This window comes from uncultured Parabacteroides sp. (assembly GCF_905196875.1).
Lineage (GTDB): Bacteria > Bacteroidota > Bacteroidia > Bacteroidales > Tannerellaceae > Parabacteroides.
Genome location: NZ_CAJJWO010000007.1, coordinates 1 through 115,343 on the forward strand (window position 1 = coordinate 1; position 115,343 = coordinate 115,343).

At 45.5% G+C, this 115,343-nt stretch carries 89 protein-coding genes, 3 tRNA genes and 1 pseudogene (1 of these 93 running past the window's edge); 37 read left to right on the top strand and 56 right to left on the bottom strand.

Going from position 1 to position 115,343, the window contains the following annotated elements; all coding sequences use genetic code 11:
• From QZ076_RS04100 to QZ076_RS04140, 9 genes are all read right to left on the bottom strand, one after another.
• Window positions 1-1,414: FtsX-like permease family protein (locus QZ076_RS04100; RefSeq protein WP_365324550.1), on the bottom strand; the 1,414-nt coding region annotated here is incomplete at its 3' end.
• Entirely contained in the window at window positions 1,371-2,063 is a 693-nt protein-coding gene (locus tag QZ076_RS04105) for an ABC transporter permease (protein WP_293710571.1), read from the bottom strand. The genes QZ076_RS04100 and QZ076_RS04105, both read right to left, overlap by 44 nt.
• Window positions 2,064-2,253: 190 nt before the next feature.
• Entirely contained in the window at window positions 2,254-4,611 is a 2,358-nt protein-coding gene (locus QZ076_RS04110) for an ABC transporter permease (RefSeq protein WP_293710572.1), read from the bottom strand.
• A gap of 41 nt (window positions 4,612-4,652) precedes the next feature.
• Entirely contained in the window at window positions 4,653-7,031 is a 2,379-nt protein-coding gene (locus tag QZ076_RS04115; protein WP_293710573.1) for an ABC transporter permease, read from the bottom strand.
• 706 nt (window positions 7,032-7,737) lie between these two features.
• On the bottom strand, window positions 7,738-10,065 hold the full coding sequence (locus tag QZ076_RS04120) for an ABC transporter permease (protein WP_293710574.1): 2,328 nt from the start codon (window positions 10,063-10,065) through the stop codon (window positions 7,738-7,740).
• Between the two features lie 128 nt (window positions 10,066-10,193).
• The gene (locus QZ076_RS04125) at window positions 10,194-10,874 is read right to left on the bottom strand and encodes an ABC transporter ATP-binding protein (protein ID WP_075558021.1); all 681 of its coding nucleotides are present in this window, start codon (window positions 10,872-10,874) and stop codon (window positions 10,194-10,196) included.
• A 230-nt stretch (window positions 10,875-11,104) separates the two neighbouring features.
• Window positions 11,105-11,608, bottom strand: coding sequence for a DUF5024 domain-containing protein (locus QZ076_RS04130; protein ID WP_293710575.1), 504 nt, complete (start codon window positions 11,606-11,608; stop codon window positions 11,105-11,107).
• 30 nt (window positions 11,609-11,638) lie between these two features.
• Window positions 11,639-12,220: a hypothetical protein gene (locus tag QZ076_RS04135; protein WP_293710576.1), complete on the bottom strand. Its 582-nt coding sequence runs from the start codon at window positions 12,218-12,220 to the stop codon at window positions 11,639-11,641.
• Between the two features lie 5 nt (window positions 12,221-12,225).
• Window positions 12,226-12,720 (bottom strand): sigma-70 family RNA polymerase sigma factor, encoded by a 495-nt coding sequence (locus QZ076_RS04140; protein WP_293710577.1) that lies wholly within the window; start codon window positions 12,718-12,720, stop codon window positions 12,226-12,228.
• A 587-nt stretch (window positions 12,721-13,307) separates the two neighbouring features.
• Here QZ076_RS04140 and QZ076_RS04145 point away from each other — a divergent pair.
• A complete protein-coding gene (locus tag QZ076_RS04145) occupies window positions 13,308-13,634 on the top strand; it encodes a hypothetical protein (RefSeq protein WP_293710578.1) in 327 nt (108 codons plus the stop codon).
• Window positions 13,635-13,728: 94 nt separating this feature from the next.
• On the opposite strand, the gene QZ076_RS04150 is transcribed toward QZ076_RS04145, so the two are convergent.
• Genes QZ076_RS04150 through QZ076_RS04165 form a run of 4 tightly spaced genes read right to left on the bottom strand, consistent with a single transcriptional unit; the run spans window position 13,729 to window position 21,205 of the window.
• Window positions 13,729-16,110: an ABC transporter permease gene (locus QZ076_RS04150; RefSeq protein WP_365324559.1), complete on the bottom strand. Its 2,382-nt coding sequence runs from the start codon at window positions 16,108-16,110 to the stop codon at window positions 13,729-13,731.
• Window positions 16,111-16,151: 41 nt separating this feature from the next.
• Window positions 16,152-18,530, bottom strand: a complete 2,379-nt coding sequence (locus QZ076_RS04155) for an ABC transporter permease (RefSeq protein WP_293710579.1) — start codon at window positions 18,528-18,530, stop codon at window positions 16,152-16,154.
• 15 nt (window positions 18,531-18,545) lie between these two features.
• On the bottom strand, window positions 18,546-19,796 hold the full coding sequence (locus QZ076_RS04160; RefSeq protein WP_293710580.1) for an HlyD family efflux transporter periplasmic adaptor subunit: 1,251 nt from the start codon (window positions 19,794-19,796) through the stop codon (window positions 18,546-18,548).
• Between the two features lie 50 nt (window positions 19,797-19,846).
• Window positions 19,847-21,205, bottom strand: coding sequence for a TolC family protein (locus QZ076_RS04165; protein WP_293710581.1), 1,359 nt, complete (start codon window positions 21,203-21,205; stop codon window positions 19,847-19,849).
• Between the two features lie 247 nt (window positions 21,206-21,452).
• Here QZ076_RS04165 and QZ076_RS04170 point away from each other — a divergent pair, with 247 nt between their 5' ends.
• From QZ076_RS04170 to QZ076_RS04180, 3 genes are all read left to right on the top strand, one after another.
• Window positions 21,453-22,805 (top strand): sigma-54 dependent transcriptional regulator, encoded by a 1,353-nt coding sequence (locus QZ076_RS04170; RefSeq protein WP_293710582.1) that lies wholly within the window; start codon window positions 21,453-21,455, stop codon window positions 22,803-22,805.
• 115 nt (window positions 22,806-22,920) lie between these two features.
• Window positions 22,921-24,237: an ATP-binding protein gene (locus QZ076_RS04175; RefSeq protein WP_293710583.1), complete on the top strand. Its 1,317-nt coding sequence runs from the start codon at window positions 22,921-22,923 to the stop codon at window positions 24,235-24,237.
• Between the two features lie 42 nt (window positions 24,238-24,279).
• A complete protein-coding gene (locus QZ076_RS04180) occupies window positions 24,280-25,533 on the top strand; it encodes an Nramp family divalent metal transporter (protein ID WP_293710584.1) in 1,254 nt (417 codons plus the stop codon).
• Here QZ076_RS04180 and QZ076_RS04185 read toward each other — a convergent pair.
• Window positions 25,520-26,173 carry a DedA family protein gene (locus tag QZ076_RS04185; protein ID WP_293710585.1) on the bottom strand — a complete coding sequence of 218 codons (654 nt, stop codon included), beginning with the start codon at window positions 26,171-26,173 and terminating at the stop codon, window positions 25,520-25,522. The genes QZ076_RS04180 and QZ076_RS04185 overlap by 14 nt on opposite strands.
• A gap of 129 nt (window positions 26,174-26,302) precedes the next feature.
• On the opposite strand from QZ076_RS04185, the gene QZ076_RS04190 reads away from it, so the two are divergent.
• From QZ076_RS04190 to QZ076_RS04200, 3 genes are all read left to right on the top strand, one after another.
• A complete protein-coding gene (locus tag QZ076_RS04190) occupies window positions 26,303-28,051 on the top strand; it encodes a glutamine--tRNA ligase/YqeY domain fusion protein (RefSeq protein WP_195372711.1) in 1,749 nt (582 codons plus the stop codon).
• Window positions 28,052-28,082: 31 nt separating this feature from the next.
• The gene (locus QZ076_RS04195) at window positions 28,083-29,525 is read left to right on the top strand and encodes a tetratricopeptide repeat protein (RefSeq protein WP_293710586.1); all 1,443 of its coding nucleotides are present in this window, start codon (window positions 28,083-28,085) and stop codon (window positions 29,523-29,525) included.
• 118 nt (window positions 29,526-29,643) lie between these two features.
• Complete coding sequence (locus QZ076_RS04200; RefSeq protein WP_293710587.1) at window positions 29,644-30,555, top strand: DUF368 domain-containing protein; 912 nt, start codon at window positions 29,644-29,646, stop codon at window positions 30,553-30,555.
• Window positions 30,556-30,934: 379 nt separating this feature from the next.
• Here QZ076_RS04200 and QZ076_RS04205 read toward each other — a convergent pair whose 3' ends face one another.
• The 5 genes from QZ076_RS04205 to QZ076_RS04225 all read right to left on the bottom strand — a co-directional run bounded on the left by QZ076_RS04205 (window position 30,935) and on the right by QZ076_RS04225 (window position 37,855).
• Window positions 30,935-32,329, bottom strand: a complete 1,395-nt coding sequence (locus QZ076_RS04205; RefSeq protein WP_293710588.1) for an ABC transporter permease subunit — start codon at window positions 32,327-32,329, stop codon at window positions 30,935-30,937.
• 15 nt (window positions 32,330-32,344) lie between these two features.
• Window positions 32,345-33,883 (bottom strand): ABC transporter permease subunit, encoded by a 1,539-nt coding sequence (locus QZ076_RS04210; RefSeq protein ID WP_293710589.1) that lies wholly within the window; start codon window positions 33,881-33,883, stop codon window positions 32,345-32,347.
• Between the two features lie 27 nt (window positions 33,884-33,910).
• Window positions 33,911-34,630, bottom strand: coding sequence for an ABC transporter ATP-binding protein (locus QZ076_RS04215; protein WP_293710590.1), 720 nt, complete (start codon window positions 34,628-34,630; stop codon window positions 33,911-33,913).
• A 30-nt stretch (window positions 34,631-34,660) separates the two neighbouring features.
• On the bottom strand, window positions 34,661-36,088 hold the full coding sequence (locus QZ076_RS04220; RefSeq protein WP_293710591.1) for an NEW3 domain-containing protein: 1,428 nt from the start codon (window positions 36,086-36,088) through the stop codon (window positions 34,661-34,663).
• A 234-nt stretch (window positions 36,089-36,322) separates the two neighbouring features.
• The gene (locus tag QZ076_RS04225; RefSeq protein ID WP_293710592.1) at window positions 36,323-37,855 is read right to left on the bottom strand and encodes a TolC family protein; all 1,533 of its coding nucleotides are present in this window, start codon (window positions 37,853-37,855) and stop codon (window positions 36,323-36,325) included.
• A 298-nt stretch (window positions 37,856-38,153) separates the two neighbouring features.
• Between QZ076_RS04225 and QZ076_RS04230 the strand changes: the two genes are divergently transcribed.
• The 11 genes from QZ076_RS04230 to QZ076_RS04280 all read left to right on the top strand — a co-directional run bounded on the left by QZ076_RS04230 (window position 38,154) and on the right by QZ076_RS04280 (window position 49,707).
• Window positions 38,154-40,448 (top strand): GH92 family glycosyl hydrolase, encoded by a 2,295-nt coding sequence (locus QZ076_RS04230; protein WP_293710593.1) that lies wholly within the window; start codon window positions 38,154-38,156, stop codon window positions 40,446-40,448.
• A 96-nt stretch (window positions 40,449-40,544) separates the two neighbouring features.
• Entirely contained in the window at window positions 40,545-41,789 is a 1,245-nt protein-coding gene (locus QZ076_RS04235) for a GAF domain-containing sensor histidine kinase (RefSeq protein WP_293710594.1), read from the top strand.
• Window positions 41,786-43,156: a sigma-54 dependent transcriptional regulator gene (locus tag QZ076_RS04240; protein WP_293710595.1), complete on the top strand. Its 1,371-nt coding sequence runs from the start codon at window positions 41,786-41,788 to the stop codon at window positions 43,154-43,156. Before QZ076_RS04235 ends, QZ076_RS04240 begins: the two co-directional genes overlap by 4 nt.
• 141 nt (window positions 43,157-43,297) lie before the next feature.
• Window positions 43,298-43,525 (top strand): 4Fe-4S binding protein, encoded by a 228-nt coding sequence (locus tag QZ076_RS04245; protein WP_046148958.1) that lies wholly within the window; start codon window positions 43,298-43,300, stop codon window positions 43,523-43,525.
• Window positions 43,526-43,532: 7 nt separating this feature from the next.
• Complete coding sequence (locus QZ076_RS04250; protein ID WP_293710596.1) at window positions 43,533-44,612, top strand: 3-methyl-2-oxobutanoate dehydrogenase subunit VorB; 1,080 nt, start codon at window positions 43,533-43,535, stop codon at window positions 44,610-44,612.
• Between the two features lie 5 nt (window positions 44,613-44,617).
• Complete coding sequence (locus QZ076_RS04255; protein WP_293710598.1) at window positions 44,618-44,788, top strand: hypothetical protein; 171 nt, start codon at window positions 44,618-44,620, stop codon at window positions 44,786-44,788.
• 96 nt (window positions 44,789-44,884) lie between these two features.
• Window positions 44,885-45,649 carry a thiamine pyrophosphate-dependent enzyme gene (locus QZ076_RS04260; protein WP_293710600.1) on the top strand — a complete coding sequence of 255 codons (765 nt, stop codon included), beginning with the start codon at window positions 44,885-44,887 and terminating at the stop codon, window positions 45,647-45,649.
• 26 nt (window positions 45,650-45,675) lie between these two features.
• A complete protein-coding gene (locus tag QZ076_RS04265; protein WP_293710602.1) occupies window positions 45,676-46,029 on the top strand; it encodes a four helix bundle protein in 354 nt (117 codons plus the stop codon).
• 50 nt (window positions 46,030-46,079) lie between these two features.
• The gene (locus QZ076_RS04270) at window positions 46,080-46,622 is read left to right on the top strand and encodes a 2-oxoacid:acceptor oxidoreductase family protein (protein WP_286076150.1); all 543 of its coding nucleotides are present in this window, start codon (window positions 46,080-46,082) and stop codon (window positions 46,620-46,622) included.
• Window positions 46,623-46,744: 122 nt separating this feature from the next.
• Entirely contained in the window at window positions 46,745-48,874 is a 2,130-nt protein-coding gene (locus QZ076_RS04275) for a putative porin (protein ID WP_293710617.1), read from the top strand.
• 5 nt (window positions 48,875-48,879) lie between these two features.
• A complete protein-coding gene (locus QZ076_RS04280; RefSeq protein WP_293710619.1) occupies window positions 48,880-49,707 on the top strand; it encodes a transporter substrate-binding domain-containing protein in 828 nt (275 codons plus the stop codon).
• 3 nt (window positions 49,708-49,710) lie between these two features.
• On the opposite strand, the gene QZ076_RS04285 is transcribed toward QZ076_RS04280, so the two are convergent.
• Complete coding sequence (locus tag QZ076_RS04285; protein ID WP_293710621.1) at window positions 49,711-51,258, bottom strand: ATP-binding protein; 1,548 nt, start codon at window positions 51,256-51,258, stop codon at window positions 49,711-49,713.
• Between the two features lie 181 nt (window positions 51,259-51,439).
• Here QZ076_RS04285 and QZ076_RS04290 point away from each other — a divergent pair, with 181 nt between their 5' ends.
• Window positions 51,440-52,738, top strand: coding sequence for a DEAD/DEAH box helicase (locus QZ076_RS04290; RefSeq protein WP_293710623.1), 1,299 nt, complete (start codon window positions 51,440-51,442; stop codon window positions 52,736-52,738).
• A gap of 84 nt (window positions 52,739-52,822) precedes the next feature.
• Here QZ076_RS04290 and rho read toward each other — a convergent pair whose 3' ends face one another.
• The 6 genes from rho to QZ076_RS04320 all read right to left on the bottom strand — a co-directional run bounded on the left by rho (window position 52,823) and on the right by QZ076_RS04320 (window position 60,389).
• Window positions 52,823-54,826 (bottom strand): transcription termination factor Rho, encoded by a 2,004-nt coding sequence (gene rho, locus QZ076_RS04295; protein WP_293710625.1) that lies wholly within the window; start codon window positions 54,824-54,826, stop codon window positions 52,823-52,825.
• Between the two features lie 192 nt (window positions 54,827-55,018).
• A complete protein-coding gene (gene tilS / locus QZ076_RS04300; RefSeq protein WP_293710627.1) occupies window positions 55,019-56,359 on the bottom strand; it encodes a tRNA lysidine(34) synthetase TilS in 1,341 nt (446 codons plus the stop codon).
• A gap of 81 nt (window positions 56,360-56,440) precedes the next feature.
• Window positions 56,441-57,205 carry a C4-type zinc ribbon domain-containing protein gene (locus tag QZ076_RS04305; RefSeq protein WP_293710629.1) on the bottom strand — a complete coding sequence of 255 codons (765 nt, stop codon included), beginning with the start codon at window positions 57,203-57,205 and terminating at the stop codon, window positions 56,441-56,443.
• A gap of 1 nt (window position 57,206) precedes the next feature.
• Window positions 57,207-58,304: a Nif3-like dinuclear metal center hexameric protein gene (locus QZ076_RS04310; RefSeq protein ID WP_293710630.1), complete on the bottom strand. Its 1,098-nt coding sequence runs from the start codon at window positions 58,302-58,304 to the stop codon at window positions 57,207-57,209.
• A 12-nt stretch (window positions 58,305-58,316) separates the two neighbouring features.
• Entirely contained in the window at window positions 58,317-60,074 is a 1,758-nt protein-coding gene (gene aspS, locus QZ076_RS04315) for an aspartate--tRNA ligase (protein WP_293710632.1), read from the bottom strand.
• Between the two features lie 240 nt (window positions 60,075-60,314).
• Window positions 60,315-60,389: transfer RNA gene (locus QZ076_RS04320), tRNA-Pro, on the bottom strand.
• A gap of 217 nt (window positions 60,390-60,606) precedes the next feature.
• Here QZ076_RS04320 and QZ076_RS04325 point away from each other — a divergent pair.
• On the top strand, window positions 60,607-61,251 hold the full coding sequence (locus QZ076_RS04325; protein ID WP_293710634.1) for a recombinase family protein: 645 nt from the start codon (window positions 60,607-60,609) through the stop codon (window positions 61,249-61,251).
• Window positions 61,252-61,332: 81 nt separating this feature from the next.
• Here QZ076_RS04325 and QZ076_RS04330 read toward each other — a convergent pair whose 3' ends face one another.
• The 4 genes from QZ076_RS04330 to hypF all read right to left on the bottom strand — a co-directional run bounded on the left by QZ076_RS04330 (window position 61,333) and on the right by hypF (window position 66,870).
• Complete coding sequence (locus tag QZ076_RS04330; RefSeq protein ID WP_129732968.1) at window positions 61,333-63,393, bottom strand: acetate--CoA ligase; 2,061 nt, start codon at window positions 63,391-63,393, stop codon at window positions 61,333-61,335.
• Window positions 63,394-63,472: 79 nt separating this feature from the next.
• The gene (hypB, locus tag QZ076_RS04335) at window positions 63,473-64,243 is read right to left on the bottom strand and encodes a hydrogenase nickel incorporation protein HypB (RefSeq protein ID WP_293710638.1); all 771 of its coding nucleotides are present in this window, start codon (window positions 64,241-64,243) and stop codon (window positions 63,473-63,475) included.
• Between the two features lie 16 nt (window positions 64,244-64,259).
• Complete coding sequence (locus QZ076_RS04340) at window positions 64,260-64,601, bottom strand: hydrogenase maturation nickel metallochaperone HypA (protein WP_293710640.1); 342 nt, start codon at window positions 64,599-64,601, stop codon at window positions 64,260-64,262.
• Between the two features lies 1 nt (window position 64,602).
• Window positions 64,603-66,870: a carbamoyltransferase HypF gene (gene hypF / locus QZ076_RS04345; RefSeq protein WP_293710642.1), complete on the bottom strand. Its 2,268-nt coding sequence runs from the start codon at window positions 66,868-66,870 to the stop codon at window positions 64,603-64,605.
• Between the two features lie 180 nt (window positions 66,871-67,050).
• Between hypF and QZ076_RS04350 the strand changes: the two genes are divergently transcribed.
• From QZ076_RS04350 to QZ076_RS04380, 7 genes are all read left to right on the top strand, one after another.
• On the top strand, window positions 67,051-67,278 hold the full coding sequence (locus tag QZ076_RS04350; protein WP_293710643.1) for a HypC/HybG/HupF family hydrogenase formation chaperone: 228 nt from the start codon (window positions 67,051-67,053) through the stop codon (window positions 67,276-67,278).
• The gene (gene hypD / locus QZ076_RS04355; protein ID WP_293710645.1) at window positions 67,275-68,354 is read left to right on the top strand and encodes a hydrogenase formation protein HypD; all 1,080 of its coding nucleotides are present in this window, start codon (window positions 67,275-67,277) and stop codon (window positions 68,352-68,354) included. Before QZ076_RS04350 ends, hypD begins: the two co-directional genes overlap by 4 nt.
• 11 nt (window positions 68,355-68,365) lie before the next feature.
• Window positions 68,366-69,412 (top strand): hydrogenase expression/formation protein HypE, encoded by a 1,047-nt coding sequence (gene hypE, locus QZ076_RS04360; protein ID WP_293710647.1) that lies wholly within the window; start codon window positions 68,366-68,368, stop codon window positions 69,410-69,412.
• A gap of 24 nt (window positions 69,413-69,436) precedes the next feature.
• A complete protein-coding gene (locus tag QZ076_RS04365; RefSeq protein WP_293710649.1) occupies window positions 69,437-70,534 on the top strand; it encodes a hydrogenase small subunit in 1,098 nt (365 codons plus the stop codon).
• A 12-nt stretch (window positions 70,535-70,546) separates the two neighbouring features.
• Window positions 70,547-72,268, top strand: coding sequence for a nickel-dependent hydrogenase large subunit (locus tag QZ076_RS04370; protein ID WP_293710651.1), 1,722 nt, complete (start codon window positions 70,547-70,549; stop codon window positions 72,266-72,268).
• 11 nt (window positions 72,269-72,279) lie between these two features.
• On the top strand, window positions 72,280-73,020 hold the full coding sequence (gene cybH, locus QZ076_RS04375; RefSeq protein WP_293710652.1) for a Ni/Fe-hydrogenase, b-type cytochrome subunit: 741 nt from the start codon (window positions 72,280-72,282) through the stop codon (window positions 73,018-73,020).
• Between the two features lie 126 nt (window positions 73,021-73,146).
• Window positions 73,147-73,602, top strand: coding sequence for a HyaD/HybD family hydrogenase maturation endopeptidase (locus QZ076_RS04380; RefSeq protein ID WP_293710654.1), 456 nt, complete (start codon window positions 73,147-73,149; stop codon window positions 73,600-73,602).
• Between the two features lie 36 nt (window positions 73,603-73,638).
• On the opposite strand, the gene QZ076_RS04385 is transcribed toward QZ076_RS04380, so the two are convergent.
• The 7 genes from QZ076_RS04385 to QZ076_RS04415 form a co-directional block, all read right to left on the bottom strand.
• Window positions 73,639-73,851 carry a hypothetical protein gene (locus QZ076_RS04385; protein ID WP_293710655.1) on the bottom strand — a complete coding sequence of 71 codons (213 nt, stop codon included), beginning with the start codon at window positions 73,849-73,851 and terminating at the stop codon, window positions 73,639-73,641.
• A gap of 58 nt (window positions 73,852-73,909) precedes the next feature.
• Window positions 73,910-74,647 carry an MIP/aquaporin family protein gene (locus QZ076_RS04390; RefSeq protein ID WP_293710657.1) on the bottom strand — a complete coding sequence of 246 codons (738 nt, stop codon included), beginning with the start codon at window positions 74,645-74,647 and terminating at the stop codon, window positions 73,910-73,912.
• Between the two features lie 24 nt (window positions 74,648-74,671).
• Window positions 74,672-76,183, bottom strand: a complete 1,512-nt coding sequence (glpK, locus tag QZ076_RS04395; RefSeq protein ID WP_293710659.1) for a glycerol kinase GlpK — start codon at window positions 76,181-76,183, stop codon at window positions 74,672-74,674.
• 36 nt (window positions 76,184-76,219) lie between these two features.
• Window positions 76,220-77,782 (bottom strand): glycerol-3-phosphate dehydrogenase/oxidase, encoded by a 1,563-nt coding sequence (locus QZ076_RS04400; RefSeq protein ID WP_293710661.1) that lies wholly within the window; start codon window positions 77,780-77,782, stop codon window positions 76,220-76,222.
• Between the two features lie 86 nt (window positions 77,783-77,868).
• Entirely contained in the window at window positions 77,869-80,214 is a 2,346-nt protein-coding gene (locus QZ076_RS04405; RefSeq protein ID WP_249388292.1) for a transglycosylase domain-containing protein, read from the bottom strand.
• Window positions 80,215-80,256: 42 nt separating this feature from the next.
• Window positions 80,257-81,198: a putative sulfate exporter family transporter gene (locus tag QZ076_RS04410; RefSeq protein ID WP_293710664.1), complete on the bottom strand. Its 942-nt coding sequence runs from the start codon at window positions 81,196-81,198 to the stop codon at window positions 80,257-80,259.
• Window positions 81,199-81,375: 177 nt separating this feature from the next.
• Entirely contained in the window at window positions 81,376-82,260 is an 885-nt protein-coding gene (locus QZ076_RS04415; RefSeq protein ID WP_293710666.1) for a LysR family transcriptional regulator, read from the bottom strand.
• A gap of 132 nt (window positions 82,261-82,392) precedes the next feature.
• On the opposite strand from QZ076_RS04415, the gene QZ076_RS04420 reads away from it, so the two are divergent.
• Together QZ076_RS04420 and QZ076_RS04425 are read left to right on the top strand one after the other, a co-directional pair.
• Complete coding sequence (locus QZ076_RS04420; protein ID WP_293710668.1) at window positions 82,393-83,775, top strand: Fic family protein; 1,383 nt, start codon at window positions 82,393-82,395, stop codon at window positions 83,773-83,775.
• Window positions 83,776-83,781: 6 nt separating this feature from the next.
• Window positions 83,782-87,078: an AsmA-like C-terminal region-containing protein gene (locus tag QZ076_RS04425; protein ID WP_293710670.1), complete on the top strand. Its 3,297-nt coding sequence runs from the start codon at window positions 83,782-83,784 to the stop codon at window positions 87,076-87,078.
• Here the strand turns inward: QZ076_RS04425 and rfbB are convergent, their stop codons facing one another.
• Entirely contained in the window at window positions 87,079-88,218 is a 1,140-nt protein-coding gene (gene rfbB / locus QZ076_RS04430) for a dTDP-glucose 4,6-dehydratase (protein ID WP_293710672.1), read from the bottom strand.
• Window positions 88,219-88,226: 8 nt separating this feature from the next.
• Window positions 88,227-88,787: a dTDP-4-dehydrorhamnose 3,5-epimerase gene (rfbC, locus tag QZ076_RS04435; protein ID WP_293710674.1), complete on the bottom strand. Its 561-nt coding sequence runs from the start codon at window positions 88,785-88,787 to the stop codon at window positions 88,227-88,229.
• Window positions 88,788-88,944: 157 nt separating this feature from the next.
• Here rfbC and QZ076_RS04440 point away from each other — a divergent pair.
• Together QZ076_RS04440 and QZ076_RS04445 are read left to right on the top strand one after the other, a co-directional pair.
• Window positions 88,945-89,016 (top strand) — tRNA-Cys (locus tag QZ076_RS04440).
• 42 nt (window positions 89,017-89,058) lie between these two features.
• Window positions 89,059-89,130, top strand: a tRNA-Cys gene (locus QZ076_RS04445).
• 467 nt (window positions 89,131-89,597) lie between these two features.
• Here the strand turns inward: QZ076_RS04445 and QZ076_RS21970 are convergent.
• From QZ076_RS21970 to QZ076_RS04500, 11 genes and pseudogenes are all read right to left on the bottom strand, one after another.
• Window positions 89,598-89,996, bottom strand: a pseudogene (locus tag QZ076_RS21970) (D-Ala-D-Ala carboxypeptidase family metallohydrolase); the annotation flags it as partial.
• 34 nt (window positions 89,997-90,030) lie between these two features.
• Complete coding sequence (locus QZ076_RS04455; RefSeq protein ID WP_293710677.1) at window positions 90,031-90,234, bottom strand: hypothetical protein; 204 nt, start codon at window positions 90,232-90,234, stop codon at window positions 90,031-90,033.
• A gap of 24 nt (window positions 90,235-90,258) precedes the next feature.
• Window positions 90,259-90,705: an HU family DNA-binding protein gene (locus tag QZ076_RS04460; protein ID WP_293710679.1), complete on the bottom strand. Its 447-nt coding sequence runs from the start codon at window positions 90,703-90,705 to the stop codon at window positions 90,259-90,261.
• A 211-nt stretch (window positions 90,706-90,916) separates the two neighbouring features.
• Window positions 90,917-91,408: a hypothetical protein gene (locus tag QZ076_RS04465; protein WP_293710681.1), complete on the bottom strand. Its 492-nt coding sequence runs from the start codon at window positions 91,406-91,408 to the stop codon at window positions 90,917-90,919.
• 53 nt (window positions 91,409-91,461) lie between these two features.
• Entirely contained in the window at window positions 91,462-91,737 is a 276-nt protein-coding gene (locus tag QZ076_RS04470) for an HU family DNA-binding protein (RefSeq protein WP_293710683.1), read from the bottom strand.
• Between the two features lie 155 nt (window positions 91,738-91,892).
• On the bottom strand, window positions 91,893-94,196 hold the full coding sequence (locus QZ076_RS04475; RefSeq protein WP_293710684.1) for an FISUMP domain-containing protein: 2,304 nt from the start codon (window positions 94,194-94,196) through the stop codon (window positions 91,893-91,895).
• A gap of 41 nt (window positions 94,197-94,237) precedes the next feature.
• Entirely contained in the window at window positions 94,238-96,595 is a 2,358-nt protein-coding gene (locus tag QZ076_RS04480) for a BACON domain-containing carbohydrate-binding protein (protein ID WP_293710685.1), read from the bottom strand.
• A 116-nt stretch (window positions 96,596-96,711) separates the two neighbouring features.
• Window positions 96,712-97,671 carry a FimB/Mfa2 family fimbrial subunit gene (locus QZ076_RS04485; RefSeq protein ID WP_293710686.1) on the bottom strand — a complete coding sequence of 320 codons (960 nt, stop codon included), beginning with the start codon at window positions 97,669-97,671 and terminating at the stop codon, window positions 96,712-96,714.
• Window positions 97,661-98,785, bottom strand: a complete 1,125-nt coding sequence (locus tag QZ076_RS04490) for a DUF3868 domain-containing protein (RefSeq protein WP_293710688.1) — start codon at window positions 98,783-98,785, stop codon at window positions 97,661-97,663. Before QZ076_RS04490 ends, QZ076_RS04485 begins: the two co-directional genes overlap by 11 nt.
• A gap of 5 nt (window positions 98,786-98,790) precedes the next feature.
• Window positions 98,791-99,399, bottom strand: coding sequence for a DUF3575 domain-containing protein (locus tag QZ076_RS04495; RefSeq protein WP_293710689.1), 609 nt, complete (start codon window positions 99,397-99,399; stop codon window positions 98,791-98,793).
• A gap of 198 nt (window positions 99,400-99,597) precedes the next feature.
• A complete protein-coding gene (locus QZ076_RS04500; protein WP_293710690.1) occupies window positions 99,598-100,626 on the bottom strand; it encodes a site-specific integrase in 1,029 nt (342 codons plus the stop codon).
• Window positions 100,627-100,692: 66 nt separating this feature from the next.
• On the opposite strand from QZ076_RS04500, the gene QZ076_RS04505 reads away from it, so the two are divergent.
• The 3 genes from QZ076_RS04505 to rimI all read left to right on the top strand — a co-directional run bounded on the left by QZ076_RS04505 (window position 100,693) and on the right by rimI (window position 103,291).
• A complete protein-coding gene (locus QZ076_RS04505) occupies window positions 100,693-100,848 on the top strand; it encodes a hypothetical protein (protein WP_293710691.1) in 156 nt (51 codons plus the stop codon).
• Window positions 100,849-101,346: 498 nt separating this feature from the next.
• On the top strand, window positions 101,347-102,819 hold the full coding sequence (locus QZ076_RS04510) for a RimK family protein (RefSeq protein WP_293710692.1): 1,473 nt from the start codon (window positions 101,347-101,349) through the stop codon (window positions 102,817-102,819).
• A 4-nt stretch (window positions 102,820-102,823) separates the two neighbouring features.
• Complete coding sequence (rimI, locus tag QZ076_RS04515; RefSeq protein ID WP_293710694.1) at window positions 102,824-103,291, top strand: ribosomal protein S18-alanine N-acetyltransferase; 468 nt, start codon at window positions 102,824-102,826, stop codon at window positions 103,289-103,291.
• Between the two features lie 98 nt (window positions 103,292-103,389).
• Here rimI and QZ076_RS04520 read toward each other — a convergent pair whose 3' ends face one another.
• Window positions 103,390-103,830, bottom strand: coding sequence for a DUF5053 domain-containing protein (locus tag QZ076_RS04520; protein ID WP_293710696.1), 441 nt, complete (start codon window positions 103,828-103,830; stop codon window positions 103,390-103,392).
• A gap of 306 nt (window positions 103,831-104,136) precedes the next feature.
• Window positions 104,137-106,128 (bottom strand): glycoside hydrolase family 97 protein, encoded by a 1,992-nt coding sequence (locus QZ076_RS04525; RefSeq protein WP_293710698.1) that lies wholly within the window; start codon window positions 106,126-106,128, stop codon window positions 104,137-104,139.
• 124 nt (window positions 106,129-106,252) lie between these two features.
• Between QZ076_RS04525 and QZ076_RS04530 the strand changes: the two genes are divergently transcribed.
• A complete protein-coding gene (locus QZ076_RS04530; RefSeq protein WP_293710700.1) occupies window positions 106,253-107,989 on the top strand; it encodes an SGNH/GDSL hydrolase family protein in 1,737 nt (578 codons plus the stop codon).
• Between the two features lie 26 nt (window positions 107,990-108,015).
• Window positions 108,016-108,873: a Bro-N domain-containing protein gene (locus tag QZ076_RS04535; protein WP_293710702.1), complete on the top strand. Its 858-nt coding sequence runs from the start codon at window positions 108,016-108,018 to the stop codon at window positions 108,871-108,873.
• A gap of 13 nt (window positions 108,874-108,886) precedes the next feature.
• On the opposite strand, the gene QZ076_RS04540 is transcribed toward QZ076_RS04535, so the two are convergent.
• From QZ076_RS04540 to tsaD, 4 genes are all read right to left on the bottom strand, one after another.
• Window positions 108,887-110,239, bottom strand: coding sequence for an MATE family efflux transporter (locus QZ076_RS04540; RefSeq protein WP_293710704.1), 1,353 nt, complete (start codon window positions 110,237-110,239; stop codon window positions 108,887-108,889).
• An 87-nt stretch (window positions 110,240-110,326) separates the two neighbouring features.
• Entirely contained in the window at window positions 110,327-110,881 is a 555-nt protein-coding gene (locus QZ076_RS04545; RefSeq protein WP_293710706.1) for a Crp/Fnr family transcriptional regulator, read from the bottom strand.
• A complete protein-coding gene (locus tag QZ076_RS04550; protein WP_293710708.1) occupies window positions 110,874-111,365 on the bottom strand; it encodes a CinA family protein in 492 nt (163 codons plus the stop codon). Before QZ076_RS04550 ends, QZ076_RS04545 begins: the two co-directional genes overlap by 8 nt.
• 7 nt (window positions 111,366-111,372) lie before the next feature.
• Window positions 111,373-112,392 carry a tRNA (adenosine(37)-N6)-threonylcarbamoyltransferase complex transferase subunit TsaD gene (gene tsaD / locus QZ076_RS04555; protein WP_075558096.1) on the bottom strand — a complete coding sequence of 340 codons (1,020 nt, stop codon included), beginning with the start codon at window positions 112,390-112,392 and terminating at the stop codon, window positions 111,373-111,375.
• A gap of 143 nt (window positions 112,393-112,535) precedes the next feature.
• On the opposite strand from tsaD, the gene QZ076_RS04560 reads away from it, so the two are divergent.
• Window positions 112,536-115,343 carry the 5' portion of a translocation/assembly module TamB domain-containing protein gene (locus QZ076_RS04560; protein ID WP_293710710.1) on the top strand. The gene runs 1,656 nt beyond the window's last position, so the window shows 2,808 of its 4,464 coding nt (coding positions 1-2,808); it begins with the start codon at window positions 112,536-112,538; the stop codon falls past the right edge of the window.

Consider the following 115,343-nt stretch of genomic DNA (forward strand, 5'->3'; position numbering starts at 1 on the left):
ATACGGCGACCACCGAGATCAACACCGCGATCAGACTAAACAGCGTAATCAATGAACTCAGACTCTCCTCTTTTTCATACAAAGTATTTAATACCTGGTCGAAGAACTTCACATCAAATGGATAATCCGGATGAATCTCATTCAATACATTCTTTACATGACTCATTGCTGACGGCAGGTCAGAACCGGCCTTTACCTTAATATAAGCATACGCAGCACCGCCACTATATCCTTTACCACGTACATAAAAAGCCATAGGAGTCACTTCCGTACGGAACGAAGCGAACTTTATATCCGGAATAAAACCAGCTATCTCAGCTCCATATATCTTATCTCCCAGAGTCATATCATATAGTTTTTTTGCCCTCTCGTTAAAGATATAAACCCCGTCAGTCGTTAAAGCATCCTCTTCACGAAAATCCCTTCCCTCAATCACAAATATATTCATAACCTTAAGAAACGATGGATCTACGGGCATGCACTGAAACTGTATAGTCTCGCCATTTAATTCGCGTCCCCACTCCATATACTGATCCTGGCTGGACAGCATAAACTCGCCATAAGTGACATCCGCTATACCAGAAAAAGACTTTAATCGGCTGCTGAAAGCATCCGAACTCTTCAAAACAGGTGCCGTCAGGTTCGTTACGATCACTTCATCCTTATCATAGCCAAGCGGACTACTTTGCATAAAATGGTTCTGCAGATACATAAACATCGAACCGATGATCAATGCAAAAGAGGCAATAAACTGTACGCTAATAAGCACATTACGCAATCTCCGCCCTTTCGGTGACAAACCGAAACTTCCTTTCAGAACCAACGCCGGAGAAAAAGAAGTCATATAATAAGAAGGATACAAGCCGGCCAACACTCCTGTCAGCAATGCGATCAAAGCCGTTACGGAAAGTAACAACGGATGAGCGGTCAAAGACATATCTGCATCCACCAATTTCGCTATCGGGCCACTACCTGCTATATAGACCATCCACAAGGCCAGTAAATAAGCCACCACACTGACACAAACAGCCTCCATCAATAGTGAAAAGCGCAGTACACCGTCCGAACTACCCAATACCTTCTGCGTATTAATACTTTTCACCCGCATAGGTGTCAGCGCCGTACTGAAATTGGTAAAATTTATACCTGCAATAATCAGAATGACCAATGCAAAAGCAAAAAGTACCAGTACCGTCTGCCGGCTCGATTTGGGAACCATATCGAAAGTCACATCCGTAGCATAATGTACATCTGGTAAACGGGTCAAACGGAAATTAGGCTCACCCGAATACCATGACATATTCTTCCCCAGATTATTCTCTTTATAATAGGTCAGAAAATCGCTCACCAGATCCTTTGCCGACTCTGGATTATCGAGCCGGATAAAAATTATAGCTCGAATTACCCCAATCATGTAAATCCTGTTTATCATCCATCTTTATAAAGACAGCATTCTGGATGATACTATTAAGGGGAAGATCGCGGTAAACGCCGCCTATCGTGTAATTACCTTCTGGTGTAGTGAAGAGGCCGGCCAACCTCCCTTTGCTTTCTTTGGCCATAATCTGCCGGCCGACCACCGGTTCGCTTCCGAATAACTTCTGCGCCATATTTTCAGGGATCAGCATCTTACCCGGTTCCTTCAGCGCATCTACTGAACCTTCCAGTATATCAAAATCGAATACATCTGTAAATGAAGGATAAACAGTCATAGTTGGTTCCTGATAGAAGTTTTTCTCCCCTCCCTTATCAACCGAATAAAATGTTTCATTATAAAATGGATAGGTGAGCGCCCCTGCAACGATATGCGGAGAGAAATTGATAAAAGCATCAGCTATCGGACGCGACACAACAGCTTGTGTCGATGTCTTATCCCATTGTATTTCGACCCGGTAGATATTATTGGCATTCTTATGGAATGTATCGAAGTTCTTATCATAGTCGACTTGCATCATTATTACCATAAAAGCGGTAAAAGCTACCGACAAACCGAGGATATTAAGTATGGTTGCCATCTTGAAACGACGTAATACACTAATAAAATTCCGAATAATAGTTTTCATTGACAGATGTATTTTTAGTCAGAACAGTTCAAATCGCGTGCCAAAACAATTAACTCACTAATAAACAACAAATTGAAAACACAAAACATTCCATTACATGTCTAAATATTGGACACTGGTGTAAAATAATTAGACATCATCATAATTATATTCTAAATGAAAGACCAAATCAATATCGTCGACCTGTTTTCTAATTATCCTTGATATTCTCTACCGGATTGGATATGGCAGCCTGGTAACTCTGAACAAATACTGTAACAAAAGAGATGATCAGGCAGAACAAGCCGGCAACGGCATATATCCAGGGAGAAAGTTCGATGCGATACGAATAATCGGTCAGCCATCCGTTCATAAAATGCCAGATCAGCGGTATAGCGATGATAAAGGCAACCGCCACATAGGTCAGGAAAGCTTTCACCAACCGGATCAATACCTGTGCATTGGTCGAACCGAATACCTTACGTACTGCTATTTCAGACGAACGCTGCTGGATAAAATAAGTCGACATTGCCAACAATCCTAACAACGAGATCAGGATCGCGATACCGGCAAAGATCACCACGATGGTCAGTGTTCTTTCCTGCACGGCAAACGACTCCTCGACCTGTTCATCCATAAACTTGCCGGTAAAATCCATGCCGGTTACCTGTTTATAGGTATCGGCCACTTTCTGACGGGCGACATACGGGTCACCGTTCACTTCGACAAGGATATTCCAGGGCTTTTCATCGAGATCTTTCGCTTTTTCTGTCAGGATGACGATTGTCGGACTGTTCTTTTGCAGAATGTTACGTAGCTGGAAGTCTTTCACGATACCTGCCAGCGGAGGAGTTCCCCAATGGGAAAGGTCTACTTTCTCTGCATCGTCGGGCAGTGCCAATGCCCGCATGGCGCTTTCGCTTATAAAATACCTGGTCGTACCGGTCACCTGGTTATCGCGCAGGAACTGGAAGCCGAGGATGTCGGCAAAGGGTTTGTCACAACGGATCATCTGGTAGCTGATCTTCTTACCATCCGCGTAACGGGCGGTATAATTCATTCCCATATTGAAAGGCGTACCTAATCCGGCACCGACCCGATTAACGCTGGCTAGTTGTTCCAGCTCGTTCATAAGCGTGAAACAAGTTTGCTCGTCAGGCAGTTCCATGCCGTTGATATCGATAATGTTAGTCGTATTGTAACCCAGAGGAGCCTTAATCATATATTTTACCTGCAAAAACATGGTGAGCGAGGCGGCAATCAGACAAATGGTAATAGTATTCTGAAAGACAATGAAGAACTTGCTGAATACCATCTTCGTCTGCTTACGGAACGTGCCGCGTACTACTTCGATAGGCTTTGCATTGGAGATCACAATGGCTGGCAACAGTCCGGAAATAAAACCGGTTAAAGCAATCAGCAGTATCACGATCATGCAGTTCAACGGAGTGAACATGCCAGGCAGATCGATCTTTCTATCCAGCAGATTTCCAGCATACGGAGCAAATACGAAAGCCAGCAGCAGTCCGAACAGAAAAGAGACTGCCGTCATCAGCGTCGATTCCATGATCAGACGTGAAAAGAGTTCCTTACGTGATGAGCCTAGCAAACGGCGGGTAGCCATCTCTTTGGCACGGAAACCTGTTTGTGCCACCGTCAGGTTGACGTAGTTGATAATAGCGAAGATCAGGATGAGCAGACCTACAGACATCAGGATCATGACGAACTGCCAGTTACCACGCTCAATGGTGTACATACCCCAGGGACTATGTTGCTCCCAGAAATAGAGTTTCTTCAAGGGTACAAAATGGATACCCTTTGATTTGTCTTCTTCAAATGACCGAAGGAAGGTTGCGAAATATTCGCGGATATCGGCCGAGCGGGCAGTAATGTCGGCACCTTCACGTTGCATCACGAAAACATTGGTAGCTCCGTAACTGTTATAGTTGCCGAACATTCCTTCATCCTCTGCCATAAGATGAATATTTTCGATCCGGAAGAGGATATCCTGATAAGGGATAACCGAATTGCTGATATCTTTCATAATCCCGTTGACCGTCAGTGATAACTTATCATTGATGCGGATCGTTTTACCCATCGGATCTTCATCCGCAAAATAACGGTTGGCAAAAGACTGGGAGATCACGGCAGAGTTTCTGGCTGCCAATACGGTATTCTTATCTCCTCTCACCAGCGGAAAACTGAAGAAGTCGAAGAAGGTGGTATCGGCAAGCATCAGGTTGGCGGTCAGGTTCATATCGCCTTTCTGAAGCGGCGTTTTATCAAAAACGCGTGTCATAACATGACAAACTTTTTCAATCTCCGGATAATGTTCTTCCAGGCGGTAACCTATCTGATAGGCAGAACCCATATATTCACCATCAGTCAGCACATAGGTACGGTCTACGTTTTCATGATAGCGATCGGTCGTCAACTCGCTGGCTACATAAGTAGCAATCAGGATAACGAACATTAATGATATGGACAGACCGAACAAGTCGATGATGGTGTATCCTTTATTCCGTCCCAGGAACTTAAAGAAGGATTTCAAGTTTAGCAGATTACTCATATTGCATTATTATTTATTCATTATTAATTATTAATTGTTCTTTATTCACTCTTTACACTGTTCACCGGATTCTCATTCGCCGCTTTCCAGTTCTGGAAAGTAACCGTCAGCATGGTGATCGCCGCCACAAGGACAAAGGCCAGGGCAAAAACCCACCAGTAAATCGGTGTCTTGTCAGAAAAGTTCTCCAACCATTTATGTACCCCGTAATAGGCAAACGGGATGGCAATAATGAAGCAGATAACAACAATTTTCAGATAGGCTTTATTGAACATATTCAATATCTCGCCCACCGTTGCTCCGAACACTTTACGTACTCCGATCTCCTTCCGGCGATATTGTGTCTCGAAAACAACCAATCCAAAAACCCCCACGATCGACAATACGATAGCCAGCAGGCTGAACAAAGTTATCATCTTTTTTAAATACTGTTCCTTATCATAGAGGTTATCTAACATCGTATCGTAGAAGTTAATATCAAGCGGATAGGTTGGATCGATTTCTGCCAGCGATTGCCGGATATGGTCTATGGCCTCCGCCATATTCGTCCCGGCATTCAGACGGATAAAGGAGACGGACATCGTCTCTCTCGGATCGACAATGAAAGAAACGGGAGTGCCCGACTGGCGGAGCGAGGTAAGTTTTAGATCGTTTACAAAGCCGGCTATGCGTGCTTCACCTTTCCAGAATTTATCGAGGGCGTGCCCGGCTTCCAGCTGGAATGTCTTTTGGGTGGTACTGTTATATATAAAGGTAAGGACAGAATCGCGACCGTCCGACTCGGTGAAATCGCGACCATCGATCACCGGAATATCCATCACACGCAGAAAGTTGGGGGATACGGTAATCCAGGGTGTGTTGATCTCTTTCCCATTGTAGTAGGTGGAGCTAGTGGAGTAAACATCTTCCAAGCCGAATTTCTGGTTGGAAAAAGCTACGTCGGCAATACCGGAATAGGATTTTAATTTGTCGACATATACGTCTTTGGCATTTTTGTAGATATTCTGGTTCAATGTAACCACTGCGATCTGGTCTTCGTTGAACCCGCGGTCGAAAGAACGCATATACTTATTCTGTATCTGGATGAATGAAGCACCGATAATCAGGCCGATCGACACGATATACTGAAAGCCGATCAGCACAGTGCGCAGTTTGCGCCCGGAAGCAGACAAGCCGAAACTACCTTTCAGCACCAAGGCGGGTTGGAAAGAGGTCATATAGCATGCCGGATAGGCACCGGCTGCCAGTCCCAACAGCAAGGCGATCGCTCCCATTATTACTAATAAGTAGAAATGGTTTAACGGATTCGTATCGGCTTCCACAAATGATAATATATTCATCCTGTTTAAGAAGAAAAGCAACAGGAGAGATAGTATAAATGCCAGAATACTGATACCTGCAGCTTCTGTGATCAGTCCGCGGCGTAAGCTTCCAGTGGTGCTGCCCAGTACTTTCTGTGTATTGATGCTCTTGATTCGCAATGGGGCTAGTGAAGTACTGAAGTTGGTAAAGTTGATCCCGGCGATAATGATTACCAGGAATGCGATCAGGATGAGTAAGCGTACTGTTTCAGGGTTACCTTCTTTGAATACACCTTCCTGCAGGCCTTTGACATAGTAGGTGTCGGCCACGGGTAATAGCTTCAACCGAGATGTTTCGGGGAAATCGTGTGAGGCGTAATCAAAGGTTTTATTGAATGTTTCTTCCACTATTTCCTTCGAGTCGGGTGAGTCGAGCAAGACATATCCGATAAAGCCTTGCGAACCCCAATTATTCTCCAGACTCTTATTTATCTTTACATAGATAGCGTTGTACATCTGTGAGTTGGAAGGGAAGTCCCGGTAGACGCCCCCCACGGTGAAGGTTTTTATATCTTCCCGCATATAGACTTCTTCATTCATGTGGAGTTGCTGTCCTACAGCGGGTTCATTGCCAAAGAGCCGCTTTGCAATGCTTTGCGGGATCAATGCTTTCTCTGGATCCTGCAAACAATTGTCATCCCCTTCCAGCAGGGTCGGATTGAAAACCTGCAGTATTTCAGGTGTACAGGCAGAGAACTGTTCGATAAAGCCGTTTTTCTTTCCATCCTTCTCGACTGTAAAATACATTTTCCCATTAAACTGTGCCGCCAATGCTGTAATCAATGTACCGGCTTTAATATGTGGTGAAGAGGTTGTTACAGCCTCCATGAAAGGGATAGGTAAAATGGCTGCATAAGGATCATCCACATCTTTATGGTGTTGAACACGGAAGATCCGGTCATAATCGGGATAACACCGGTCGAAATTATATTCATATTCGACCTGCATCATAATCACCAGAAAAGCAGTAAAAGCAACGGTCAGCCCTACTATATTCAGAAAGGACGCCATCTTGAAACGGCGTAGCACGTTAATAAAGTTTCGCAATATCGTTCCCATCAGTACAATGTTTTTTGTTATTTCATCTTCTATGCTTTTCTAATGTTCAAATTGCGTGCCAAAACAACAAACAACTAATTATCAGCCACATATAATTAAACCCAATTCGACAACTGTCAAAATATTAGACAGTCCTGTCTAGTTTTTTTACATGTAACGGAACCGGAGTAGTAAAGCATGATAATTCATGTCTTTTTGTAGATACGGCTTATATAGAACTATAGAAAAAAACACTTACGCTTTTGAGGTGAAAAGTATAAGTATGGTTCTCGGCAAGAAGGATCTGTTTTGTATTATAACCTAATGGAGCCTTTGTCTATTTATTGGACACAGGAACGGACGATCTCAATGAACCTTTCCGGTTCTTCCAGATTGGGTGAATGTGCGGAGTTTCCCATTGTGTAAAATCCTTTATCCGGAGCGGATATCCGCTCACTATATTCTTTGGCCAACCGGTATGAAACCTGATAGTCGTACTTACCCTGAATAATGTAGACCGAGATCCATCATGACAGCAGCCATGGAGCTATTCTCATGTTTTATTCCGATTCCGTATTTATTCATCAAGAGAGAACGTTATCTACCGTACAAAGGTAACATATAAGCCTATACGATCAAGATACCCACGCTATTAATAAACAAAAACAAAGGCGGATAGTCATTCTTATAAATAACTTCCGCCTTTGGATTTATAATACTCGTATCGTTATTTATTAGCAATGCTATCCACCGGATTGGCATTTGCCGCTCTATGGCTCTGGAAAAAGACTGTTACAAATGATATGAACAGACAGAAAACTCCGGCTGTAACAAAGATTAGCGGGTTTAAAGAGATCCGGTATGAATAGTCGGATAGCCACTGATTCATAAAGTACCAGATAACCGGGGTCGCAATTATAAATGCGACGCCAACATAAATCAGGAACGAACTGATCAGACGCAGCAAAACACCACGGTTATCAGAGCCGAACACCTTACGAATGGCTACCTCCTGCGAACGTTGCTGGATAAAGTAGGTCGACATGGCCAGCAGCCCCAGCATGGAGATCAGGATCGCTATCCCGGCAAAGATCGAAACGATCTTGGTGGTACGTAACTCAGCCTCGAACGACTTTTGTACCTGCTCATCAAGGAATGTCCCATCAAAATCCAATCCGCCGGAAGCATTTTTATAGATATCACGTATCTTTTCGAAAGCAGTATACGGATTACCCTCTACCTCTACAAGAACAGACCAGGGATATAAATCCTTCCGCTCATCGATACGCACCATTGCCGGACGAGTTTCATCGGTTATATTGCCTTGTTGAAAATCGCGGACAATACCAGCAATCGGCGTTGCCTCCTTATTCCACCGGAAACTAGGCGCATCCAAAGGGAGTTCCATATCCCTCATGGCTTTTTCGGTTAGATACCAACTCTTTGCAGCCAGTTTGTTGTCACGGATTATCTCATATCCCAACATATTAAAAGCTGCACTATCCATTATGAATTGCTGGAAACCCAAGAATTTACCCTCATAATCGGAAGACATATTATTACTTCCGCTAAGAGGCATCCCCGCTACCAGACCTACCCGCTTAACGAACGACTGACGGCCAAATTCATCGATCGCGGCATTGCGATCGGAATTGTTAGCGAAGTTATTTCTTATCTCCAGGATATTCCCCGTATTGTATCCGAGCGGTGCGTTGATCAGGTGATACGATTGAAGAATCATCACAATGGAAGCTGCAATCATCGCAATGGTAATGGCATTCTGGAAAGTGATGAATATCTTACTGAACACCATCTTAGTTTGCCGGCGAAATGTTCCGCGCACAATATCGATCGGCTTGACTGAAGATATAAGCACCGCAGGCAACAAGCCGGAAAGAACACCAATCAACACGATCAACGCAATTGCAGCAACGATCCAGACCGGGGTAAAGGTTGCCCCCAAGTCGACCTTTGTCTGCAACAGGTTATTGACGAAAGGTACCGCCGCATAAGCCAACAACCAGCCTATACAGAAAGATATAACCGTCAGCAAAGTCGATTCTTCCACCAACCGCAGGAATAACTCACTGCGGGATGATCCCAGCAGGCGCCGGGTGGCCATCTCTTTGGCACGCTGACCGGCCTGAGCCACCGTCAGATTGATGTAGTTGAATATAGCGAATATCAATATCAGGATACCGACGGAGAGCAATACGATCACGAACCGCTTATTACCAAACTGGACGGTACCGAATCCCTCCGAACCGCTAAAATACAGATCATGTAAAGGCATCAAACCGACCTCTTTCCACATACCCTGCTGATACGGCCAGAATGATTCTTTGAAATAACTAAGTATATCATCGACCTTCGGTGTCAGGTTGGCACCCGGTTTCATCATCAGGAAAGGAACGGCCGCACCAGCGTTTCCGGGATGATCCATGCTTATCGAACCATTATATTCATTCGCCCGCTCGACACGCATCAGCAAATCGGCATAAGGGATGGTCGAATTTTTGATATCTTCCATGACACCGCCAATCATATAAGATGTGGAATCGCCGATCACGATACTTTGTCCTACCGGGTTCTCTGTGCCAAACAGTTTATTGGCAAAGGTACGCGACAGAACGACATTGCCTCTGTCTTCCAATGCCCGTTTGGCATCCCCTTCCAGCAGTTTGAACGAAAAGAAATTGAAGAAGCAGGAGTCGGTTGCTATTACTTTTGCGGTTAACTTTGTCTCATTCCTTTTTACGACTTGTGGGGCGACTCCGGCTGATATGACCGGGCAAACCTTTTCAATCTCCGGATAACGTTCCATCAGCTTATAAGCGATCGGCAAGCCGGATACCGGTCCCATATCGCTGGTTAACACATAGATGCGGTCGCCATCGGTATGAAACTTATCGACCGACAATTCCTGCACCGTATAAACAGCGATCAATATAACAAACATCAACGATACGGACAATCCGAACACATCGATGGCTGTATAAGCTTTGTTCCTGCTGAGAAATTTCAGGAACGATTTTATGTTTAATAAATTGTTCATCTTCTTAGTTGGCTTATTGTTTTTAAATCAGAGCGAGAGTAAAAATCATATCCCGCCTTCACAGGTAGGATATGTCCATGTTTATTCTTTTTAAATTTAACTATATGTGTGTGTCTGAAAAATCATAATTAAATAAATTCGCTCACTGATGAAACGATGCTACCGTCGAACAGGTTGACAATGCGATGGGCGAAACTGGCATCGTGTTTGGAGTGGGTCACCATAATAATGGTCGTTCCCTCTTTGTTCAGTTCTGTCAACAACTGCATAACTTCAGCACCGTTTTTTGAGTCCAGGTTACCGGTCGGCTCATCCGCAAGGATGATCTTCGGGTTGGAAACGACTGCACGAGCGATGGCTACACGCTGCTGCTGACCTCCGGAGAGCTGCTGTGGGAAGTGGGCAGCACGGTGGCTGATGTTCATACGTTTCAGAATATCGTTCACCATCTGTTTACGTTCGGATGCTTTCACTTTCAGATAGGTCAAAGGCAACTCTACATTTTCGTAAACGTTCAGTTCATCGATCAGGTTAAAGCTCTGGAATACGAAACCGATATTACCTTTGCGAACCTGTGTACGTTCCTTTTCTTTCAGGTGGCCTACTTCCTTATCGATCAGGTAATAATCTCCTGAAGTCGGGTTATCCAGCAACCCCAGAATATTCAGTAAAGTAGATTTACCGCAACCGGAAGGTCCCATGATAGCGACGAATTCACCATCCTTTACCTCCATCGAAATATTATTCAATGCTATTGTTTCTACCTCTTCAGTACGGAAATGCTTACTTAATCCTTCAATTTTAATCATGGCTATTTATTATTAAATTATACAATTCTGTTTGTTTTATACTTCTGCCTATACAAGGGCAAATAGTGTGCCAAAAGTGGTAAATAATTAATAAACAAACAACTAGAACAAAAGCTATTTTAGCGATGTGTCAAAATATTAGACAGTGGTGTAAATTTATTAGACAGTAGAAGGTATAAAACAAAAACATTCCGCCTTCACAGGTGGAATGCCTTCTAATATAGTACATTTTAGTCATTCGATATAAACATCGATTTGGTATTGGTATCATAATCAAACTCGAAAGAGCCAGAACCTAAGTCAAGATAGGCACCTCCAATTTTTTTAGGATCATAATCGAAACGTTCGATCTTGCTGACTGTCACCTTGCCGGATTTGGAAACAGACAACGAATAGGATATGTCCGTTTTTCCACTTCCAAAGCGGTAGAATGAAGGCAACAGTTTCCCACTCTTCTTGTCATCAATGATTTTATATGCAGCACTTTTATCCTTTTCAAAGGCTGCCACAAACTCATCCAACAATTTCTGATCGTTTGAGAAAGTAACCGTTTTGATAATTTTCTCCGTCTTTTTCGTCTCCCGGTTTTTGTTATAGATCACGTTCATATCGATCGTATCCATGTTCTCGCACTTTTTCATAAGAGCATTCAGGGTTTCCTGTGCCTTCAAACCCTCCGTCATACCTCCTACTAAAAGGATTACACACAATAAAATAATTTTCTTTGTTTTCATACTGTTTTATCTGTTGATGATTAATACTGTTTATTCGTTATATATGATCCACTTCATTTCCTGCCGGAAATACTTGTTCGGATTCTCTTCCAGGATTTTCCGGTAAGGGTTAGTTGCATTCACCTCCCTTTCATGGAGGAGTTTTTCTTTTTGGTTCACCTGATAGTCTACTTGTTCGGCCTGTTCCTGCTGAAGTTTTGCTTCACGAAGCGTATATTCAAGCTCCGGTAATATTTTATCCATGTCGGTAATGCGTACACCATTACGGACAATGTAACTTCCTTCATAAGGATTGAATGGATCCGGACGGTTATTTTCCCAGAAATAAACCAGAAAGGCCAACAAAGAAGCGGCTACACAAGCGGCCGTCCAGAACAATTTTTTCACAGGTGATTTCCGGAAGAAGCGTCCGCTTTCTGTAACCGGTTCATTTAACTCATTCTTGATCCCTGTCTCAAAATATCCGAATACAGCCTGATAAGGTCGAAGTGCTTCCGGTACATCGGGACCCGTGAAGAAGGAATATAGCACCTGTTCTTCTGCATTGGAGGTTTGCCCGTCAAAGAAACGCTCCAGCAAATATTCTATATGTTTTTGTTTTTCTGTTTGCATAACTGTTACATCTTAAAATATAATTCTTTAACTCGTCTTCTGGCACGTGAAAGATTCATTCGTACCGCATCAGGTGTGCTTCCGGTAAGGGCGGCTATCTCTTCTACTTCGCACCCGTCTACATGTTTCATACGGAGAATTATCTGCTGAAGTCCGGGTAGCCGGTCGATGATACGCATCACCTGGTTCACGTTGTCTTTTTGCTCCAGTTCAGTATAAGGAGTAACCTCGTCGCTGATCAATTCCGACTCGTTCAGTGCCTCTTTCTGTCGGAGTTGGAACGACTTCAAGCGGTTCAGACACAAATGCTTTGTTATCTGCATGGCCAGGGCCTCAACGCTGTTATAGCGGTCCAACTCTTCACGAATATACCAGAGTTTCAGGAAAACCTCCTGTATGACGTCTTCCACATCTTCCGGATCATCCAGCAGACGGCAGGCACAGCAGGTCAGCTTCTTCCGTAACGGTACTACTTCTATTTTAAACTGTTCTTGTTCCATTCTACTATAAAGACAACCGAGGTGGGAAAACATAACATGGAAAGGCAGAAAAAATCGGTTTCGGTAAAAATAAAAAAAACATCCAACTTTCACAAACAAGATGTCTCATACCCTTTAATTTTACAACTCAATGTCAACACTCAATCAAACAATTTATCATTCAATGACCGGACGACTGTCATCGTCTCCCCCGTCCTGCGGGATAAGAGATTATTCTTTAAACAAATGGCAGGAAATATGATTAATTCCGCCAGCGGGTATATAATAATCTTTCATAAATCTGTCAGTCATAATTTTTGCTATTTCAAACCTATATTTTACCTTTGCTGCCATTACCGGGGAGAAATCCGGTATAATGTTATAGAACATTTAATTATCCGTAGACAAAACTGGAAATTTTACTAAGGTGATATTTAGATGTTCGTGCCACGCTTATGTAATTTTTGTTACGATAAGTGGGGGTACGGGCATACTATGTATTCTCATCTTAGGGGTATTCCAGTACCTGTCTACGGGGTTTATGTATATGTTACGTGCCCCTTTTTTTGTGCGGTCGCGGACATATCTGACTTTAAATTCAATAAGATATGAAAAAGAAAACACTAGTACAACTTCGCCACATCGCCAATCGCATCCCGAAACAATTCCCTTACGAGATTGCCACCTTCCTCTGCCCCTTCTGCGATGAATGGGAATTCGCTTTTTTAAACGGTTGCCTGATATTTATACCGGATGGAAAACCAGTACTCGTCATGCCGATAAACACTATTTACGGTACATTAAACACTAACGATACCCTTTATATCCTTTGTAATAACGGAGCTCTGCATTATTTCGACCGGATGACACACCAGCATTACGTCACTTTCCTCGACAACACGGAGGAAGACTTTTTTTGTCGGACGTCCAACTGATGCTAATCAAACGAACCGGAAACATTGTTTCTGAGACTTTGTAGCACGTGTAACTCCCTGGAAACAATGTTTTCAGGGAGTTACTGTTTATCGATTAATCCGCCTTAATACTCTCCACCGGATTCTCATTCGCCACGCTCCATGCACGCAGCAACACGCAGGATACGATAACGGCGTAAACGAACAAAGCGGCACCGATAAAGATAAACAGACTCAGGTGGATGCGTTCGGCGAATTTTTCGAGCCAGCCAGAAGCGTTGATGTAAGCGATGGCCACACCGATGGCAAGGGCCGGAAGGGCGATGTAGGATATGTCGCGCGAAAGCATGCGGAGTATATTCACAGCTGTAGCCCCATTTACTTTGCGGATGGCTATTTCGCGGCCGCGGCGGTTCGTCTCGTCGGCCGTATATCCCAGAAGGCCGATCAGGGCGATTATCAGAGTCACGATACCGCTGATAAGGATCGCGTCGCGGAAATCGCGGTCATCCTGGTACTGACGGACAACATCCATTTTATAGACAGAGGCCTCGACCACTTTGCCGGGGATCGCGTCGGAGAGTATCCGGTTCACTTCCGCCAGGTTTTCCGACGACATCGTGTGCATCTTTATCAGGATGTTTGACGGGGGATTGTAGCAATCAGGAGTGGCGTAAAAGATAACGGAAGCACGTTCATCAGGGCCTTTCAGCGAACCGATGCGGAAATCTTCGTACACGCCGCAGATGGTGAATACCTTCGTGCCATTGCTATGCTCGGACACCATCACGCCTTTGCCGACGATACTTCCCGTCCAGCCAGCTGTCTTCTGCATCAGGTCGATAAACTTACGGCTGACCATTATTTTATCGGCATTTGCCTCGTCGGGACGGAAGGCGCTGCCTTCTACAATGGGAATCTCCATCAGGTCGAAATAACGGTCGCCAACGAAATACATGTCGGCTATGTTGAACAGGTCGCGGTCGTCGCCAGGAATGTTAATGTTATTGCCAGACGGATAACTGAAAGGCAGTTCGGTACTGGCAGATACTATATCCACCTGAGGCAGGCGGCGAAGTTCGGCCATGGCACGTTCGCGCGTTTGCTGATCTACACCGCGTGTATCGCAATAGACCAGGTTCTCGTAAGCGTAGCCGGGATTGCTCGAGATCATCGTATCGTATTGTCGGCTGATGGTGACCAGTAGCGCCACCAGATAGGCCGTGGCGACGAATTGCACGAACAGCAGGCAAAGCTTCCAATATCGTTTCGACTCCTTCACGCTGCGGAAGGCCGAAGCCACCGGTATGCGGATGAAAAGCCACGTCGGCACGAAACCCGTTACCGCAAATACCACCACACAGATGGCCAGCAGGATCGACATGGTAGGTACCGTGAAGAGGGCCGACAGCGAGGCCGACAGCAGTTCTTCTATCTTCCCTTTGAAAACGATGACCAGCAAGGCGGCCAGCAACAACGAAATCAGCAGATGCAGGAAGGATTCGGAGAGGATCATACCGAAGATATTTTTCCCTGAAGCGCCATAGCATTTATGCACGGCCACTTCCTTGGCACGCCCGATCAGGGTGGAGATCACGACCAGTATATAATTGAGCACGGCAATGGAGATCAGGATGATCGCCATGAAAAGGAGCATATAATTCATGTCCTTCACATCCTTATTGTTATTATGTATGTCTTGCAGCGGGAAGATAGAGTAAGAGAGATCCACTCCGGCTTTCTTCAGTCCTTCCATATCCTGGTTGCGCTCCTGCATGCGGCGGATGGCGGGAGCCAGTCCGTCGGGATCGATACCGGGAAGGAGCTTCACGTAAGCGATATAACGGTCGTTGCCTATCCAGTTGGTCGTGCTCCATTCGGGCATGGCGGCCAGCGAAGCTACCGCATCGTAACGCAGGTGGCTGTTTTCGGGGATGTCCTCAAACACGCCGCCGATGGTGAAGGGTGAACCGTGGTTGGTATCACGGACGAAGGTTTTGCCTACCACATCGCCCACACCACCCATCTTCTCAGCCAGTGACCGGGAGATCATCGCGTAACCGGGACGTGCCAGTACGTCTTTCGGGTCGCCGACCAGTACGGGACGGGGGAAGATATCGAAAAAGCTGGTGTCGGCCAACAGGATCGTGGCTGTGAGGTACTGCTCGGCAGGAGTCATGATCAGTTCGTTGTTCTCGCCGATACGGGTGTAACGGGTGGCGAATTCCACACCGGGTACCTCGGCTTTCATGCCGGGGGCAATCGCGCCGCTCACCTGTCCCCAGGAGTCTTTCTTGCCTTCCCGGTTGATGTCCGACTTAACCAGGTAGATGCGGCCGTTGTCGGGATAGAAGTTATCGTACGACCGTTCGAAACATACTTTGGCGACCAGCACCAATCCCATCGCCAGACCGACGGCCAGCGCGAGTATCTTGATTCCGTTGCTCCTCCCCTTCTTGAAGAGGGAACGGAGAGCCATGTTAAAATTCTTCATCATCTATACTGTTTTTTATTTTACTACTGATATATATGCTTTTCCTATTCCGATTTCAGGCTCAGTACCGGGTTGGCATTCGCCACCATCCAGGTACGGTAGACCACCGTCAGAAGGATAATCACAAGCACTACCACAGAGCCGGCTGCGAACAGGCCCGGATTCATCGGAATCTTCTCTGAAAACTGCTGCAACCACCTCTCACCGGCAAACCACGAGGCGCCCGCACCGGTCAGAATAGCCGGCAACGCCATCCATACAACATCCTGGGAAATCAAGCGGAGGATATCACGCTCGGTTGCCCCGTTGATCTTGCGTACGGCGATTTCTTTTCCGCGGCGGTTCGTCTCGTCGTTGATGTAACCGATCAGGCCTACAAGGGCAATGATCAGAGTGATGATACCGCCGGCCATCACCGAGTCGCGGAAAATACGCGAGGTATCGTAGAGCTTCGTGAGGCTGAAACGATAGTCGACGAGGTTGATGTCGCGGTCGGGCAGGAATTCTTTTATTACATTATTTATATGGGCCAGATTCTGTGCATTCCTTTCATGGAATTTGACGACGAGGGTCTGCTCGGCCCGCTTCGAGAAAAAGATAGCCGAGTTCAACATGCCTTCGTGATCGATCCGGCCGATGCGCACGTCGTCATAGACACCCACTACCGTGAAAGGATCGTTCGTGCCGTGCCCGCCGATATCGAGCTTCTTGCCTACCACACCGTCTTTCCATTCGAATACGTTGGCCAGCTCGGTGGCCAACTGTCGGCTCAGCATGACGAGTTGCATGGAGTCGGAATAGGATTCGTCGAAGGCTTTTCCCTCTATCACCTCCATTTCGAGTAAGGAGACGAAGTTGGCATTGGTGCCGTAGAGATCCTGGAAATGAGCCACGGCATCCTCCGAACCGGGACGATAGACAATATCGCCCGAACCGGAAAAGGCCGGCAGTTCATAACAGGTCGTGACGTCTTCCACCTCCGGCTGCTTGCGGATCTCATCCATCAGCGCCTTGCGGGAGGATTGCGAAACGCCTTCCAGGTTGCAGAAAGCCAGCCGATCATAGGAGTATCCGGGATTTTCATTCACCATGAAACTATATTGCCAGCCAATAACGATCAACAGGCATACGAGGAAACCTACTGCCACGAACTGGATAAACAGCAGTGCTTTCTTCCACGACCGTCGGGAGTTGGTGTACGAACGGAATACCAACGCCACGGGAATCCGCGCGAACAGTTGCGAAGGCAGCAGGCCGGCAACCAGAAACACCAATACACAGACGCCAAGCAGGATCATCAGCGTGTCGGGCGTGAAAAGCGACGACAACGAGGTGCCCAGCAGTTCTTCCACGATCCGGCGGAAACCGAATACAAGGAGTGTGGAGAGGACCAGGGATATCAATAGGTTAAGAAATGTCTCCGAGAAGATCATGTCGGTAATGTTCCAGCCCGTCGCGCCGTAGCATTTATGGATCGCCACATCCTTCGAACGGGTCACCATCGAAGAGATGACCAGCAGCACATAGTTCATCAGGGCGGCAAAAAGGATTGCGAAAGCGATGGCAGTCAGCATCACAGCCATACGCTTGGTGGCCGGAGAGCTGGCATATAGTTCGCCGAGGGGACGCAGGAAGATGCTATACCCCATGCCCTGCTCCTTCAGTTTCTTCGAATCGACGTGACGGTCGAGCATCTCGGCCATAGGTTGCAGCATATCGTCTGCCTGCAGGCCGGGTTGCAGGAGGACGTAGGCGTTGAAGCTGTCGCCACCCAGCCATTCATCTTCCTTCGTCCATCCGGCAATCGCCTTGAAGGAAGAAAGGGAGACAAGTATATCGTAATAAAGATGGGTATTCTTCGGAACATCCTTAAACACACCGCCGACGGTAATCTGGACGCCCGGGAATGTCTCCACCTCAAAGGTTTTGCCGATCACGTCTGCTCCGTCAGGGTCGATCTTACCGGCCATTTCTTCCGAAACAAGGGCATAAAGAGGGCGCGACAGTGTCTCACGGGCATCGCCGGCCAACATTTCGCGAGGCAGCACGTCGTAGAAGCAGGAGTCGGCCATGATGAAGTTGGCCTTATATTTCTTCTCGTCGGGTGTTTTCATCACCAGTTCGCCCATTCTATCACAACGGGTAGCTGCTTCCACACCAGGGATCTCGGCTTTCATGCCGGGGGCTATACCCCCACTGACGTGGGGGTAGCCCTCATGGGTCTTACCTCCGATGCTGAAGTTCTCCTGGATGGCAAAAAGCCGGTCGGACTCGGGATAAAAGTTATCGTAGGAGAGCTCGAAGCAAACCTTCGCAATCAGAACTAATCCCATGGCAAGCCCGACGCCTAGCGACAGGATCTTTATATCATTATGTCTGCCCTTCTTGAACAGGCAGCGGAAAGCAATGTAGATGTTCTTCATGGTAATATGTATATTTTATTCTAATATCAACACTTCGTTATCCTTGTAACTTTCGTAGCTGGAAACGATCACCTTCTCACCTGCTTCGAGACCTTCCGTTACTTCATAGAACTGCGGGTTCTGACGGCCGATCTTGATCTTGCGGCGATATGCTTTCTTACCATCTTTGTCGAGTACGAAGATCCAGCTGCCACCGGTGCTCTGGAAGAACGTGCCGCGCGGAATGATAATACTTTCGGTGGGTTGTCCCAGATAGAGGCTGATGTAATAAGTCTGTCCGCTGCGGATATTGTCAGGACGTTCGCCTGTGAAAACAAAGTCTGTGCGGAACTTACCGTCGCGTACTTCCGGGTAAACCTTACGCACGGACAGGTCGAAACTCGTACCCTGGCGATCGAATGCAGCATCCAACCCCGGTTTAACGCGGTCGATATAATGTTCGTCGATCATCGCTTCGATCTTGTAATCGGAAAGGTCGTTGATCTGGCCGATCTTCATGCCGGCTGTTACGTTCTGTCCCAAAACGACATCCAGCAAGCCCAATTCACCGTTGATCTGCGAACGTACATTCAGGTGTTCCTTACGTTCGTGCACCAACTGGATGTTGCGACGCATATTAGCCAAACTGGTTTCCATCTCTTCCATCTGGATAGTGCGGGAAATCGAATCCTGATACAAACGCTGCACAACGAGGTCGTATTTCTTTGTTGCCAGTTCGTAATCTTCTTTCGCCTTCAGGTAGTCTTCCTTGGCGATCAAGCTTTCTTCATACAGTTTCTGTTGCTGGTGATAAGCACGGCGGGCCCGGTTCATGTCTACATCCAGCTGGGCTTTTTCAAGTTGGTTACTTAATTTATCCTGTTCCATGGCAACCTGAGTATTACGAAGGAAGTTCTGTTTTTCAGCCAACTGCGCTTCCGCATCCAGTATCTGAAGATCGAGGCCTGAATTGGAAAGACGGATGATCACATCTCCTTTCTTTACCTGGGCTCCCTCTTCCACTACCTTCTCCTGCACGATACCTCCTTCTTCAGGGCTCAGCTGCACGACAGTGATCGGCTGTACCTGCCCGTCTACACGGACGAAATCGTTGAACTGTTCCTTTGTCACATTACCGATACTGATACCGCGGGCATCTACTTTCAGTGTCGATGCATGATCGCCGAAAATGATCCAGCCGACCAATACAAGGAATAAAACGCCACCTGCCACATAAGGTAAATGTTTCTTCTGAATGCCTCTTTTCTTTTCTAATTGAATATCCATGGTTGTATGTTTTTATTTCTTATTATCTATTCTTTCTTTTTGTCTGATTCTTAGTTTATGCCTTCAATCAAAGGTTTACCTTTATAATAGTCAACCAGTTTGCATTTCATCAGATACATCAGTTTCCGTTGCAACAGGTCCGCTTTCGACAAGAGTAGTGTATTGGCGCTGGTTTGCAAATCGATCGGGCTCATCAAACCTTCTTCAAACTTGCGGAGTGTGACCTGATAGGCAATCTCATCAGCCTTAGCTTTCTTTTCCATCTGGATCGTTTCTTTAGCATATCCTTCACGGTCGAGGATCGCCTGTTCGATAGCAGTCTGTAACTGACGAAGTACTTCAGTTTGTTGTTCCTGAGCAATACGTACACTATTACGTGCTTTACGCACATTGGTCAAACGGCTCAAACCGTCAAAAAGCGGAAAACTCAGGTTAAAAGAGATATATTCGCCACGGTTGTTACTGAACTGGTCACCAAAAGCCATAGTCGGAGTATAATCATCTGCTGTTTTATCTACTTTCAGGTTCTCAAAATAATTGGTAGAAATACCTGCTGAAAAAGATATAGTTGGCAGCAAACGCCCTTTAGCCATCAGATATTGCATCTTATAAGATTTCAATTGCAGTTTAGCCTGTAAAGCGACCGGATTATTATCGGATGCATAATCGTAGATTTCATCTACCGACTCCATCATAGTAGCATATGATTTATCGAGCAGTAATGTATCGACATCCAGTTCGACATCTGAAGGATAATTCATATTTTGTTTCAAAGTCAATAAAGCTGTATTAAACAAATTCTGTTGATGGGTCAGATTATAATCATTGGCAGCCACCTGAGCTTCAATCTGTGCCACATCAGCTTTTCCTTTCAGCCCCAACTCTTCCTGACGACGAGTTCTGTACAGGATACGGCTGTTTTCTTCCAATTGTTCGGCAGCCAGCTTGACTGTACCCTGATAGTATACCACATCCATAAAGGCCTGCATTGTATTGATAGCCAGATCGTCTTTCTCCTTCTGAACATCATTCATTCCCATCTGCCGGTTTGCTTTTGCCATCCGCCACTGGTTGATCAATTGTCCACCGTTAAAAATAGGAATGGAGACATTCAATCCATAGGCATTATTAAATGTAGAAGTATTACTATAGATATTCGTTCCGGGGTCAACCGAACGTCCAAAATTATATTGTGCTCCTACACTTGCACTCATAGACGGGAAAAAGGATGCTACTGCCGAATTTAATTCAGCTTTATAAGAGTCGCTCGTATAAGCTTGCTTTTTTACCTTAGGACTGTTTTCTACGGCGTAATGCATACATTCATCCATTGTCCAGAGTTTTTCCTGTGCCACGGCAACTGTTGCCAGGCTAAACGAAAGAACCGATGTCAATATTATCTGTTTCATTTTTGTGTTATTTTCTGCATACAGAAAGGCAAAGAGCGTGCCAAACTATATAATACTTTATTTATCAACAAATTGACAAATCACCAAACTTTCCGGAGTGTAAAAAAATTAGACAGTGGTGTACAAATATTAGACAAACGATAATTACCCGTTTGCCCCTCTTATTTTATCTGTCTAAATATTAGACACAGGTTAGGAAGTATAAAACCGAACCTGTATCTTTGCATTAAAATACATTATTATTACGATGGCTAAACAAGGCACCATACTGGTTGTAGACGACAACAAAGGGATTCTGACCGCAGTACAGATGCTGTTAGGTACCTGTTTTGAAAAAGTGATAACGATTTCTACCCCCAACAAGATAAAAACGACGTTACATAATGAAAATGTAGATGTGGTTTTGTTGGATATGAACTTCAGTGCAGGGATCAATACCGGAAACGAAGGGCTATTCTGGCTCTCCGAAATCAAGAAAGAAGAACCGTCCGTACAGGTCGTCCTGTTCACGGCCTACGCCGATATCGACCTGGCAGTAAGAGGTATAAAGGAAGGAGCGACCGATTTCGTTGTAAAACCGTGGAACAATGCCAAGTTACTGGAAACGTTGAAAACGGCTTACGACATACGGATGGCAAACCGTAAAGGTATCCCTCATGAAAATGAGAAACAAGTCATTTCCAAAGAAAGCGGTATGTTCTGGGGAGAAAGTAACGCTATGCAACAACTCCGTAACCTGATAGAGAAAGTAGCCAAGACAGATGCCAATATTCTGATCACCGGCGAGAACGGTACGGGTAAAGAAATGTTGGCCAGGGAAATCCATATACTCTCGAACCGTAAAAAAGAAGCAATGGTTCCGGTAGATATGGGCGCTATTACCGAAACACTGTTTGAAAGTGAGCTGTTCGGCCATATGAAAGGAGCTTTCACCGATGCACGTGCCGACCGTCCGGGTAAATTTGAAGCTGCTAACAACGGAACATTATTCCTGGATGAGATAGGAAACCTTTCTTATCATTTACAAGCAAAACTATTGACAGCCCTTCAACGCAGAAGTATCGTCCGCGTAGGAAGCAACACTCCTATTCCTATCAATATCCGCCTGATCTGCGCCACGAACCGTGATCTGCAGGAGATGGTACAGAAAGAACTGTTCCGCGAAGATCTTTTGTATCGTATCAATACAATCCACGTGGAAATTCCATCCCTTCGTGAACGACCGGAAGACATTGTTCCTCTTACGGAAATATTCCTGGCCAAATACACGAATATATATGGTAAACCATCCATGCGTCTCAGTGCCGATGCCAAAGAAAAGCTGAAACAACAGCCCTGGTTCGGTAATATCAGGGAACTGGAGCATACCATCGAAAAAGCGGTCATAATCAGTGAAGGCGACACACTTGAAAGTACCGACTTCGATTTTCCACGTAAGAAGGATTCACCGATGAAAGAAGTGACTACCCTCGAAGAGATGGAATACAACATGATTAAAAATGCCATGGATAAGTACAATGGTAATCTTTCACTTGTTGCAAGTCAGTTGGGTATTTCTCGCCAGACATTATACAACAAAATAAAACGCTACGAGATATAATGTACCAATATGCCAATGTGCTAATATGCCAATGAAAGACAAGGCATAGCATTCATAATTGGCACATTAACACATTGACATATTGGCATATTGGCACATTAACTAATTATTTCTTATGTTAAAAGGCATCTACCACAGTCTCACTTTCCGTCTGGGCTTGTTTGGAATACTAACCGCAGCCGGGACCTATACGGCAATCACCCATAAATGGGAATGTTTCATCCTTGTCTTTTTCGGCTGGTTGTATTCCATGCAGATGATGCGTAGCCTATTCAAACGAAATGCCCAGAAGGTTGCTTTTATGTTCGATGCAATCGACAATAGTGATTATGCCTTTCAGTATGCCACCCGCGGACGTTCATCGAACGACAAACTAGTAAGCGAATCGCTAAACCGTATCACTCAAATACTTTTCCAGGCAAAAGCGGATGCCGTGCAAAAAGAAAAGTACTACGAGTTGATCATGAACTCCGTGAATACCGGTATTATAGTCCTGGATGATATAGGAAATATCTTTCAGACCAACAACGAGGCCTTGCGTTTACTCGGTCTTTCCGTATTCACCCATGTCAAACAACTGACACGTATAGACGAAAAACTGCAACAAACGATCACCGATATACGTCCAGGAGACAAGCACCAGATTTCATTTATCAATGAACGCGGAACTGTCAACCTGTCGATCCGTGTCTCCGAAATGACATTACAGGATAAACATGTGCGCATCCTAGCAATCAACGACATCAACAGTGAACTGGACGACAAGGAAATCGACTCATGGATACGCCTCACTCGTGTATTGACACACGAAATCATGAATTCCGTTACCCCGATTACCTCCCTGAGTGACACGTTGCTCTCTTTACATGAAGATGCCGATAGCGAAATACGTAACGGGCTGGAAGTGATCAGTACAACCGGCAAGACGCTGATCTCATTCGTAGAGTCTTACCGTAAATTCACGCACATACCAACCCCGGAACCTTCGTTGTTCTATGTGCAGAAATTCGCAGAAAGAATGATAAATCTGGCACACCATCACAACAATTATCCTAATATAACGATTAATATAAGTATAGAACCGGCCGACCTGATTGTTTATGCCGACGAAAACCTGATCACTCAGGTTGTTTTGAATCTGCTGAAAAACGGAATGCAGGCAATAGGCAGAGAACAGCCGGACGGACATATCGAACTGAAAGCTTATTGTAATCCGGATGAATCCGTGGTCATCGAAGTCAGCAATAACGGTCCGGTTATCCCACCGGAAGAAGCAGAACATATCTTCGTTCCGTTCTTTACAACCAAGGAAGGCGGAAGCGGCATCGGACTTTCTATATCGCGGCAGATCATGCGGCTTTCAGGAGGTAGCATTGCTTTAAAGAGCAATCCGGCTATCAGAAAAACGTCGTTCATCCTGACGTTCCCGTAAAGGGATTCGAGGCAAAATGATAACAAAAAGATAAGACTAAAAATGAAACTTCTAGACAAACTCAAAATCAATCACAAACCGCGTTCCGGCGGATTAGACTTACTGAAATACATTGGCCCCGGCCTACTGGTCACCGTTGGCTTCATCGATCCCGGAAACTGGGCGACCAACCTGGCTGCCGGATCTGAATTCGGATATGCCCTGTTGTGGGTAGTTACCTTTTCTTCCATTATGCTGATCATCATCCAACACAACGTGGCCCACCTCGGAATCGTAACCGGGCTGTGCCTGTCGGAAGCAACCAACAAATACCTACCCCGTACACTCAGCCGCCCTATCCTCGGCTCTGCTATGCTGGCCAGTATATCCACTTCGCTGGCGGAGATACTGGGTGGAGCTATCGCCCTGCGTATGTTGTTCGGTATGCCGATCAAGATCGGAGCAGTCATTATTACCCTGGCCTGCCTGATCATGTTGCTCAGCAACACATACAGCAAAATAGAACGCTGGATTATCATGTTCGTCTCCATCATCGGACTGTCGTTTCTTTATGAACTGGCATTAGTAGACGTTCATTGGGGAGAAGCCATACAAGGGTGGGTAAAACCATCGTTTCCACCGAATTCGATGTTGATCATCATGAGTGTACTCGGTGCCGTAGTTATGCCGCATAACCTCTTCCTGCACTCGGAGGTGATCCAGAGTCGCGAATGGAACCTCGAAGATGAGTCTGTGATCAAGAAACAATTGAAATACGAGTTTTACGATACACTTCTTTCGATGATGATCGGTTGGGCTATCAACTCAGCTATGATCATTCTGGCGGCGGCCACTTTCTTCAAAGAAAAAGTAACGGTCGACGAACTCGACCAGGCACAACAGCTATTGGTACCTCTCGTTGGAAGTAATGCCGGCGTTATCTTTGCAGCCGCCCTGTTACTGGCAGGTATCTCATCCACCATCACATCCGGTATTGCAGGAGCTTCCATCTTTGCCGGCTTTTACGGAGAAGCATATAATCATAAAGACTTACACTCCAAGTTAGGAGTTATCTTGTCGTTCGTTCCGGCATTGCTTATTATTTTTGTGATCGGCGACCCGTTCAAAGGATTGATCCTTTCACAGATGCTATTGAGCGTACAGTTACCGATCACAGTCTTTACACAGGTATATCTTACCTCGAGCAAGAAAGTGATGGGGGTATACGTCAATTCACGTTCGACCACCATCCTTCTCGTATTATTGGGAACATTGGTTACGGTATTGAATATTGCCTTGTTGATCAGTTTGTTTTAACGAAATATTTATTTCTGACAACTTCAAAAACTCCCGGCAGAATGGAGATAAAGATGATAAGGACAATCAAAAGTTCCAGATTCTTCTGAACGATCTCCATTCCGCCGAAAAAATAACCGGCATACGAAAAAAGAACCACCCAGATCACCCCTCCTATCACATTGTATGAAGCAAAATGCCGGTAACTCATATGTCCCATACCGGCTACAAACGGAGCAAAAGTCCTTACAATAGGGACAAAACGTGCCAGAATAATTGTCTTACCTCCGTGCTTTTCATAAAATTTATGCGTCTTCTCCAGATAACTTTGTTTAAAGATCCTTGAGTTAGGATTACTAAACATTCTCTCCCCGAACAGCCTGCCTATTATATAGTTAGAGGCATCCCCCAGTACCGCTGCAACGATCAAAACGCCTACAATAAGATGCACATTCATCGGGTTACCCGGCAAAGCTGCTAAAGCTCCAGCCACAAATAACAATGAATCACCAGGAAGAAAAGGAGTTACTACCAATCCTGTTTCACAAAAAATGATCAGGAATAAAATGGCATATATCCAAATACCATAAGTAGATACAAGTGCTGCCAGATGAGCGTCGATGTGCAGTACAAAATCAACCAGAAGATTGAAGTATTCCATACGGATGTATTATAATCTGTTCGATAAAATTAAGCCACAAATATAGGAAAAAACTTGTATCGCTATGTAGCAAGTAAAGAAATCGCTACCTTTGCTCCGTTAAAAAGAAATAACATATTTATAACAGATATGAGCGATATCAGAACGAACGAAGAAGAAGGCAAAAAGAGCCTGAATTTTATTGAAGCAAATGTTGAGAAAGATCTGGCAGAAGGTAAAAACGGCGGACGCGTACAAACCCGTTTCCCACCTGAACCCAATGGTTACCTGCATATCGGACACGCCAAAGCAATTTGCCTGGATTTCGGCATGGCAGAACGTTACAACGGGGTTTGTAACCTTCGTTTCGACGACACGAATCCGGTAAAGGAAGATGTAGAGTATGTCGATGCAATAAAAGAAGATATAGAATGGCTCGGATTTCATTGGAATAATATCTATTACGCATCCGACTATTTCCAGCAGCTATGGGACTTTGCCGTCCGTCTGATCAAGGAAGGAAAAGCCTATATCGACGAACAAAGTTCGGAAGTTATCGCCCAGCAAAAAGGAACCCCTACCCAACCGGGTATCAACAGTCCGTACCGCGACCGTCCCATCGAAGAAAACCTGGCTTTGTTCCAGAAGATGAGTGACGGAGAAGTGGAAGAAGGTGCTATGGTATTGCGTGCCAAGATCGACATGGCTAATTCCAATATGCATTTCCGCGACCCGATCATCTATCGTGTAGTGACATCTGCACACCACCACCGTACAGGTGACAAGTGGAAAGTGTATCCGATGTACGACTTTGCACATGGACAGAGCGACTTCTTCGAAGGCGTTACGCATTCACTTTGTACCCTGGAATTCGTGGTACACCGCCCGTTGTACGACCTGTTCATCGACTGGCTGAAAGAAGGTAAAGACCTCGACGATAACCGTCCCCGTCAGACCGAGTTCAATAAACTGAACCTGAGTTATACGCTGATGAGTAAGCGCAACCTGCTTACACTGGTAAAAGAAAAGTTGGTCGATGGCTGGGACGATCCCCGCATGCCGACTATCTGTGCATTCCGTCGCCGTGGTTATTCCCCCGAGTCCATCCGTAAGTTTGTCGATAAGATCGGTTACACCACTTACGATGCCCTGAACGAGTTTGCCTTGTTGGAAAGCGCCGTTCGTGAAGACCTGAATGCCCGTGCCACACGTGTATCTGCCGTTCTTGACCCGGTCAAACTGATCATCACCAACTATCCGGAAGGAAAAGTGGAAGAAATGGAAGCCATCAATAACCCGGAAGATGAAACGGCAGGAACCCACCAGATCGAATTCAGCCGCGAACTGTGGATGGAAAGAGACGATTTCATGGAAGATGCACCGAAGAAGTTTTTCCGCATGACTCCGGGACAGGAAGTACGCCTGAAGAATGCCTATATCGTGAAATGTACCGGTTGCAAAAAAAACGATGCCGGCGAAGTAGTTGAAGTATATTGCGAATATGACCCGAATACCAAAAGCGGTATGCCCGATAGCAACCGTAAGGTAAAAGGCACCCTGCACTGGCTGAGTTGTGCTCATAGCCTGCCTGCCGAAGTCCGCTTATACGACCGTCTCTGGAAAGTAGAAAATCCACGTGACGAGCTGGCTGCTATCCGCGAAGCAAAAGACTGTTCCGTTCTGGATGCGATGAAAGAGATCATCAATCCGGACTCATTAAACATACTTACTAATTGTTACGTAGAAAAATACCTGGCAAATGCCAAACCGTACGATTACCTGCAATTCCAGCGTATCGGTTATTTCAACGTAGACAAAGATTCAACGCCGGAAAAGCTGATCTTCAACCGCACCGTATCCTTGAAAGATACCTGGAGCAAGGTGAAGGATAAAGCTTAATAAACAAGATAAAAGAGAATTTACCTGATATATGAAAAAAGATGATATTTCACGCCTGTTACAACGTTACCTGGACGCCCACGAAAAAGGAAAAGAACCTTATTTCGATGCAGACGAACTGAGTGACCTGTTGGACAGTTTTGAAGAATCGGACGATTATAAATACTTTGATGAAATTTTAGCCTTAGGGCTAAAACTTCATCCGGGTAATATAGACTTGCAGATCAGACAATGTCGTTTTTACGTCTATAACGAAGATTACGACAGCGCACTTGCTTTGATCGACACCATTGCCGAAACCGACAGCCAGGACCTGGATTTATTACGACTCGAATGCTTTTGTATGCTCGACCAATACGACAAAGTGGTCGAATACACGGAAGACATCGCAGCGAGAGACTGCGATTATCTCGAGTTGGCATACGAATACATCGCTCCTCTTTTAAGTGATATGGAAATGAACAAGGAAGCCCGTGATTATATCAAGCGCGGTATTACTTTGTTCCCGGACAACCTCAACCTAAAAGACGAGTTATGTTATAGCCTGGAAATGGAAGGCGATATCGACGGGGCGATTACTATATGTAACGAACTGATCGATAAAGATCCTTATTCGCACGACTATTGGTTCTCACTGGGGCGTCTCTATTCCATCAAGGCTGAATTCGACAAGGCAATCGAAGCATTCGACTTTGCCCTTACCTGCGACGATTCGGATCCCGAACTGAAAATACTGAAAGCCTATTGCCTCTATATGAACGAAAATTATGAAAAGGCATTGGAGGTATATAAAGAGATCGAAACCGATTCGGATATGACTGAGCGTATCAAACCGCTCATGGCAGAATGTTATATCAAGCTGGAGGATTATGAAGGAGCATACAGAATGCTAAAAGATATTATCGGAAAGAAGATCGTAACCAACGAACCGGCGGCTTACATCAACTATATCCGGTGCTGTACGGAAACAAACCGTGACCGCGAAGCATCCAATACACTGATAAAAGCAGTTGAATTATTTCCAAATAATGTCCGGATACTATCTTTACTGGCACTAACCTACGTCGAGAACGGAGAAGACAGGCTTGCTATCGACACTACCGAACGCTTGTTTAATGTACTGGATCAGGGAAGTGATTATCTACCCGAAGATTACGAAAGCCTGTTTCATGCAGGACAGTTTCTGTATATGAAAGGAGAGATAGAAAAGGCACTCAAATATTATCAAAAGGTATTGGAGGTTAACCCCGACATGCCTTATATGCATCTTCACCTGGCGATGGCTTATCTGGCGAAAGGCGACATGAAGCATTTCGGTGAGCATTTCTCACAGACCTCTCCCCAGGAACTGGTAGAGTATCTTGAAAGCTCGGGAGTCGACTTTAGCGATGTGGAACAACAGCTGATGGGCAAACACATTCCCCCAGAAGATCTGACGAAGGAATTCCTCAATAATAAAGACAATAACAATTAATAATGTGCCAATAACACAATATGCCAATGTGCCAATTAAAACAATATTCCTATATTCGTACATTGTTAAAGCCTCAATTGGCACATTGGCATATCAGCACATTGACAAATTATTCACAATGAACAGAAATCTAAAAGACTACGGTCTCTTACTTTTGAAAGGCATGGGGATGGGGGCGGCAGATGTTGTCCCCGGAGTATCAGGAGGTACGATTGCCTTTATTGTAGGTATTTACGAAGAACTGATCGATTCGATCAAAAGTATTAACGGAGCCAGCCTGAAACTGCTGTTTACAGGTAAGATTGCTGCATTCTGGAAAGCAATCAATGCAAACTTCCTGTTATCCATCGTGGCCGGTATCGGTATCAGTATTTTTTCTTTGGCAAAGATCATTACGTGGTTGCTGGTCACACACCCGATCCTGGTATGGGCATTCTTCTTCGGATTAGTGCTGGCTTCTACCTGGTTCGTATCGAAAGACATCAAGCAATGGAACTGGAAGTCGGTCCTATGCTTTATCATCGGGGCTGTTATCGCTTATTATATTACAGTTGCCACCCCTGCCGAAACTCCGACCAACCTGCTCTTCATCTTCCTTTGCGGAGCTATTGCCATTTGTGCAATGATCCTGCCGGGTATTTCAGGTAGTTTCATTCTGGTATTACTGGGTAAATACTTTTATATCATGGAGGCAGTAAAGACATTTAATATACCGGTCATGCTTGTCTTTATTTGCGGAGCGGCTTTAGGCATTACCTCTTTTTCCCGAATCCTATCTTTCGCTCTGCGAAGATTCCACGACATAACAATAGCTGTACTGGCCGGATTTATGCTGGGTTCACTGAATAAAGTATGGCCGTGGAAAGAGACAATTGAAACATATACTGACAATCATGGAGTTATCAAACCACTTGTAGAAGCAAATATTCTGCCCGATCAATTGGTATGGGAAGCCGTCGGATTAATGATCTTCGGTTTTGCTATCGTATATTTCCTTGAAAAGTTATCCATGAAAGGAGCTAAGGCTTAAAAAAGAAATCTCTTCCCTATGCTCACGCACGGGGAAGAGCTCGGTCTCTCGCCAAAGAGAACCTCATCAATTATGTTAACCTTATTATGGGTTAAAGAGGGAGCTATTCGCCAAGAGTTGCTCCCTTTCCTTTTATTGTTGAAAACACACATTGTCAGACTATTGTTCATCTTTTATACAAAGATTATACCAAAAACATATCTTATAATGGACAGGTGTCCGGTTTTTATTTATTTCATGCTTCCGGTACATCATCTATGATATTGCAAACAGCGTGCCAAAAACATATTTTACTACAAATCAACAACATATCATTTCATCATCTATTCAGATATGTCAAATAATTAGACACCTACGTCTAATTATTTGACAATTCAAGTTATCTCACATCATATCTTGTAAAGAAATAGAAGCAGGCCATAAACAAAACCGCAATCGTAACGATCATGGCAATCAGATAGCCGATGATAAACTCGATACGCTGGCCGAAGGAAGCGATCTGTTCCTGGTATTGCGGTATCTGGTCGATGGCGACAGGCTTTTTGCTGGTAGAAAAATCCTCATACGGATTATACCAGTGCGGACTATCGGCATCCTTCGCATCAATATCTTTAAACCATTGCAGGAACTGATCCTGGAAGAGATGCAGGTCATTCCAGTTCTTCTGGAAACGCAGATAACCACCTCCTAGAAACGCCTCATTCATATAATCGAACTGCGCAATCGGCGAAAGCAACGTGAAATTGCGGGTTTGCTCGAACTGGCGGAACTGTTGCAGGTAATAAGCATCGTTAAACTTCTTATCGTTATTCATCAGATTGGTCTGATTGTTTGCACGCAGTTCATGCCGGGGATAAAACGGATCATTACCACTGGACGACCAGCTCCCGGCCGGCGCATTACGGTTTATATCATCAGATGCCTCCCGACGCCTCTGGTCTACCTCTTCCGATGTCGGTATGCTGAATAACTTCTTTGCCCAGAACACAGAAGTATTAGGAATGATAACCGCAGCAAACAACCAGAAACAAAGCGAGATTAGCAAACTGATATTGGAATAGCGCGTTACCACCGACGAAAACAGACCGAATACAGCAAAGGTAGTAATGAATAAAAGGCTGATCAATATAAACCCACCTGTTTCTATCAAAAAACCACCATTCAACTGTACCTGCCCCGAAACAGCCAGAATAAGTAAACTGATCACAATCCCGATCAATTCCATCAATCCCACGACTGTAACAATACTCAGGAGCTTGCTGCACAGGAAAGTGCGCCGCGGTACGGGATTAGAGAAAACCAAAGCCAGCGTCCTTTCTTCTTTCTCTCCGGATATGGCATCAAACGCAAAAAGCAATGTAATAAAACTCAGAAACATAGAAACAATAAACGACCAGCTCAGACTATTTCCACGGCTCAACAAAGGGTTATTGCTATCGTGGCGTACAGAATAATTAAACACATTGTAAGCGCTATACTCGATACGGTTTGGCAAATAACTCTCTTTACAATCGGCTATTACGCTGTTCTCGCGAGGAGAAGTGACAAAACTATTCCTCGATGTTGCTACTTTCGACACATTGTCGGCAAGTTTACCGACCATTTCCTGTTGTGCTTTGCTATATTTGGCATAATTCGCATGCATATCTTTAAAGGAAGAAGAAAAGGAAATACTCCCCAAAGCAAATACCAGCACAACGATCACAAAAGAAATCTGAAAACGCAGACTATACAGATAGTTCTGCAATTCCCTTATATATAAAGTTGTAAACATAACTGTTATTATTTATTATCTGACATCATATTTCATAAACGACGCGATTGTTCCGATCAACAGTACAATTGCCAATCCCAACAAAGCACATAAACGGCCCAGCGCTTCTCCCAAAGCCCCCGAAAGTGTTACCGGCTGAGGAATATAACGGGGAACCGTGCTCGTATCCAGATACGGAAACTCACTATTACTCCTGCCATATCTTTTCCAGACAGCTTCGCCCCCCAAATCCAACTCTGCCTGAGTGGGAAACTCTTCCAATGCCTGTCCGGTAAAGTAAGCAATAGATTCAAACAATTTACGATCCTTAAAATAGGTAATAACGCTCTCCCGGTAATTACGAATACTTTCCATATATTTCAAGAAACTATTCGCATCGGTATGACATAAAACATCGGTGGTTTGGGCAAACAGTTCGGAAGGCGACAGCCAGGCAATAACCTGTTGCAAATGTTGCTGCCGGACCAGTCCATCCAGATAATTATGTTGCAAAGCCCATTTCTTATCCGCATTATTCAGCATAACAGGAGTAGCCCAGATCTGCAACTGCTGATGGAACAGAGGAGTTAGCTGCGGCCCTCCGGCCAATTCAAGATACTCGTGGCCGCTACGAGTACAATTGTTATAACTCATGCCATGCATATTGATGCTTTGGGCGATACGCGGCCATGCCACCTCGTATTGTTCTTTATAAAATGAATCATCATAATCCAGCATGGCTGCCTGTACATTATCGTACAAAGGAGCTTTCGAAATACTCTGCGACAGATAAGTGGCGATGTTAGGCATCAGGAAAAGGAACCAGATCCAACACAGCAGGCTGATGATAATGGATGACGACGAATGCGTCACCCTACTGGATATGAACATTCCCAGTAAAAGGAATACCAGCATATAAATAACAGAAGTAAGGAAAAGCAACACCAGTCCGCTCCAATCGGAAGCCGAGAAGGATATCTCCGGATTAACCACAATAATGAGGCAAGCCAGCAAGTAGCAGAACAACAGAATAGGCAGCAAGGTAAGTAACAGCCCCAACAACTTCCCCATCAGGAAAGAGATACGACTTACCTGCCCGGTAAAAGTCAGCTTCATCGTTCCGTCTTCCCGTTCGCGGGTGATGGCATCGTAAGAAAAAACGAGTGCCAGTAAAGAGATAAGGATCGCAATTACTTTGGAAAAGTCGATCGAGAAGAAGGCATTCAACAACGGATTGTCGCGGGTAATTGTGTGTCCTTCAGGAAACAACGGATACTCCCAGAAAGCGATCTTCACCTTATTTCCGATATTACTGATAATACCTGTACTAAAGATACTCAACGGTTCCGGCACTTGTATAACAGTGGGACGTACAGCCGACCACACCCGGCTTTCCGTCATCTCCTTATCCGCCTGCGCCTGCTCGATCTTATACACCCGTACCTGGTTCTGATAATTATCCACGCTGACGATTACCGTAAACGGTATCACCAGCAGGCAGAGCACAAACCCTATAATAAACCTGACCGACAATAAGTTGAGCAGGAAATCTTTCTTTGCTATTAACCAAATCATATTCTTTCTTATTAATGGTTTATACTCTTATTCCAAAATAGCTTCCTGCATATAATCCAGATAGATACGTTCGAGATCGTCCTGCAGGAACTCTTCGCGGCTGCGAAGCATTACCAGGCGACCTTCCTTCATGATACCGACCCGATCGGCTACGGCTTTGGCACGGAAGAGGTCGTGGGTACACATCAGGATACTCTTGCCGGCATTGCGGAGGTTGATCAATATCTGCATCAGTTCGGCTGCGCTCTTGGGATCGAGGCCGGTGGTCGGCTCGTCCATCACGATATTGTCAGCATCTTTGATGATAGCGATGGCAAGACCTACCTTCTGGCGCATACCTTTGGAAAAGGTTTTCAGTTTGCGCTCGAAAGCCTCTTCCTGCAGGCCGACGCGACGCATGACGTTGTAGTATTCGTCTTTCGTCAGGTTCGTCTTCCCGCCCAGACGGGCAAAGAAGTCGAGGTTCTGACGGGCGGTGAAGTTACCGTAGAGCATGACGTTTTCAGAAACGAAGGCTACGTGCTTCTTTGTCTCCAACGGATTCTCCATCACGTCGATACCGTCTATCAGGGCATGGCCGGAAGTGGGTTCTATGAAGTTGAGGAAGATATTGATCGAGGTGGTCTTCCCTGCCCCGTTAGCGCCCAGGAGAAAGAATATTTCTCCCGGTTTGATTTCCAGATTCAATGAATCGAGGGCCAGATTACCATCCTCATATCTTTTTGTTAAGTCGATCGCTTGTAACATAGTGTTTTATTTTAATTGTTATTATTCTATTTATCTTTTACTCAATTTCATTCCGAACCAGACGATACCCCCGATGAAGCCTACCAGCAAGAAGATCAGGAAAATGGTACCGAAGATAGAAGTGGAAGCATTTACCTGAATGCGGACGGTCTTGTCTTCGGTATCCACCTTGCGGTTGTCGGCCATTGCTTCGGTCTTGATCTTTACCTCCTGGGCACCTACTCCACCGTCTGACGGCGGGATGATGGTTACCTTCACGGTCAGTTCCTTTTCCGGTTCCAGGCTACTGATTATGTCCGGTTCGATGCGGGTATCCCAACCGAGCGGCTTCTCTGTGGTCAGTTTGATGTTGTCAAGACGACGGGTTCCACCGTTACGTACGGTTACGTCCATGGCTACCTCTTTTCCGACCGTTGTCTCATGATAAAGGTTGTTGGCACGTACTTCGATCTTTCCTTTTCCGCGGGGAATGATCTCCAGGTTTTCACTTCCGGCCTTTTCGCCATTAGCCGCACCGACTGTCTGTACCTGGAATTTTATCGGCTTGTCGATCACTACCTGCTGATCGTCGCGATCCGGGAGATAAACCTGCAAAGATAACTTCTTTATGTTTACTCCTTGTGCAAATTTGATCTGGGTAACCTTACTTTCGCCATCCGTAAAGTCGTAACTGATCTGGCGCGGCAGGTCCACTACTTCAAGGCGGTAGACATCGTCGGAAGTGGAGAAACGTTCGAGTGTCAGGTCGTAAGTCGCCTTGCTGCTCAGGTCGGCCTCCTGACTGAACTGCATGGAGGAGATATCGATCACATTCACGCTCGCATCCTTCTTCAGATAAATATTTTTCTCGTCCTTCCGATTATTATAGTTCAACGATACGGTCAGATTCTCGGCATCCTTCAGCAACTCGAAATCGGCCGTTGCATCCTTTCCCAACTCAATGAACGGGACACGGAACTCATACGGCGAACCGATTATCGTCTTCGACTCGTTATCTACTAACGATACATATATATTATATATTTTACCGGAGCGCATTTCGGGGGTGAAAACGTCGAAATGCTCCTGAAACTGGCTCAGGTACTCCTCGTTCCCTTCGAGTGCACTCTTCAGGGTGATCTTTACCTTACGTTCCCCCCGCTGGTCCTGATATTTCACGGCACGTTCGACCGTGATGTAACTCTGCTGAGAGATCAGTTTCAGGATCAGCTTCTGATAATCGACCTCCTTGCTCAGCAACTCGTTCTTCGAGCGGTTGAAATCGTTGGCAGAGATGGCTTTTTCATTATACAACTTCGTATCGTTCTGATACTTCTGCTTGGCAACCTCATAATCGGCACGCGTCTTCTTGAGATCGAGTAACAGGGCGGCTTCGCTGTCTCCCTGTGCCCGGACACCGAACGACATTACCAGAATTGCCAGCAATACCGACAGCTTTTGAATCATTTGTTTAATCATTGTCTTATACATTTAATATATTTATCTTTCCGATAGGGAACTTCTAACTCGAAAGTGCCCTGTAACTACTATTTTCCTCATCTATTTTTTTGCTTTTGAGCATGCTCAAAATTAATTTCGGGCTTGCTAAAAATCAATTTCGAGCTAGCTCAAAATTAAATTCATGCATGCTAAAAAGTATACTTTCTCGTATACTTTGAACTAATAAGTCACTATCCGAGAATTAGTTGTTGCCTACTTCCCGGCTAGTTCCACGTCTTCGGGCAAGAAACTGCGGTTATGTTCGAAGTCATACATCGTCTTGCGGTTCAGATCGGCTACAGATAACCGGTAAGTGATATAGCTGTCGATATAAGCTAGTTGAACCTGCGAGAGACGTTCCTGCTCGATAGAAAGCTCCTGGCTCGTCATATCTCCGTTCTCGAAACGCATCTGGCTGATCCGGTAACTCTGTATGGCCACTTCCTGATTGCGGCGGTTGATGCGGTAACGCTTCTCGGCTTCATACACGCTACGTACGATCTCGCGGATTTCCTGTTCGATGGTTCTTTTGGTGTTATCGAGATTCAATTCGCGTTGTTTCAGGCGGACTTGCTCGCGACGTACCTGATTCTTGGCGCGTCCCCAGTCCAACAACGGGTAAGAGACGGTCAAGGCGATACCGCGGTTCGAAGGGCGGTCGCGCATATTATCGAAGGAAGAGCCGACCAGCTGGCCTACCGTACCTTCTCCTCTTGTACTTAGTCCTGTGAAATCATAATAGGCGGAGATGTTTCCTTTGAACTCCCGTTCGCGTTTGGCGCGTTTCACTTCGATGGCCTGCAGTTCTATATCGAGATTATTTTCCTGTATCTCCATACGGTTTCGCAGGGCTTCGTCGATGGCTTGTTGCATATCTACGATAAAAGCTTCAAACTCCATATCCGCTTTCAGGTCGATCTCTTCTTTCAGGTCAAGGCCGATCAGCAATTTGAACTGGTCTTTGGCGGCAGAAAGCTTACCTTCGCTTTCCATCACGCGAGCCTCGTCCTGTGCGACGGTGATTTCGGCAATCAGTATTTCCCCTTCGGGAAGATTGCCTGTTTCCTGCTTCAGTTTGGTGATACGGTAGGCTTCGCGGGAGTTGCTCAGACGGTCCTGGTTGATCTTATGTTCGTAAGCCAGTTTGTATACGTTGTAAAAAGCTTCCGTTACATTATATACAATATTCATCTGGACACGGGTAAAATAACAGGTACTCTTCCTGAAGTCCAGTTCGGCCACCTTCATATTCTCCTTCAGTTTATTTGCGGTGAAGATAGGCTGGTTGAAAGAGAGGGCGAAACGGCTGTACACCTGATCGCGTTCCAATTCTTCATAATCCTGTTGTGAAAGTGTGGTACGGTAGTTTTCCCAATACATTTTGGAGGAAAGGGCAAAGTTACCTCCGGTAGGCAGTACGTACGTGAAGTTCAGGTTCCCTCCTACTTGCAGCGAACCGATAGAGTTATAAACCGGCAAACCGTCGGCTTGCGAAATCTCGGTCATTCCTTCCGCCCACGAGGGGGTAAAAAGATCGAAGTTTAGTAAGGGTTTGAATTGTGCCTTTGTGTACAAGTAAGAATAGCGGGTAGCGTCCATGTCTTCCTTATAATACTTCACCGTATAGCTTTCACCCAGGGCGATATGAATAGCCTCGTCGTAGGTGATCGTCCGGAAGTTCTCCGTCTCTGCATGCCCCGCCAAAGCGAATCCTATCAATAGAGATACTAACAAATTTCTTTTCATATTATATTAAATTAAGTCTTTCCGGGTAATACATTACCCAATGATTGTTATTTGTTCCTTTATCCATCCCTAGTAAGGCAAATGGCGTGCCAAAATCGCAATAGATTGATTATACGTCTCTTGCAGAAATGGGTAACTTTTTACTCATGGGTAAAAGCCCACTCCTTTACCCAAATTGGGTAATTCTTTACCCATCCGGGTATCTATCGGAAAATAATACAACCGATTCGGCAGATAATGATAAATCAGAAAGGAGAAAACCTATATCTTTGCCAGTCGTAAGTAAATAAGCAATACCATGAATATAAGACAAGTAGCGCGTTACGCGTTTTTATCTTTCTCACTTCTGACCACAGTGGCTTCGGCGAAAACAAAAGAGCCTGTGGATTATGTAGATATGTTTATCGGCACTTCCAATTCCCGTTGGATGTTGGGGCCGTATGCCCAGGAACCGTTCGGTATGGTGCAACTCGGCCCCGATAATCAGGGAAATGTCTGGATGGGCGGATACGAATACGCTATCAACAGCGTTTCCGGCTTCAGCCATCTGCATGCCTGGACGATGGGCGGGCTGATGGTTATGCCTACAACGGCTGACCTGGCCCTATCGAATCCGTCGGTCGACTCCCCGTATAAAGGTGCTAATGCCGGATATCACTCCCGCATACTGAAAGAAACAGAGAAAGCCTCCCCGGGATATTATTCCGTCTACCTATATGATCATGAAGTGAAGGCCGAACTGTCGGCTACTACTCGGTGTGGCATTCATCGGTATACTTTTCCCGAAAGAAAGGAGTCGAGAATACTGATCGACCTCCTGTTTCCCACCGAATGGGATTACGGATTCAGCGTAAAGGATGCCTGTATCACCAAAGTAAGTTCTACGGAGCTGGAAGGATATGCCGATTGCCAGTCGGGTTCGTGGAGTAGCTGGAATAATTATAAGCTGCATTTCATCATCCGCTTCAGCAAACCGTTCTCCCGGTTGAACGGATGGAATGAAGGGAAAGAGGTAGAAGATATACAATCCATCGCCGGCAAAAACGATATCGGTGTTTATGCCCTCTATACGACTGGTGAAGGAGAAAGCATCACGGTCTCCACCGGATTATCGTTGGTCAGTATCGAGCAGGCACGGTTAAATATGGAAACCGAACTGGCTCCCCTGCAATACGACTTCGACCGCGTAGTGGCCCAAACCCGCAACAAATGGAACGAACTGCTCGGCAAGATCGAGATTGAAGGAGAGAACGAAGTGGATAAAACCAAGTTCTACACCAACCTCTACCGGGCCTATGCCGGGAAACAGACCTGGAACGACGTGAACGGTCAATACCGGGATGCCTGCGAAAACGTGCAGCAACTGGAGCATGGTAATATGTACGGCGGCGATGCGTTCTGGAACAGTTTCTGGAATCTGAACGGCCTCTGGTCGATCATCTCTCCCCGCATCGTAGACGATTGGGTGACCACACAACTGGAAATGTTCAAACATACGGGATGGACGAGCAAAGGACCGGCCGGACTCGAATATTCGGGTATCATGGAAGGATCGCACGAAACCGCTTTGATGGTGACCGCCTACCAGAAAGGGATACGCAAAGACGGGGAAGCTATTTACAAAGCCATATCAAAGAATGTAACGGAAACGGGGATCGATCATCCTTGCGGCGGTAATTGCGGAAATCCTTTACTGGACGTTTATATCAAGTATGGGTATATGCCGATGGAAATGAGCGTCGTATCCAAAACACTCGATTATGCTTACGACGACTGGTGTGTCTCTCAGCTGGCCCTGGCTCTCGGAAAGAAAAAAGAAGGAAAGGCATTACTGGCGCGTTCGATGAATTATAAGAATGTATTCCATCCGGAAAAGAAATTTGTCATGCGCAGGGATAGTCTCGGTAACTGGGATAAGGAGTTCGATGTCTTTTCCAACAAAGGGTTTATCGAAGGAAACAGTTGGCAATATTCCTGGTATGTACCGCACGATATCCCGGGGCTGGTCGACTTCCTGGGTAAAGAGCTCTTCAACAGCCGTCTGGAAGAAGGTTTCATCAAGTCGGAAAAACATAAGTTCGCTGCCCATGTCTTCGACCGTACGGCTGGACAGTCTGCCGAGTTCTATATCAACCAGGGGAATGAGGTAAACATGTGTACTCCGTTCCTGTTCAACTACTCGGGTAAACCGTGGCTTGCACAGAAATGGTCGCGCGCTATCCTGGATAGCTTCTACGGCTCGACTCCCTATCATGGCTGGGAAGGCGACGAAGACGAAGGACAGATGGGTGGCTGGTATGTCATGAGTGCGTTGGGCCTGTTCGAAATGAACGGAGGTGCTTCCCTCCGGCCGGAACTGGAACTGACCAGCCCGCTATTCAACAAAATAACCATTCATCTGGACCCGGATTACTACAAAGGTAAAACCTTCACGATAGAGGCACGTAACAATTCGAAAGAAAATATCTATATACAGAAGGCTTACCTCAACGGTAAAGAATTAAAACAACCCCGGATACCCTTTGCTGCAATTGCCGCCGGTGGAGAACTTATTCTCGAGATGGGCGACAAACCCGCCTATCGTTGCTTCTGAAGCATATCCTCATTGCCGGACGTAAATCATTATTATAGGTAACCGTCCGGCAAATTCATCTGTTTTTTATACTTTTGTGCAAAGATAAGAAACAACATGCCACTATTTAAAAAGAAGGAACAACCCGCGCAGCCGAAACTGGAGCAATTGCTCTCGGAGTTTAACCGGTCGCTGGCATTGATCGTCGACAAACCTTTGCTTATCGGCAACATCGTTGCCAAAGTAAAGCAGATATGCCCCGTAGAAAGCATTTATATCTTTCTGCTGGATGAAAATACGGGGAAATACAAACAGCAGAATGAGGCGAAGAACAAACCTGTCGTCCTCACCAGCCGGAGCCGTCTGATAAACTGGCTGTCGGTCAACGAAAAGCATTTGCTCGTATCCGATTATCCGGACATCATAAACTATTTCCCCAAAGAGGAAAAAGAAGCATTACGACAACTGGGGGCCGAACTGGTCTTCCCCCTTAAGGTAATGAATCAAACGAACGGAACCATATTCATCGGAAAAAAGAATGACGGAACCCGCTTTTCCGAACAGGAACTGAACCTTCTTTCCATCCTGATCAATCAGGCAAACTTTGCTATCGAGCATGCTTCGTTGTATGAGGCACAAACGGAACGTCTGAAAAAAATGTATCGTACCGACCGTCTGGCAACCCTCGGAGAACTGGCAGCCGGTGCAGCGCATGAAATACGGAATCCGCTGACGGCTATCCGCAGTACTATCCAGTACCTCAGCAAAGACTTCAGCTCCGATCCCGTAAAAAACGAAATGATGACGGAACTAATCTCTGAAGTGGAACGTATCAATAAAATAGTACAAGGGTTGCTCTCGTTTGCCCGTCCGTCTGCCCTCGACACTTCGGAAGTAAACATCGAACAACTGATCAACCAGACGCTTCTGCTGGTAACAAACACATTACGCAAACAAAATATCGAGGTTGAATTCGAATACTTCACCGACAATACGACGATACAGGCCGATGCGGAGCAGCTAAAGCAAGTCTTTCTGAACATCATCCTGAACGCAGTCGAAGCGATGAACCAGAATCCTCCCGAACGTTCGCGTACATTAATAATAAGTATAGAAAAAGGAGCTCCCATCAATACCCATTCCCGCTACCTCATCCTCTCCTTCGAAGATACCGGCAAGGGGATCGAACAGAAAGATATCGAGAATGTGTTCAACCCGTTCTTTACGACAAAAGAAGAAGGGACAGGGCTCGGCCTTGCCATCTGCTACGGGATCATCAACCGCCATGAAGGCGAGATAGAAGTAAAAAGCACGCCTGGCAAAGGCACTTGTATGAATGTAAAATTACCGCAACGCATATGAAAGCAAAAATAGTTGTAGCCGACGACGAACCGCATATCCGCAAAATGATCAGCCGCCTGCTCACAGACGAGGGATACGAAGTGAAGCCTGCCGAAAACGGCCGGGAAGCGGTGGAGGTTTTCCTCTCCTTCCAGCCTGACGTCGTTTTGCTGGATCAGCAGATGCCTGTTATGACCGGAGTTGAAGCTCTGGAAGAGATCAAACGTATCTCTCCCAACCAGACTGTTCTTTTTGTAACGGCTTTCGGTTCTATCTCCCTCGCAGTCGACGCCGTAAAGAAAGGAGCTTACGATTTCATCGAGAAACCTTTCGACAACGATAAACTGTTACTCACCGTTAGTCGTGCTATCGAACACAGCCGGATGAGAGGAGAAATCTCGACCCTAAAGAAAACGCTGGGCGAAAAGCTTAATTCCGTTATCGGCGAGAACACCGGCCTGAAACAGGTAATGACACAAGTCCGCCGGGTAGCAGAAACAAATGCGACTGTCCTGGTACATGGAGAAAGCGGCACCGGAAAGGAGCTGATAGCCCGAGCCGTACATAATAACAGCTTGCGCAGCAATGGTCCTTTTGTTGCCATCAACTGCGGAGCCATCCCACTGACATTAATGGAAAGCGAACTATTCGGACACGAACGCGGCGCCTTTACCGATGCCAAGGAAGCGAAAGCGGGAACTTTCGAACGGGCCGATGGCGGTACACTTTTCCTGGATGAAGTAGGAGAACTGCCTCTGGATGCACAAGTCAAACTGCTCCGTGTGTTGGAAGAACGAAAAATAACCCGGATCGGCGGTAAAAAAGCGATCCCGGTAGATGTCCGCATCGTAGCGGCTACCAACCGTAATCTGGATGACGAAGTGAAGAACGGGCATTTCCGTCTCGACTTGCTCTATCGCCTGAATGTGTTTACGCTCATTCTTCCGCCTCTCCGAGAAAGGAAAGAAGACATTCCCCTGCTGACCAACTTCTTCATCCGTAAATACAACCGGACATTGAGCCTCGATGTACAATCCGTCAGTCCCGAAGCGATAGCGCTTCTCTCCTCTTACGACTGGCCCGGCAATGTACGCGATCTTGAAAACGCCATACAAAGTTCCATGATACTTTGTACGGGAGGCGTAATCCGTCCCGAACATTTACCCGACCGGATAAAAGGTTACGAACTGGCCGAGGCACAGACCGTAACCGGTTCCGGTGGAAACAGTATCCGGGAGATCAATGCCCAGATGGAGAAAGAGCTTATCATTGAAGCGCTGAAAAGGCATAACTTCAACCGTACACTGACGGCCGAAGCCCTTAATATCAGCCGGAAAACATTGTTTAACAAAATGAAGCGTTATGGGCTGTCATCCGATGAAAACTGACACTGCGCCTTTGCTATTCATTGGCTATCTGTCATCATTATCAGGGATGATCTATTAAAAAACAAAACATCCCCTTGTTTATATAACATTAGTTCTTAACTTTGTCGGTCTTACACGACATAAAACATAATTAGTTATACTATGGCAAAGATAAAAGGAGCGGTCGTTGTCAATCAGGAACGCTGCAAAGGTTGCAACTTATGTGTTGTTTCCTGCCCGAGCGATGTACTGGAATTACACCCGCGTGAAGTGAATAACAAAGGGTACCATTATGTGTACATGAAAAACCCGGATGCTTGCATCGGTTGCGCCAGTTGCGGATTAGTTTGTCCGGACGGTTGTTTAACCATCTACAAAGTAAAAATATAAAACAGATATGGCAGAAGAGATTAAATTAATGAAGGGGAATGAAGCCATCGCACATGCAGCTATCCGCTACGGTGCCGACGGATACTTCGGTTACCCCATCACTCCGCAGTCGGAGATCCTGGAAACCCTGATGGCTGAAATGCCCTGGGAAACAACCGGAATGGTAGTACTGCAAGCCGAAAGTGAAGTTGCAGCAATCAATATGGTGTATGGCGGTGCCGGTACAGGCAAACGCGTGCTGACATCATCCTCCAGCCCCGGTATCAGCTTGAAGCAGGAAGGTATTTCCTATATCGCAGGTGCTGAATTGCCTTGTCTGATCGTGAATGTAATGCGTGGAGGTCCCGGTTTGGGTACTATCCAGCCAAGTCAGGCGGATTACTTCCAGACTGTAAAAGGTGGTGGACATGGCGATTATCGTTTGATCACGCTTGCTCCTTCCTCTGTACAGGAAATGGCTGATTTCGTAGGGCTGGGCTTCGACCTTGCTTTCAAATATAACAACCCGGCTATCATCCTGGCAGACGGTATCATCGGCCAGATGATGGAGAAAGTGGTTATGCCACCTTTCCGTCCCCGCAAGACGGAAGCCGAGATTATCGCCGAATGTCCATGGGCGGCACAAGGTAAACTGAAAAACCGTAAGCCGAATGTGATTACTTCTCTAGAACTCGATCCGGCGAAGATGGAAGAAAACAATATCCGCTTCCAGGCTAAATATCGTAAAATCGAAGAGAATGAAGTACGTTACGAAGAGTTCCATTGCGACGATGCGGAATACCTGCTGGTTGCTTTCGGTTCTTCCGCACGTATCTGCCAGAAAGTAGTGGAAATTGCACGCGAAGAGGGTATCAAACTCGGTTTGCTGCGCCCGATCACTTTGTGGCCGTTCCCGACTAAAGCGATCGCCGCTTATGCCGATAAGGTAAAGGGCATGCTTTCTGTCGAACTGAATGCAGGCCAGATGGTGGAAGATATCCGCCTGGCTGTTAACGGGAAAGTAAAGGTAGAGCACTTCGGCCGCTTGGGTGGTATCGTGTTCACTCCGGATGAAGTACTGAACGCGTTGAAAGAGAAATTATTTTAATTCGTATGATACGCGGAAGTAAAACTGATAGTATATTGACAATCCTGTTCATGGTGTTGGCGGCAGCAGCTATTATCTGCTATTTTGCTGTTCCCGACCGTCACGTATTCTTGTATTGCGGTGGAGCTGCCATTTGCTTCAGACTTGTTCAATATCTACTGAGATTTATTAATTAAATAATATGCCAATCAGACAATATGCCAATATGCCAATTATAAGAATTGGACTTTCATTGGCACATTGGCATATTACCACATTGAAAAATTATTTTTATGGAACTCAATGAAATAATTAAACCGGAGAATCTGGTCTATGCAAGGCCGGAATTGATGAACGATAATCCCATGCACTACTGCCCCGGTTGCAGCCACGGTGTCATACACAAGCTGATCGCTGAAGTGATCGCCGATATGGGAATGGAAGAAAAAACGATCGGTATCTCCCCGGTGGGATGTGCCGTATTCGCATATAACTATCTGGATATCGACTGGATAGAAGCCGCTCACGGACGTGCCCCTGCCATTGCATCGGCTATCAAACGCTTGAACCCGGAAAAGATGATTTTCACTTATCAGGGTGACGGTGACCTGGCTGCTATCGGTACAGCCGAAACGATCCATGCTGCCAACCGTGGCGAAAACATCGTGATCGTATTCGTCAACAACGCGATCTACGGTATGACCGGTGGTCAGATGGCTCCTACCACACTGGAAGGGATGCCTACTGCTACTTGTCCATACGGTCGTAACATCGCCCTCAACGGTTATCCGCTGAAGATTGGCGATCTGCTGGCCCAACTGGAAGGAACTTGCCTGGTTACCCGCCAGAGCGTACAGACCGCTGCCGCCGTTCGGAAAGCAAAAAAGATGCTGCGTAAAGCGTTCGAAAACTCGATGGCCGGCAAAGGTACTTCGGTTGTCGAATTCGTTTCCACCTGTTCATCCGGCTGGAAGATGACTCCCGAGAAATCAAACAAATGGATGGAAGAGAATATGTTCCCGTTCTATCCGCTGGGTGATCTTAAGAACGTTGAATAATGTGCCAATATAGATAATGTGCCAATATGCCAATTAATACGGGGAATATTATTCTTGATAAAAGTTTTGCTTTTGCTATTGCTATAATTAATTATTGCGAAACATTGGAGCAAAACAGGAAGTTTGTTATATCCCATCAATTATTAAAAAGCGGTACATCTATTGGAGCAAATATTAATGAAGCTCAAAATTGCGAAAGTCGTGCTGATTTCATCCATAAGTTTAAAATAGCTGCCAAGGAGGCCGAAGATACCAAATATTGGCTGCTATTATGCCAACAGGCAGATAATTATCCTTTTGAAGAGAAGTTATTAAATGATCTTTCCGATATATTGAGATTGACTAACAGCATTATTAATTCAGCCAAAAAATCAATGTAGCTTTTAGTAATTGGCACATTGGCATATTGGCATATTAGCAAATTATTACAATGAAACAAGAAATTATTATAGCAGGCTTTGGCGGACAAGGCGTTCTGTCGATGGGTAAGATACTTGCTTATTCCGGACTAATGGAAGGAAAGGAAGTTAGCTGGATGCCTTCATACGGACCAGAACAACGCGGCGGAACGGCCAATGTAACGGTAATTCTGAGCGACGATCCGATCAGTTCTCCGATCCTGAATGAATATGATATCGCAATCATCCTGAACCAGCCTTCGATGGATAAGTTCGAAAGCAAGGTAAAACCGGGCGGTATTCTGATCTACGACGGATATGGTATACATACTCCGGTTAAACGTACCGACATCAGCGTTTACCGCGTGGATGCCATGGATGCAGCAACCGAAATGAAGAATGAAAAAGCATTCAATATGCTTATACTGGGCGGTTTATTAAAAATTGTTCCGATGGTAAAACTTGAGAATGTATTGCTGGGCCTGAAGAAATCCCTGCCCGAACGTCATCACAAGCTGATCCCGATGAACGAAGCCGCCATAAAGAAAGGCATGGAGATCATACAGAAGGTATAATAATATGCCAATATTTTAATGTACCAATGTGCCAATTAAACGAAAGCCTTCAATAGGTAAATAAGGTTTATTGGCATATTGGCACATTGATTTATTAGCACATTATATTATCTTTGCAACCCATGAAGCATTGCTTATACATATTATTGTTGCTGATAGTATCTGCCGTAACCGTTCAGGCTCAGAGAGGAGCACGTGGCAGATCAGAAGGAGGAGGAAAACGTGGTGGCTTCTCTTTGTCGAACCTTTCTTCATCACAGAAAGAGATACCCGACAGTTTATTGGTTGTGGACAGTGCCGCTCTGAAATCCAAACGTCTTATCGCTTACCACCTTACCCCTCTTTTAGGGGAAGCCTATGTAGCTCCGCTGGATACCAACAAGCTGAACTTCGGTAATACGACATTGGTTGAAAGCAAGTCTCTGGCTATCGGATACCTGGCAAACCTGGGTTCTCCGGCACAGACAAAGATCTTTTCCGAACGGAAAGAACCCCGCGACTTTATTTTTGCCGATGCCTACGACTACTACATCACGACACCGGAGAATGCTTATTTCTACAACACTAAAATACCTTATACCAACATCATGTACACCTCCGCCGGCGGTAGTACCAATAAGGAAGAACAGTTGAAAGGGACTATGACCATGAACTTCGGCAAGAAGATCAACGTGGGTGGAGATATCGACTATATCTATGGACGAGGACATTACAAAGACAACGGTGACAAATTGCTAAGTTACCGCCTGTTCGGTAGTTACCAGACCGACCGTTACGAAATGCATGCTTACCTAAGTAACTTTAACTTTGTAAATTACGAAAACGGTGGTCTTGCCAATGACTCGACAATCAATCACCCGGACGAGTATTTCCCCGAAGGGCGTCCTTCCGATACCAAATCGTACGACGTACGTTACTTGGCAAGTGCATGGAACCGTGTACGCGGTAAACGGTATTTCCTTACTCAACGATATAACCTCGGATTTACCCGCGAACTGGAAGAAACCGACGAAGAAGGGAACCCGAAAGAAGTATTCGTGCCTGTATCCAGCATCATCCATACAATCGATTATGAAGACAACCGTCGCCGGTTTATCTCTCATAGCAATCTGCTCGACTCAGCATATATAGTTAAAGACGGTGATAAAAGTTTTCCCCGTATCTATGGACTGGGAGCAACACTAAACGACCAGACATCTTCATGGAATTTAAAAAACACAATCGGACTTTCTCTCCGGGAAGGATTCCAGGATTGGGCTAAATTCGGATTGACGGCATTCGTTAGTTTGGAGAAACGTCGATTCAAACTAGATCCCAGGATCGAAGGACTTGATTATGGAGAATATGGTAGAGGTCCTAATTTCTCAGTCGACAATGTCGATCTGAACAATCTTCCGAAAGAAAAGATATACGATGAGTTTTCAACTTATATCGGAGCTGAATTATCTAAACGTATGGGAAGTATTCTGACCTATAATGCCCGGGGTGAACTTTGCCTCATTGGTAGTGATGTCGGCGAATTCCGCGCTACAGGAGATTTGCAGACACGTTTCAAACTGTTTAGAAAGGAAGCAACGATCAAAGCGAACGCTTACATTAAAAATGTAACCCCCGCTTTCTATATGCGTCATAATCATTCCCGTTATTTCTGGTGGGACAATGATCAGTTTAAAAAGATACAGCAGATATATGTTGGTGGAGAAGTCAATCTCGAATCGACCGGAACTACATTATCAGCAGGAGTGGAAAGTATTCAGAATTACATTTTTTTCAATAAAATGGGTATGCCCGAACAACACGGAAGCAATCTGCAGGTGGTAAGTGCCCGCCTAAAACAGGATTTCCGTTACCGTGCTTTTGGTTGGGAAAATGAAATTTGCTGGCAGATGAGTGGTGACAATGACGTATTACCTCTTCCGAAGTTCAGCGCTTACTCAAATATGTATCTGGCCGCAAAAGTGGCAAAAGTATTGACTGTTCAGATAGGTGCGAACGTATATTACAACACAGCGTATTATGCGCCCTATTATGAACCGGCAACCCAGCAGTTCCAGGTTCAGGATGAAGTTAAAGTAGGTAATTATCCTCTTATAAATGCCTATGTAAATTTCCATCTGAAACAGGCCCGCTTCTTCATTATGGCTTACAACCTGAGTAGTAAATTTGTCGAGCCCAATTATTTCTCCTTGTCACATTACCCTTTGAATCCGATGGTTCTGAAAATGGGTATTGCCGTTACATTCAATAATTAAATAGTATGAAATCGCGGAAGTTACTGGTGGTCTATATGATTCTGCTGGCAATTGTTCTGATTGCCATGTTCCAACTATTTCAGTTCAACAAAGAAAAACCGGTTCTACCCAGAGATTATCCCGAAATAAAGGAAGAAGGTATCCTGCGTATAGTGACAGAGTATAATCAATCGGGATATTATGTAGCCGGAGATACGATCGAAGGTTTCCAGTATGAACTCAGCCAGGCTATAGCCAAACTATCCGGACTGGAAGTTCAGACCCATCTGGAAATGAGCCTAGCCGAAAGTTTCCGGGAATTATCAGAAAATAAGTGTGACGTAATTGCCCGGAACATCCCTATTACAAGTGATAATAAAGAAGAATATCTATTCACCGAACCGATCGTATTGAATAAGCAAGTCTTGGTACAACGTACGGAAGATGCAAATAATGGATTTAAACCAATCCGCAACCAATTGGATCTGGCTCAAAAGACTTTATATATCCCTAAGGACTCTCCGGCCAAGCTGCGTCTACAAAACCTGGCACATGAAATCGGTGATACGATATATATCAAAGAAGACGAACTTTATTCCAGCGAACAACTGGCTATTATGGTTGCCAAAGGAGATATTGATTATGCGGTTTGCGATCAGCAAATAGCAAAAATATCCAAAGAGAATCTGCCTGAAATAGATATCGACACAGATATCAGTTTCACGCAACTGCAATCATGGGCAGTACGCAAAGACTCCCCTATCCTACTCGACAGCCTGAACAGCTGGCTTTCACAAATTAAAGAAAGCGGCTTGTATAAGGAAATATACAAGCGCTATTATGGAAATAAATAATTACTAATCGTGGGTAGGTAGAATGAACGAGAAAGTCGAACCTTCCCCCAATTTCGACTCTACTTGGATCGAACCACCCATTTTGGTTACTAAACTTCTGCAAATCGCCAGGCCAAGACCGATACCTTCCATATAATCGTTGATCTTCACAAAACGCTTAAACAGACTTTGTAGCTTGTCTTCAGCAATACCTAAGCCGGTATCCTTTACATAAAAATTCAAGCGACCGTCTCCCAGATCTTTATATCCCATAGTGATACTACCCTGCTTCGTATTCTTGATCGCATTATTTGCCAGGTTATTTATAAGCTGCAACAAACGAATCTGGTCTGTACCAAACGTGCATTGCTCCAACCCTTTTTCCAGTATTAAATCTACCCCTTTCGGCATACGAAGTTTGATGGAAGCATACGTGTTATCCATCATCTCATTCAGATCAATAGGAGCATAACTAATTTTTATTGCATCCGCTTCGATCTTCGACAGATCGAGTATATCGTTGATCAGCTGCATAAGCAACTGGTTATTTGACTTGATGATCTCATAATATGACATACGCTCCTCGTCTGTATCTGCAAACGCCATCAGTTCGGAAAAGCCGGTTATAGCATTCAATGGCGTACGGATCTCATGACTCATATCCGCCAGATACTTCGATTTCATTTTATCAGCAACCTCTGCCTTCTCACGAGCTTCTTCCAGAGTCAACTCCTGATCCTTCCGATCTTGTATATTGGTAGAACAACCGAGAATAACCAAAGGACGTCCTTTGACATCCCGCTCATAAATATAAGCTGACGATTCGCGCCAATGATAATCTTCCAGTTCCGAGTACTTTACACGCATCTCCATTTTCACTTCAGTCAACTTACCGGTACACATCTTTTCAAAAAGATCCCAATAAACTTCCCGATCGTCAGGATGAATATAAGTCATAAACGTTGTTCCCGGCATAACTGTATGACTATCCGGATGATCATCCCAACTATTTAGTTGAACCAAAGCATCTTTATAACCGTTCTTACTATCGGGATTAATAAAAATAGAACAAGTCCGGATATCACTCGACTGCAAAGCTATCTTAGTGAGCATCTGGGTTCTTTTAAGCGCATCTTCAACAGATTTTTTAGATGTTATATCCCGCCATAATGCAAGAAGAAGCGTTTTTCCACAATTCAACGAAATTGGAAATTTTGTAACTTCAATATCTTTAAATTCACCGGTTGCAGTTTTTACCTGTCCTTGAAATTCTACCGTTTTCCCGGTATTGATCACTTCCCTGTCAATCTCACAACGCTTTTCAATCGACAGTAAAGCATCGTAATTTACTTCGAAATCGTCATGTCCCTCTATCTGGGAAGTATTAATTCCCGTAATATCTTCCATGAACTTATTCCAGTAAAGATAATTGAAATGATCGTCTGCATCTTTTACAAATACACCTAATGGCAGATGATCCAGGATCGTATTCAGTAATTCACGAATACTATCTTGTTCCTCCTTTAAAGTTAACTCTGACTGAAGGTCGTCAAGGCCGTCATTTATCCCCATATCACTTACTGTTTTTATCAAAATCGGGTATAAAGATATTTATTTTTATTATACTGCACTAAAAAACGCCAATAAATTCAACGCCTGCAACAAAAAAAAGAGTATTTATAACAAGAGCACTTACTTCTATATAGAATTTGGTAAATATTATTTACCTTTACGGTGAATTTAATGATAGAAGATGAGATTTGACGAATTGGATTTAGAGGAGGCCGTACTTGACGGACTCGATGCTATGAATTTTCAGGAAACTACTCCTGTACAGGAATTAACAATTCCGGTTATTTTAGAAGGGAAAGACATCATAGCCTGCGCGCAGACGGGAACAGGGAAAACCGCTGCTTACGTATTACCTTTAATTAACGAACTAAGTAAAGGTAACCATCCGGATAATGCCATTAATGCAATCATTATGGCTCCAACCCGTGAATTGGCTCAACAGATCGACCAACAGATTGAAGGTTTTACATACTTCGTTCCGGTATCGGCCGTTGCCGTATATGGCGGAACCGACGGTATTGCCTGGGAACAACAGAAACGGGGTATGGAAATGGGGGCCGACATTGTGATCGCTACCCCAGGGCGTTTATTATCACATATCAAACTGGGCACGGTAGATCTATCGCAGGTTTCATACTTCGTTCTCGATGAAGCCGATCGTATGCTGGATATGGGATTTTACGACGACATCATGCAGGTACATAAGCAACTGCCTCAAACCTGCCAAACTATCATGTTTTCAGCGACCATGCCTCCAAAAATCAGGACGTTAGCAAAAACGATCTTAAAAGATCCGGAAGAAGTTAAAATCGCAATCTCCCGCCCTCCCGAATCTATCATGCAGACGGCTTATATCTGTTACGATCCGCAAAAAATAAAGATACTCGAAGATTTGTTCCAACAAAGCCGTCCACAACGTGTCATCATATTTTCTTCTTCCAAGATGAAAGTAAAAGAACTTGCTTCCACCTTGAAACGCATGAAGTTTAATGTCGCAGCCATGCATTCCGACCTGGAGCAATCGCAACGTGAAGAAGTAATGAAAGAATTTAAGAATGGACGTATAGATATTCTGGTAGCAACCGACGTGGTATCACGCGGTATAGACATCAATGATATACGACTGGTAGTTAACTTCGATATTCCTCACGATCCGGAAGATTATGTACACCGTATCGGCCGTACGGCTCGTGGTACCGGTGGCGAAGGCTTAGCTATCACTTTTGTCGCAATAGAAGAACAAGCACAGTTCAAACGAATTGAGATATTCCTGGAGAAAGAAGTCTACAAAATACCGATCGATCCAAAATTCGGAGAAGCCCCTTTATATGAACCTGAAAAGTATGGAAATATGCGTCGTGGCCGCGGTCGTCCATCCAAATCCGGCAACGGAGGAGGAAGAAAACCTAGTAATCGCCAAGGAGGTAGTAACTCCGGAAAAGGACAGCAACACCGTGGCAGACCTAGAAAAGATGCTTGACATAGGAAATTCATTACAATACAAACAAAAAGGAGATATACCGCGATGGTATATCTCCTTTTTCATATAATAGTTATTATCTATTTATCCATTCATCGAAGCCAGGAACTCCATATTGTCATAAGTCTGTTCCATACGTTTCTTTACAAACTCCATTGCTTCGAGTGAGTTCATATCTGACAAGTACTTACGAAGAATCCACATACGGTTCAATGTACTTTCATCCTGCAACAGATCGTCGCGACGGGTACTTGAAGCTGTAATATCGACAGCCGGATAAACACGTTTGTTTGACAATTTACGGTCCAACTGCAGCTCCATATTACCTGTACCTTTAAATTCTTCGAAGATCACATCATCCATCTTAGAACCAGTTTCAGTCAATGCCGTTGCCAGGATTGTCAAGCTACCGCCATTTTCAATATTACGGGCAGCACCGAAGAAACGCTTAGGTTTCTGCAATGCATTGGCATCCACACCACCGGAAAGAACCTTACCAGATGCAGGCTGAACAGTATTATATGCACGTGCAAGACGTGTTATAGAATCTAACAAGATGACTACATCATGACCACATTCCACCATACGTTTAGCCTTGTTCAATACAATCTCTGCAATCTTTACGTGGCGTTCTGCCGGTTCGTCGAAAGTAGAAGCGATAACTTCCGCATCGACACTACGGGCCATATCCGTTACTTCTTCCGGACGTTCATCGATCAACAAGACGATCATATATACTTCCGGATGGTTGGCTGCAATTGCATTAGCAATATCTTTCAGCAACATTGTCTTACCAGTCTTGGGCTGTGCCACAATCAGACCACGCTGTCCTTTACCGATCGGAGAGAACAGATCGACTACACGAACGGAAATATTATCATTCACCTTCGGAGCCTTACGTGCCGTAAGCATGAATTTTTCATCCGGGAAAAGTGGAGTCAGGTGATCGAAAGGAACGCGGTCGCGCACTTCTTCCGGCGAACGCCCATTGATCTTATCTACTTTTACCAGCGGGAAATATTTTTCACCTTCCTTCGGAGGACGAATGGCACCTTCCACCACATCACCGGTCTTCAAACCAAATAACTTGATCTGGGACTGCGATACATAAATATCATCCGGAGATGTCAGGTAGTTATAATCTGAAGAACGTAGGAAACCATAACCATCCTGCATCATTTCCAATACACCAGTACCTATCAGGATACCGTCAAATTCGTATTGCTTTTCCTGCTGTGCATTATTGTTACGTTGATTGCTATGGTTATTTTGATTATTCTGGTTGTTCTGTCTGTTATTAGGACGAGGTGTATTTTGTTGCTGTGGTTGCGGAGCCGCTTCCTTTTCAGGTTGGGCTGCTTTTTCCTGTGGTTGTGGCTTAGCCGGTGAAGGAGAGAACGGGAAGAGCTGATCGAGAACCGACTTTGTATCAGGATGTCTGAATACAACTCTTTTAGGTTCATTTTCCGGAACCGGAGCATCACTGGCAGGAGTTTCAACCGGAACTGCGGGCACTTCAGGAACTGCTTCTACAACAGGTAATTCTTCAGGAGCTCCTTCTACCACAACAGGTGGTAATAAAGGTTTCTCTACTGCTGGAACTTCTGCTACAACAGGCTGAGGTGTTTTTGATACTTTTACTTCGTCCGCATCATTAGCTGGAGCAACTGCACCGGCTACCTTTTCTTTTTTCTCTATACGAACTCTTTTTTTACGCTCAGGTTGTTCCTTCTTTTCTGCAGCAACAGCTACTTTCTTTTCTTCTACAGGTTTTACCACTTCGGGAGCCGGAGTCGTTGCTACTTCCGGTTTTGCCGCTTTCACTTTACTTTCGGCCTTAGGAGCTTTAGCAGCCGCCGTTTTAGAAGGTTTCTTCGCTTTCGTCTGCTTTTCAGCTTTCTTAGCTTCTTTTTCTTTCTCCTTTTCAGCCTGTAGACCTGCATAAGAGATAGCCTGTTCATCAAGAATACGATAAACAAGTTCTTCTTTTTTCAAAGAACTTATTTTCTTAATTCCTAACTCTTCCGCTATACTTTGCAATTCAGGAAGGAGTTTTTCATTTAGTTCTAGAATGTTATATTTCTGCATATTGAGAAGTGAGTAATAAAAACGGATACACGATCAAAGAATGTACAATACGTGCTTACCGCTATCATTGTATCTTAATAGTTTTTGATAATAAATAAATCTTTCTTGTAAAAAACCGGATTGTTTAGCTAATTTGAATCATTAGTAACACATCTGCGGAGTAAATCTTTGCAAATGTAAGAACATTTTTAGTTATTCTATTATTTTTGTCGAAAAAAAATTCACAACCAGCACACTCTTAGTCTCTTTATTGATACAAAAGCGATTATCGGAGCGCTCTCCTACAATCCAGAGAATGTTTTCGCCGCTACACAAAAGCCATGCCTGCTCTTTATCGATACGGCTGAATTTATGATCCGAAAAATAATCGCTCAACTTCTTACGACCTTTCATTCCAAAAGGAATAAACCAGTCTCCCTCTTTCCATTTACGAAGTGTCAGGGGGAAAGAGAGTTTGTCGTAATCAAAATAAGCGATATGTTTATCCTTTCGGATATTGAAGTCACTATTAATAACAATCCTCTGGAAAGAAAGTTCAATAGGACCATTCCAGATATCTTCCAGGACATCGGCGGCGGTAAAGGTATATTCCTGTGTTTCTTCCTCACCGACCGGAGAAAGTAACAGGTATTCGCGGTCTTTCAGCAACCGGTATTCCGGTGAATAAAACATCTTACCGGATTCTTTTGTCAGCGAACGAAATATATCATCGGCAACCTGTCGGGTAAAACCATACGGTTTCAGCAATTCGAAAAGGATAGTTGCAGGCGAAGGATAGTCCATCAACCGGGCTATCGGAATACGTTCCCCCTCCTCTACCAATTGTCTGCGGGCTTCTTCCATTACAGACAGATAGATGGCTTCCGTTTCAGCCAGGTGATCGGCTGTACGTGCAATAGAAGTCTTTACGGAAGGATTCAACTCTTCCAACAAAGGAAGTACGCGAAGACGGATAAAATTACGTGTATAGGCATCCGACAGGTTCGTGCTGTCGGTTACGTATGACAGATGCTGCTCTTCCAGCCACGCCAATATCTCACTACGGCTGACTGTCAGCAAAGGACGTACCACATTACCATTCTTCGGACGGATACCTCCAAGTCCACGAATACCTGTACCACGGATCAGATTTAACAGGACAGTCTCCACACTATCATCACGATGATGGGCAACTGCGATAGCTTGTGCACCCAGACGGTTCCGCATTTCCTCAAACCAGTTATAACGCAATTCGCGGGCAGCCATCTCGATGGAAAGGCTGTGTTCGGCGGCATAAACTGTTGTATCAAAATCTATCTTATGGAAAGGAACCCCCAAGCCACGAGCTGTTTCCCTGGCAAATTCTTCATCGCGGACAGACTCGTCACCGCGCAGATAGAAATTACAATGCAACGCAATGCAGGTATAATCGAGTTGTACCAGCAAATTCAACAAAGCGACCGAATCGGCTCCTCCGCTGAATCCGACCAGAACGGGAGCGTCACCGGCCAGCAACTGCTGTTTCTCTATGTATGCACGAACGATATTCCTCATTTACCATATAAAATTATGGCTTTAGCCAAACATATCATATTTCAGCTAAAGCCATAAGCTTTTTATTTACTGTGTCAGTATTTATTCTTCTACACCAGCCAGTTCCGGGTCGATCATGATACGTCCGCAATATTCGCAAACGATCACTTTCTTACGCAACTTGATATCCATCTGCTTCTGGGGCGGGATCTTGTTGAAACAACCACCACAGGCATCACGTTGGATATAAACAACAGCCAAACCGTTACGTGCACCCTTACGGATACGTTTGAATGCAGTAAGCAAACGCGGTTCAATTGTAGTTTCCAGCTTTTTAGCCTTTTCGCGCAGTCTTTCTTCTTCCTGCTTTGTTTCAGAAATAATTTCTTCCAATTCGCTCTTCTTCTGAACAAGGTCAGCCTTACGGCCGTCCAATCTTTCAGTCAACTGAGCAATCTCTTCTTTCTTATGATTTATCGACTCACCGAATTCGCGGATCTTCTTTTCAGAAAACTCGATTTCAAGCCCCTGGAATTCGATTTCTTTTGACAAGTTATCAAATTCGCGGTTATTGCGCACGTTATCCAGTTGCGATTTATATCTCTCGATCAGACCGGTAGACTCAGTGATTCTGTGTTTCTGTTCAACAACAGCATTCTCATAATCCTGGATCTCCGCCTGATAGTTCTGAAGACGGGTTTCCAATCCTGCGATCTCATCTTCCAAGTCCTGAACTTCCAGGGGAAGCTCTCCACGAAGCGTTTTGATCTTATCAATTTCAGTCATCATCGTCTGAAGTTGATACAGCGTAGAAAGCTTTTCTTCAACTGTATACTCTTTTTCAGCTGATTGTTTATCTGTAGCCATTCTATAAATATTTTACCGGGTTTGAATTAACATTCGAAAAATGTACGGCAAAGGTAGGGAATTTTTTCGATATTATGTTATAAAAGATGTCTTTTGTACATACTTCAGACTCATAATGGCCTATTACAGCCAGCAATATACGGTCTTCGACATCGTAAAAGTCATTGTATTTAGCTTCTCCGGTGATGAATACATCCGCCCCGTAGGCGATTGCATCTTTTACCAGAAAAGCACCGCTGCCACCACATAGTGCAACCTCGCGTATCGGCTTACCTGTAAAGGCTGAATGCTTTACGCAACCAACCTGGAACAGGTCTTTTATCCGTTGCAGGAAATTCAGTTCGTCCTCTTCCTCCGGCAACTCTCCCACTACACCGGAACCAACCTGATCCCAGGTGTTATTCAACGGGTAGAAATCGAAAACCGGTTCTTCATACGGATGAACGGAAAGCAAGGCACGGGTAATGGTCGATTTGCGGAAAGCAGGCAATATCGTTTCGATACGTATCTCACGCTCTACGTGCACCTCTCCCACTTCGCCACAAAACGGATTCGTACCCTCGCCGGCACGGAAAGTACCCTGGCCTGCCAGATTAAAACTGCACGAGTCGTAAGCCCCAACCGTTCCGGCACCGGCATTGAACAAAGTCGTCCGTACCAGTTCCGCATATGCTTCGGGTACGAAAGTAACCAGTTTCAGCAAGGCGCCTTTTTGCGGGCTCAGTACACGTACATTTTCCAGTCCGATCAGTTCGGCCAGGCGGAAGTTAACACCTCCGGCAGCATTATCGAGGTTGGTATGGGCGGCATAGATCACCAGATCGTATTTGCATGCCTTTATCATACACCGCTCGATATAACTGGAACCTGTCAATGATTTGAATGCTTTGAAGGCTAAAGGATGATGAGAAATGATCAGATTACAACCCATCTCTATTGCCTCGTCGACCACCTCTTCGGTCACATCGAGACAAAGCAGCACACCTGTGGCAGGCTGATTTACATCACCCACCTGTACACCTGTATTGTCCCAGCTTTCCTGCAAGGGTAGCGGAGCGTATTGCTCTATTTCTTTCAAAACATCCTTTATCCGTAGCATATAGATTTCTTTTTATTCCTTTACGTCTACCTTCAGGCACAACTCATCCAGCTGCACGTCGTCGATCACTGACGGAGCATCGAGCATGACATCGCGGCCTGAGTTATTTTTTGGGAAAGCAATACAGTCGCGGATAGAATCGAGGCCGGCAAACAGAGACACCCAACGATCCAAACCATAAGCCAGACCGCCATGAGGAGGCGCCCCGTATTTGAATGCGTTCATCAGGAAGCCGAACTGAGACTGCGCTCTTTCTTCGGTGAATCCCAGCAATTGAAACATTTTATCCTGCAATTTGCTGTCGTGGATACGGATAGAACCTCCACCCACTTCAACGCCATTGATAACCATATCGTAAGCATTGGCACGTACGGCACCGGTATCACTATCCAGCAACGGAATATCTTCCGGTTTCGGAGAAGTGAACGGATGGTGCATAGCATAGAAACGCTGATCTTCTTCGCTCCACTCAAACAGCGGGAAGTCGATTACCCACAGGCATACGAATTTATTCTTATCGCGCAGACCTAACTGACCAGCTACTTCAAGACGCAATTCGCAAAGTTGTTTGCGGGTCTTCATCACACTGTCGCCCGAAAGGATCAGGATCAGATCACCCGGTTTTGCACCGAAAGCGTCCTTCATCTGCTGCAATGTTTCCTGTGTATAGAACTTGTCTACGCTCGATTTCACATTACCATCGGCTTCCACGCGGGCATATACCATCCCCTTCGCTCCTACCTGCGGACGTTTAACGAAATCAGTCAGCGCATCCAGCTGTTTACGTGTATAGCTTGCTGCACCTTCCACACAGATACCGCCAACATAAGCAGCATCATCGAATACGGAGAAGCCATGACCTTTCATAATATCCATCAGTTCAACGAACTTCATGTCGAAACGCAGGTCGGGCTTATCGCTACCATAATATTTCATTGCGTCGTGCCAGGTCATGCGCTGGAACGGCTCTTTGATTTCAACATTACGGATTACCTTGAAGAGGTGTTTTGCCATACCTTCGAAGATATTCAGCACATCTTCCTGTTCAACAAAACTCATTTCGCAGTCGATCTGTGTAAATTCCGGCTGACGGTCGGCACGCAGGTCTTCGTCGCGGAAACATTTTACGATCTGGAAATAACGGTCGAAGCCGGAAACCATCAGCAACTGCTTCAAAGTCTGAGGCGACTGCGGCAATGCATAGAACTGTCCAGGGTTCATACGTGAAGGAACAACGAAGTCGCGTGCACCTTCCGGTGTAGAGTTTACAAGAACCGGTGTTTCCACTTCCAGAAAACCTTGTTTATCCAGATAGTTACGAACTTCGAAAGCCATGCGATGACGCAGTTCCAAATTTGCACGAACAGCATTACGACGCAAATCCAGATAACGATATTTCATACGTAGGTCATCTCCTCCGTCCGTATCATCTTCAATAGTAAAAGGAGGCGTTACGGCAGCATTCAGGATATTCAGTTCTGAAACAATCAGTTCAATTTCGCCTGTCGGGATATTATTGTTCTTACTTGAACGTTCTCTTACTGTTCCTGTAACCTGAATCACATACTCACGTCCCAGCTTGTTTGCCTTTTCACAAAGCGCGGCATCTACTTCCTGGTTAAACACCAGTTGAGTTATACCATAACGATCACGGAGGTCGACAAATGTCATACCGCCCATCTTACGAGTTTTCTGCACCCATCCGGCCAATGTAACCACCAGGCCTTCGTCTGCCAGGCGCAAGTTTCCACAAGTTCTTGTTCTATACATTTTAAATAAGATTTATCTGTTTTAATTTCATAATTCAAAAGTATAAACAAAGTGTATCTGTAAAATACTATGATGTACTTTACGCGCAGTCGGTCTGCAAAGATAATACTATATTCATTAACTGTAATAATTTCATTGCAATTAAAAGGGAAGTACAATAAAATATAAAAGAGAAGAGGAAGCATTTATTAAGATAAAACAAAAAAGAGAACCAACAAATTCGTTGATTCTCTTCTTTTGTCGGGGTACCAGGATTCGAACCTGGGACCCCCTGCTCCCAAAGCAGGTGCGCTAACCGGACTGCGCTACACCCCGTTTTACAACCGCTTTATTGTCGATTGCGGTGCAAAGGTAAGCATTTATTTTTAACCACCAAATATTTCGTGTTTTTTTTAATTGATTACTTTCGCATCTGTTTTATTACCTCAACTAAAGGGAAAGGAGGAAAAGCAAAGGAAAGAAGAGATCATCAAACATGAACATATTGCAAGACAATATGTTATAATATAAACATATCAATATTGAAAATAGTATGATAATTGCCTATACACGAACATATTCAAACAAGCAACAAAGTGACAATCAAAAAAATGCGATTGAACAATTTGCTATAAACAACAATATAACTATAGACAAATGGCATAAAGATTCCCGTAGTACTTCTTCTCGTCATAAAAACAGGCTGGAAGAAATAATCAAAAGTATGGACGCCGGCGATACGCTGATTGTGGCAGATGTTACCCGTTTAAGCCGAAAATTGATGGAAATTATGCATTTGATTTTGTTATGTATCGAAAAGAAAGTAACTCTTTACTGCCTTAAAGAAGGATACACTTTCGAAGATAATGTTGACAGCAAAACATTGGCATTTACTTTTGGGCTCGTTTCTGAAATTGAAAGTAAATTGATCTCAACCCGGACAAGAGAATCTCTGGAGATCAGCAGAAACAAAGGAACAGCCCTCGGACGACCGAAAGGAACTCCTAAAATGGATCACCTACTTGCACAGAAAGAACAGATTGAAAAGGAACTCAATGAAGAAAAAGCGACTTATGCCGAACTGGCAGAGTATTATCAGGTTTCATTAAGCAGTTTCAAAAATTTTGTAAGAAACAATATTAGTCCTACGCTTCCCGGAAGAAAAAGAACCGGAAAGAAAAAGAAAAAAACTGACTAATTAATTGATAAATAAAAAGGGGAATTGAAAATAATCGACAGGCTTATACTTTTTCAATTCCCCTTTTATTTTTTATTTATCTTACTTTTCTATCCTGATTCGCGCGTCAACAGCAAACAAACCTCTATCTGTTGCCAATAACGGGTTTATATCCATCTCTTTTATTTCAGATGCAAAACGAAGAATAGTAGAAAGACGGACAATGATATCTGCATACTGTTGCTCATCGATACCTTTTTGTCCACGGGTTCCCTTTATTATCGGGTAACCCCGCAAAGAATGGATCATTGAATAAGTTTCATCATACGATAACGGAGCTAAACCGTATGATACGTCTTTCAATACTTCCACGAAGATACCTCCCAATCCGCAAAGTATAACATGACCGAAACCTTCCTCGTACTTCGCTCCCAGAAATAATTCCTGCCCCTTTAACATAGGTTGAACCATTATTGCCGTTACATCCGGCAGACGCATCATGCGCTCGAATTCAAACAATAAATGTTCCTCACTACGGATATTTAAAGCAACTCCGCCAATATCACTTTTATGTACAGGACCGACAACTTTAGCTACGACCGGGAATTTTACCCGTTTAGCAAAAGCAATCAATTCATCCTTATCAGTCGAAGTGAATTCTTCCACCAAAGGAATATTAGCCGCCCCTAACAAAGTACGAACCTGCTCAGGTGCCAGATAACCATTAGAAGGTAACTGATCGATAATACGACGCACTTCAGGTACATTCACCCCATACAATTGAATATCGGTACTCATTGGTTTAGGTGTATTGATCACCCGTGAAAGGGCTGTCCCCAATGTTACCTCATCAGAAAAGTTTACATGCCCCTTCTTTACAAAACTACGAACCTCCGGCCCTGCTGTCACTATGGAAGGTAACACAGGAAAGATCGGCTTCTTGCATTCTTCCATCTTCTTATGAAGTACTTCGTATGTTTCATACAGTTTCACCAGACCGGGACTACCGAAAATAACCATCATCAGATCAATCTCATCGAAATGATTCTCACAATAATCGATTGCAGTTGCCAAATGTTCAGGTGTACCCGTCCCGATTATATCGATCGGATTGCCGACAGCGGCACCCGGATATAATTTTGATTTCAATTCGGCTGCAACCGGACCTTCCAGATTAGGTACATTTAAACGTCCTTTAGAAAGAGCATCAGCCAACATAACCGCAGGACCTCCGGCATGAGTGATGATAGCACAATTCTTTCCTTTCACTTCTTTTAGCGTAAAGATACTAGCTACCGTAGTCAGCTCCTCACGACTAAAGCAGCGAACAATACCGGCCTTACGGAACAAAGCCTCAACGGCAGAATCCGAACTGGCTATCGCACCGGTATGTGATGAAGCGGCACGTTTTCCCGATTCCGTACTTCCTGCTTTGATAGCAGCGATATGACAACCTTTACGAATCAGAGACGATGCGTGATAAAGCAGTTTATCCGGATTCTTGATCTGTTCGATATAAAGCATTTTAATCTTCGAGTCGAGTACAGGATCAAAATTACGATCCATATATTCAAGGACTTCCTCCACCCCGATCTGTTTGGAATTACCAACAGACCATACAGAAGAGAAACGTAATCCTTTTGTTAATGCAGACTCGATAATAAAGAGCGCCGTGCCTCCTGAACTGGAAATAAAGTCTACTCCGTCCGGATGAAACTCAGGTATAGGTTGTGTAAAAACGCCATGAAACTTCGTATTCATCAGTCCGATGCAATTAGGACCGATCATGGAAGCTCCGGCTTCGTTTACAGTCGCCAGCATCTGATCTTCCAAAAGGGCCCCTTCGTGAGTCTCTTCGCCAAAACCGGCTGAAACAACGATAAAAGCTTTTACATTCTTCTGATTGGCCAGTATATCGATAGCCTCGGGACAAGAAGGACCGGGAATTGAAATAATAGCCATTTCCGTATCCGGTATATCGTGCACGGAGTGATATGATTTCAAACCTTGCACATCGTCCTCTCTGGCGTTGACAACATACAGTTCTCCTTTATACTTACCATCCAGAAGATTTCGCACCAAGCGTCCACCGGGCTTGTGCACATTATTTGAGCCACCTACTACAACGATGCTCTTAGGGTCGATTAATTCTCGGTTAATCATAACATTTTGATTAATTAAGTTCAATGAATTGGAACAAATATAGTTTTTTTATCTATTCATTCATCGAACTCACGGTAATTTATTTACATTTTGTACACTCTGAGACCAGCCAATCACACCAGGCATCCATTCCGGTACCTTTTGTGGCCGACACTTCAAACACCTGCAAATGATGATTCACCTTCAGGGCGTTATTTTTCAATGTTTCTACATTTGTATCCAAATAAGGAACAAGATCTATCTTATTGATCACACAAACATCAGCTTCTGCAAAGATATGCGGATACTTCAAAGGCTTATCATCCCCCTCTGTGGTACTCACGATCACCACCTTCTTTGCTTCTCCAAGATCAAACATTGCAGGACAAACCAGGTTGCCGACATTCTCCACAAAGAGTATCGATCCGTTTACCGGCGCTAAGTGCTTAACGGCATGATTTACCATATCAGCTTCCAAATGACACCCCGTACCGGTATTCACCTGAAAAACAGGGATATTTAGAGCAGCGATACGATCGGCATCATTGGAGGTTTGTTGATCTCCTTCAATTACATATATATGTATTGGGGATAAAGGTGTTTCAGGGACAGCCCCAACAAGACGACGGACAGTTTCTTCAAGTAAGGTTGTTTTACCCGAGCCCGGCGAACTCATCAGGTTCAGGCAAAATATTTCTTTTGCTTCAAAATAACCGCGATTGCGTTCAGCCAGTAGATTATTGCGCTGAAGAATATCTTGTTCAAGTGTTATAACCTTACCTTCATCATGATGATGATGGTGATGTTCATGGCCATGATCATGGTCGTGTTCGTGATGATGATGCTCTCCGCATCCGCAAGTTCCACACATAAGCGTTTTGTATTTATTATTTAATAACAATCGATTTCACACGAAGTTCTTTTCCTTTAATGATTTTAACACAGAAAGAGCCACATTCAGGACAAGAGGCAAATAAAGTATCCATCGAAAAGACACATCCACAGTCGGCACATTGCCCCTCACCATCGATAATATGCCGTACAATCGTCGCATGTTCGAGCATAGACCCTTTCACGGCACTCTCCAGAGCGAAATCGAGTGTTTGCAGCTCTACACCGGCAAGACGACCGATCTCCAATTCCAATTCTTCAACCGCTAACGATCCGCGATCGCGCGCCTGCTCTTCGGCAAGCTCGACGATACTTTGAGCAATAGACATTTCGTGCATATCATTCTTTTTTATTTCGGGAGGCGGCAATTGTCAATTGACCCAATGCTACTCCCCCATCGTTACAAAGTATACGACCAGGAACATACAACGGTATGCCGGCTTCGGTAAAAAAACGTTGTAGTTGTTCCGTCAACCTTTTATTTTGAAAACAGCCACCGGAAATAACTACACGGGTGGCTTCATTTTGCTTTAGAAGAAATTTGACTTCCTCCAGTAAGACTTTAGCGATTGTATTATGAAAGCGAGCAGAAATATCACAAACAGATATTCCCGAGGCCAAATCATTCAATATTCCCTCAAACAACGGAAGGAAAGATATAATACCTTCTTTTATTATAACCGGATAACGGTCGTCGGGTTCAACCGATGCTATTTGTTCAAGACACACCGGAGCTTCCGCCTGATGAGACGATACATCACAAAGACCAAGTAAAGAAGCAACAGCATCAAAAAGTCGACCGGCACTAGATGAGTATGGAGTATTTATTCCTTTCTCCATCATAACCATCAACATCCGAATCTTCTGCTCTCCTATCCGTTCAACAAACCCATCCGGAAAACGAACGGCATCCCTGAAATAATGCCATAAGAAAGCTACCGCCATTCTCCAGGGTTCGACAGAAGCTTTATCACCACCAGGCAACGGGATATATTCGAAATGTGACAAACGACGATACGACTTACGGTCACAAAGAAAAAACTCGCCTCCCCATACTTTTCCATCATCACCCAATCCGGTTCCATCGAGTACTATGGCTATTACCGGTTCATGCAATCCGTACTCCAACATGCAGGCGGCAGCATGGGCATGATGATGCTGCACCTTTATCAAAGGTAATCCAGTCCGCAATGCTACACGTTCCGCTTCTTGTGATGATAAATAATCGGGGTGCAAATCACATACCAAAGAGGTTGGTATAAAACGGAAAAGATGTTGCAACCGTTCTAACGATTCCTTGTAAAAACTAAATGTTTCCCAGTTCTTCAAATCACCGATATATTGGCTTTGCAAGATCGTATCACCTTTCCCTAATGCAAAGGTATTCACTTTCTCCGCACCGAAAGCCAGGATTCCTTCCACTTCCATATCTGCGAAGAATGGTTCCGGGGTATAACCACGCGAACGGCGAATCAAGCAAGGTTGTCCACCGCAAACTTGCAGGACCGAGTCATCGACCCGATTGTGAATATCACGGTTGTGATGAAGCAACAACGATACTTTTCCGGATAACTGTTCGTCTGCTTCTTCAGGAGTAATGGCAATCGGGTAATCGCTCAGATTGCCACTGGTCATAACCAGGGCCGATATGCCAAGAGTCGCAAACCAGTCATAATGCAAAGGCATATATGGCAACATACAGCCCAAGGTTTTCATATCCTTATTGATCTCCGCAGCAAGGGCTTTCTTTTGTTTTAGTAAAACGATAGGACGACGCCAGGACATCAGACAGGCCTCTTCCACTGGATCAGCCTCGACATACTCTTTCAGTTGCTCAACAGTATGAAACATCACGGCAAAAGGCTTACTATCACGCTGTTTTATTTCACGCAGCCGAGCTACCGCATGCTCATTTACAGCATCACATATCAGATGATAACCTCCAATACCTTTCGCTGCAATCACTTTCCCTTCACGAAGCAGCCGACAAGAAAGATGAAGGAGTTCCCGATAATCGGTTATCCTTACATTATTATATATAGCATAATAGAAGGGGCCACAATGATTACAAGCAACGGGTTGCGCATGAAAACGTCTGTCGCTAACAGTTGTGTACTCTCCCCAGCAATCAGGACACATGGTAAAAGCAGACATCGTAGTCTGCTTCCGGTCGTACGGAAGATCGCGGATAATAGAAAAACGCGGTCCGCAATGCGTACAGTTTATAAAAGGATATTGTAAACGATGGGGCTGCTCCTCCCTGTCAGACAGGCATTCGCGACAAACGGCAATATCCGGAGCTACCAGCGTAACCTCATCCGACTCCGAATGACTGGGTGTAATGGAAAAACCGGCATAGTCGGCAGTCGCAACCTCTGTTTCCGTCACCTGGATAGAATGGATCACTGCAACAACAGGATGTTCCTTTTTTATACGGGAGATAAACCGATCACATTGTTCCGGAGTCAGGACAGCACGTATACAAACACCGTTATTCCGGTTATCGACCTCCCCTTTTATCTCCATCTCGTTCGCGATACGATAGATAAAAGGACGAAAGCCAACGCCTTGCACTAATCCACGGATTGTCAATATCGAGATCTTCACTCTTTATAATTTTAACTGTCCGGACAAATATAGAAGGTTTACCCTTAATAAACAAACCGACCGGACAACAATACCAATAATCTTTATCTATCAATTAATAGATAATATGTATCATTTCACACACCTTTTCTAAAACATATTACCTACTTTTGAAGTTGTTAATAAAAAACAAATAAGCTTATGTGTCTGGCAATACCTGGCAAAATAGTAAATATAGACCGCTCCGAACCTGACCTGACAATGGCTAAGGTCGATTTCAGCGGTATCATGAAAGATATATGTATCCAATGGGTGGATGTATCGGTAGGTGACTATATCCTGGCTCATGCCGGTATGGCGATCTCCGTAGTGAATGCCCGGGAAGCAGAAGAAACACTGGAAGACCTCAAGAAGCTGGAACGCTTATGAAATACGTTGACGAATACAGAGACAATGAACAAGTACAATCGTTACTCCGGGCTATCCGGAAAGTGACTACCCGACCATGGCATATTATGGAGATATGCGGTGGACAGACACATGCCATTGCCCGCCATCGATTGGAAGAATTATTACCAGAAGAGATCCGACTGCTTCACGGCCCCGGATGTCCGGTTTGCGTAACTCCGGTTTCCCTGATCGACCAGGCATTAGAACTAGCCAAACAACCTTCTGTCATACTGGCTTCATTCGGAGATATGATGCGTGTACCAGGAACAAAAGAAGACCTGCTGCAAGCCAAAGCACATGGAGCTGATGTCCGTATGCTTTATTCCCCGCTCGATGCCGTCGAACTAGCAGAAGATAATCCGGATAGGGAAATAATCTTCTTTGCCATTGGTTTCGAGACAACAGTGCCTGTCCACATGATGGCCCTTAAAGAGGCACAGCGTAGAAAACTATCGAACTTTTCGCTCCTCACCTCTCTGTTTACAGTTCCCCCGGCTATGGAAGCGATTCTTTCCGATCCGGAATGCAAGGTAGACGGATTTCTGACAGCCGGCCATGTTTGTGCCATTACCGGGAATGCAGTCTATCATCGATTAGCAGAAAAATATAAGACACCGATGGTCGTTACCGGCTTCGAACCGGTCGATTTATTGTACGGAATCTACCGTTGCCTCCTACAACTGGAAAACGGAAGCTTTTTTGTAGAGAATGCCTACAAGCGCGTCGTCCCCGAAGAAGGGAATCCGGTTGCCCGTGCCTTAATGGATGAAACACTCGAACCATGTGACCAGGAATGGCGTGGTATCGGTATTATTCGCAACAGTGGTTTACAGTTAAAGAAAAAGTACGCCATATATTCCTCCCGGGAGAAATTTCCATTCCATCCGAAAGAAAATGAAATTACACCCGGATGTATAGCCGGAGACATCATGCGCGGCATAAAGCAATCGTCCGATTGTCCTTTCTTCGGAAAAGCCTGTTCACCGGAACATCCGATAGGAGCACCGATGGTTTCGTCAGAGGGAGTTTGTGCGGCATATTATAAATATAGTTGACTATTAAAGATATGAAGAATGAAGATTTTAGTTGTCCGATTCCATTTAACGACTCCGATTGTATACTGATGGCACACGGTGGCGGAGGACGGATGACGCATCAGTTGATCAGCAACATATTCTATCCGGCTTTCCACAACCCGTTGCTGGAACAGGATCATGACGGTTGTGTCTTTCCTGTCTGGGAAGGGCGGATGGCCTGTTCAACCGACTCGTTCGTTGTCGATCCTATCTTCTTTCCCGGTGGTGACATCGGCGACCTGGCTGTAAACGGAACGGTGAACGATCTGGCCTGTTGCGGTGCCCGTCCACTCTATCTGACTGCCGGATTTATACTGGAAGAAGGATTACCGCTGACCGACCTACAACGCATCGTACAATCCATGCGCCGTGCTGCCGATAGAGCCGGTGTACAAATTGTAGCAGGCGATACCAAAGTAGTCGAACGAGGTAAATGCGATAAGCTCTTTATCAATACCAGCGGCATCGGAATCGTGCCCGAAGGAATCCGGATCGCTCCGGATCGTGCACAACCGGGTGATGTAGTCATCTGTAGCGGAGCAATCGGAGCACATGGCATCACCATTCTTTCCGCTCGCGAAAGTCTCGGATTTGAAACAAACCTGAAAAGTGATACAGTTTCGTTAAACAATATGCTCTCTCAGTTGTTAAAAATTATAGAGGAAGTCCATGTCCTGCGTGATCCTACACGAGGAGGAGTAAGCGGAACATTGAACGAAATAGCAAAAACAGCCAACGTGGAAATCGTACTGGATGAAGCTGCTCTTCCAATTCCCGATGCCGTGAAAGGAGCTTCGGAAATGCTGGGACTCGATCCGCTTTACGTAGCCAACGAAGGACTGGTATTAGTTATCCTGCCGGAAGCCCGGGCACAGGAAGCACTTGCGATCATGAACAGCTTCCCGGAAGGGATGGATGCAACGATTATCGGCCGTGTAACCGTACAAGGAAACGCGATCGTAAAGATGAAAACACTATACGGTAATTACCGCATCGTCGATATGCTGAGTGGTGAACAATTACCACGTATTTGCTAAAGCAAACCAATAAATTACTAAGATATGGAAGAAAAAAGACCGACCGTCTACGAGGAGTGCCGACAAAAAGGTATCTCCCGAAGGGATTTCCTGAAATTCTGCACTACCATGGCCGCCCTTATGGGTTTGGAAGCATCCGGCGTTGCACAGGTTGTTAACGCACTAGAGACAAAGCCACGTCTGCCGGTTATCTGGCTCCACCTGCAGGAATGTACCTGCTGTACAGAATCGTTCATCCGCGCCGCCCACCCCATCGTGGCGACTCTCCTGCTCGATAAGATCTCACTCGATTATACAGAAACACTGATGGCTGCCGCTGGCGAACAGGCCGAAGCCGCCAAAGAGGAAACCATGAAGAAATACCATGGCGAATACCTGCTTATGATTGAAGGATCGATCCCGACAAAAGACGAAGGTTATTGTTGTGTAGGTGGTAAAAGTGCCTTACAGATCACGCAAGAGGCAGCAGAAGGAGCCAAGGCAATTATTGCCTGGGGAAACTGCGCCTGTGCCGGTTGTGTACAGGCTGCCAACCCGAATCCGACAGGAGCCAAAGCGATTCATAAAGTAATAAAAGGGAAACCTATTATTAATGTACAAGGTTGTCCTCCTATCGCCGATGTGATGGCCGGTGTCATTATCTATATGCTGACATTCGAACGCATGCCGCAACTCGATGGCCTGGGACGTCCGAAGATGTTCTATTCACGTCGTGTTCACGACACCTGCTACCGCCGTGCCAACTTCGATGCCGGTCTGTTCGTTGAAAGCTTCGACGACGAGAATGCCAAGAAAGGTTATTGTCTTTATAAAGTGGGCTGTAAAGGGCCGAGCACTTACAACTCGTGCGGTATCATCAAATGGAATGAAGGGACGAGTTATCCGATCCAGAGCGGTCACCCCTGCCTGGGATGCAGCGAAGAGAATTTCTGGGATAACAGCCCGTTCTATAAACGGATGCCCGACGTTCACGGCTTCGGCATAGAAGCAACAGCCGACCAGATCGGCCTTGCCTTGGGAGCCGCAACAGCGGCCGGTATCGCCGTCCATGCCGTTGCCACCAATATCCGGAAGAAGGAACTGATCGACAACGACGAACCGGAAAGTAAGTCTAACATCTAAATTCGTATTACCATGTCTGAAAGAATCGTTATAGACCCTATCACCCGCATTGAAGGTCATCTGCGGGTAGAAGCAGCCATCGAAGGCGGCAAGATTAAAGATGCATTCAGTTCCGGTACGATGGTACGCGGAATAGAAAATATAGTGCGCGACCGCGACCCGCGTGACGCCTGGGTGTTCGTGGGACGCGTTTGCGGTGTGTGTACCTCTATCCATTCGCTTTGCTCGGTGCGTGCAGTCGAACATGCGTTGGATATCACCATCCCCCCCAATGCCGAAATGGTGCGCAATATCATGGAAGCAGTGCTTTATATGCACGACCATACGGTGCACTTCTATCAGTTACACGCGCTGGATTGGGTGGATATCGTATCCGGCCTGAAAGCCGATCCGAAGAAAGCCGCCCTCCTTGCCCAGCAACTCTCGCCGTGGGCCAAGAACACGGAAGGCTATTTCAAAGCGACACAAGACCGCCTGAAGAAGTTCGTTGCGAGCGGGCAACTGGGTATCTTCGCCAACGGCTACTGGGGACATCCGGCCTACAAGCTCTCGCCGGAGCAGAACCTGATCGCTACCGTACATTACCTCGAAGCCCTGGAATGGCAGAAGGAGATCGTCAAGGTACACGCCGTCTTCGGCGGAAAGAACCCGCATCCGAACTTCCTTGTCGGCGGTATGCCATGCAGCATCGACCTGAATGAGGCCAACTCAATCAATGCGGAACGCCTGGCACTGGTAAAACAAAAATTACAGGAAGGAAAAGACTTTATCGACCAGGTATATATTCCCGACCTGCTGATGATCGCCGAAGTCTATAAAGACGAATGGAGCAAAATAGGCGGCGGCGTTAGCAACTACCTATCGTACGGAGACTTTCCCCTCCACGGATATGCCGGCATAGAAGACTTTATGAGTCCTCGTGGTATTGTTCTGGATCGCGATCTCAGCAAGGTACATCCGGTGGATGCCAATTCATCCGAAGAAATAAAAGAATACATCTACCACTCCTGGTATAAATACACGGAAGGTGATAAAGCCGGTCTGCACCCTTACGATGGAGAGACCAACCTGGACTATACCGGCCCGAAACCTCCTTATAAACACCTGGATGTAGAAGATAAATACAGCTGGATCAAAACCCCACGTTGGAAAGGACATGCTATGGAAGTAGGTCCGTTAGCCCGTCTGATCGTATCCTATGCTGCAGGCAAGGAACCCCAGAAATCGGCTGTCGACAATGTGTTGAAAGCACTCAATCTACCACCTGAAGCCCTCTTCTCTACCCTCGGACGCACGGCAGCCCGTGGTATCGAAACGCAGCTGGTAGCCGGATGGGCACTCGAATTCTTCGACCAACTGATGAAGAACCTGGAAAACGGGGACTCCCGTATGGCAAACCCTGTCATGTGGGAAAACGAGAACTGGCCGAAGAAGGCACAAGGCGTCGGACTGACCGAAGCCCCTCGCGGAGCCCTCGCCCATTTCATCGTAATCGAAAACAACCGGGTGAAAAATTACCAGATGGTAGTTCCTACCACCTGGAATGCCTCGCCTAGGGATGAAAACGGCAACTTGTCGCCCTACGAGTCAGCCTTGATCGGCACACCGATACACGATGCCAATCAGCCGCTCGAAATCCTACGGACGATTCACTCTTTCGACCCCTGCCTGGCCTGTGCCGTGCACCTGTATGACGAAGAAGGGAAGTATGTGCATCAAATGGATACGTTTTAAATAGTATTGCTATGAAAAGTCGCAAGAAACGTCTTACTGAAGTATATGTATGGGAACTTCCTGTACGTATCTACCATTGGGTGAATGCCTTGTGTATCGTGATACTGTGCATCACCGGGTTTATCATTGCCGATCCGCCAGCCATACTGAATGCGTCGGAAGCCTATTTCAGTTATTGGTTCGGTATCGTCCGCTTCATCCATTTTGTAGCGGCATTCGTATTTTTCTTCAACTTTGTATTCCGCCTCTACTGGGGATTTGTAGGAAACCGCTTTGCCCGCTGGACAAACTTCATTCCACTAAAGAAATCACAGTGGCAGGAAGTGCTGGAAGTAATAAAGGTGGACATCCTGATGATAAAGAACAAACCGGTCGAAAGTATCGGACACAATGCATTGGCCAGCCTGATCTATTTCGGTACGTTCTGGGCCTTCCTGTTGCAAAGTATTACGGGTTTCGGACTGTATGCCAAAATGAGCCAGTCCTTCTTCCCGCAATTGTTCGCCTGGACAATCCCATTGATGGGTGGCGACCTGATGGCCCGGCAGATCCATCACTTCCTGATGTGGTTCTTTATCCTCTTCGCGATCGTGCATATCTATCTGGTATTCTACCACGATTATATCGAACAGCGCGGTGAAACCTCCTCCATCATTGGGGGGTGGAAGTTTATCGAAGAAGATATCGCCGACAAAGAAGAGATTACGGAGACAGCCGAAACCATTACAAAGACTGCAAAAAAACATGAATAGCTCGGCAGTATAAAATACCCGAAAAAATAACACTACTGTGCTACGACCAGCAACACAGTAGTGTTACCTATATCAGCACAATAGTGCTACTTACAATGACATAGTAGTGCTATTAACAACGACAAAATGGAAAAGAAAACTCTTATATTAGGTGTCGGCAACTTGTTGCTAAAAGACGAAGGAGTCGGTATCCACGTGATACAGGCTCTGGAAAAAGAAACGCTTCCCGCCCACGTCACCCTGATGGATGGCGGGACGGGGGGCCTTCATCTGATCAGTTGGTTGACAGGCTACGATCATATCATCATGGTAGACGCCACCCTCGATAGTAACCCGCCGGGAACCGTCCGCTTGATCCGTCCCCAATACGCTAGTGACTACCCTCCCTTGATGAGTGCACACGAAATCGGCCTGCGTGACATGATTGAAACCATGATCCTTACCGGCGATCTTCCCGAAGTACACTTGATCGTGGTCTCCGCCGCCAACTTGAATGAGGTAAATATGGAACTGACTCCGGAAGTAGAAGCCTCCATACCGGCGGTGATAAGGATGATTAAGAAGTTGATTATATCCGATTAAGGTTCTGACGAGCTTTGGCTGACCAATCTAAGTGTGTTACCATGTATGCATTTCTTTACGTAGTTCATCCGTTGAATACACTCGACCATTAGCAAAATCGTCCTCTGCTTCTGCCAATTCTTGTTTCAGTTCATTGATAGCGGCCAGCTTCAGACTGGCTGTATCTTGCGGCAGACCATAAGAAACAGCAGGTTCGGAGACAGGTTGAGACTGTGAAGTTTCGTCTGTGTTATAAGGCTTTGTTGTCATATCGATTATCTTTTTATTGGTGATGGGCAAATATAACGATTTAAGAGAAACGCACGCATTATTTCAGTACATAATACAACATAGCAGCTACCGCAGATCCTGCAATCGGTGCAATTCCTGGGATCCAGGCATATTCCCAATGACTGCTGCCCTTGTCTTTGATCGGAAGGATCGCATGCATAAAACGCGGTGCCAGATCACGAGCCGGATTAATAGCATAGCCGGTCGGCCCACCTAAAGACAGTCCGATCACCCACACTGTAAAAGCCACCGGTATGGCCCCGACCGACCCCAAACCGATCGGCAACGTACTGTTACTATCATAAGTAAGCTCCCCGTCCGTTATATAGAAAACGACGAACATCAGGACAAACGTCCCCACCATTTCCGTCAGGAAGTTAATAACCGGATTGCTGATCTCGGCATTTGTACAAAACACGCCCAACTTTGCCGCCTGACTGTCGGTGGCATCAAAATGGTCTTTGTAAACCAGCCAGACGACCAAAGCTCCGGCCGCCGCTCCCAGGAACTGGGCCAGGACATAGACAGGAACTTCGCTCCAGGGAAAAGTTCCTCCGATAGCCAACCCTATCGAAACAGCGGGATTTAAATGAGCTCCGCTATATGGTCCGGCTACTACTACCCCAATAAAGACACCTAATGCCCAGGCAGTGGTAATTGCCAGCCATCCGGCACCGTATCCTTTCGTCTTTGTCAGGCAAACATTCGCAACTACGCCTCCTCCCATCAGGATCAGCAGCATAGTCCCTATAAATTCCGCAAAAAATGGTGTCATGGTAAGAATGAATTAAATGTAATATCAGATTTCACTATCCATAGCCCAATTCATTGTACGGCCTACTGCCTTGTGCCAATCGGTAAGCAGTGCCAGCGCTGTCTCGGGTTTCATCTTAGCCGTAAATATGGTATCCAGCGACCATTGTTCTTTCAGTTCATCCATATCTTTCCAGTAATTCACCGCCAGACCCGCCAGATAAGCAGCTCCCAGCGCAGTCGTCTCAAGTATTCTGGGACGGACCACCGGACACTGACAGATATCGGACTGAAACTGCATCAGGAAATTATTGGCAATAGCCCCGCCATCCACACGAATTTCCTTCGGTTTGGCCTGGATATCATTCTCCATAGCCATCAGAACATCGTACACCTGATAACAGATCCCTTCCAGAGCAGCACGTGTCAGATGGGCAGCCGTCGTACCACGGGTAATACCGATAATGGCCCCGCGGGCATACTGATCCCAGTAAGGAGCACCCAGTCCGGTAAGGGCCGGTACAAAATAGACTCCACCGTTATCCGGCACCGATTTCGCCATCTGTTCCGTCACCGGAGCATTCGGGATCAACCCGATACCGTCACGCAACCATTGGATAACAGCACCACCCACAAAGACACTACCTTCAAGCGCATAAGTAACCCGATCACCCAGCTTCCAGGCAATTGTCGTCAACAGGTTATTCTGTGAGAAGACTGGTTTATCGCCGGTATTCACGATCATAAAGCAACCCGTTCCGTAGGTCGTCTTCATCATGCCCTCTTCCAGGCAAAGCTGTCCGAATAAGGCAGCCTGCTGATCACCGGCCATTCCGGAAACAGGAATACCCGCCTTAAATATGGGAGTAGATGTTTCACAATAAACTTCACTGCTACTCTTCACCTCCGGCATCATGGAAGCCGGAATAGTAAAAAGATCCAGTAACTCCTGATCCCACTGCAATGTATTTATATTAAAAAGCATCGTACGGGAAGCATTAGTTATATCGGTAATAAACTGACTACCGCGTGTCAGCTTCCAGATCAACCAGGAGTCGACGGTACCAAAACAAAGCTCCCCTCGTTCAGCGCGTTCACGGACACCTTTGACGTGATCCAGTATCCATTTTACTTTGGTGGCGGAGAAATAAGCATCGATCACCAGTCCGGTCTTTTGCTGTATGTAATCGGCATACCCTTCAGCCTTCAGTTCCTCGCAGTAGTCGGCCGTACGTCGATCCTGCCATACGATAGCATTGTAAACGGGGAAACCTGTTTCGCGGTCCCATACGATCGTTGTCTCCCGCTGGTTGGCAATGCCAATACAAGCAATATGCGTATCCGTCACATCAGCCTTCGCCATTGCTTCCTTGATAGCGGTAGATTGCGTATACCATATCTCGTTCGGATCGTGCTCTACCCAACCCGGTTTAGGAAAATACTGTTGGAACGGTTTCTGGGAGAAGGTAATGATCTCTCCCTGGCGATTAAACAGAACGGCCCGGGAAGTCGTTGTTCCCTGGTCTATAGCCAGCACATATTTATGTCTGAAATTCATATTGTTCCTTTCTGTTAGTTCATTATCTTTTTTTTGTTAATCCAATATATAATGAGTTGCTATACGATTGAACTCTTCCAATTGCCCGGCTCTCCAGGAGGCATCTTTACCTCTTTCTTCCGCCAGGATCGAGGCTACCTTCGGAGCCATGACCATCGCTGCACGGGCATCCATAAACAGGATACGCAAACGGCGGGCCAATACATCTTCCAACGTACGGGGCATCTCGTTACGGATAATCCAGGTAACTTCCCCTCGGGTATAAGCGTATCCGGGATGCAACTTCTCACCCATTTCCGGAGCTGAAACTACCAGTTGCCTGATCGCATCGGCATCCGTACCATAGATATATAAAGGATCGGAGTAATCGGGAGTGGTTCCGGAACCATGAACGGGGTACGTTTCGGTTATACAATCCCGTGTAGGCACATGCATATAACGAATGGCATAGTCAAGTGTATCCTGTGCCATCTTCCGGTAGGTAGTCCACTTCCCTCCGATTATAGTTATTAAACCCGATTTCTCACGGATAAGTTTATGGCTACGCGAAATCTCCTTCGTTTTTTTCTCTTCGTTGCGGGGAGCCGCTAAGGGACGGAGACCGGCAAATACCGATAAAACATCACTTCGCTGCGGGGCACGATTCAGGTAATTGGCAGCCGTGTCGAGGATAAACCTAACTTCTTCTTCAAGCGCCACCGGTTCGACACTCGACTCCTTCATCAATGTATCGGTCGTACCCACCACGACCTTATCGTGCCAGGGTACGGCAAACAGAACACGTCCGTCGGATGTTTTAGGGATCATCACAGCACAATCGCTGTCTAGAAAAGAGGCATCCAATACCAGGTGAACACCCTGGCTGGGACGAACAGTCGGATATTTACCCGGTTTATCCATCTGTAATATCTCATCTGCAAAAACCCCCGTAGCATTAATAACCGAATGTGCCTTCACCTGATAGGTATCACCCGTTTCCTCATCGCGAACAATGACACCGGCCACCTTCTTCTTTTCTTTCAGCAGACCGACTACATTCATATAATTCAATACACAAGCCCCCGCCTCCACAGCGGTTTGTGCCATATTAATAGCTAAACGAGAGTCGTCAAACTGCCCATCGTGGTAAAGCACACCGGCCGTCATGCCCTTTCGTCGAAGCATCGGTATGGTTTTTATCGCTCGTTTGGGACCGATACAAACCGAGCGCCCCAGACTAAGTTTCCGGGCCATCAAGTCATACAGGATCAGGCCGACCGTATAAAAAGGCCCTTCCCACCAACGATAACAAGGAATCAGAAATAACTGGTCTTTCACCAGATGAGAGGCATTACGGCGAAGCAGGCCACGCTCATGAAGAGCTTCGAGAACCAGCGACACATCCCCCTGTGCCAGATAACGAACTCCTCCATGCACCAGCTTCGTACTCCGGCTGGAGGTTCCTTTCGTAAAATCCGAACGTTCGAACAAGGCCACGCTATACCCGCGGGTTGCCGCATCGAGCGCTATTCCCAGACCTGTCGCTCCGCCGCCTATCACGACGAAGTCGAATACTTTTTGCCGGTCATCCAGCAGGGAGATAACTGATTCTCGTTCCATAATACCCTAAATAAAATATTAACTCCCACAAATCTAACAAATTATTTAGATTTGTGGGAGCCGGGTATGTTAATTAACCTAGTCTGTTATTCGAACATCTTGTCGATACCTCCGACATCGGTCGGGATATGCCTCCGCTCTTCCTCCGTCGTTGTTTTGCAAGGATTTGCATATTGTTCCGGGACATCGAAATCGTCATCCTCCGAATAGCCGAGAGTCTTGTCGGCATACACTTTCTGCATGAATAAGCCGTAGATAGGCAAAGCCATACTGGCTCCCTGCCCTTCCTGCAGACGGTCGAAGTGGATCGAACGATCCTCGCCTCCTACCCAACAACCGGACACCAGACTCGGTGTGAATCCCATAAACCATCCGTCGGAGTTATTCTGTGTCGTACCTGTCTTACCTCCCATAGGCGCCTTTATACCATACCGGAAACGAACACGTCCGCCGGTTCCGCCGTCGATAACACTCCGCAGCATATACAGCATCTTATAGGAAGCATCTTCCGGCAAAACTTCATTCATTTGCGAATTAAAGCTGGCTATCGTATTTCCATACGAATCTTCGATACGGGTTACATAAAGCGGCTCGACACGGATACCTTTATTGGCAAACACCGTATAAGCAGCCACCATTTCGCCCACCGACACATCTGGCGTACCGAGCGATACGGAAATAACAGGATCGATATTCCCTTTCAACCCGAATGAATGCAATAAACGGACAAAGGTATAAGGAGAAAGCTGCTTCATCAGATAAGCAGTCACCCAGTTTGACGAGTTCTGCAATCCCCACTGGATAGTCACCATTTCACCTACCCGCTTGGCTCCCGCATTACGCGGCGACCAAAGGATACCGTTTTCATCGGTCAGTTGTTGTTGCACATGAAGCATTTCCTCGCAAGGGCTGATACCTTCGATCATTGCCAACGAATAAAGGAACGGCTTGATGGTCGAACCTACCTGACGACGTCCGCCATTGATCATGTCGTACTGGAAATCATTATAATCGATACCTCCAACATAAGCTTTCACATGCCCCGTACGCGGGTCCATCGACATAAAGGCTGTGCGCAGGAAACTCTTATGATAACGAATGGAATCCCACGGCGACATAATGGTATCGATCGGACCGTTCCAACTAAACACGCGCATTTCAACCGGTTTCTGGAACTCTTTACGCATATCGGCTTCGTTCATTCCACTACTCTTCATGCTACGATAACGGTCAGTCTGGTGCATCGCACGCATAATCATCGTATCCACCTGTCCGACCGACACATCGCGTGAGAACGGGGCATAACTACGTCCCTTCTTCTCACGGAAGAAAGCGGGTTGTAATTCTTTTCCGACATGTTCGCGAACGGCATCTTCGGCATACTTCTGCATACGCGAGTCGATAGTCGTATATATTTTCAGACCGTCGGTATAAAGGTTGTAGAACTCACCATCGGCTTTCTTATTCTTATTACACCAACCGTACAGAGGATTGGTTTCCCACGCCAGCGAATCTTCAGAGAACTTCTGACCTTGCCAGGAGGCATAACGTTTACGGTCCGGTTTCTTAGCCGTCAGCGTCAGGCGAAGATATTCACGAAAATAGGGAGCCAAGCCTTCCTTATGGTCCATACGGCTGAAACGGACAGTCAGCGGCAACGCTTTCAGCGAGTCGCAATCGGCACGGGAGATATAACCGGCCTTCTGCATCTGTTCGAGCACCGTATTACGACGGCCACGGGTACGTTCATTCTGGCGTACCGGGTTAAAGTAAGAAGGGTTCTTACACATTCCCACCAGCGTGGCGGCTTCTTCTATCTTCAAATTCTTGGGAGTCGTACCGAAATAAACACGGGCAGCCGATTGGATACCTACAGCATTATACAGGAAATCGAACTTATTCAGATACATGTTAATGATCTCCTCCTTGGTATAATAACGTTCCAACTGGGCGGCAATCACCCACTCGATCGGCTTCTGGAAAAGACGTTCCATAAAATTATCAGCACTTGGCGAGAACAACTGTTTAGCCAGCTGCTGGGTAATGGTACTACCTCCGCCCCCGCTTTTCTGCATCAGGATACCACGCTTAACGACAGCGCGGAACAACCCCTGCGCATCGATACCGCTATGCTCGGCAAAGCGGATATCTTCGGTTGCGATCAGTGCCTTCACCAAATCAGGTGAAAGGTCTTCGTAGTTCACGAATATACGGTTGTCCTTACTATGTGCATAACTTCCCAATGTCTTTCCATCTGCAGAAATGATTTGGGATGCATATTTGTCGATAGGATTTTCGAGCTGTTCCACCGGCGGCATATACCCGATAGAGCCATTCGCTATTGCGGTAAAAATCAGAAATACAGTTCCTACTGCTGCCGCAAACAGTACCCAGAATGTAATTATAATGCCTTTTGTTACTTTTGAAGCCATCTTTTCTTATTAACTTAGCAACCGCAAAGATAAGAAATTAATTTAAACCAACAGTATCACACCCAGACTGATCAATCCTATAAATATCCAGAGAATAACACCTTGTACCATCGGACGCACGCCGACCTGTTTGATCACTTTTCTCGATAAGCCGGCTCCGATCAGGAAAAGAGTAACGGTAAGCCCCTTCTTAGCCAGCCAGACCAATGAAGCCGTAATCGTTTCGGGAATCGTCAGGAATGTGTTTGCGACCATTGCCAGGATAAAAAAGAAGATAAACCAGGGAATATTGATCTTTGCCCCTTTTTGCTGAAAAAGAAACATAGTAACGATCGTGATCGGAATGATCCACAAAGCCCGTGTCAGCTTGACCATCGTGGCTATTTCAAGCGCTTGCTCGCCATAAGCGGCTCCGGCACCGACCACTGAACTGGTATCGTGTATAGCTATCGCAGCCCACATACCGAACTGTTCCTGCGTCATCCCCAGCAAATGGCCGATCGGCGGGAATATAAACAAAGCGATTGCATTCAGGATAAAGATAGTTCCAAGCGCCATCGACATTTCATTATCGTTCGCTTTTACTACCGGACCGACAGCGGCAATAGCACTACCGCCACAAATGGCTGTCCCGGCAGAAATAAGATAGGCTGTTTTACGGTCCATTATCAGGCGTTTACCCAGATAGATACCCAGTACCATCACAGCCACTACCGACACGATAGTGAAAAGCATCCCTTCCTTACCGGTCTTCAACGATTCATACAGATTCATACCGAAACCCAGGCCCACCACAGAAAACTGCAACAGATATTTAGATGTTTTCTTACTGAATTTAGGAAAAGGTTGTCCGGCCGTCATCCCCAATGCCAACCCGAGGAACAGGGCAATAGCGGGAGAAATGAAAGGTAACAGACAAAAAGCAAAAAGGAGAATGAAAAGAGGTTTGTTGTACTTCGCTAAAACTTGTTCGATTGAATCCATATTTTATATCATTTAGTTATCTTTTCTTTTTTGAAGGTGCAAAGGTATGATTAATAAGAATACCGGTCCAATCACTATATGGAATGGTTAATAACCTGAAGTTATAGCTCATCCCTTTTGTTCCAACTTATTACTAAAAACAACACATTTACCGGAAAAGTTGTTCTGATAAAGTAATTACTTATACGTCTGCATATACTGCATAAAGCTCTCCTCCAATCCCCCGCTTTGTCCCATCAACTGCACAAAAGAAAACATGCGCTCGGCAGAAAAATCTGCTATATCGATCACTTTAAAGACTCCCGACATCAGCTCGCGGGCCACGGCACGTACTGAAACGATAGCCAATGCATCCGAATTCTCCAGAAAGAGCTTGATACTCTCCGTGCTTCCCAACTGCATCAGCACTTTCAGATGAGATAATTTAATTTGATGTTCGCCCAAAGCCGACTCCAACACGGCCAGCGTACCCGAACCATTCTCACGAAGCACCAGAGGAAGGGTACATAACTGTTCGAGTGTCAGCTCCTCATAATGGGCCAGTTTGCTTCCGGTATGTGTAATCACGACCAGTTCATCTTTCATGAAAGGCGTATAATGGAGCGAACTCTGACGGGCATATCCTTCTACCAGCCCCAGCGTGATCTTTCCGTCCCGGAGAGCCATCTCTATATCATGGCTGTTCCCGTTAAGCAACGACACACGGATATCCGGAAACTTACGAACGAAGGACGACAGGATAGGTGGCAGCACATATTGCGCGATCGTGGTGCTGGCTCCCAGACGTAACTCGCCGCAGATGTTATCCGTCAGCAGGTTCATTTCAAAATCCAGTTGCCGGTAAGCAGCCAGAAGTGTATTGGTATGCGACAAAAGCAGTTCGCCGGCACGGGTCAGTATAATACGTCCGCCGGTACGGTCGAAGAGCGGCGTTTTATATTGTACCTCCAACTCATGAATATGTTTGCTTATGGCAGGCTGGCTGATAAACAATTCCTTCGACGCTTTCGTAAAGCTAAGGTTTGTCGCTACGCTATAAAACACCTTCAGGCGAAAATCCATATTCCTTATTATTTTAAATAAACTTATCGGGGACAAAGATATGAGTTTATCTCAACTAATTTCATAAATTTGCATGACTAAGTACCTAGTAAAAGGGCTTTAAGAATTATCAAAACAATAAAAGATAGCTCTATGACAAATAATATTGGGAAACTATATACTGAATGGCAATCTCTACAGCCATTGAAGCCTGACGACCTGGCACGTCTGAATCAGAAATTCATGCTGGAATTCAATTACAACTCCAACCATATAGAGGGAAACACATTAACATACGGACAAACCGAACTTCTTCTGATATTCGGTAAGGTAGTCGATGCAGCCAATATGAAGGATCTGGAGGAAATGAAGGCTCATAATGTCGGATTGAAAATGATGCAGACAGAGGCAGATGAAAAGGAACAGCCTCTGACGGAAACATTTATCCGACAGCTTCACCAAACACTTTTACGGGAAGATTATACTGTATATCGTAAACTACCGGATGGGCAAACGACATCCTATATCATCCATGCCGGACAATACAAAACACGTCCTAACTCTGTAATTACCGTGACCGGAGAGCGCTTTGAATATGCATCACCCGAAGAAACACCGGCGTTGATGAGCGATCTGGTCAACTGGTATAATACAGCAGAAGCAGAAGGGAAGCTCACTCCTATCGAACTTGCCGCCCTGTTTCATTACCGGTATATCCGGATTCATCCGTTTGAGGATGGGAATGGACGAATTTCCCGTTTGATAGTGAATTATATACTCTCCCGCCATAATTATCCGATGATCGTGGTTAAAAGCAAAGACAAAGAGAACTACTTGACGGCATTAAACCGGTGTGATGTAGTGGTCGGCCCTACTCCTTCAGTCGGTGCACACGCTGAATTATCACAAATACAACCATTTGTTGAGTATTTGGAACGCTGTCTCGAAAGGGCATTGACTACCTGTATTAAAGCGGCGAAAGGAGAAAGCATCGAGGAGGAGGATGATTTTGAGAAACAACTGGCGATATTGAAACGGACGGCTAAGAAAGAAACTGAGGAGAAAGAAGGGTATGATACTCCACAGAATAAAGTGGATGTATTCAATCTGTTTCATCGCCCATTTGCAGAAAGGCTGATCAAAGCATTAAAGCCGGCTACAGAGTTCTTTAATAAACTTGAACTTCTCTATTACATGTCAAAAGATAGAGATGATATAAATGCCGGCTATTGCTTTCCTTTAAGTGAAAAGGAAGAACTATCTATCTTTAGTATATCAGAGGAAGATATGGATATCCTCATTGATGCTCAATCTATTGTATTCTATATATTCCTTGAATGGGTAAAAGAGGACTATAAGATGAAAGATATATCGATAGATTTACGATATAGCGTCCTGTTTGATAAATCCAATTATACCTTCAACGGAAAAACCTATAGATACGGAGTCTTCCCTTCAAGCGAAGAGACAAAGACCTTGATCGACTCCATTAAGAAAGATGTCTTACAACGTATTCAAGATGCAATACAAGCCTAATTTGCTATGAAGATCAATAAAAAAATTATTACAACGATCGTAGTTATTACCGTTACCCTGTTCTTTATCCTGCCGGGTATCGGTTTCAGTATCCTTAACTGGGGAGTACTTCCTCCGGATAAGCTCACTCCACTTGTTATCGAACAAACGAATAAATTTCTCGATGCCCACCTCGACTGTGAGCGGATCGAACTGACCTATTTTGAAACATATCCGCATCTGGGAATCAAACTGATCAATGGCCGCCTGATCTCGCATGCCGCCGAAGACTCGACCGCCCATGCCGAAGAACTGGCTATCCCGTCCGACTCGCTATTGGCATTCAAGAAAGCAATCATTTCGCTCCGACCGACCGACTATCTGTTCGGAGGCAAGATCACGATCGGCGAAATAAATATAGAGGAACCCCGCTTTTACGGCTACGTCAACAAGAAAGGTTCAGCCAATTGGGATATCTACTCGAGCGAGCCCGACTCTGCCACAGCCGATAAGAAACCGTTGCCTCCTATCGATTTACAGAAAGTACGCATCACCAACGGTCGTTTCACGTACGACGACCGCCAAAGCGACCTCTTTGCCGAAATAAACGGCTTCTTCCTCCATCTCGACGGCTCGCTGACCGATGGAGAGAACAAGCTGGATATCGAAACAGGCTGTACCTCCATCCTCTTCAGCAGCCCGACTTATACACTCGCAAACAAGTTGGCTCTGAAACTGAAAAGTCAACTCCTGCTTTCTGACAACTTCAACACAGCCACCCTGAAGGATGCTGAACTGCTGATAAACAATCTGCCTTTCACCGCCGATGGTTCCGTAAGCAATATTCCTTTATTGAAACAAACAAAGATCGACATGGAAGTCGGGCTTAAAATATCCGACATGAACGATCTGCTTCGTTTCATACCGGATGCTTATTTCCGGAACCGTGATAAAACTATTGCAAAAGGTTCTATTAGTATGGAAGGAAACATTCATGGTTTCCTGGGCGACAGTATCGTACCGTCCGTCAACCTGTGTTGCAAGATCGAGAATGGCTCTTACCACATGAAAGGACTCAAACAGGGTATCGATACCCTGCAGATGGATATGGACCTCCATCTGAACGGTCTCTATCCCGACTCTTCGTTTGTGTCTCTCGAGCAACTGATGCTGAAAGGTTTGACAACCTCACTCGATATGCAAGGAAAAGTCACCAACCTACTCACCTCACCGAATGTGGATGCAAACATAAAAGGAAAGATCGACTTTACCCGCCTGGCAAAAGAGTTCCTCAACCCGGATACTTTATTTCTACAAGGGGTGATGGATGCCGACCTCTCCGCCTCCTTCAATATAGACGACCTGCTGAGCAGCCAGTACGGGAAAGTTCATGCTTCCGGCCGCTTAGACATCGACACGCTGAAAGCATACAGCCTGCCCCTGGGAATGGATGTGTTTATCAGTAAAGCACATTTCTCTGTGGACTCGACAGGAGCGAGCAGCTCATATCTCGACAACAAAGACCTGTTGAGTATGTCGATGTCGGTAGACAGCCTGAACGTCAAATATCAGGATGATATAAGTACCAACATCAGCAAACTGGCCATACAGGCGAAAACCTCTCCCACGATAGATACGACCGCCGTTATCCCAATGACGGGCCAGATCAAATTCGACTACCTGCGTACCCGCCTGCCTGACTCCGTATTGCTGGTAGCCGGGAAGACCGTACTGAAAGGAGGCATCAAATCGTCGGCTTCCGACAAACGGATACCGACACTCGGCGCTACGATCTCCGTCGATACGCTGCGTTATTTCATTATCCCCATGCGCACCGGGATGATCCTCTCGGAAAATACGTTCAACCTGGAAGCTCTGCCTTACCGGGATGCAATACGTCAGCGATGGCTTGCCCGGACAGACACGACAGCACGGACCAACACCGCCAGACGACCACGCCGTACAAGAGCTACCGGCAGTCAGACAGAAATCGACTCCACCGATGTCACCTCCCGGCTACTACGGCAGTGGGAAGTGCGTGGCAGCCTCTCGTTCAAGCAGATGCGCGGTTTTAGCCGGATGATGCCTATTCCTATGAAGATCGATCAGACAACATTGAAATTCAATACGAACGACATCACCCTTACCGATGCGCGCCTGCATCTGGGTAAGAGCGACTTTATGCTGAACGGAGAGATCAAAAGTATCCGTCAGGCCATGTTGCGGGGAGGTAAGCTAAAAGGCAATTTCTCCCTTACTTCCGATTATATCGACTGTAACCAGCTGATTAAAGCAATAAACTCCGGTATGCAATATACCGAACAGCATGGAGCGACAGGTCAGACAGGCCTGGATGCGGAAAGCCTGGCAACAATGGATACCCATACCTTACAGGACTCCATAACCGTCGCCTCGCTCGACACGACCGACCAGGTGTTCGTTATCCCGGCAAACCTGGATATGACACTGCATACCAATGCGAAAAGGATAGACTTCAAAGATGTCGAACTGAGCGACGTGAACGGGGAAATAATCATTCGCGACCAAAGCGTCAATCTGAGTAACCTGGCCATGAACTCGAATATCGGCCGTGGCAATATGACGATGTTCTATACGGCCAAAGACAACCGGGGAGCGTCTGCCGGATTCGATCTCGACATGGAAGATGTTATGGTGGAGAAACTGATCAGCCTGTACCCGGCCATCGACACATTGGTACCGATGCTTCGTTCGTTCGAAGGGGTGGTAGACTGCCAGGTCACGGCTACCTGCAAAATGGACTCTACCATGTCGCTCGAACTTCCGTCGCTGCACTCGGCCTGCTACCTACATGGCGAGAATATGGTGTTGCTGGATGGCGAGACATTCACCGAAATCTCTAAGACACTGATGTTCAAGAATAAAAAGCGGAATGTGATAGACAGTATATCGGTCGACCTGGCCATCAAGGATAATAAGATCGAAGTATTCCCCTTCCTGGTCGAAATGGATCGTTATAAAGTTGCCGTCGGGGGAACGCACAACCTGGATATGACGTTCAACTATCATCTGTCAGTACTGAAATCGCCTGTTCCGTTCAAACTCGGGATAGACATTACCGGTAATCTGGACGACTTCAAATACAAGATAGTGAAGTGTCGTTACAAAGACATCTTCAAGCCGGCCAAGGAAGCCGAACTGGACAGTACGCGCACCAATATCCGAAAAGAGATACGCGAATCGATACGTAAACAAATAAAAGAGACTGCTCCCGAATTGGTGAGCAGCCTCTCTTCAAATCATTCGCCGACACCAGTTCCTTCAGAAGAAACCGGCGTTTTATAATTAACGGCCGGAGTACATCCGGTCGTAATACTTCATATAATCGCCACCGGTGATATCTTCCACCCACTGTTGGTTTTCGAGATACCAGCGGATTGTTTTTACGATACCCACTTCAAAGCTGGTTTCAGGTGTCCAACCCAGTTCTTCGGATATTTTTGTCGGGTCGATAGCATAACGCTGATCGTGTCCGAGACGGTCTTTCACGAATGTAATCAGGCTGTCGTCGATCCAGTCGATCGAGATCTCTCCGTCCGCCCCGATCTCTTTCTTCTTGAGCATCTGGCGGTATTCGGGTTGCTCGGTCATTAACTGGCGGATGGTACTGATAGTCAGTTTAACGATCTCGATATTCTGCTTTTCGTTATGACCGCCTACATTATAAACCTCTCCTACCCGTCCGCGATGGATAACGGCGTCGATGGCCTTGCAATGATCTTCCACATACAGCCAGTCTCTTACATTCGTTCCGTCACCATACACCGGCAGGGATTTACCCTCCAAGATGTTCTTGATGATCAGTGGGATCAGCTTTTCAGGAAAATGGTAAGGACCATAGTTGTTGGAGCAACGGGTGATACTTACCGGCATTTTATAGGTATCGGAATAAGCCTTTACAAACAGGTCGGCACTAGTCTTGGAGGCACTGTAGGGGCTTCGCGGATCGAGCGGGGTCGTTTCGTGGAAATAGCCTTCGGCTCCCAAGCTGCCGTATACCTCATCGGTCGACACCTGATGGAAACGGACACCTTTCCGCCACTCAGGATAACCGGTTTCGTCTTTTCCTGTCACCCAGGCTTTGCGGGCGGCATCAAGCAGGTTTTGTGTGCCCAATATGTTGGTTACAAGAAATAACTGCGGATTTTCAATACTACGGTCCACATGACTCTCGGCGGCAAAGTTGACCACATAATCGAAATTATACTTTGCAAAAAGTTCATCGGCCAACGCACGGTCGCAGATATCTCCTTTTACGAATTCGCAACGTTTGCCATCGATATCTGCTGCAATCGTACCCAGGTTACCTGCATAAGTCAGCAAGTCGAGAACCACGATTTTTATATCCTGATGTTCCGCCAGCATATATTTGATAAAGTTAGCACCAATAAAACCGGCCGCACCGGTAACCAGATAAGTCTTCATCGTCCGTATTATTTAAATGTAAAATTATATTCCGCCTCACTCAACAGCGGGGCTTTTGTGTCTTTCTCTGATAAATTAACCGTATTCATATCGGTGATCCCCCAGTCTACGCCAATGGCCGGATCATTAAACCGCAGGCTTCTTTCATGACTCGGTGTATAAGGATTATCTACTTTATAGGTAAAGATCGCTTCTTCGCTCAACACATGAAATCCATGAGCAAATCCTTGCGGGATAAAGAGTTGGCGTTTGTTAGCCGCAGAAAGTTCGACCGCTACATATTTACCGAATGCAGGGGATCCGGCACGCAAATCGACAGCCACGTCCAGAACACGTCCTGTTATTACCCGCACCAGCTTCGACTGCGAATAGGGAGCCAACTGGTAATGCAGTCCTCTAAGTACTCCTTTGGAAGAGCTGGATTCATTGTCCTGAATAAAATGTATCTTACCGATGTGTTGTTCAAATTCAGCTTGTTTAAAAGCTTCCATAAAATAGCCCCTTGCATCATTAAACACTTTTGGCTCAATGATCCAGACTCCGGGTATTTCCGTTTCTATGTAATTCATTCCTTCATATTTATACTAACAGGAGACAAAGTAACTTCTTTTTCCTTAGTTCTGCAAACATAAATGCTTGCAAAAAGAGTGCAAAAGATTTGCATATTCCAAACATAATGTCTTTCTTTGCACTCGCAAAAACGATAAGACATCACTTGAAACAAACGGTTCCTTGGATGAGTGGCTTAGTCAGCGGTCTGCAAAACCGTGTACGGCGGTTCGAATCCGCCAGGAACCTCAAAAGAGATACAACTTATCAATATGCACGCAAAACAAGTCCGGTTCCTTGGATGAGTGGCTTAGTCAGTGGTCTGCAAAACCATGTACGGCGGTTCGAATCCGCCAGGAACCTCAACAATAAAAGGATTAGAAAGTTAATTTCTAATCCTTTTATTGTTTCAATAGCTTACCTAAACAAATACTTCCTCCCGCTAATAGAACCAAAGCCACTACCCAAATCGTCACGGATGGTGACTGTTTATATTGATTTTGGAAAAAACTAGATGCAACAGCCGTTTGTCGGCGGGCTGATTCTACTGACAAATGATCGGTTTTACTGATCGTGTCGGTCAGGGTGCGATGTTTATTTCCTTGCAATAAGGTTATTTCTGCCGGATATTGCCGGCCGGTGCTGTCGGGTGGCGAAAAGACCACCCGGGTGATATTCCAGTTTATGGAATCTATTGTGAATGTTTTCCGGTTCAAGAGGGAGGAGTCTTTACCAGAGACTACCAGTGAGTCGGCACGAAAAGCATATTCCTCCCTTATACCACTCCTTCGTATCCGGCAAGACGGTAACAAGAATACCAGACATAATATATATAACAATACTTGCATCCTGTTGTTTCCCTTCTCTTTCAGGGAAAGATGAAGGAACCGACGCTTTTTGTATAAGATAGCCTGATCGAAAACTAATCCAGACTTTATCAGTAAACTCAGTAAATAACCCGGCCCTTCCGGAATATAACAATCGGCGGCCTCCCCTTTCCGGTGCTGGCTGGTAGCGACACCGCCGGCCAAACGGTTTACAGGTTCGCTCCGGTAACCACTCAGGATGGCGATCGGGGCATTGTATAATTGCCTCAACGGTTCCAGCAGGTGAAGAGCCAGATAACCGAGGGCATGAAGCGCTTCAGGAGAAGGTTCATTATCTAACCCGTTCTCTACAGCAATACGGCTGTAACTCATTTCTTCTTTACTGAAGTGTTCGCTCAACATAGTTTTATGCGCTGTAATCGTTTTGTGTGTCGTGTCAGTCATGGCTGTTCATTTTAAATTTATATGTATAATCCACTCCGAAAAGAGCTCCGGCAAATGTGCTGATCTCGCCGAAGGCCACCAGCACACTACTATCTATTATTCCGTCAGGGGCTACCCAAAAACCACTGAAGAGGAGAACAATCCCGCTCAGTGTGAGCAGGATCGCAATAATCAATTGAATCGTCATCCGCTTCATAAGCCCTTTTTTATTGCTATTGGCTTATTCAATCACCGGTCTGTCGTCGTCTTCGCCACCTGTACCGGCATCCTCCTTCTTTTCCGACAGTTTCTCAAAACTAGCCTGACTTTTGATGGTACGGAGAGCTTTCCCCGGAAAAAAACGCACCTTAGGTTCACGAATCAGATTCGTATCAAATGCCTTTTCGTTGACTACACCGGAAGAACCGATTGTATAACGAAACGTTCCTAACTCACCCACACTCACCCGACGACCATGTTGCAGGTGGCGAACCAGTATCACATTCAAACGGTCGAGTACCGCTTTCACTCCGGCACTTCCCACGCCACTACTATCACTCACCTCCTCTATCAATTCAGGAAATGCGATAAAATCGCCCGACACAATTTGTGCATACATTTTTTCAGGCACATCATTCTTGTCTTCACCTAAATTCTTTTTGATGACTAATTTGTACTTCACACTCATGACAATAACTATTTAAGAAATTAATACCCAATACCTTTATCAGCGCCGATAATACAAAGATAACAGAGCAGAATGATGAAATCTTCGGAAATATCAAAGACTAACACATACCAAACAGGCTACACTTTATGCAGGACAGGCAAAGTGAAGCAATTCATAAAAGATCAGTTAGATATTTAGGAAGACCGGATAGCGGATATTTTAAGTTTTATTAGTCTGCAGAACGTTTAGACTCATCATTCCAGTCATTCTTTATTTCGAAAAGGTAAGCGAAATCGTTTAAAGTAAGGTCATTTCTGGAAAGTATATCACCATAATACTCAACAGATTTATCTACCCGGAAAGCCAGAAGTAAGGTAAAAGATAAACGTACAAGTGAAGGGGCATATCCATCCTCCTGCTTTCCCTCTACATAGGTAAAGAGTTTCTGCATCAGTTCCGGCTCACGCAATTTATATCTGAGAGAACCGAGCACTGTTTCTTTCAATAAATAATCGAGCGTTTTCTGTTTGTCGTGAAGAAACAGGCGGGTAAGAAAATCCCGGTAATATTGGGGCATAATCGCCCAATTGCAAAAAGCAGCACTTACAGCAGCCTTTCTATAAACTTCTTGCTCTTCCCCGAGCAAGCCTCGCAATAATGACTTAAACATTTTTACGGAAGGTACCTCTGTACCGAACAATTCTTTTAGTTTGTTATACATAGTGTTTTCAGACAGGAGGGTTATTATCCTGTCTGAAAACATTTGCACACTCTTCATGGATTCAGCTTCTTCAGCAGGATTTTACCCGGTTTAAACTTTACGCTCATCCGTGCATGAATGGGGCACGACTCTCCGGTTTTGGGGTTGCGCCCCTCACGGTTGGCCTGTTGCCAGGGACGAAACGTACCGAACCCCTGCAAAACCAATGTTCTATCCTGCTCCAATTCCTCCATCATTGTAGTCTGCAAGGTATTGACAAAACGCCTTGCTTCACATTGAGTAATCAACATTTTTTCTGAAAGAATCCTTATTAACTCCGTTTTATTCATTCTGTCTTGTTTTTATTGTAAAATGAAAGGGTTCAGAAATTTGATTTATTCTTACCTGAACCCTCATCATGTCAAAGAACACTGTTTATATTTTCTACCGGAATGTTACCGGAACAATCTGTTATCACTTATACAGTCATTCCTCCACGATTTGCTTATTCCTGGATACAACGTACCATGTAGCCGCAGGCACGGGCATATCCGCGGGAAGTCAATGTAGCACTATTGAATGCTACACAAGACGCATCATTATGCCGATATAGCACTGACGATGACCAGTAATAAGCGGAGCCTCCCACGCACAGTCCGGAACTATAATGACGACTTCCTGCTGCAGGTAAGATCAACTTATCGCCATTAACACCGGAAATTTTGAGGATTTTATTAGTATTATCCCATTCATTGATTACACTACTATTACCAGCACCAATCGCTTCCCATTCGGCAATAGTCGGAACGCGCCAGCCATCAGGACAAGGGTCAGCAGGTGTTTTAGAAGGTGTTGTTTGTCTATTTCCAGCAATAGAATTAGCATCCCACAATCTCTGATACCAAGCATCATCTAGTATATCTTCAGTATTATTAGTAGGATTATTTTGCCCCTCAACAAATAATAACCAGTTAACCACTGTAGATGTTGAACCCTTAATGAATTTATCCTTCCAAGGAGAACCTTCTGCATCTACATTTAAATAATTAGTATTATCTGGCCAACCAATTACGGAAACATTCGCTGTATCGTTTTTTATTACAGTTGAATTACACATCTTAAATCCCTTTTTACGCCCCCACTGATAATAATAACCACCCTGTTCAAATAATGAATTTAGTTGATCAGATGTAAGCTTATCAATGGCCGCTTGATCAGTTGCTACAGGAATAGAAGTTGCTATTTTTGTTGCTCCCACATTCACCGGTGCCCAGAAAACCTCTTTACCATCTATCGTTTTCATCAATACAGGCTTTGCACCAGCAATTCCCTCATAATTCGGTCTGAAACAAACACGTATCGTATCGCAAATCGTTGCTGCATTTGCATTCTGAATCAAGATCAAAACATCAGAGGGAACAGTTGCATTTGCTTCCAATTCTGTCTTTGCCTTCGAGAAATCAATCGTATATTCACGTTTCAGAATAGAAGAGGCTTTGGTATAACCTTGCAGGTCACCTTGCGTGATCGTTGTACCTACACCCATCCAGCTTGCCCCTTTACGACCGATATATTGTACTTCCACTTTACTATCCTGATTTCCTTCGGCAGTAAAAGTTACCATACCTGTTAAACTGTTCAGTTGAGCCGCATCAATATCAATACGTTTTCCTGTAATAGTTGCAGCGGTCAGGGATGTTTCTGTTAATGCCGACAATACAGGTTTTTCTCTCTTCGGTTCGATAGTCAGCGTATCCCCCACAGCGTTTGTCCAATCCTCTACATTGATAGTGAAAGATACGGACGTAGAGTCCTGAGATGGAAGAATCTTGATGGTGTACAGAGTGTTACGACCGATAGGCAACTGAGTTTTTACACCTGTTGCAGGGTCTTCTTTCATAAACTCGACACGTTGTGCAACGGGAGTTCCATTGAATGTTCCGTTAATCTGAATAGCGGTAGTTGTCAAGGATACTTTATTGCTGTTCTCATACATATATAAGGTATCCAGACGTTGAACTACAACGTCAACGCTACCTTCAGCAGTTACCTCTGCGACCTTATCTTTTACTCCCATTTCATCCAATACGGCTATCGCGTCAGTTACAGTTGCCTGATCGGGAAGCAAAGAAGACTGCTCTTTACCATTCAGCACCTGAGCCGATTTCAGACGGAAACCTTTCGTTTCATCCGCATTGTATGCCTCGTTCACGATATCCACACGGGCAACCAGGCGATCCATCTTAAATTCAGCTTCATAAGCCTGGCCTTCGTTCAATGTTTTAGTATATGAACCTAACATTAAAAGAGGTTTTTCCGGATTCTTTTTGTCGGTTATAGCTTTACTTACAGCAGCTTTCAATGCAGTCGCTGTTGTGATAGCAGTCAGATCGACATTATTCTCTGCATAGTTGGCCAGGGCGAACATATGTACTTCATTGTTTCCGTTCATCTTCATCTTAAACTTCGCGGTGTAACTACCTTTTGTTCCGGCAGTTGTCTCTTTCAATGCTTCCAGCAATCCGTCCACCGCTCCGACAGTTTTGGTGCTTTGAAATAATTGAAGGGTTTCATCGTCAGCTACCTGTACAAAGAAAGCTATACTATTGATCTCTTTCTCGTCGTCAAACGCTGCCGTCCGTGTCGGATCAGCCTTAGTTAAAGGTGTTTTTACACTGTAAAAGTTTGTGGCTATCACCGCCGTTCCCGGTTCGACATAGTCGGTATTTACTTTTACCGCTTCTTCATCGCTATTACAAGAAACAAGTCCTGTCAGCAACAATGCCAATGCAAATAATCTTTTTTTCATGATCTATGCTGTTTTATATGTTTATTCGTTTGTTTATCTGTTTAAATTTCAGCCTGAGTGACTGTGATTACCTGTTGAAGACTGCCGTCTGTTTTCTGAACGGTGATGGCTACGCTACGGGCAGCACCGGTGTCATTTGCAGTCGGAGTTACGGTAAATTCGTTACTACTCTTTGTACCAAGTGTCAACCAACCACCATCGCCCACTGTCGTACCGGCATCAACCAGTTCCCAGTCACCGTCTTTCAGATCGGCAGTAACGGTTAAAGTAACAGCCGCTGTCGCATCCTGAGCCATAGATAATGTGTTATCCGATAAGCCTGTACCCGCTACCGAAATCGTTTCGGTTTTAGCTGCCTGTTTGATTGTCAGCATATAGAAGATACCCTCTTTCTGGGTATTGACTACTTTGATATTGATTTCACGAGCTTCAAATGTAGTATTCGCAGCTGCAGCCAACTTGAAACTGCCATCGCCGCTATCACTTCCTGTAACATCAGACAATGTAATCCAGTCTTTCGTATAACCATCCGAAGGATCAGCATCTTCATCAAACGTCCAGGCACTATTCGCTTGCACAGTGATTGTCTTTTCATAGGTTCCGGCTGCAAGTGTCAGCACATGATCGCTTATGCCATCGCCAATAAGCTGGATGATACCCAAAGACTGGGATTTCTGAACTATACGGAAGGTCTGTTGCAAATCACCGGTAGCATCCTCTATGGTCAGGGTTCCATCAACATCTTTTCCGGATTTATTTTCTCTCATCGTAACAACAATCGCATTTTTATCTGCAGTGAATATAGCAGAGGCTATAGCTGTTCCGGTAGGAGTACATGTTACACTGGCTGCATTCGTTCCATCAATCGGAAACTCTACTGCCATACCGTATCCCGGCAATGTTAACGTATCACCCAGAACAGACAAACCGGTTATACCCGACGGCATATCCACATTCAGATAGGTTCCACTCTCATTTTTCGGTTGTTCAACCAACAAAGTCTGTGTGATAGACGGACGCATCTTATTGCGGAAAACAATTTTACCCACACGCGATTTGTCGTTGCGAGGATTGGCTTTCGTCGTCGCAAAAGTCAACGTTTTACCGACTGTCCCCGCTGCCGGAGTACCACCAGTAAGATCAATCCAGTCGCAATCCGTTTCGGCAATCCATTCGCTGGTGACAGCCACATTCACTACAATATCAGCAGTTGCAATGCCAGCATCCAGTGTCAGGGTATTTGTTACCATTGTTCCTTTGGGAGCTGTTGCAGGCATACTCAAACCAAATGTTCCGTATCCGCTATGCTCGCTAACGATATCTCCTTCAATCCAGTCGAGCACCTCGATGTTGGCTGTTATCACATTTGATCCCACCGACTTGATATTGATTACATAACGGTTGTTGGCCTTAACTTCCAGCTTTGTCGTGGCATCATCCTGCTTGGTTCGCATCAATACCGGATACAAAGCGGCCGTACCCTGACCTGTCGAACCCGTTTTACCTCCCAGAACGAGAGAGAAGTCTTTTGCGGTATTCGGGGTAGCCTCTTCCGCCGGAGCGGCATAGACATAGAAAGCAGCCAGCACCTCACCGTTGTTCGCATTGTCGAGCGACTTGAAGTCGATGCGTTCAGGATCCCAAAGCTCCGATGCTTCGTAATAAGGAGTAGTGTGCAATGCATCTTCAAACAGATAGTTCTGCTTGCGGGCATTCATCTGCTGAATCCATTCGATAAAGAACTGGGAGTCTTCTCCGGTATTGACGACATCGAAACGGGCTACGCGGCGCTTCAGGGTGATATCAATTTTGCCGTCCCAGGCCGGTTTTGCCGCCAGGCTATCCTTCACCGATAATCCCATGCTGGTAGTCATCAGCAACGGACAAGCGATATGCCCTGTCAGCGCATCGGTCAGACCATCGCGAAAAGCCAGCGTATCGGTCTGCCCCAGTTCAAACTTATTCAGCATCTCCTGATCGCGGCCGTTGGCTACGAAATACAAACGTTTCCGATTATTTCCCATAACCGACAACTTCGCTTGTGTAACCACCCCATTCTGATCCAGTGTGATTCCATCGCCAACTCCCGAACGGAACACTTCTTCGAGCAACATCTTTCCATCGGTCTTTTCCGTACCATCGGGCAAGGTGTCTTTTCCGAAAACATACACATCCAACGTACGGATCTCTTTCTCGCCGGCCAAAGCGATCTCGCCGGCACGGCTGTAAGGCACAGAGCCGCTTCCCAAACCATTCAAATTGAATGTCAACGGGATACGACCATTCATTGTAACGATACCGCCGTTGTTTGTTCCTCCACCGGCTACCTCTACATCGTCCGAACAGGCTACCAGTCCCAACAGGGCTATCGCCGTTGCATAACAATACTTTTTCTTCATAACATAAAAAAATTAATATTAATACTGTGGCAGCATATAGCTACCGTTAAATCATTTATTCCTGTTATTCACCCCTTGGCAGGGAATGATCTTTTACCCTTACAAGTCATAGTTTTTTATTTTTCATCCACACCGATGGTCGGCCCTTCCTCCCAGTCGCTCGTCAACAAAGTCGATATATAAGCCTTACCCCCGTCCAACTCGATGCGCAGATCGAACTCCTGACGCAGGTTGTTGTTCAGACCTATATGCATGGTAGTAAAAAATTTCCAGAGGTCGATCCCTTCGATAAGCGGCGTTTCTCCCTGATAAATCGAGAGCAGCGGATGGTCGTCGTCTTTCAAACGGTAGCAGCAAAGCTCTCCGGAAAGGGTACGTACTATATTCATCTTTCCTGCTGCACAGATACTTCTACGCTCAGGGAGAAATCCCGGAAGCGGATAGCGAAAATCTCCACCGGTAGTCAGTGACAACACTTCGCGGATATATCCCGATACCGGAAAAGCATAACGCGAGGGAGCATCCGACAGACGGAAACTGAAGTTACCCGTATCCTCCGGAGGATTCTGCCGCCACACCACCGACAGGTTCAGACGACAATGGGCATGTGTCATACAAGCACGTTCGCGCGTCACTCCCCTGCCACTCACATCGATCTCCACACTACTGTAATAAAGCTTTTCAGATACCTGATGCCATATCTCCGAAGCACGAAGCTGCATATCCGCCAGACGGGTCTTACCGATCTGCGCGTCTGGATACAGACGACTCATCGTATCCAGATTACCCCACGAGACGACCGTGTATTTGCCCGGTATAACCATCAATTCGCCATACCGCCTCTCCTTACCGCTCCTGCGATCTATCCCGTAAAGGACTCCTTCGCTGTCGAACACAAACCCGTCGATACGGTCGACATAATCGGTCAGACGGTTCGCCGATCCGCCATCGTCATACCAATATTCCAGTCGTACATTGTAAGGACATTCCTCCAGATCGCCGTCGATATTACACGAGGGAATCAGAGCCAGCAACAACAGTCCGATGATAAAGAAGATATATAACCTATCGATCATAGCCGCTCCTTTCTTCATACAGAATACTCACTTCGATACGACGCAGCTTCGGAAACAGATTCTCCAGCATATCCCGGTAAGGCACCCGTCCCTGCAAATCCATCAGATAGCGTTCGCGCCCCTCAAAAATGCCGTAGTTGTCGATGATAAAATGAACAGCTGCTTCGTAAGGCTTCCCTTTCACCAGCCGCCGCAACCCTTCCCAGTCTTCAGCCACCCAGGCCGTGCGGAACGGATAATCCTGCAAACCATACGAACGGGTCAGATAGGCCCGGAATCCCAGTGAACGTGCTTTCGAAAGCGCCTCATTATCATAATATGCCCCATCGGGTGAGGCATAGCCCGTTATACGTATCTCCTTTATATGTATGTCAGGATCGCCCAGCAACGGAACCAGCATATTTTCCGCCTTCCTCAGCTCTGCATAGTTATTCCCATACGACGGATCCACACGCGAACCACCACGCGGATAATCAACATAAAGCGTCACCGCCACACGCCGTTCCACCTCCTGTTTATGACCGGAGTAATCCTCACTCCTCTCCAGAGGAGGTGTCACCTTTTCAACGTCCAGTATAGCAGGCACCACCTTCACCACTGTATCTATCTTCTCTACCTTTGCCACACAAGGCGACTCCAACCCGATATCATCCGTCAGCACATCGTCCGCCAGCACCACCTCCGTACAACAATCACGGCTTGTTTGCTTCAATCTCAAAGATGCATGTTCCATCCACGAGGCATACGGGATACTGACCAGATAACGCAGCATATAATCGTTGCGCCAACGACCACAAATCCACGTATGATAGGGTACAACACGATTCCGATCCGGATTCACCGCCTCCTCGCGCCTGTCGAAGCGAGCCCTCCGGCTGCCCGAAAAGACAACCGGAGGCAACACAACCTGTCTCTGCTCCAAATGAAGCGAAGGCGTAAGGGTCAGGGCTTGCCGCGATGGGATAGAGATGCCTTTGGCACTGATGGTAAGGTCGATGCGCACACTGTCGTCGATTACCTTCATGCTACGGGGGATCAAACGGATACTCTCCTGAGAGAATACCCCGGATATAGTCACTAGTATTAATATGCAGGTAGTGAAAAAGCGCTTCATATCCATCAATGTATTATGTATATAAAAGAAACACCCAGACGTGTAGGGCCGAAGAAACTTCGTTTGTAGCGTCCTATCAGTTCAGCACATTCCGAACAGACATATTTATCATATTCCAGATAGGTGTAACCCAACCCGGCGTTTAGTTCCAGCCCCCAACGTTTGCCCAGGGCGAAATGATAACCATAGGAAACACCCGCTCCGTAAAGTTTGCCCCGATAGGTATAAGTATCCAGTCCCGGCAAGAAAGGGACTTGTCCGATATTGTAGCGACCATAGTGCCCGTGCACGCCAAAGAAGTGACCTTCAAAACTTTTACACGGCCAGTAGCGGAGTTCGGGTTGCATCAACCAATGCCGCAGACTCATGCCGTCAGAGAAGAATGTCCATGCATTATAATTGCCGTCAATGCTGAGTGTCAGCTTTTTATTCATCGCCACCTCCACTCCCAGATTGGGCGTAGTGGTCAACCACCAGAGCGCATTCGTCCTGGCCCCAATTTGTTGACAGTACGATACCGTAGCCGACAATTGCAGCAATAAAGAAATCAGCAAGGCTTTCACCCGAATTTTACTTTGTAATCCTGTCTTCTTCATATCCTTTATCCTATACATTTGTCCTATTCTTTGTAAGAATGAGACATCTTCAAACAAGGATAGATTTACGACTGAATTACAGAGATTTAGAAAAGATTTATTTAGTAAGATAGAGGCTCTGAGCAGGCTTTTTCCGTCCGAAATAAGTTAATCAAAGATTATTTTTTCATATCTTTTATTTGTTTATCAAATAATAACACGTACATTTGCTGGCGATTAGCTTTTGCTTTTCAATGGTTCTATAAAATCATAATTATTAGATGTCTCATTCTTACAAAGAGGGGGACATTTTTTTTCTTCTCCGGTTATTTTTTGCCGGATCAGCTTATTCAGCATTTCTTCATTGGCATTATCGATCACACTGGAAGGCATTCCTCTCATATAAATTTTAGTAACCCGTTCGGAGCTATGTCCCATCCCCTGACTGATAATTGCGATACTTGTACCGCATGACTCCAACAGGGATGCCCAACTATGGCGTGCCACATAAGTGGTGAGTTTGATGCCCAGGAGCTTGCCGATCTTTCCCAGCTGACGGTTGATACGCCGAAGCGCGCTTTTTTCGGAAATATCCTTCCCGTTATACCGGTTTTTACGCAAGAACGGAAATACATAGGAACTATCCGGATCGCGATAACGATCCATGATCTCCTGCATCTCATCCACAATTTTTACTTGCAACGGTGCAGAAGTTTTGCTTCGCCGATAACTGATATAACCACCACTCACCTCTTCATTACGCAGATTGAACACATCCACAAAACACATGCCCCGGGCATAAAACAAAAATAGGAACAAATCGCGTGCACGGAGAAGATCTTCACGACCGGACAGGTTGAGATCGATTACACTCAAAATCTCCTCGCCACCCAGCGACCGTTTCAACGTGGGAGGAACCTGAATACGAATACCTGAAAACGGATGATCGGCACCGACCGGTATCGAGTACGTCTTCGCCGTCCTATTATAGACTGAACGCAGTACACGCAGGTAGTTGTCAATACTGCCGGGCAAAATACCGTTTCCCTGGAGGTACATAACATAGCTGTTCAACCACGTACCTGTAATACTGCCGACATTAAAGTTCTCGATTCTATCGCCAATAAAACTACCAACCGAATGCAACACATTCCGGTAATTATCCACCGTAAACAGACTGCGGCTCTTTTCCAGACACTCGATCTGCTCTCTAAAAACATCCGCTAAACAGACATCAACCCTCTGATTGTTTTCTCTCTTTTTCATACGCATTAATATATTGTAGCCTCAACATTACGCTTTTTTTCTGAAAATACCAAGATAGAAAAAGTTATGATAAGCAAACAAAAAGAAAGTATTTCACCCTTTCAGATAACAAATAAGTCGTACAAAAAGACTCAAACAGATAAGTGGCAATCCATTACCTCAAAGGTAGCCGCCGCCATCCGCGCAGACCGTTATCGCTACCCGGCAGCTACCTGCCACTGACCGCGCAGATCATCACAACAAGCTGCGCAGCTAGCTGCAACAATCCGCACAGATAGCGAAAGCGATGTGCGCGGATAGATGGAAGGTTCAACCGAAAAAGAAAAAAGAGAGCCTAAAAACAATCATGAAAAGAGTTATTTCTCCCGAATAACAGCTATTTTTCTTCCGGAAGCAGTTCTTATACATCTCTGTTTATTCCTTACACTACGACACAGAAAACCATTCCTCAAAAACAATGGCTGCATCTATCCGCCCGGATAAATGCAAGCCGATAAACAGTTCGTATATAATAGTGGACATTTATATTTCAAAAAGATAATCCTTAACTTCGCTACAAGGCGATATTTCAAAGACTATCTGCAGAAAGATACATACAGAGTGAAGATACAAAAGGATAAATAACAGAATGTCACCCTGACAAAAAAAATTATTCGTACCTCTATTCGCATTGCAGATTGATTTATTTAGCTATTTTTGCGAAATTATTTAATATTCGACATGAATAATGTGCTAATTCTGCTAGACAGTCTGAATGATTGGAAACCTTATTATAAAACCAGTAGCATACTGGCCGTTTCCGATTATTTAAAGAATAAATCTCTCCAGAAAGAAAAGGGGAGTAAGTTCGTAATAAACCTTAGCAATGATTACAGTTACAACTCGGAAGGGTATTACTGTTCATTACTAGCTCAAACCAGGGGACATAAGGTGATCCCCGGAGTAGATATCATCAATAAGCTGGAAGCCGGAGCGGGTGTCCGGATGGATCGGAACTTACAAAAACTCTGCTATCAATGGATACAGAAGAATAATATTACCGATGATATATGGTATCTGAATATCTATTTCGGAACCTGTAAGGAAAAAGGACTGGAAAAAATAGCCCGGTTCATTTTCGAAAACTATCCTGCTCCCTTGTTAAAAATCAGCCTGAATACCCGTCAGAAAAATCAGATCGAGGGGATCCAGTTTTTATCACTGGAACAGTTGAACGATGAAGAACAAAACTTCTTTGCAGAAACGCTCGATAGTTTCAACAAAAAAGTATGGCGTGCTCCTCAGACCGTAAAATCTGCCCGATACAGCCTGGCTGTATTATACGATCCTGAAGAGAAGTTTCCACCCAGCAATAAACAAGCGTTGAATAAGCTACTGGAAGTTGCTAAAAAGATGGATATACATGCCGAGCTGATTACCGAAGAGGATGCGACCCGCCTGATGGAGTTCGATGCGTTGTTTATCCGTACAACGACTTCGCTGAATCATTACACGTTCCGTCTTTCTCAACTAGCCAAACAGAACGGTATGGTGGTGATAGACGATCCGTTATCTATTATCCGGTGCACGAACAAGGTCTATCTGAACGAGTTGTTCGAAAAGGAAAAAATACCCGCTCCGCTATCCATGCTGATCTTCCGGTCGAACGAAAACACTTTCGAACAGATCAGCAGCCAGTTGGGTTCTCCGTTTATCCTGAAAATCCCGGATGGTTCGTTCTCCTTCGGCATGAAGAAAGTGACAAATGAAACAGAACTGAAAGCGGCACTCGATCTGCTGTTTGAAAAGTCCTCCATCCTGCTTGCCCAGGAATTTACCCCTACCGAATACGACTGGCGGATCGGTATCCTAAACGGTGAGCCGTTGTTCGCCTGCAAGTATTACATGGCTAAGGGACACTGGCAGATTTATTGTCATTATGACTCGGGAAGAAGTCGTTGCGGGCTGGTCGATACGATCCCGATTTATCAGGTTCCCCGTAAGGTACTCGATACGGCGGTCAAAGCGGCTTCACTGATAGGTAAAGGTTTGTATGGAGTCGATATGAAACTGGTCAACGACCGGGCCATGGTTATCGAGATCAACGACAACCCGAGTATCGATCATGGAATTGAAGACGCCGTACTGGGTGATGACTTGTATTACAGGATATTGAATCACTTCGGTCGTACACTGGATATGAAACACTTTTAATCGAATGGATACGGAGATTATTGTCAGACAGGCGGTCGTTACAGACCTCGACGCGATACAGGAAATAGAAACGACCTGTTTCGGAGCGGATAGCTTTTCCAGGCAACAGTTCATTTACCTTATCACCCAGGCAAAAGGGATATTTTATGTTATAACCTATGAGGAAAAGGTCATTGCCTATATTTCATTGATATCGAACGCCCGCACCCGTAATCTTCGTATCTATTCCGTAGCCGTTCATCCCGATTCAAGAGGAAAGAAACTGGGACAATTACTGATAGACAAAGCGATCGAGTATGCAGAGCTACGACAACTAAGAAAAATAACACTGGAAGTGAATGTCACCAACAAACCTGCCATCGGTTTGTACCTGAAAAACAAATTCGAACACATCCGCATAATCGAGAATTATTATGCGGATGGTTCGAATGCTTATTATATGCAGAGGAAGATATCTGGTGACAAGATATGATCCTGTCAACGGACTTTCTTATAATCAGAAGGTATGATCTGCATTACAACAAAAAAGCCCGGCATGATGCCGGGCTTCTCCTATGATAATGTCAGTTATCAATGAACGCCTAATTCAAGAGCGGTATTTTTTATATCTCCACTCAGGTCTAATAGAGCCTTTTGGAGTTTATTTAATTCTTCCTGTGTAAATTGAGCCTCTTTCCCATTTACTAAGAAACTGTTTAAACGCTGATTAAGCCAGGAACGACTTTTTCCAAAATAAGTTTTCGCTATATAAGACCAGGAAACAGCATCATAAACTTTTGACAGCACCTTTCTTAATCTAACTTCACGGATCAAATCGTCTGTCTTATTAATATCTTCATTAACACATTCCAGCATGATATTAGATATCATCTGGACTTCTTCCGGTGTTTTATTGGCTAGGTATTGCTCAATACGAGCTTGAAATACATCTCTATCCTTCTTCTCCTCACATTGCTCAAACTCTGATCGCTGCAACATGAATTCTTTTTTTAATTCCTCATAATCAGCCATATAACCTCCTTTTTTTTATAAAATAAGTCAGTTTGCTCCCCCTTGCGGGGGAGCTTGATCAACCTTTCAACTCTTTAGTCAAAGATAAACGTTTGTCTAGCAATACATCTAACCGCCTAAAGAGTTCTTCTTGCCGTACTCCTTGCTTTAGCAAAAGATTCCAGTAGGAAGAATAAAACAATAAATTATTATCTAATTGTTTTATTTGAGCCTTTAGCTCCTGTTCTTGGTTCATCATCGTTTAACTGACAGAACAAAGATAATATACATTCGTATATTAGACAAACAATAGAGATGAAATTTTACTTATTTATATATCTTCGCCGCATATCCTCCACCCGGAGCCATCTTGATTTTCAGCTTACGATTTGCCGGAACAGGTATGATTTCTTTTTTGTAATCGCTGGCGGCACGGTCGGCGTTGATACCGTCTTTAAATAATTCCAGTTTATAATCACCGTCACCCAGGAAAGAAAGATCCAACTCCATTTCGCGCGGGTCCCAGTTGGTCAGGGCACCCAAATACCAGTTATCACCATGCTTGCGGGCAATTGCTATATACTCGGAAACTTTTGCATCGAGCACCTGGGTTTCTTCCCATACAGTCGGTATGGCAGCGATAAATTCCGTACATTCCTTTTCACGCATATAATTCGTCGGATTATCGCAAAGCATATTCAGAGGCGATTCGAAAATCACATAAGTAGCCAACTGGCGGCAACGTGTTCCCTGGCTCATCGGTTCGGAATAAACCGGACGGTAATTCTGACGGATCGCATTGCGCATAGCCCCTTGTGTATAATCTACCGGACCGGCTACCATACGGATGAACGGGAAAGTTACATCGTAAGTAACCATATCATACGATTCGGGCGACCACTTCAATTGTTCCAAACCGTTCACACCCTCATAATTGATCACGTTCGGATACGTGCGCTGCAACCCGGTCGGTTTACAGATTCCATGGTAGTCGACCAACATATTATAGCGGGCACAAGTCTCTGCCCCACGATACAGGAAGTCAATTATTTCCTGATCGTCGCGATCCATAAAGTCTACCTTGAAACCTTTCACACCCATATCGGCATATCGCTTCACCACATTTTCCATATCACGGTCGAAGGCATAGTAACCGGCCCACAGAATAATATCCACATTCTTCGATTTAGCATACGATACAATCTCTTCCAAATTGATTTCCGGGATCACCTGCAATAAATCGGCTTTCAGGTTTACAGCCCATCCTTCATCGAGGATCACATATTCAATGCCATGGTCGGCTGCGAAGTCGATATAATATTTGTAGGTTTCGTTATTGATACCGGCACGGAAATCGACTCCGGAAATATTCCAGTCGTTCCACCAATCCCAGGCAACCTTACCCGGTTTGATCCAGGAAATATCCTTTATACGAGAAGGAGCTGCCAGGCGATATACCATATCGCAATCGGCCAACTCCTTGTCATTTTCCGAAACAACGAACACACGCCAGGGGAAAGAACGGCTTCCTTTTGTCTTGGCTATATAATTCTCACGTTCCTTTACTAACATCTGCAACTGGTTATGTCCGCCTTGCTGTTTTACTTTCGGATACGGGGCATGGACTGATTTCAGGGAAGGCTTATCTGTCGTATTATTCAGGAACATACCCGGATAGCTCTCAAGGTCAGCTTCTGTGATACAAACCTTCTTTCCGTTTCCGAGATCGACCAGGAACGGTAGAATCATCAGGCGCTTGTCGTTTAGCTTGGTGATAGGTTCGTTATAATAAGGTTGCTCGAATGAATTGGAAAACTGTTCTTCGAAAGTCGGCTTAGTGCTGTTCACATAAGCGGCGAAGGTCTTGTGGTCAGTAGAGAAGTTATAGGATGCTTCTTCATCTTTCACGATCATTTCTCCTTTTTTCTTCGTCACGAAACGATATGCCATGCCGTCGTTATACAGGCGGAATACGATACTGTAATCTCCACGGAAAGCGATCGTCATCTCATTATATATATCGCTTACTTCCGATTTCTTATAAAACGGCGACGGGATCGACTTATCTACGGAGCCTTTCGTCACTTTCGAAACCTTAGGGCTGTTACCACCCAACACTTCGCCGGTCTGTAAGGTCATGGATATGGCAGAGGGAGCCAACACCTCCGTTCCTTCATGGTTCAACGAAAACTCTACATTATCTCCAACTGCCACTACAGTGTGCAGTTTCCTGTCGGGCGACTGCAACTGATAACTTTTCTGAGCCAATAAAGGCATGCTTCCCAACAACAGGAAAGTAAGCAATACTTGTACTTTCATGGTATATAATTTTTTGTTTTTAACTGAGGCAAATATACACGAATAAACGAAAACAAAAATTCTAATATTGTATTATCTTTGTCAATATTGTATCAAAAAACATTGTAAACAAATAGATCGACCTATGAAAAGACTATTGAGTATCTTTATTCTATGTATGGTAAGCCTCTCTGCCGAGGCAGAATGGAAATGGCAGAATCCGATGGAAGCAGGTTTCCCTGTGATCCAGAACCAGGGCTGGCCCGATGAGATAGGACAGACCTATGTACGCCTCCCCGACCGGGCAAAGGCAGAAGTCAGGGAACCGCTTTGGAACCTCTCCCGCAACTCTGCCGGACTGGCTATTCATTTTTATTGCAACTCCCCCCAGATAACCGTACGTTACCAGGTAAGCGGAGGGTATGCTATGCCACACATGCAATCGACCGGCGTATCAGGGCTCGACCTGTACAGCATCGACAGCGAGGGCAAGTGGAGTTTCTGTTTCGGTAACTACTCATTCGGAGATACGATCCGATACAGCTATACGAATCTGGGACAAGACAAGTTCCATAACCGCGGGTTTGAATACAGACTCTACTTACCTTTATATAATAGTATCAAGTGGATGGAGATCGGTACACCGGAAGGAACCGAACTGACTTTCATTCCCCAATCACCGGAGAAGCCGATCGTCCTTTACGGTACTTCCATCGCACAGGGTGCTTGCTCCTCACGTCCGGCTATGGCATGGGCGAACATTCTGCAACGTGCTCTGGGCTATCCGTTGATCAATCTGGGATTTTCCGGTAATGGGCAGTTAGAAAAAGGTGTATTGAATTATGTCATCGAACAGGATGCCCGCATCTATATCCTCGACTGCCTGCCTAATCTCACCCAAAAGACCGATCAGGAAGTGACAGACCTGGTGATCGCCGCCATAAAGCAGATCCGGGAAAAGCGGAACGCCCCGATCCTCCTGGTAGAACATGCCGGTTACAGCAACGCATCCAGTGACCAGCGACAATACGAATCGTATACCCGCCTGAACGCCGCTTCACGCAAAGGGTACGAAGCCTTGTTGCAGGCAGGTGTCAAAGACCTGTATTACCTGACACATGAAGAATTGAACTATCCGCCCGATGCCTGGGTAGACTATGTACACCCTTCCGACCTCGGAGCCACCTACCAGGCGACAGCCGTTGAAAAGAAAGTACGTGACATCCTCCGATTGCCGGTAGGAGATCGCCCGACGACCCAGCCTGTCACCCAACGTCGCGAACCGAACAATTACGAATGGCAGACCCGCCACCGCGATATATTGAAGCATATCCAACAAAACCCGCCCAAAACCGTCATCCTCGGCAACTCGATCACTCATTTTTGGGGAGGAGAACCGGCAGGACCGCGAAGCAATGGCGCGAAAAGCTGGAAGAAGATCATGGAACCGGCCGGATTCCAGAACCTGGGATACGGTTACGATCGTATAGAGAACGTGCTTTGGCGCATCTACCACGGTGAGCTGGATGGATATGAAGCGGATAAAGTTGTCCTGATGATCGGAACAAACAATATGGGAATCAGCCCGGACAAAGATATTGTAGAAGGTCTGCGTTTCCTCATCACAGCTATCCGTAACCGCCAACCGAAAGCAACGGTCAAAGTAATCGGTATCCTTCCCCGCCGGGAACATGAGGATTGGGTGAGAAACATCAACCTGCAAATCCGCACAATGGCGAACGAGGAAAACTGCCTGTTCAGCGATGCCGGAACCACCTTGCTCCTGCCCACCGGCAAAATCGACGAATCGCTTTTCAACGACGGCCTGCATCCGAATGAGAAAGGATATCAGTTAATTGCTAAAACAATAGCCGAAGATTAAAGCAACAGATATAAAGACAGTAAGTTATGACACAACAGAATGCAATCAAAATCTTTGAAGAGAAAAAAGTACGCACCGTATGGGATAGCGAAACGGAAGAATGGTATTTTTCCATAGTGGACGTAATTGCCGTATTGACGGATAGTGATAACCCACGCCGTTATTGGAGCGACTTGAAACGTAAGTTATTAAAAGAAGGAAGTCAGTTGTACGCTAAAATCGTACAACTGAAAATGCCCTCCGGTGATGGCAAATACTACAAAACCGACGTAGCCACCACCGAGCAACTTTTCCGCCTGATCCAGTCTGTCCCTTCGCCTAAGGCAGAGCCGTTTAAACTCTGGATGGCTCAGGTAGCAAAAGAGCGGCTTGACCAGATGCAAGACCCGGAATTATCTATCGAACAGGCTATGACCGATTACAAACGTTTGGGCTATTCCGACAATTGGATCAACCAACGTCTTAAAAGTATCGAGATACGTAAAGACCTTACTGATGAATGGAAACGTCACGGCTTGGAAGAAGGCGTACAGTTCGCTACTCTTACGGACATTATTTATAAGACATGGGCGGAAAAAACGGCAAAAGAGTATAAGCAATTCAAAGGCCTGAAAAAAGAAAACCTACGTGATAATATGACTAACAAAGAGTTAGTTCTGAATATGCTTGCTGAACTTTCAACAAAAGAGATCTCGGAAGCCACAGGTCCGGACTCTTTTGATGAACATGCAGATGTAGCTCGGCAAGGTGCTACAGTAGCCCGCAACGCGAGGTTGGAACTGGAGGAAAAGACAGGACAGCCCGTTATCACCCCTCTCAATGCCAAAAATATTTTGTCTTTGAAACAAAACAAAAAAGAAAATGAAAAGACAGGAGAAGAGTAGGCGTATGCCTACTTTATCTCCTCAACGACTTACGTACCAGCCAGTAAGAAACTGACAACGTACAGATCTCAGCGATCGGTATATCATACCAGATGGCGTCGATACCGAATACAGCGGGGAGGACAAGTATGCCGATTCCTACGAATATGAGTCCTCTCAATGCTGATATAATGATCGAAATCTTCGCATTCCCGATAGCCGTAAAATAGCTGGATGCCAGAATATTCAGCCCGCACAACAAAAAGGCAAAGCAATAGATCGAGACACCGCGCGACGCAATAGCAAAGGCCTCGCTGCTGTGATCGTTGAAAAACAAGCCGATAATCTGTTCACCGAACAATAACAATACCAGGAACAAACCGATCCCGATCGCAGAATTAACCCGCACGGCTAGTCCCAGGATCGACCTGATACGTTCCTGCTTCTTTGCCCCGTGGTTATATCCTATAATAGGTATGATACCATCCGATACCCCCAGGAAGATAGTGGTTCCGATAAACAGGATATAATTGATTGCCGTAAACGCCGCCACCCCGTTTTCACCCAGATACTTCATCATCGTGATATTAAAGAGAAAAACGGTAATTGCCACCGACAGTTCGGACATACCCTCTGACGACCCATTGTAAAAAGCATTCCATACCAGCCGCCAGTTGTAGCGTCCACGTTGAACGGCAACGACTTCACGACGGGTGAACAACCGGGGCACATTCAGACAAGCACCGATCGTAAAGGCAATACCGGTAGCCAGTCCGGCTCCCATGACACCCCAACCCAGCACAGCCACGAACACTAGGTCGAGAATAATATTCAGGATCACGGTCGTCCCCATGACCGATGTCGCATACAAGGGATGCCCCATCGCCTTAATGATATAATCGCCGAAGAACATCGCACACAAAAACGGGAAGAAAGGGACCAGTGCCCGGATGTATCCTACAGCATCCCCTTGCAACACGGCATTCGCCCCCAGGAAAGAAGCGATCTCCCCCGCAAATAAATAGATCAACAGGCTCACCACCAAAGACATGGCAAGCAGAAACAGGAATACCGAACGCAACGCGTTGTTCGCTTCCTGCTTATCACCTTTTCCCAGACTGATACTGACAATCGTCTGTCCCCCGATGCCCATCACGATAGCAAACGCCGAAATCAAACTATAACACGGCAAGATCAGATTCACACTAGCCAACGCATTAGCACCCACAAATCGTCCGAGTACAATCCCGTCGATCACAGACTGGATACCCAGAAATAATAGTCCCGCCACGCCGGGAAGTGCATACTTTGTAAATAACCGGGGAATCTCACCTGTTAATAATAATCTCTCTCTTTCCTGGCGGAAGAGAGCTTTTTCATTACTCATAAATCAACTAACTTTTGGTTCCGGCTACAAAGGTAAGGAGGTCTTTTCAGAGAAAAATTACCATAAGATAATTTCGGTCTGCTCTTTTTATTTAGAAGAGGAACGGATACGGCTCAGTGATTGCGGCGTGATCTGCAGATAGGAAGCGATATGTTTCAGCGGTACCCTCTGGAACAGGTCCGGACGGGAGTGCATCAGGTTCTCGTATTGCTCGCGGGCATCGCTCCAGCTGTCGTTGATAAAATAGTTCTCATATTCCCGCAGGTAATAGTCGAGCAGCTTCAATCCCCAGATAGCGATGTCGTGGGACTGTTCGAACAATCTTTCCAGTTTCGTGGCAGGGATGCGGAACAGGACGGTATCCTCCACCATCTCTACATTATAGACTGATATGTCGCGGTAAACGAAATTGATCATTTCGCCGTCGCTGGCAAACCATAAGGTGATATCTTTCGTATCCAGTTCGACATATGCCCGGACCAGTCCCTCTTTGACGAACCAGACAAACGGGTCACGGTCGCCTTCCCTCGCCGAAAGTTCTCCTTTCAGGAAAGCAACCTCCTCCATTTCGTCGACCAGCAACCGGATCGCTTCGTCGGACATCGGATAGATGGCCCGTTGTTGTTCTATGAATTTATCCATCAGCCTTCTGCAATAAGTCCAGCAACAGGGTCAACGCTGCATCCGCTGCCGCTTGTATATTTTCGGCCCTGACCGTTCCGAAATGAAAACAATGAGAAATGACTTCGCCTTTCAAAGCGGCAGCAATCCACACCGTACCGACAGGCTTTTCCGGAGTTCCCCCACCAGGTCCTGCAATTCCGGAAGTAGCTACTGCACAGTCACTTCCCAGGACACGGACCGCCCCCAGCGCCATCTGCTCCACCACTTCGCGGCTGACAGCTCCATGCAGACGAAGACTTTCTTCCGAGACACCCAATACATGCTGTTTCACTTCATTGCTGTAGGAGACAACTCCTCCCTGGAAATAATCGGAACTACCTGCCACCAGGGTGATCATATTGGCTATCCGGCCACCCGTACAGCTTTCCGCCGTCCCCATCGTCAGTTTCCGTGAACGCAAGACATCGCCCACTCGTTTACCTAATGCTTTATCCTCTAGCATAATCCGGTTAAATAACGACCCGTGAAAACGGAACAGCGTCCATCGGACAAAAATCCTTATCGAGGAATTTATAATAACCAGTGATGGCAACCATCGCCGCGTTGTCTGTTGTAAACGCGAACTTCGGGATATGCACTTTCCAGCCATACCGCTTCGCATGGTCGAGGAAGGCATCGCGCAAACCGGAGTTTGCCGAAACACCGCCGGCCACCGCCACCTCTTTTATATTCAGGTCTTTCGCTGCCTTGCGTAACTTATCCATCAGGATATCGATCACTGTCGACTGAAGGGAAGCACAAAGGTCACGTTTATTATTTTCGATGAAGTCCGGATCTTCCTGTAGTTTATCCCTCAAGGTGTAGAGGAAAGAAGTCTTCAGTCCGCTGAAGCTATAATCATACCCCGGAATATGCGGTTTGCTGAATGTAAAGGCTTTCGGATTTCCTTCGTTGGCCAGACGGTTCACCACCGGACCACCCGGATAACCCAACCCCATCACCTTCGCACATTTATCGAAGGCTTCGCCCGCTGCGTCGTCTATCGTCTGCCCTATCACCTCCATGTCGTTATAAGCATTTACTTTGATGATCTGCGAGTTACCGCCCGACACCAACAAACACAGGAACGGGAACGAGGGAGCATGATCGTCTTCCGGCGTTTCCTTGATAAAGTGAGCCAGTACATGCGCCTGCAAATGGTTGATCTCGATCATCGGGATGTCCAAAGAAGCGGCAAACCCTTTGGCAAAGGAAGTACCGACCAGCAGAGAACCCATCAACCCCGGCCCGCGAGTGAAGGCAACGGCGCTCAGTTCCGACTTATCGATACCTGCACGCTTGATAGCCTCTGCCACCACCGGAATAATATTTTGCTGGTGTGCACGTGAAGCCAGCTCGGGAACCACGCCACCATATGCCTCGTGAACTGCCTGACTGGCTATCACATTCGACAGCATTACGCCGTCGCGTATTACGGAAGAGGAAGTATCATCACAGGATGATTCTATCCCCAATATTGTTACACTCATACTCTTCTCTCGTTTTTTTGTGCAAATTTAATGATTTCTATCGCGATATTGTTGTAGATTTGTGCTTAAAATATAGTAAAGATATCAGAGGACTCAAATACATAATCATTACCCTACTTACTCTGTTCTGGATATTCTATGCAATGCCCTTCATATTGTTGAAGATACCGTACGTTCAACACCAGGTTTCCAGCATTGCATCAGACGAATTATCCAGCCATCTCGGTGTGCCCGTTAAGATAGGAAATGTCAGTATCGAGTGGTTCAACCGCGTGGTTCTCGACAATCTGTATCTCGAAGACCAGGATGGAAAAACATTATTCGAAGCGAATCATGTGGCGGCAGGCTTCGAGGCTCTCCCCCTGCTGAAAGGCAAATTTGTATTCTCGACCGTGCGATTGTTCGGTTTCTCGATCAATCTGAAAAAGAAGACGCCCGAGAGTCCGCTGAACCTTCAGTTCGTCCTGGATGCTTTCGCCAGCAGAGACACCCTGAAGAAGAATCCGAATATCGACTTGCGTTTCAACTCGATCCTGATCCGACGCGGAAACTTCCGTTTTGACGTGGAAAGTGCCGACTCTACCCCCGGCAAGTTTAATGCCAAGCATGTAGACATCAAGAACCTGAGTGCCAAAATATCCCTGAAAGCCTTCAACAAAGACAGCCTGAACGCCAACATCAAAAAGATGAGTTTCAACGAGGCTTCCGGTTTTGACCTGGACAAACTTTCGATGAATATCATCAGCAACCGCGACAGTGCTTTCATCAACAACTTCGAAATAAAATTACCGCAAACGGATTTGAAAATCAGCCGGGCACAAATCGGTATGCACGAAATTGAGAATGTCACCCAGTTGTTGAACCAGGCTCCGCTGGAACTGAACATTTCCCCTTCACAGATATGCCTGAAAGATTTGTCGGCTTTCGTCCCTGCCTTCCAAAATTTTACGGAAACGATAGAACTTTCGGCCGAAGCATCGGGATACATCAACAATATCGACCTGAAACGGTTGACATTACGGTACAGCGACAAAATGCTTTTCGTCGGAAAAATGGAACTGAAAGGTATCTCCCACCCCGAAGAGGCTTATATCTTCGGACAGGTTAACAAAATGTATATCACGACCGACGGTATAGCCGGGCTGGTGAATAACTTCAATAAGAAACCGGTCATACTGCCTGATCCGATCGTCAAACTCGGAACGGTAAACTTTACCGGTGAGATCTCCGGCTTCTTCGATAACCTGGTTGCTTTCGGAAAGTTCTCGTCGGCCATCGGTTCCGTGCAAACGGATATGATATTCGGTAGCGACAAGGAAAACGGTATCACAGCTTACCTGAAAGGACATGTTTCGACCCCCGGATTGCAACTGGATGAACTATTTGGCGAAGGCAACCCGTACGGAAAAACAAAGCTCAGTATCTCGCTCGATGCCAAACGGCACGAACACACCGGTTTCTTCGGGAACATAAAGGCAAATATCGACGAAGTTGAATATAGGAAGTATACTTATACAGATATCCAGCTTTCCGGTAACTTCAAAAAGAACAGCTTCGACGGAGTGGTTCAGGTGAACGACCCGAACGGCAAACTCTATGCCGAAGGAATGTTCAGGCACGAAGGACAAAACTCAATGTTCAATTTCACGGCCAACCTCCGGCATTTCCGCCCGGACAGCCTGAACCTGATCGACAAATACGAATCGCCTGACATCTCTTTATCGCTGAACGCCGACTTTACCGGTAACAACATCGACAATCTGGAAGGTAACATTTCGATAGACAGCCTCTCTTTTAAAACCGCTCCGAGCAGCTTCTTCCTGAAAAAGCTACTGGTAACTGCCTCCGGACATTCGCTGGACCGTCACCTTACCATCTCTTCGGATATCCTGAACGGGGAAATAACCGGAGCCTATTCGTTCAAAACAATCGTGCCGAGCTTTATGAATACCTTCAAAGGGTATATACCGGCACTGATCAACGTTACCCAGAAAAAGCAGAAAGTGGAAGAAAACAATTTCTCCCTGTTGCTTACTGTCGAGAACACAGACAGTATCTCACAGACGCTTAAGTTGCCTTTCACGATGGTCAGCCAGGGACGTATCACCGGACACTATAACAACTTATACAACAAATTCCGTTTCGAAGCTTTCTTACCCAAGTTCAAACTGGGCAATTCGATGTTCGAATCCGGCTACCTGACCTGCGACAATCCCACAGAAGATATAAGCCTGCAACTCAAAGCGATCAATTATAACCAGAAAGGGACCCGCAACTATCTCGACCTGAAAGCCGATGCAAAAGATAACCGGATCAATACCCTGATCGGCTGGGCCAACAACAAAGAAAAAGAATTCAGGGCCGAACTATCCGCTTCCGCCCTCTTCACGGAAGAAGAGCATGAAAAGGGACCCGTCACTTTAAGAACGAATATATCCCTGAACGAGAGTCCGTTGGTCCTCAACGATTCGATCTGGAAGATCAATCCGTCGGAAATAACCATCGCCGATGGCAGGATAGATATCGACAACTTCAAGGTATCGAACGAGCAACAGTACCTGCGACTGGACGGAAGCATTTCTAAAAACCCGACAGACACCTTGCTGATGGACCTGAAAGAGGTCGAACTCAGCTATATTTTTGACATACTGAATATCCCCGTCCTGCAATTCGCCGGAAAAGCCACAGGTACGTTTAATATATGCGATCTGTACGGTAGCCGTATGTTGAACACCGACCTGGAAATAAAAGACTTCTCCTTCAACCAGGTAGGACTCGGCCGGCTGAACCTGTTCAGCGAATGGGATGACGAACAACAAGGTATCCTGATGCTCGGCAGTATCTATAAGAACGATACGACCTGGACCGACGTGAGCGGATATATATTCCCGGTCGGGAAAAATGCGGGGTTATCCTTGTTCTTCGACGCGAACGACCTCAACATTGCTTTC

What these genes read in the sequence shown, in the direction of transcription:
- QZ076_RS04545 (WP_293710706.1), bottom strand. Translation starts at nt 110,881, where the DNA reads ATGGATAAATTCATAGAACAACAACGGGCCATCTATCCGATGTCCGAC.
- QZ076_RS04165 (WP_293710581.1), bottom strand. Translation starts at nt 21,205, where the DNA reads ATGAAACAGATAATATTGACATCGGTTCTTTCGTTTAGCCTGGCAACA.
- QZ076_RS04400 (WP_293710661.1), bottom strand. Translation starts at nt 77,782, where the DNA reads ATGGAACGAGAATCAGTTATCTCCCTGCTGGATGACCGGCAAAAAGTA.
- QZ076_RS04285 (WP_293710621.1), bottom strand. Translation starts at nt 51,258, where the DNA reads ATGGGGATAAATGACGGCCTTGACGACCTTCAGTCAGAGTTAACTTTA.
- QZ076_RS04330 (WP_129732968.1), bottom strand. Translation starts at nt 63,393, where the DNA reads ATGATTAACCGAGAATTAATCGACCCTAAGAGCATCGTTGTAGTAGGT.
- QZ076_RS04255 (WP_293710598.1), top strand. Translation starts at nt 44,618, where the DNA reads ATGATACGCGGAAGTAAAACTGATAGTATATTGACAATCCTGTTCATG.
- QZ076_RS04310 (WP_293710630.1), bottom strand. Translation starts at nt 58,304, where the DNA reads ATGCTACGGATAAAGGATGTTTTGAAAGAAATAGAGCAATACGCTCCG.
- QZ076_RS04185 (WP_293710585.1), bottom strand. Translation starts at nt 26,173, where the DNA reads ATGGAATACTTCAATCTTCTGGTTGATTTTGTACTGCACATCGACGCT.
- aspS (WP_293710632.1), bottom strand. Translation starts at nt 60,074, where the DNA reads ATGTATAGAACAAGAACTTGTGGAAACTTGCGCCTGGCAGACGAAGGC.
- QZ076_RS04260 (WP_293710600.1), top strand. Translation starts at nt 44,885, where the DNA reads ATGGAACTCAATGAAATAATTAAACCGGAGAATCTGGTCTATGCAAGG.
- QZ076_RS04470 (WP_293710683.1), bottom strand. Translation starts at nt 91,737, where the DNA reads ATGAATAAAACGGAGTTAATAAGGATTCTTTCAGAAAAAATGTTGATT.
- rfbB (WP_293710672.1), bottom strand. Translation starts at nt 88,218, where the DNA reads ATGAAGACTTATCTGGTTACCGGTGCGGCCGGTTTTATTGGTGCTAAC.
- glpK (WP_293710659.1), bottom strand. Translation starts at nt 76,183, where the DNA reads ATGAATTTCAGACATAAATATGTGCTGGCTATAGACCAGGGAACAACG.
- QZ076_RS04200 (WP_293710587.1), top strand. Translation starts at nt 29,644, where the DNA reads ATGAACAGAAATCTAAAAGACTACGGTCTCTTACTTTTGAAAGGCATG.
- QZ076_RS04105 (WP_293710571.1), bottom strand. Translation starts at nt 2,063, where the DNA reads ATGAAAACTATTATTCGGAATTTTATTAGTGTATTACGTCGTTTCAAG.
- QZ076_RS04135 (WP_293710576.1), bottom strand. Translation starts at nt 12,220, where the DNA reads ATGCAAACAGAAAAACAAAAACATATAGAATATTTGCTGGAGCGTTTC.
- cybH (WP_293710652.1), top strand. Translation starts at nt 72,280, where the DNA reads ATGAAAAGTCGCAAGAAACGTCTTACTGAAGTATATGTATGGGAACTT.
- QZ076_RS04145 (WP_293710578.1), top strand. Translation starts at nt 13,308, where the DNA reads ATGAAAAAGAAAACACTAGTACAACTTCGCCACATCGCCAATCGCATC.
- QZ076_RS04115 (WP_293710573.1), bottom strand. Translation starts at nt 7,031, where the DNA reads ATGGGAACGATATTGCGAAACTTTATTAACGTGCTACGCCGTTTCAAG.
- QZ076_RS04195 (WP_293710586.1), top strand. Translation starts at nt 28,083, where the DNA reads ATGAAAAAAGATGATATTTCACGCCTGTTACAACGTTACCTGGACGCC.
- QZ076_RS04540 (WP_293710704.1), bottom strand. Translation starts at nt 110,239, where the DNA reads ATGAGTAATGAAAAAGCTCTCTTCCGCCAGGAAAGAGAGAGATTATTA.
- QZ076_RS04510 (WP_293710692.1), top strand. Translation starts at nt 101,347, where the DNA reads ATGAATAATGTGCTAATTCTGCTAGACAGTCTGAATGATTGGAAACCT.
- QZ076_RS04250 (WP_293710596.1), top strand. Translation starts at nt 43,533, where the DNA reads ATGGCAGAAGAGATTAAATTAATGAAGGGGAATGAAGCCATCGCACAT.
- QZ076_RS04425 (WP_293710670.1), top strand. Translation starts at nt 83,782, where the DNA reads ATGAAGATCAATAAAAAAATTATTACAACGATCGTAGTTATTACCGTT.
- QZ076_RS04110 (WP_293710572.1), bottom strand. Translation starts at nt 4,611, where the DNA reads ATGAGTAATCTGCTAAACTTGAAATCCTTCTTTAAGTTCCTGGGACGG.
- QZ076_RS04340 (WP_293710640.1), bottom strand. Translation starts at nt 64,601, where the DNA reads ATGCACGAAATGTCTATTGCTCAAAGTATCGTCGAGCTTGCCGAAGAG.
- QZ076_RS04205 (WP_293710588.1), bottom strand. Translation starts at nt 32,329, where the DNA reads ATGTTTACAACTTTATATATAAGGGAATTGCAGAACTATCTGTATAGT.
- QZ076_RS04550 (WP_293710708.1), bottom strand. Translation starts at nt 111,365, where the DNA reads ATGCTAGAGGATAAAGCATTAGGTAAACGAGTGGGCGATGTCTTGCGT.
- hypE (WP_293710647.1), top strand. Translation starts at nt 68,366, where the DNA reads ATGAAGAATGAAGATTTTAGTTGTCCGATTCCATTTAACGACTCCGAT.
- QZ076_RS04305 (WP_293710629.1), bottom strand. Translation starts at nt 57,205, where the DNA reads ATGGCTACAGATAAACAATCAGCTGAAAAAGAGTATACAGTTGAAGAA.
- QZ076_RS04490 (WP_293710688.1), bottom strand. Translation starts at nt 98,785, where the DNA reads ATGAAGCGCTTTTTCACTACCTGCATATTAATACTAGTGACTATATCC.
- QZ076_RS04390 (WP_293710657.1), bottom strand. Translation starts at nt 74,647, where the DNA reads ATGACACCATTTTTTGCGGAATTTATAGGGACTATGCTGCTGATCCTG.
- QZ076_RS04350 (WP_293710643.1), top strand. Translation starts at nt 67,051, where the DNA reads ATGTGTCTGGCAATACCTGGCAAAATAGTAAATATAGACCGCTCCGAA.
- QZ076_RS04525 (WP_293710698.1), bottom strand. Translation starts at nt 106,128, where the DNA reads ATGAAAGTACAAGTATTGCTTACTTTCCTGTTGTTGGGAAGCATGCCT.
- QZ076_RS04120 (WP_293710574.1), bottom strand. Translation starts at nt 10,065, where the DNA reads ATGAACAATTTATTAAACATAAAATCGTTCCTGAAATTTCTCAGCAGG.
- QZ076_RS04275 (WP_293710617.1), top strand. Translation starts at nt 46,745, where the DNA reads ATGAAGCATTGCTTATACATATTATTGTTGCTGATAGTATCTGCCGTA.
- QZ076_RS04460 (WP_293710679.1), bottom strand. Translation starts at nt 90,705, where the DNA reads ATGAGTGTGAAGTACAAATTAGTCATCAAAAAGAATTTAGGTGAAGAC.
- QZ076_RS04130 (WP_293710575.1), bottom strand. Translation starts at nt 11,608, where the DNA reads ATGAAAACAAAGAAAATTATTTTATTGTGTGTAATCCTTTTAGTAGGA.
- QZ076_RS04240 (WP_293710595.1), top strand. Translation starts at nt 41,786, where the DNA reads ATGAAAGCAAAAATAGTTGTAGCCGACGACGAACCGCATATCCGCAAA.
- QZ076_RS04505 (WP_293710691.1), top strand. Translation starts at nt 100,693, where the DNA reads ATGATAAGCAAACAAAAAGAAAGTATTTCACCCTTTCAGATAACAAAT.
- QZ076_RS04465 (WP_293710681.1), bottom strand. Translation starts at nt 91,408, where the DNA reads ATGTATAACAAACTAAAAGAATTGTTCGGTACAGAGGTACCTTCCGTA.
- QZ076_RS04160 (WP_293710580.1), bottom strand. Translation starts at nt 19,796, where the DNA reads ATGGATATTCAATTAGAAAAGAAAAGAGGCATTCAGAAGAAACATTTA.
- QZ076_RS04365 (WP_293710649.1), top strand. Translation starts at nt 69,437, where the DNA reads ATGGAAGAAAAAAGACCGACCGTCTACGAGGAGTGCCGACAAAAAGGT.
- QZ076_RS04290 (WP_293710623.1), top strand. Translation starts at nt 51,440, where the DNA reads ATGAGATTTGACGAATTGGATTTAGAGGAGGCCGTACTTGACGGACTC.
- QZ076_RS04210 (WP_293710589.1), bottom strand. Translation starts at nt 33,883, where the DNA reads ATGATTTGGTTAATAGCAAAGAAAGATTTCCTGCTCAACTTATTGTCG.
- QZ076_RS04175 (WP_293710583.1), top strand. Translation starts at nt 22,921, where the DNA reads ATGTTAAAAGGCATCTACCACAGTCTCACTTTCCGTCTGGGCTTGTTT.
- QZ076_RS04225 (WP_293710592.1), bottom strand. Translation starts at nt 37,855, where the DNA reads ATGAAAAGAAATTTGTTAGTATCTCTATTGATAGGATTCGCTTTGGCG.
- QZ076_RS04455 (WP_293710677.1), bottom strand. Translation starts at nt 90,234, where the DNA reads ATGAAGCGGATGACGATTCAATTGATTATTGCGATCCTGCTCACACTG.
- QZ076_RS04140 (WP_293710577.1), bottom strand. Translation starts at nt 12,720, where the DNA reads ATGGAACAAGAACAGTTTAAAATAGAAGTAGTACCGTTACGGAAGAAG.
- QZ076_RS04220 (WP_293710591.1), bottom strand. Translation starts at nt 36,088, where the DNA reads ATGATTAAACAAATGATTCAAAAGCTGTCGGTATTGCTGGCAATTCTG.
- rho (WP_293710625.1), bottom strand. Translation starts at nt 54,826, where the DNA reads ATGCAGAAATATAACATTCTAGAACTAAATGAAAAACTCCTTCCTGAA.
- QZ076_RS04475 (WP_293710684.1), bottom strand. Translation starts at nt 94,196, where the DNA reads ATGAAAAAAAGATTATTTGCATTGGCATTGTTGCTGACAGGACTTGTT.
- QZ076_RS04535 (WP_293710702.1), top strand. Translation starts at nt 108,016, where the DNA reads ATGACACAACAGAATGCAATCAAAATCTTTGAAGAGAAAAAAGTACGC.
- QZ076_RS04170 (WP_293710582.1), top strand. Translation starts at nt 21,453, where the DNA reads ATGGCTAAACAAGGCACCATACTGGTTGTAGACGACAACAAAGGGATT.
- QZ076_RS04415 (WP_293710666.1), bottom strand. Translation starts at nt 82,260, where the DNA reads ATGGATTTTCGCCTGAAGGTGTTTTATAGCGTAGCGACAAACCTTAGC.
- QZ076_RS04215 (WP_293710590.1), bottom strand. Translation starts at nt 34,630, where the DNA reads ATGTTACAAGCGATCGACTTAACAAAAAGATATGAGGATGGTAATCTG.
- QZ076_RS04280 (WP_293710619.1), top strand. Translation starts at nt 48,880, where the DNA reads ATGAAATCGCGGAAGTTACTGGTGGTCTATATGATTCTGCTGGCAATT.
- QZ076_RS04155 (WP_293710579.1), bottom strand. Translation starts at nt 18,530, where the DNA reads ATGAAGAACATCTACATTGCTTTCCGCTGCCTGTTCAAGAAGGGCAGA.
- QZ076_RS04410 (WP_293710664.1), bottom strand. Translation starts at nt 81,198, where the DNA reads ATGGATTCAATCGAACAAGTTTTAGCGAAGTACAACAAACCTCTTTTC.
- QZ076_RS04270 (WP_286076150.1), top strand. Translation starts at nt 46,080, where the DNA reads ATGAAACAAGAAATTATTATAGCAGGCTTTGGCGGACAAGGCGTTCTG.
- QZ076_RS04485 (WP_293710686.1), bottom strand. Translation starts at nt 97,671, where the DNA reads ATGATCGATAGGTTATATATCTTCTTTATCATCGGACTGTTGTTGCTG.
- QZ076_RS04180 (WP_293710584.1), top strand. Translation starts at nt 24,280, where the DNA reads ATGAAACTTCTAGACAAACTCAAAATCAATCACAAACCGCGTTCCGGC.
- QZ076_RS04500 (WP_293710690.1), bottom strand. Translation starts at nt 100,626, where the DNA reads ATGAAAAAGAGAGAAAACAATCAGAGGGTTGATGTCTGTTTAGCGGAT.
- QZ076_RS04245 (WP_046148958.1), top strand. Translation starts at nt 43,298, where the DNA reads ATGGCAAAGATAAAAGGAGCGGTCGTTGTCAATCAGGAACGCTGCAAA.
- tsaD (WP_075558096.1), bottom strand. Translation starts at nt 112,392, where the DNA reads ATGAGTGTAACAATATTGGGGATAGAATCATCCTGTGATGATACTTCC.
- QZ076_RS04150 (WP_365324559.1), bottom strand. Translation starts at nt 16,110, where the DNA reads ATGATGAAGAATTTTAACATGGCTCTCCGTTCCCTCTTCAAGAAGGGG.
- QZ076_RS04405 (WP_249388292.1), bottom strand. Translation starts at nt 80,214, where the DNA reads ATGGCTTCAAAAGTAACAAAAGGCATTATAATTACATTCTGGGTACTG.
- QZ076_RS04125 (WP_075558021.1), bottom strand. Translation starts at nt 10,874, where the DNA reads ATGATTAAAATTGAAGGATTAAGTAAGCATTTCCGTACTGAAGAGGTA.
- QZ076_RS04495 (WP_293710689.1), bottom strand. Translation starts at nt 99,399, where the DNA reads ATGTATAGGATAAAGGATATGAAGAAGACAGGATTACAAAGTAAAATT.
- QZ076_RS04530 (WP_293710700.1), top strand. Translation starts at nt 106,253, where the DNA reads ATGAAAAGACTATTGAGTATCTTTATTCTATGTATGGTAAGCCTCTCT.
- hypB (WP_293710638.1), bottom strand. Translation starts at nt 64,243, where the DNA reads ATGTGTGGAACTTGCGGATGCGGAGAGCATCATCATCACGAACACGAC.
- QZ076_RS04380 (WP_293710654.1), top strand. Translation starts at nt 73,147, where the DNA reads ATGGAAAAGAAAACTCTTATATTAGGTGTCGGCAACTTGTTGCTAAAA.
- QZ076_RS04235 (WP_293710594.1), top strand. Translation starts at nt 40,545, where the DNA reads ATGCCACTATTTAAAAAGAAGGAACAACCCGCGCAGCCGAAACTGGAG.
- QZ076_RS04385 (WP_293710655.1), bottom strand. Translation starts at nt 73,851, where the DNA reads ATGACAACAAAGCCTTATAACACAGACGAAACTTCACAGTCTCAACCT.
- QZ076_RS04230 (WP_293710593.1), top strand. Translation starts at nt 38,154, where the DNA reads ATGAATATAAGACAAGTAGCGCGTTACGCGTTTTTATCTTTCTCACTT.
- tilS (WP_293710627.1), bottom strand. Translation starts at nt 56,359, where the DNA reads ATGAGGAATATCGTTCGTGCATACATAGAGAAACAGCAGTTGCTGGCC.
- QZ076_RS04325 (WP_293710634.1), top strand. Translation starts at nt 60,607, where the DNA reads ATGATAATTGCCTATACACGAACATATTCAAACAAGCAACAAAGTGAC.
- rimI (WP_293710694.1), top strand. Translation starts at nt 102,824, where the DNA reads ATGGATACGGAGATTATTGTCAGACAGGCGGTCGTTACAGACCTCGAC.
- QZ076_RS04190 (WP_195372711.1), top strand. Translation starts at nt 26,303, where the DNA reads ATGAGCGATATCAGAACGAACGAAGAAGAAGGCAAAAAGAGCCTGAAT.
- QZ076_RS04420 (WP_293710668.1), top strand. Translation starts at nt 82,393, where the DNA reads ATGACAAATAATATTGGGAAACTATATACTGAATGGCAATCTCTACAG.
- hypD (WP_293710645.1), top strand. Translation starts at nt 67,275, where the DNA reads ATGAAATACGTTGACGAATACAGAGACAATGAACAAGTACAATCGTTA.
- QZ076_RS04480 (WP_293710685.1), bottom strand. Translation starts at nt 96,595, where the DNA reads ATGAAGAAAAAGTATTGTTATGCAACGGCGATAGCCCTGTTGGGACTG.
- QZ076_RS04370 (WP_293710651.1), top strand. Translation starts at nt 70,547, where the DNA reads ATGTCTGAAAGAATCGTTATAGACCCTATCACCCGCATTGAAGGTCAT.
- QZ076_RS04520 (WP_293710696.1), bottom strand. Translation starts at nt 103,830, where the DNA reads ATGGCTGATTATGAGGAATTAAAAAAAGAATTCATGTTGCAGCGATCA.
- rfbC (WP_293710674.1), bottom strand. Translation starts at nt 88,787, where the DNA reads ATGAATTACATAGAAACGGAAATACCCGGAGTCTGGATCATTGAGCCA.
- QZ076_RS04265 (WP_293710602.1), top strand. Translation starts at nt 45,676, where the DNA reads ATGCCAATTAATACGGGGAATATTATTCTTGATAAAAGTTTTGCTTTT.